The sequence below is a fragment of the Nostoc sp. XA010 genome (assembly GCF_020829625.1).
Taxonomy (GTDB): Bacteria; Cyanobacteriota; Cyanobacteriia; order Cyanobacteriales; family Nostocaceae; genus Nostoc.
On the sequence record NZ_JAIVFX010000013.1, the window covers coordinates 1 to 115,343 of the forward strand.

General features: G+C 41.5%; 101 protein-coding genes and 3 pseudogenes (1 of these 104 running past the window's edge). 54 read left to right on the forward strand and 50 right to left on the reverse strand.

Annotated features, from left to right (window positions below):
* The 6 genes and pseudogenes from LC608_RS19390 to mobV all read right to left on the reverse strand — a co-directional run.
* Positions 1-331: pseudogene (locus LC608_RS19390) on the reverse strand (hypothetical protein); the annotation flags it as partial.
* Between the two features lie 264 nt (positions 332-595).
* A complete protein-coding gene (locus tag LC608_RS19395) occupies positions 596-874 on the reverse strand; it encodes a hypothetical protein (protein ID WP_229555206.1) in 279 nt (92 codons plus the stop codon).
* A 151-nt stretch (positions 875-1,025) separates the two neighbouring features.
* The gene (locus tag LC608_RS19400) at positions 1,026-1,640 is read right to left on the reverse strand and encodes a hypothetical protein (RefSeq protein WP_229555076.1); all 615 of its coding nucleotides are present in this window, start codon (positions 1,638-1,640) and stop codon (positions 1,026-1,028) included.
* Positions 1,641-1,943: 303 nt separating this feature from the next.
* Positions 1,944-2,459, reverse strand: coding sequence for a DUF192 domain-containing protein (locus LC608_RS19405; protein ID WP_229555077.1), 516 nt, complete (start codon positions 2,457-2,459; stop codon positions 1,944-1,946).
* 4 nt (positions 2,460-2,463) lie between these two features.
* Positions 2,464-4,086, reverse strand: a complete 1,623-nt coding sequence (locus LC608_RS19410) for an ATP-binding protein (RefSeq protein WP_229555078.1) — start codon at positions 4,084-4,086, stop codon at positions 2,464-2,466.
* Positions 4,087-4,211: 125 nt separating this feature from the next.
* A complete protein-coding gene (gene mobV, locus LC608_RS19415; RefSeq protein WP_229555079.1) occupies positions 4,212-5,930 on the reverse strand; it encodes a MobV family relaxase in 1,719 nt (572 codons plus the stop codon).
* Between the two features lie 903 nt (positions 5,931-6,833).
* Between mobV and LC608_RS19420 the strand changes: the two genes are divergently transcribed.
* Positions 6,834-7,376 (forward strand): hypothetical protein, encoded by a 543-nt coding sequence (locus tag LC608_RS19420; protein ID WP_190963999.1) that lies wholly within the window; start codon positions 6,834-6,836, stop codon positions 7,374-7,376.
* A gap of 266 nt (positions 7,377-7,642) precedes the next feature.
* Complete coding sequence (locus LC608_RS19425; RefSeq protein ID WP_190963998.1) at positions 7,643-8,890, forward strand: ParM/StbA family protein; 1,248 nt, start codon at positions 7,643-7,645, stop codon at positions 8,888-8,890.
* Between the two features lie 260 nt (positions 8,891-9,150).
* On the opposite strand, the gene LC608_RS19430 is transcribed toward LC608_RS19425, so the two are convergent.
* Positions 9,151-9,957 carry a P63C domain-containing protein gene (locus LC608_RS19430; RefSeq protein ID WP_229555080.1) on the reverse strand — a complete coding sequence of 269 codons (807 nt, stop codon included), beginning with the start codon at positions 9,955-9,957 and terminating at the stop codon, positions 9,151-9,153.
* Between the two features lie 267 nt (positions 9,958-10,224).
* On the opposite strand from LC608_RS19430, the gene LC608_RS19435 reads away from it, so the two are divergent.
* Both LC608_RS19435 and LC608_RS19440 read left to right on the forward strand, forming a co-directional pair.
* The gene (locus LC608_RS19435) at positions 10,225-10,638 is read left to right on the forward strand and encodes a hypothetical protein (protein WP_229555081.1); all 414 of its coding nucleotides are present in this window, start codon (positions 10,225-10,227) and stop codon (positions 10,636-10,638) included.
* A 239-nt stretch (positions 10,639-10,877) separates the two neighbouring features.
* On the forward strand, positions 10,878-11,237 hold the full coding sequence (locus LC608_RS19440) for a hypothetical protein (protein ID WP_190963996.1): 360 nt from the start codon (positions 10,878-10,880) through the stop codon (positions 11,235-11,237).
* A gap of 80 nt (positions 11,238-11,317) precedes the next feature.
* Here the strand turns inward: LC608_RS19440 and LC608_RS19445 are convergent, their stop codons facing one another.
* Entirely contained in the window at positions 11,318-11,848 is a 531-nt protein-coding gene (locus LC608_RS19445) for a hypothetical protein (protein ID WP_229555082.1), read from the reverse strand.
* 37 nt (positions 11,849-11,885) lie between these two features.
* On the opposite strand from LC608_RS19445, the gene LC608_RS19450 reads away from it, so the two are divergent.
* The 4 genes from LC608_RS19450 (at position 11,886) to LC608_RS19465 (ending at position 18,669) form a co-directional block, all read left to right on the forward strand.
* On the forward strand, positions 11,886-16,691 hold the full coding sequence (locus LC608_RS19450) for a hypothetical protein (RefSeq protein WP_229555083.1): 4,806 nt from the start codon (positions 11,886-11,888) through the stop codon (positions 16,689-16,691).
* Positions 16,692-16,772: 81 nt separating this feature from the next.
* Entirely contained in the window at positions 16,773-17,213 is a 441-nt protein-coding gene (locus LC608_RS19455) for a tetratricopeptide repeat protein (protein ID WP_229555084.1), read from the forward strand.
* A gap of 104 nt (positions 17,214-17,317) precedes the next feature.
* Positions 17,318-17,731, forward strand: a complete 414-nt coding sequence (locus LC608_RS19460) for a tetratricopeptide repeat protein (RefSeq protein ID WP_229555085.1) — start codon at positions 17,318-17,320, stop codon at positions 17,729-17,731.
* Between the two features lie 161 nt (positions 17,732-17,892).
* The gene (locus tag LC608_RS19465; RefSeq protein ID WP_229555086.1) at positions 17,893-18,669 is read left to right on the forward strand and encodes a DUF4670 domain-containing protein; all 777 of its coding nucleotides are present in this window, start codon (positions 17,893-17,895) and stop codon (positions 18,667-18,669) included.
* Between the two features lie 359 nt (positions 18,670-19,028).
* Here LC608_RS19465 and LC608_RS19470 read toward each other — a convergent pair whose 3' ends face one another.
* The gene (locus tag LC608_RS19470) at positions 19,029-19,709 is read right to left on the reverse strand and encodes a hypothetical protein (RefSeq protein WP_229555087.1); all 681 of its coding nucleotides are present in this window, start codon (positions 19,707-19,709) and stop codon (positions 19,029-19,031) included.
* Positions 19,710-19,868: 159 nt separating this feature from the next.
* On the opposite strand from LC608_RS19470, the gene LC608_RS19475 reads away from it, so the two are divergent.
* Together LC608_RS19475 and LC608_RS19480 are read left to right on the forward strand one after the other, a co-directional pair.
* Positions 19,869-20,663 carry a ParA family protein gene (locus tag LC608_RS19475; protein WP_229555207.1) on the forward strand — a complete coding sequence of 265 codons (795 nt, stop codon included), beginning with the start codon at positions 19,869-19,871 and terminating at the stop codon, positions 20,661-20,663.
* Positions 20,663-21,805, forward strand: coding sequence for a ParB/RepB/Spo0J family partition protein (locus LC608_RS19480; RefSeq protein ID WP_229555088.1), 1,143 nt, complete (start codon positions 20,663-20,665; stop codon positions 21,803-21,805). Before LC608_RS19475 ends, LC608_RS19480 begins: the two co-directional genes overlap by 1 nt.
* 756 nt (positions 21,806-22,561) lie before the next feature.
* Here the strand turns inward: LC608_RS19480 and LC608_RS19485 are convergent.
* Together LC608_RS19485 and LC608_RS19490 are read right to left on the reverse strand one after the other, a co-directional pair.
* Positions 22,562-26,848, reverse strand: a complete 4,287-nt coding sequence (locus LC608_RS19485; RefSeq protein ID WP_229555089.1) for a strawberry notch family protein — start codon at positions 26,846-26,848, stop codon at positions 22,562-22,564.
* A gap of 56 nt (positions 26,849-26,904) precedes the next feature.
* Positions 26,905-27,336 (reverse strand): hypothetical protein, encoded by a 432-nt coding sequence (locus tag LC608_RS19490; RefSeq protein ID WP_229555090.1) that lies wholly within the window; start codon positions 27,334-27,336, stop codon positions 26,905-26,907.
* A gap of 263 nt (positions 27,337-27,599) precedes the next feature.
* Between LC608_RS19490 and LC608_RS19495 the strand changes: the two genes are divergently transcribed.
* Both LC608_RS19495 and LC608_RS19500 read left to right on the forward strand, forming a co-directional pair.
* On the forward strand, positions 27,600-27,878 hold the full coding sequence (locus tag LC608_RS19495; protein WP_229555091.1) for a DNA-binding transcriptional regulator: 279 nt from the start codon (positions 27,600-27,602) through the stop codon (positions 27,876-27,878).
* Positions 27,879-27,890: 12 nt separating this feature from the next.
* Positions 27,891-31,262 carry a PAS domain S-box protein gene (locus tag LC608_RS19500; RefSeq protein ID WP_229555092.1) on the forward strand — a complete coding sequence of 1,124 codons (3,372 nt, stop codon included), beginning with the start codon at positions 27,891-27,893 and terminating at the stop codon, positions 31,260-31,262.
* Between the two features lie 269 nt (positions 31,263-31,531).
* On the opposite strand, the gene LC608_RS19505 is transcribed toward LC608_RS19500, so the two are convergent.
* The 3 genes from LC608_RS19505 to LC608_RS19515 all read right to left on the reverse strand — a co-directional run bounded on the left by LC608_RS19505 (position 31,532) and on the right by LC608_RS19515 (position 34,742).
* Positions 31,532-32,395 (reverse strand): sensor histidine kinase KdpD, encoded by an 864-nt coding sequence (locus LC608_RS19505; RefSeq protein WP_229555093.1) that lies wholly within the window; start codon positions 32,393-32,395, stop codon positions 31,532-31,534.
* 286 nt (positions 32,396-32,681) lie between these two features.
* Complete coding sequence (locus LC608_RS19510; RefSeq protein WP_229555094.1) at positions 32,682-34,169, reverse strand: IS1380 family transposase; 1,488 nt, start codon at positions 34,167-34,169, stop codon at positions 32,682-32,684.
* Positions 34,170-34,187: 18 nt separating this feature from the next.
* The gene (locus tag LC608_RS19515; RefSeq protein ID WP_229555095.1) at positions 34,188-34,742 is read right to left on the reverse strand and encodes a hypothetical protein; all 555 of its coding nucleotides are present in this window, start codon (positions 34,740-34,742) and stop codon (positions 34,188-34,190) included.
* A 486-nt stretch (positions 34,743-35,228) separates the two neighbouring features.
* Here LC608_RS19515 and LC608_RS19520 point away from each other — a divergent pair, with 486 nt between their 5' ends.
* The 8 genes from LC608_RS19520 (at position 35,229) to LC608_RS19555 (ending at position 44,803) form a co-directional block, all read left to right on the forward strand.
* The gene (locus tag LC608_RS19520) at positions 35,229-35,978 is read left to right on the forward strand and encodes an isopentenyl transferase family protein (RefSeq protein ID WP_229555096.1); all 750 of its coding nucleotides are present in this window, start codon (positions 35,229-35,231) and stop codon (positions 35,976-35,978) included.
* A gap of 876 nt (positions 35,979-36,854) precedes the next feature.
* Positions 36,855-38,654, forward strand: coding sequence for a bifunctional diguanylate cyclase/phosphodiesterase (locus LC608_RS19525; RefSeq protein WP_229555097.1), 1,800 nt, complete (start codon positions 36,855-36,857; stop codon positions 38,652-38,654).
* Between the two features lie 609 nt (positions 38,655-39,263).
* Positions 39,264-40,304 (forward strand): PleD family two-component system response regulator, encoded by a 1,041-nt coding sequence (locus LC608_RS19530; RefSeq protein WP_229555098.1) that lies wholly within the window; start codon positions 39,264-39,266, stop codon positions 40,302-40,304.
* A gap of 4 nt (positions 40,305-40,308) precedes the next feature.
* On the forward strand, positions 40,309-40,563 hold the full coding sequence (locus LC608_RS19535) for a hypothetical protein (protein WP_229555099.1): 255 nt from the start codon (positions 40,309-40,311) through the stop codon (positions 40,561-40,563).
* Positions 40,564-40,889: 326 nt separating this feature from the next.
* Positions 40,890-41,156 carry a prevent-host-death family protein gene (locus LC608_RS19540; protein WP_229555100.1) on the forward strand — a complete coding sequence of 89 codons (267 nt, stop codon included), beginning with the start codon at positions 40,890-40,892 and terminating at the stop codon, positions 41,154-41,156.
* Positions 41,153-41,470, forward strand: coding sequence for a type II toxin-antitoxin system RelE/ParE family toxin (locus tag LC608_RS19545; RefSeq protein WP_179069429.1), 318 nt, complete (start codon positions 41,153-41,155; stop codon positions 41,468-41,470). Before LC608_RS19540 ends, LC608_RS19545 begins: the two co-directional genes overlap by 4 nt.
* A 132-nt stretch (positions 41,471-41,602) precedes the next feature.
* Entirely contained in the window at positions 41,603-42,856 is a 1,254-nt protein-coding gene (locus LC608_RS19550; RefSeq protein ID WP_229555101.1) for an AIPR family protein, read from the forward strand.
* A gap of 720 nt (positions 42,857-43,576) precedes the next feature.
* Positions 43,577-44,803: a nucleoside hydrolase gene (locus LC608_RS19555; protein WP_229555102.1), complete on the forward strand. Its 1,227-nt coding sequence runs from the start codon at positions 43,577-43,579 to the stop codon at positions 44,801-44,803.
* Positions 44,804-45,099: 296 nt separating this feature from the next.
* Here the strand turns inward: LC608_RS19555 and LC608_RS19560 are convergent, their stop codons facing one another.
* The 7 genes from LC608_RS19560 to LC608_RS19590 all read right to left on the reverse strand — a co-directional run bounded on the left by LC608_RS19560 (position 45,100) and on the right by LC608_RS19590 (position 50,512).
* Positions 45,100-45,753, reverse strand: coding sequence for a hypothetical protein (locus tag LC608_RS19560; protein ID WP_229555103.1), 654 nt, complete (start codon positions 45,751-45,753; stop codon positions 45,100-45,102).
* Between the two features lie 17 nt (positions 45,754-45,770).
* On the reverse strand, positions 45,771-47,594 hold the full coding sequence (locus tag LC608_RS19565) for a hypothetical protein (protein ID WP_229555104.1): 1,824 nt from the start codon (positions 47,592-47,594) through the stop codon (positions 45,771-45,773).
* A gap of 11 nt (positions 47,595-47,605) precedes the next feature.
* Positions 47,606-48,322, reverse strand: coding sequence for a hypothetical protein (locus LC608_RS19570; RefSeq protein WP_229555105.1), 717 nt, complete (start codon positions 48,320-48,322; stop codon positions 47,606-47,608).
* Between the two features lie 3 nt (positions 48,323-48,325).
* Positions 48,326-48,736, reverse strand: coding sequence for a hypothetical protein (locus LC608_RS19575; protein ID WP_229555106.1), 411 nt, complete (start codon positions 48,734-48,736; stop codon positions 48,326-48,328).
* Positions 48,737-48,899: 163 nt separating this feature from the next.
* The gene (locus tag LC608_RS19580) at positions 48,900-49,610 is read right to left on the reverse strand and encodes a hypothetical protein (RefSeq protein WP_229555107.1); all 711 of its coding nucleotides are present in this window, start codon (positions 49,608-49,610) and stop codon (positions 48,900-48,902) included.
* On the reverse strand, positions 49,600-50,019 hold the full coding sequence (locus LC608_RS19585) for a hypothetical protein (RefSeq protein WP_229555108.1): 420 nt from the start codon (positions 50,017-50,019) through the stop codon (positions 49,600-49,602). Before LC608_RS19585 ends, LC608_RS19580 begins: the two co-directional genes overlap by 11 nt.
* A 247-nt stretch (positions 50,020-50,266) precedes the next feature.
* A complete protein-coding gene (locus LC608_RS19590) occupies positions 50,267-50,512 on the reverse strand; it encodes a hypothetical protein (RefSeq protein ID WP_190937375.1) in 246 nt (81 codons plus the stop codon).
* Here LC608_RS19590 and LC608_RS19595 point away from each other — a divergent pair.
* A complete protein-coding gene (locus tag LC608_RS19595; RefSeq protein ID WP_229555109.1) occupies positions 50,501-50,662 on the forward strand; it encodes a hypothetical protein in 162 nt (53 codons plus the stop codon). The two genes, LC608_RS19590 and LC608_RS19595, sit on opposite strands and share 12 nt — an antisense overlap.
* Here LC608_RS19595 and LC608_RS19600 read toward each other — a convergent pair.
* The 18 genes from LC608_RS19600 to LC608_RS19685 all read right to left on the reverse strand — a co-directional run bounded on the left by LC608_RS19600 (position 50,647) and on the right by LC608_RS19685 (position 59,854).
* Complete coding sequence (locus tag LC608_RS19600; protein WP_190937374.1) at positions 50,647-50,925, reverse strand: hypothetical protein; 279 nt, start codon at positions 50,923-50,925, stop codon at positions 50,647-50,649. The two genes, LC608_RS19595 and LC608_RS19600, sit on opposite strands and share 16 nt — an antisense overlap.
* Positions 50,922-51,284 carry a hypothetical protein gene (locus LC608_RS19605; RefSeq protein ID WP_094346693.1) on the reverse strand — a complete coding sequence of 121 codons (363 nt, stop codon included), beginning with the start codon at positions 51,282-51,284 and terminating at the stop codon, positions 50,922-50,924. The genes LC608_RS19600 and LC608_RS19605 overlap by 4 nt, the downstream gene beginning before the upstream one ends.
* 2 nt (positions 51,285-51,286) lie before the next feature.
* Complete coding sequence (locus tag LC608_RS19610) at positions 51,287-51,448, reverse strand: hypothetical protein (protein WP_189525277.1); 162 nt, start codon at positions 51,446-51,448, stop codon at positions 51,287-51,289.
* Entirely contained in the window at positions 51,432-51,578 is a 147-nt protein-coding gene (locus LC608_RS19615; protein WP_229555110.1) for a hypothetical protein, read from the reverse strand. The genes LC608_RS19610 and LC608_RS19615 overlap by 17 nt, the downstream gene beginning before the upstream one ends.
* A 207-nt stretch (positions 51,579-51,785) precedes the next feature.
* Positions 51,786-51,998 carry a hypothetical protein gene (locus LC608_RS19620; RefSeq protein WP_190937370.1) on the reverse strand — a complete coding sequence of 71 codons (213 nt, stop codon included), beginning with the start codon at positions 51,996-51,998 and terminating at the stop codon, positions 51,786-51,788.
* Positions 51,999-52,013: 15 nt separating this feature from the next.
* The gene (locus LC608_RS19625; protein ID WP_190937369.1) at positions 52,014-52,355 is read right to left on the reverse strand and encodes a hypothetical protein; all 342 of its coding nucleotides are present in this window, start codon (positions 52,353-52,355) and stop codon (positions 52,014-52,016) included.
* Positions 52,352-52,552: a hypothetical protein gene (locus LC608_RS19630; protein ID WP_229555111.1), complete on the reverse strand. Its 201-nt coding sequence runs from the start codon at positions 52,550-52,552 to the stop codon at positions 52,352-52,354. The genes LC608_RS19625 and LC608_RS19630 overlap by 4 nt, the downstream gene beginning before the upstream one ends.
* An 87-nt stretch (positions 52,553-52,639) precedes the next feature.
* Complete coding sequence (locus LC608_RS19635) at positions 52,640-53,200, reverse strand: WGR domain-containing protein (RefSeq protein WP_229555112.1); 561 nt, start codon at positions 53,198-53,200, stop codon at positions 52,640-52,642.
* Between the two features lie 13 nt (positions 53,201-53,213).
* Entirely contained in the window at positions 53,214-53,561 is a 348-nt protein-coding gene (locus LC608_RS19640; RefSeq protein ID WP_229555113.1) for a hypothetical protein, read from the reverse strand.
* A 95-nt stretch (positions 53,562-53,656) separates the two neighbouring features.
* On the reverse strand, positions 53,657-55,279 hold the full coding sequence (locus LC608_RS19645) for an AAA family ATPase (RefSeq protein ID WP_229555114.1): 1,623 nt from the start codon (positions 55,277-55,279) through the stop codon (positions 53,657-53,659).
* A complete protein-coding gene (locus LC608_RS19650; RefSeq protein ID WP_229555115.1) occupies positions 55,276-55,530 on the reverse strand; it encodes a hypothetical protein in 255 nt (84 codons plus the stop codon). The genes LC608_RS19645 and LC608_RS19650 overlap by 4 nt, the downstream gene beginning before the upstream one ends.
* Before the next feature lie 46 nt (positions 55,531-55,576).
* On the reverse strand, positions 55,577-55,789 hold the full coding sequence (locus LC608_RS19655; protein ID WP_229555116.1) for a DUF2997 domain-containing protein: 213 nt from the start codon (positions 55,787-55,789) through the stop codon (positions 55,577-55,579).
* A gap of 2 nt (positions 55,790-55,791) precedes the next feature.
* A complete protein-coding gene (locus LC608_RS19660) occupies positions 55,792-56,265 on the reverse strand; it encodes a DUF1257 domain-containing protein (RefSeq protein WP_229555117.1) in 474 nt (157 codons plus the stop codon).
* 108 nt (positions 56,266-56,373) lie between these two features.
* Positions 56,374-57,447, reverse strand: coding sequence for a hypothetical protein (locus LC608_RS19665; RefSeq protein ID WP_229555118.1), 1,074 nt, complete (start codon positions 57,445-57,447; stop codon positions 56,374-56,376).
* 168 nt (positions 57,448-57,615) lie between these two features.
* A complete protein-coding gene (locus tag LC608_RS19670) occupies positions 57,616-57,885 on the reverse strand; it encodes a hypothetical protein (protein ID WP_229555119.1) in 270 nt (89 codons plus the stop codon).
* Positions 57,886-58,029: 144 nt separating this feature from the next.
* On the reverse strand, positions 58,030-58,302 hold the full coding sequence (locus LC608_RS19675; protein WP_179070123.1) for a hypothetical protein: 273 nt from the start codon (positions 58,300-58,302) through the stop codon (positions 58,030-58,032).
* A 97-nt stretch (positions 58,303-58,399) separates the two neighbouring features.
* A complete protein-coding gene (locus LC608_RS19680) occupies positions 58,400-58,954 on the reverse strand; it encodes a hypothetical protein (protein ID WP_229555120.1) in 555 nt (184 codons plus the stop codon).
* A gap of 102 nt (positions 58,955-59,056) precedes the next feature.
* Positions 59,057-59,854 (reverse strand): hypothetical protein, encoded by a 798-nt coding sequence (locus LC608_RS19685; protein WP_229555121.1) that lies wholly within the window; start codon positions 59,852-59,854, stop codon positions 59,057-59,059.
* Between the two features lie 610 nt (positions 59,855-60,464).
* On the opposite strand from LC608_RS19685, the gene LC608_RS19690 reads away from it, so the two are divergent.
* The 12 genes from LC608_RS19690 (at position 60,465) to LC608_RS19745 (ending at position 87,544) form a co-directional block, all read left to right on the forward strand.
* Positions 60,465-60,710, forward strand: a complete 246-nt coding sequence (locus LC608_RS19690; protein ID WP_190938479.1) for a helix-turn-helix transcriptional regulator — start codon at positions 60,465-60,467, stop codon at positions 60,708-60,710.
* Positions 60,711-61,030: 320 nt separating this feature from the next.
* Positions 61,031-61,222: a hypothetical protein gene (locus tag LC608_RS19695; protein ID WP_229555122.1), complete on the forward strand. Its 192-nt coding sequence runs from the start codon at positions 61,031-61,033 to the stop codon at positions 61,220-61,222.
* Positions 61,223-61,294: 72 nt separating this feature from the next.
* On the forward strand, positions 61,295-62,005 hold the full coding sequence (locus tag LC608_RS19700) for a hypothetical protein (protein WP_229555123.1): 711 nt from the start codon (positions 61,295-61,297) through the stop codon (positions 62,003-62,005).
* Positions 62,006-62,039: 34 nt separating this feature from the next.
* Positions 62,040-63,134: an effector-associated domain EAD1-containing protein gene (locus LC608_RS19705; protein WP_229555124.1), complete on the forward strand. Its 1,095-nt coding sequence runs from the start codon at positions 62,040-62,042 to the stop codon at positions 63,132-63,134.
* 46 nt (positions 63,135-63,180) lie between these two features.
* On the forward strand, positions 63,181-64,659 hold the full coding sequence (locus LC608_RS19710; protein ID WP_229555125.1) for an effector-associated domain EAD1-containing protein: 1,479 nt from the start codon (positions 63,181-63,183) through the stop codon (positions 64,657-64,659).
* A gap of 18 nt (positions 64,660-64,677) precedes the next feature.
* Entirely contained in the window at positions 64,678-65,769 is a 1,092-nt protein-coding gene (locus tag LC608_RS19715; RefSeq protein ID WP_229555208.1) for a MoxR family ATPase, read from the forward strand.
* Positions 65,766-69,584 carry an SAV_2336 N-terminal domain-related protein gene (locus LC608_RS19720; protein WP_229555126.1) on the forward strand — a complete coding sequence of 1,273 codons (3,819 nt, stop codon included), beginning with the start codon at positions 65,766-65,768 and terminating at the stop codon, positions 69,582-69,584. The genes LC608_RS19715 and LC608_RS19720 overlap by 4 nt, the downstream gene beginning before the upstream one ends.
* Positions 69,585-69,891: 307 nt before the next feature.
* Positions 69,892-72,759, forward strand: a complete 2,868-nt coding sequence (locus tag LC608_RS19725; RefSeq protein WP_229555127.1) for a DEAD/DEAH box helicase — start codon at positions 69,892-69,894, stop codon at positions 72,757-72,759.
* The gene (locus LC608_RS19730) at positions 72,756-77,627 is read left to right on the forward strand and encodes an Eco57I restriction-modification methylase domain-containing protein (protein WP_229555128.1); all 4,872 of its coding nucleotides are present in this window, start codon (positions 72,756-72,758) and stop codon (positions 77,625-77,627) included. Before LC608_RS19725 ends, LC608_RS19730 begins: the two co-directional genes overlap by 4 nt.
* Positions 77,624-83,950, forward strand: a complete 6,327-nt coding sequence (locus LC608_RS19735; RefSeq protein WP_229555129.1) for a DEAD/DEAH box helicase — start codon at positions 77,624-77,626, stop codon at positions 83,948-83,950. Before LC608_RS19730 ends, LC608_RS19735 begins: the two co-directional genes overlap by 4 nt.
* 38 nt (positions 83,951-83,988) lie before the next feature.
* A complete protein-coding gene (locus LC608_RS19740) occupies positions 83,989-86,139 on the forward strand; it encodes a UvrD-helicase domain-containing protein (RefSeq protein WP_229555130.1) in 2,151 nt (716 codons plus the stop codon).
* A 154-nt stretch (positions 86,140-86,293) separates the two neighbouring features.
* Positions 86,294-87,544, forward strand: a complete 1,251-nt coding sequence (locus LC608_RS19745; RefSeq protein WP_229555131.1) for a PD-(D/E)XK nuclease family protein — start codon at positions 86,294-86,296, stop codon at positions 87,542-87,544.
* Positions 87,545-88,012: 468 nt separating this feature from the next.
* Here the strand turns inward: LC608_RS19745 and LC608_RS19750 are convergent, their stop codons facing one another.
* The 3 genes from LC608_RS19750 to LC608_RS19760 form a co-directional block, all read right to left on the reverse strand.
* Entirely contained in the window at positions 88,013-88,963 is a 951-nt protein-coding gene (locus tag LC608_RS19750) for a hypothetical protein (protein ID WP_229555132.1), read from the reverse strand.
* 146 nt (positions 88,964-89,109) lie between these two features.
* On the reverse strand, positions 89,110-89,367 hold the full coding sequence (locus LC608_RS19755) for a helix-turn-helix transcriptional regulator (RefSeq protein ID WP_229555133.1): 258 nt from the start codon (positions 89,365-89,367) through the stop codon (positions 89,110-89,112).
* 128 nt (positions 89,368-89,495) lie between these two features.
* Positions 89,496-89,708 carry a helix-turn-helix transcriptional regulator gene (locus LC608_RS19760; RefSeq protein ID WP_190734108.1) on the reverse strand — a complete coding sequence of 71 codons (213 nt, stop codon included), beginning with the start codon at positions 89,706-89,708 and terminating at the stop codon, positions 89,496-89,498.
* A 204-nt stretch (positions 89,709-89,912) separates the two neighbouring features.
* Between LC608_RS19760 and LC608_RS19765 the strand changes: the two genes are divergently transcribed.
* From LC608_RS19765 to LC608_RS19830, 14 genes are all read left to right on the forward strand, one after another.
* Entirely contained in the window at positions 89,913-90,803 is an 891-nt protein-coding gene (locus tag LC608_RS19765; protein ID WP_229555134.1) for a hypothetical protein, read from the forward strand.
* 97 nt (positions 90,804-90,900) lie between these two features.
* The gene (locus LC608_RS19770) at positions 90,901-91,299 is read left to right on the forward strand and encodes a hypothetical protein (protein ID WP_229555135.1); all 399 of its coding nucleotides are present in this window, start codon (positions 90,901-90,903) and stop codon (positions 91,297-91,299) included.
* On the forward strand, positions 91,296-91,754 hold the full coding sequence (locus LC608_RS19775) for a DUF1392 domain-containing protein (protein ID WP_229555136.1): 459 nt from the start codon (positions 91,296-91,298) through the stop codon (positions 91,752-91,754). The genes LC608_RS19770 and LC608_RS19775 overlap by 4 nt, the downstream gene beginning before the upstream one ends.
* Before the next feature lie 43 nt (positions 91,755-91,797).
* Positions 91,798-92,691: a hypothetical protein gene (locus LC608_RS19780; RefSeq protein WP_229555137.1), complete on the forward strand. Its 894-nt coding sequence runs from the start codon at positions 91,798-91,800 to the stop codon at positions 92,689-92,691.
* Positions 92,692-92,836: 145 nt separating this feature from the next.
* Positions 92,837-93,499: a hypothetical protein gene (locus LC608_RS19785; RefSeq protein WP_229555138.1), complete on the forward strand. Its 663-nt coding sequence runs from the start codon at positions 92,837-92,839 to the stop codon at positions 93,497-93,499.
* Between the two features lie 67 nt (positions 93,500-93,566).
* On the forward strand, positions 93,567-93,770 hold the full coding sequence (locus LC608_RS19790; protein WP_229555139.1) for a hypothetical protein: 204 nt from the start codon (positions 93,567-93,569) through the stop codon (positions 93,768-93,770).
* On the forward strand, positions 93,767-94,459 hold the full coding sequence (locus LC608_RS19795) for a hypothetical protein (RefSeq protein ID WP_229555140.1): 693 nt from the start codon (positions 93,767-93,769) through the stop codon (positions 94,457-94,459). Before LC608_RS19790 ends, LC608_RS19795 begins: the two co-directional genes overlap by 4 nt.
* Positions 94,456-95,055 (forward strand): alpha-ketoglutarate-dependent dioxygenase AlkB, encoded by a 600-nt coding sequence (locus tag LC608_RS19800; RefSeq protein WP_229555141.1) that lies wholly within the window; start codon positions 94,456-94,458, stop codon positions 95,053-95,055. The genes LC608_RS19795 and LC608_RS19800 overlap by 4 nt, the downstream gene beginning before the upstream one ends.
* Positions 95,056-95,164: 109 nt before the next feature.
* On the forward strand, positions 95,165-96,526 hold the full coding sequence (locus LC608_RS19805) for a hypothetical protein (RefSeq protein ID WP_229555142.1): 1,362 nt from the start codon (positions 95,165-95,167) through the stop codon (positions 96,524-96,526).
* Between the two features lie 11 nt (positions 96,527-96,537).
* Complete coding sequence (locus LC608_RS19810; RefSeq protein WP_229555143.1) at positions 96,538-97,929, forward strand: replicative DNA helicase; 1,392 nt, start codon at positions 96,538-96,540, stop codon at positions 97,927-97,929.
* A gap of 223 nt (positions 97,930-98,152) precedes the next feature.
* Entirely contained in the window at positions 98,153-98,980 is an 828-nt protein-coding gene (locus LC608_RS19815) for an Rpn family recombination-promoting nuclease/putative transposase (RefSeq protein WP_229555144.1), read from the forward strand.
* 479 nt (positions 98,981-99,459) lie between these two features.
* The gene (locus LC608_RS19820) at positions 99,460-99,816 is read left to right on the forward strand and encodes an ASCH domain-containing protein (protein WP_229555145.1); all 357 of its coding nucleotides are present in this window, start codon (positions 99,460-99,462) and stop codon (positions 99,814-99,816) included.
* A gap of 33 nt (positions 99,817-99,849) precedes the next feature.
* Positions 99,850-101,436, forward strand: coding sequence for a DNA cytosine methyltransferase (locus LC608_RS19825; protein ID WP_229555146.1), 1,587 nt, complete (start codon positions 99,850-99,852; stop codon positions 101,434-101,436).
* Positions 101,433-101,561: a DUF1392 family protein gene (locus LC608_RS19830; RefSeq protein WP_229555147.1), complete on the forward strand. Its 129-nt coding sequence runs from the start codon at positions 101,433-101,435 to the stop codon at positions 101,559-101,561. Before LC608_RS19825 ends, LC608_RS19830 begins: the two co-directional genes overlap by 4 nt.
* A gap of 89 nt (positions 101,562-101,650) precedes the next feature.
* On the opposite strand, the gene LC608_RS19835 is transcribed toward LC608_RS19830, so the two are convergent.
* Positions 101,651-102,817: a hypothetical protein gene (locus LC608_RS19835; RefSeq protein ID WP_229555148.1), complete on the reverse strand. Its 1,167-nt coding sequence runs from the start codon at positions 102,815-102,817 to the stop codon at positions 101,651-101,653.
* A gap of 849 nt (positions 102,818-103,666) precedes the next feature.
* On the opposite strand from LC608_RS19835, the gene LC608_RS19840 reads away from it, so the two are divergent.
* Positions 103,667-105,229: an FAD/NAD(P)-binding protein gene (locus LC608_RS19840; protein WP_229555149.1), complete on the forward strand. Its 1,563-nt coding sequence runs from the start codon at positions 103,667-103,669 to the stop codon at positions 105,227-105,229.
* Between the two features lie 84 nt (positions 105,230-105,313).
* On the opposite strand, the pseudogene LC608_RS19845 reads toward LC608_RS19840, so the two are convergent.
* Positions 105,314-105,409 (reverse strand): annotated as a pseudogene (locus tag LC608_RS19845) (IS5/IS1182 family transposase); the annotation flags it as partial.
* Positions 105,410-105,813: 404 nt separating this feature from the next.
* Here LC608_RS19845 and LC608_RS19850 point away from each other — a divergent pair.
* From LC608_RS19850 to LC608_RS19865, 4 genes are all read left to right on the forward strand, one after another.
* The gene (locus LC608_RS19850; protein WP_229555150.1) at positions 105,814-106,281 is read left to right on the forward strand and encodes a hypothetical protein; all 468 of its coding nucleotides are present in this window, start codon (positions 105,814-105,816) and stop codon (positions 106,279-106,281) included.
* Between the two features lie 370 nt (positions 106,282-106,651).
* Positions 106,652-107,140 (forward strand): molybdopterin-dependent oxidoreductase, encoded by a 489-nt coding sequence (locus tag LC608_RS19855; RefSeq protein WP_229555151.1) that lies wholly within the window; start codon positions 106,652-106,654, stop codon positions 107,138-107,140.
* A gap of 158 nt (positions 107,141-107,298) precedes the next feature.
* A complete protein-coding gene (locus tag LC608_RS19860; RefSeq protein ID WP_229555152.1) occupies positions 107,299-108,639 on the forward strand; it encodes a transposase in 1,341 nt (446 codons plus the stop codon).
* 1 nt (position 108,640) lies between these two features.
* Positions 108,641-109,453, forward strand: coding sequence for a molybdopterin-dependent oxidoreductase (locus LC608_RS19865; RefSeq protein ID WP_229555153.1), 813 nt, complete (start codon positions 108,641-108,643; stop codon positions 109,451-109,453).
* A 308-nt stretch (positions 109,454-109,761) separates the two neighbouring features.
* Here the strand turns inward: LC608_RS19865 and LC608_RS19870 are convergent, their stop codons facing one another.
* The 5 genes and pseudogenes from LC608_RS19870 to LC608_RS19890 all read right to left on the reverse strand — a co-directional run.
* Positions 109,762-110,427: a hypothetical protein gene (locus tag LC608_RS19870; RefSeq protein WP_229555154.1), complete on the reverse strand. Its 666-nt coding sequence runs from the start codon at positions 110,425-110,427 to the stop codon at positions 109,762-109,764.
* A 100-nt stretch (positions 110,428-110,527) separates the two neighbouring features.
* Positions 110,528-111,178 (reverse strand): nicotinamide riboside transporter PnuC, encoded by a 651-nt coding sequence (gene pnuC / locus LC608_RS19875; protein ID WP_229555155.1) that lies wholly within the window; start codon positions 111,176-111,178, stop codon positions 110,528-110,530.
* 13 nt (positions 111,179-111,191) lie between these two features.
* Positions 111,192-112,205, reverse strand: a complete 1,014-nt coding sequence (locus tag LC608_RS19880; RefSeq protein WP_229555156.1) for an AAA family ATPase — start codon at positions 112,203-112,205, stop codon at positions 111,192-111,194.
* Between the two features lie 52 nt (positions 112,206-112,257).
* On the reverse strand, positions 112,258-112,731 hold the full coding sequence (locus LC608_RS19885; protein WP_229555157.1) for a hypothetical protein: 474 nt from the start codon (positions 112,729-112,731) through the stop codon (positions 112,258-112,260).
* A gap of 32 nt (positions 112,732-112,763) precedes the next feature.
* Positions 112,764-113,307, reverse strand: a pseudogene (locus tag LC608_RS19890) (IS4 family transposase); the annotation flags it as partial.
* Positions 113,308-113,436: 129 nt separating this feature from the next.
* Between LC608_RS19890 and LC608_RS37590 the strand changes: the two are divergent.
* Positions 113,437-113,613 (forward strand): transposase DNA-binding-containing protein, encoded by a 177-nt coding sequence (locus LC608_RS37590; RefSeq protein ID WP_374108414.1) that lies wholly within the window; start codon positions 113,437-113,439, stop codon positions 113,611-113,613.
* A gap of 144 nt (positions 113,614-113,757) precedes the next feature.
* Here LC608_RS37590 and LC608_RS19895 read toward each other — a convergent pair whose 3' ends face one another.
* The gene (locus LC608_RS19895) at positions 113,758-114,897 is read right to left on the reverse strand and encodes an IS4 family transposase (protein ID WP_229555209.1); all 1,140 of its coding nucleotides are present in this window, start codon (positions 114,895-114,897) and stop codon (positions 113,758-113,760) included.
* 153 nt (positions 114,898-115,050) lie between these two features.
* Between LC608_RS19895 and LC608_RS19900 the strand changes: the two genes are divergently transcribed.
* Positions 115,051-115,343 carry the 5' portion of an IS4 family transposase gene (locus LC608_RS19900; protein ID WP_308189899.1) on the forward strand. The gene runs 733 nt beyond the window's last position, so 293 of the gene's 1,026 nt are visible here — the first part of the coding sequence; the start codon lies at positions 115,051-115,053; its stop codon lies beyond the right edge, outside the window.

Consider the following 115,343-nt stretch of genomic DNA (forward strand, 5'->3'; position numbering starts at 1 on the left):
AATAATCGTCTGTAAAGGAACCTAAATGTATGGTTAATGACTCTCCTGATGGGATCTCTTTTAAACCTGCCTCTATACTCTCAAAGATTGGAAGAATTTGCTCAGAGGCTAAGTTAGAATGAATTCCTACACAATCAAAACAGAATTTGATTTGAATCGATTCCCCATTTTTGAGAATTAATGCTCCTATCCCTTTTCTCCCTCCCAAAGCAACATCACAAACCCCAGCTAAATGGATAATGTCTTCAAAGGGGGTAAGAGTTTTTACTACATTAACTTGCTCGGTTTCTAACCTTTGTTTCTTAACCTTATCTGTCTGCTTTGTTGCCATAACCTTAATAATTCGTAATTCGTAATTCGTAATTTGCAAGATTCGCCTCTGGCGAGAAGTAAGCATTGATAATTCGTAATCCGTAATGGACTACGCCCTGCTACACTAATGTAATTCATAATTAATGCTGCACATTTTCACGTTCACATTGAGGAAGAAAAATGATCTGTCTCTCTTTAATGACGAATTATCAATTATTCTTTATTCCTCTTTAATTACGTTAGCGTAGCGGGGCGCAGCCCATTACGAATTACGAATTACGAATTACGAATTATTCCTCTTATATCCTCTGCTAATTCGAGGCACTGCCACAAACTTGCCAAAAAATTCTTGATTTGATGAAAGTAACCACCATGTAGCCCATCCCCAAGCAATACTTAATCCTGTACCTAACCAACTTGTTTTCAACATATAGTTGAAAATGAATACATTTAATATTGCTATAACTGACCAAGGGAAAATCTGATCGGCGGGAAATGGGCCTAATCGGGGTCTATCTCCCAAGATTCTATTTACACTTCTAAATTTATTTTCATCTCTCATTTTCTTTAATTGGTTGTTAATATGAAGCATTTCTTGAATCAGGGCACTTTTTCTCATTCAAGAAATGCTGCGACTAAAGTGGTGTTATTTTTAACAGTTATCAGTTATCAATCTCTCACTGATAACTGATAACTGTTCACTGTTCACTGAACTATGCTCCAGTAATTAAACCAGTAACTAAGTCTCCAACAAAGACTGAAAGTACTATAATTAATGGAGTCCTGGCTAATGTCTGCCAATCTTCATCATTTCGGGCTGCTTGAACAATTCTTACTAAACTAATACCTACATAAAGTAGGAATAAACCTCTCAATACGTTGAAGAACAACTCTATAACTGCTTGTGTTTGCCCGTTACCAGCATTGCCAAAAGCACCAGTCATCCAGGTTTGAGCATTGTTAAAAAACTGTGCTTCGGCTGGGGAAGAGGCAAAATCCAAGAGAAATATTACCGACAGGAATGCAAACAATATTGCATATAAATTCACCCCCCATTTCCGTTGTAGCTTTTCAAAATTTGTTAATAATGCCTGTGTTTGTTTTGGAATTGCAACTGCTATTGCTCCTGCAATCATCAATCCTCCAAGCATTATGTTGTGGACTGACATCTCCAGAATCATTAATGCTCCCGTTACTCCCATCAGCCCAATTGTGCTACCTTCAATAACTTTCTTTTTTCTTGATGGTAAGGCTGCTGTTGGTCTTGCCTCAAAGCTAGTTGTATTGGAATTCTCGTAGTCTGATATTTGCATAATTTGTGAACGCATGAAATCTTATCAAAACAGAATTCAGGAGTCAGGAGTCAAGAGTCAGAAAGGAGGTATGAATTCTGTACGAGTGGCGGATAGCGCAGTGTAAAGCCTACGGCATAGCAATGCTATAAGCAAGTCTGCGTACCCCTACTTTTAAGCAAGTTATGCGCTAGCGTCTCGTAGAGAGCTTCAAGATTGCTGAATTCTGACTTCTGACTTCTGAATTCTTCTTCAAATACATTATTCACAACTCATTTTTAAAATCCTACAGACTCTAGTACAAAAAAAACTAGTTCTTTTGGCTACAGAGAATATTTGTTACAGCTTTTTAGGTATAGGCTCTATTGTTAATTTCTGCCCAAGTTGAATATTACTAGCACCCGCTTTAAGTTCTAAAACCTGTGTAGCAGTGACACCGTAATAGATTGGGCAAGGATTCCTCATGCATGGTGGTGCATTGTGAATTATGGTTGTCACCACATTATTTTTAAGGTATATAATGTCTAACGGCACTTTTACTTGGTACATCCAAAACGGTACATGATTATACTCTCGACCCAAGTTAAACAACATTCCGTGATCTGTGTTTAAATGATTTCTCCATTTGAGTCCTTTCTCTAGTTCTTGTGTTTTATTTGCCGCTTCTAAATAAAAGGTCTGGTTATTGTGAATAAGCTTATACTGAATCGGCAATTTTTGAGGACGAGTTTCGATATAAGAAACTACTGCTGTGAAGAAGATTACTGACACCCCAGCAATTGGCCCAGCGATGTTTAGCAGCTTCAAGCCAGCAGCATACCAATCGATTTTTGACTGAGATTTCAGTATTTGCATAAAATTAACTACCAAAAATATCGATATCGCCCAGACTATATATTGATGAATCCACCGGACTAGATGGTAGTCCTTGCAAATCTGCCTTGTTACGCATACTTTCTATTCGGTCAGCTTCACGTATTGCCAGAGGATTTACGCTTTTTCTTGATTCTAATAGTGCAGTGAGGGTAATTTGTAATGGCGGCAAATCCTCTAGTGCTGGAGTTTCTTCATCAAAGGATTGACAAAATATTGAGAATGCTGCCCTTTCGACAATTGCCTGAATTTCTGCACCGACACAGCGATGTGTTATCTTCAATAATCTTTGCCATTCTTCTGGGGTAAAGGCATCTCCATCATCAGCAAAGCGCTTGTCAAATCTTGCTAGGTGAATCTTAAATATAGAATGTCTTTCGCCGTTGTTTGGTAAGTCGATTTTGAATATCTGATCAAACCGTCCACTTCTGGTTAACTCTGGTGGTAGCCATTGGATATTATTGGCAGAAGCAATTATTAATACATCACTTGTTCTTTCCTGCATCCAAGTGAGTAACATCCCTCCTAATCTCCGTGATAAATCATCATCTCCGGCAAATCCCTTGTCAAAGTCATCGAGGTAAAAAATTATACGGTTAATTCGGTCTACCAGTGCCAATAACTTTTTGAGTTTATATTCCGCCATATTTCCATAACTGCGGAAATGGCCCCACTCCACGATTACTAAGGGTAATTCTAGTATTTGAGAACAAGCCTTAGCGGAGTGAGATTTACCTGTTCCGGGTGGGCCAATCAATAAAACACCTTTTGGTAGGCGCAAGTTGTAAGACTTCGCTAACGGTGTCAGGAGTCGCCTGTATCCCTTAAATGCTGACTGCATTAACTCCAGTCCCCCGACAGGAATTGTCATTGGTTGCAGAAATTCCACATTGTAAACTCGTTTGAGCAACTCAATTTTATAAGCAGAAACTTTTTTGATTAATTCACTGTTGTCAATTGCTAGGGCAGTTTTTACCCCTGTTTCAATATCTGCCAAATACATCCCTACACAAGTATTCGCTATTTCATTGATTTGGGCTAGTGTAATTGAGTCGGGTAATATTTGTGGCAGATAATCGCTAATTTCCTCAACTGTGGGTAACTCTTGGGTAATTATCGGTATTAGACCAGCTATATCTGACTTGAGGCTTGCGTTTGACCCCAGCAACAAAGCTGTTTTACAGGAGTTATGGTTGTAAAGCTTAATGTTAATCAGTGCTGACTTAATCCATTCTGCTGTCAGGAAGGAATCTGCATCCGTCGCTCCTTGTCCAAGCCACGGGTATATCCCTTCCAGGATCAAAATCCCTTGTAACTGGGTTGTCTTCCAAAACCGCAAAATCTCAAAGGAATCTTCGCGTACAACTTTAAAAGCGATTCTGTTATATTCTTTAATTTCTGAGAATGCCAATCCCCAATCACTTATTGTTAACTGGTACAATTTGTCATCCTCTAACATCCAGATATAACAATTAATACCAAGATTAATACATTCTTTAGTTAGGTTTTCAAGTAAGCTTATCCTCTCCTGCAATGGAGATTCCACTGCTATTAAGGGATTGTTCTGTTCGCGTAAAGAAAATATTCTTTTGATCAGTTCTGAACTCATAGGTAAATTATTGAGCATCAAACTGATAATAAAGGCTGACTCACTTTCTACTCACAGTCTGAAGTACCCAATTTTCTCGTACTTCTGGCCATTGTTTTTTATTTGCACTCAAGCAGCGTGAGCCGTTAAAGACTTAAATCTACCTCTGACTTACGTTGCTGTTGTTGTTGCTGTAGGGACTTTTCAAGTAACAGATCCTGGTTCCAAGAGAGTGCTTTGGGTCTTGAGCGTCTAGCATGGGGCAGTAATTTCTTAACAGCCAGTGCCGTGGCTTCCCCGAATTCATCAGAGTTGAACGCCGTTTTAATTTGAGAAATATCCTCTAATCGCTCCACAGGTGTACTTTTGGGGTCAGCAAGTGCCATGTACAGTGTTCGCTGTTTTGGTATTGACCCAGTTTTGGAATATTCCAACATTGCGTATGAGAAAGCATCAATCGTTGAGGAACAAAGTACTACTTTTTCTACTTTGCTCGTTCCTCGCTCACCTAACTGGAAATGAAACCAACTCTTTGTGCGATCGCTTCCAATGGCCAAACCCTTAAATTCACTCCCTTCAAGGTAAGCCCCTTTAACTTGATGGTTTAAATCTCGCATTACAAACACTGCATTTTGCTCCTTGTCAGCGTAAATCAACCCCGATTGGTGAAATCCGTGTACAAAGTTTGATGGCAATCCCCAGAAGTGAGTCAAGTAATCATGTACTGCAAGCCAGTTGCTTTTATCCTCAACTGGTGGCACAAACTTGGGGGCTGGCTCGGTTTCAAGAATATCTGCTGTTTGTTTTTTGATTGCGGCGATCGCTGCTCGTTCTGCCCCCTGAAGTCCAAATCTGTCATTGAGCCACACCAAAGCCTGTCGCAGATTGCAATTGTTCACCTGAATTACTAAGTCAATTGCCCCCCCTTTTTCTACTGCTGGAGAGGCGGACTGAAATTTATCCCCATTTATATCAATGATGTGGCCGTGACCCACCCAAGAGTTAGATTGACTGGGTTCAAAGTCTAAACCTAACTCCCAAGCCACATCTTCCAAGGCTAATTCACGCAATTGTTGAGTCTGTTTAGATAATTCCTTTTTCTCTTTCTCTAATTGAGCAATGCGTTGTTGAAGCAGTTCATTAGCTTGAGCCAATTCCCTAGCTGTTGCTTCCATCTGTTGAAATTGGCGGGCTGCTCTATCTCGATCTGCGGCTTTGGCTTTGATTTGCTCCAGATTCAACTCTGATACTTCCAGATTCTGCCCTGTTTCAACTATTCGGTAAAAGTCTTTTATATCCTCGTGCTTGGCTTGAGATCCCTTCAACCCCCTCTCCAAGCCAATCAGCCGCATTGTTTGATAGTACGAGTCTTGAAATGCCTGGATTTTCTGCCGACCGCCAAAGAAGTGCTTGCATCGTAGTTGCCCATCATCATCCACTGGTACGAAATAAGCGTGAACGTGCGGCGTGACTTCATCTAAGTGTAATTCTGCCCTGACTATCCGTGAACCATATTCCTCAGACAACCATTGGTGCGTCGCCTCTAGCCAAACATCTAACTTATTCTGCTCATAATACCCAGCTAACGTTGGGCATGAAGCACGAAAGTAGCTTGGTGATGCACTCAGCAACATCTCCACGCAATAAACCCCATCAGTCCTTATCTTCCTGTGTTGCGAAACCTCATTTATCTTCGCCATCACCAAATCTTCTAACCTTGATTCGGGATCGTTGCTGCCTATAAACCTAATATTCTCTACCGACAAGTCAGCATTTGGTGTCTCCCTCTCACGAGACGTGTGAGATGCGCTCCCCGCTAAGTTACCAAATTTTAATTTTTTCAAACGAGCGATCGCATACGCCATTCCCGCCCACCTTTTTTTCTCCCGTCAACAATATTTCACCTGATAACTAAAATTATTTTTTCGGCTCACTGAGTATTTTTACTCAGGCTTAAAATGGCTTTTTTCCCAAATCAAGAATAGCCTAAATAAGGCTAGTAAGTACACCTATTTTCGGGCGGCTGATTCTCTAATTTTTGGTAATTTTATCGCTCCTAGCTAGCTACCTTGAGGGCTACCACATAGCTACCTGTCGGGAAAATCAAAAATCACAAAAAACCACTACTTTTTTGCTCCACAGGTAGCTAGGTGTCACCTGTGTGGTAGCCCGATAACTACCTGTGGGGAATTGTATCATACAATACAGTTTAGCGATGAATCTACTTTAGTTTTGTGTAGATTGCCAGACTTTTAAAAGATAGCGTGAGTGAAGTTTGAAAAATTAATTAGAGTGCTAATCTATTATTTAGGCTAGTAGACTTGTTCGATTGTCTTTGCATGAGTCTTCGTTTGTTTTAATGCAATAAATTTAAATTTGGAGTCAGGTACAAAAGTTGACCACTAAATCTATAATTTAGTGAGGGTGTTAAGCCTACTTATTCAGAGTCAGTCATGTAGAGTTCAAACTGAATTCTTATTTGATAACTCTCAAGCAAAGAAGCTCTTGAGCATGGAGCAGGAAAGCTTTCTAACAAAAGAACATGGGAATAGGCGAGTGAGGGAGCAGTGAGCAGAGGATAAAGATTTTAGATTCCCTTCTACTCAAAGGCTTCAGAGCAATTAAATTGATTTACGCTCAAAATGCACAAAAAATAATACGTCCTGAATTAGACCCCTAAATTTATTTATGGGGCTTCCCATCTGCGCCTCGGACTCTTCGCTGAGTCATTGGAAATATTTGGATTACTGTTTTCGGAAAATTTCTGAATGAATAATATGAATGAGGTAAAGCAAGAGATAATCTCAATTAAGCGTTCTCTTGAGAGTTTGGATGGCAAAATAATTACCTACCTCAAGTCGAACCCTTTGAAACTAGATTTAGATTTTTCTGAGGTTGTTGTAAATGCGCTCAAAGCCTACTGGCTACCTTTTGTAATGCATTCTATAGGAGTGCGTGACGAGGAATTAAGACGCATAGCGATTTGGTCAATCAAACAATTAGAAGGTCAGGCATCTCTTATCCGCGAGGTTTTCGGGATTTCACCCCAAATGAGTACTGTTGTTCAACTGATGAATACCACTGCTGACTATCCAGGTGCTATCCCTAGCAACGACATATCACCGGACAAGACAGAGCTTGTCAATTCTCAAGGGTCTGACTCAGCGACTGCACTATCTATATCTAATGATGTTGAAGTTAGAGAAGAAATTTTGCTTCCAGATGAAGAAGATTATGACTACGAGAAGGATTTGATACCTGTAGAGATAACAGAGGAAATGAGAAGGACTAGTAAATTATTTGGGATTTAGTCGTGAAATAGTACGTTTAATTTCGGCAAGTTTATAAGGATGAGAGGGTGCAGGGAGCAGGGTGCAGGGGAAGTGTGGGGAGCGTGGGAGGTGTAGGAGGTATAGGAGGTTAAGGATTTTGTTGAGTAATCATTTTGATTAACCTTGTTTTGTCAAATACCGATGCGCTTCTTACACTCCCTACCCGGACACACTTCCCCCACTTTTCAGAACTCCCACGCTTGCCACCATGCAACCGCTACACATTCAATCTTTTGAGGTAATTCATGAATAAACTGAATCCAAATCCTGAACCTACTGTTAATACTCCTAAAATCGTTATCTCTGCTGACATTGGTGGCAGTGAGACAAAAGCGATCGCTCAAATTTATCCTTCAGGTGTGCCAATAGTATTAGCCATGCCACCAGAAATCGCTGATGTCTCTAAAACTTCTGTGGGGCGTTTCGTCCCAAACTCATATAACACCAGTGTTTGGGTCGGAATGGGCGATGAGTATTATGTTTTGGGTGCATTGGCAAAAAGTGTTTTTGCTGGGACTTCTGCACTGCGAGATTTAAAATCTCATTATGCTTTACCAAAACTGGCTGCTTTGTTGTGGTTAGCTTGCCGTCAGTTTCAGTTCGATACCAATAATATTGATGCCTTTGTCCAAGTATTGATGCCACCAGGAGAAATTAGTAATGCTCATAATCTTGGTAAAAAGTTAGGGCAATCACTCAACCGGGGAATTGTTACTCCCACCAACAAATTAAAAGGTAAGCTGCGTAATTTTCATGTTGCCCCGGAAGGCAGTGGGATTATGATATACCGCAGTCGCACTCTGGCTGGATCATATACGCAAAAGAATATTGGTTTGCTAATGCTTGGCTACCGGAACGCGAGTTTCGTTCTCAGCCAAAAAGGTAATCCGGCTTTGGCTGAAACTACTGATTTAGGTATGAATTGGTTAGTACAGCAGTTTGTCCAACGCACTGCTGTTGGCTTGTCCAAAGAAGATGAACATTTAGTGACTGCAATCATTGCTGCTGGTAAGGGCAACTTTGCTCCTTTGCGTTCTTTGTCCCGTCAAGCCACACCCGAAGGTGTAGCTGCTGACTTAAAGTTATTTCAAAACATTCTCCCTGAAGTTCGCTCTGATTACTGTCGCGCTCTTGTACGCTCTCTACGAAACATCCCTTCACTTGATGAAATTCTCATTTGTGGTGGCACTGCTGATTTTGTCAAGAAGGAGTTAACTGACCACTTTCAAAATGAAGGTATACCCATTGTTTGGAATGGCGGCGTACAATTCCCTGCTCCTCTTAATACTTTAGGTCTTGGTGAGCGCGTCGCTGATGTCTGGACGGCGCACATTACTTATATATTGATGTTAGACAAGAACTTTGCTTACGACCGCAAACAAGATTTAGTCCCTGACCCCAATAAACCACGACCCTCTACCCCTACTTCTGGCCTTGCCCAATTGCGTGAATACGCTAAAAAACGTGAGGCTGAACAACCTTTGAACAGTTGAAAAATTATGAAGTGCGATCGCACCGATGAGAGTTGGCTTTCTCTCTGAGCGGAATGGCACGCTTGTAAAGGGAAAATCATTGAGGCAGCTCTTGTGCAGAGGAGCAGAGGAGCAGGGGAGAAAGAAGAAGTTTAAGGTATATGAACGGATATTTAAAAATTCCCCTCTGCACCCCTGCACCTCTGCAATCCTTACGCTGCCAACCCTTCAGCTTAACAAGCGTGCCATTCCTCTCTGAGCGATCGCATGATTCAAACTAACTATTTAACATCCCAGCCATCAAACAGATTCGGTTGATCTACCCCATACTGTCGTTGCACCAGTCGGCGCAGTTCTGCTACCGAATTGGCTGACTTCATTAAAATCAGCACTGATGTGACGTGTGGGGATAATCTCTGTTTTGTTTCATAGGAAAGCATTTGATGAATTTTGTACTTCCTTCGCCCATTTTCAAGAACAGGATTAACAATGTCGAGCTTGGCTTTTTCTTCTGCTGTCATCCAGCTATAAATAAACTCCCAGTAGTACAAGCCATTCTTGATGTGCTTTTTATGCAGCTTACTAATCCGAGCCAAATTCTCCTCAAACTCAGTTTCAAACAGTTTAGTCCACGGGCAAGGTGTAGACAGAATACGACAATCATCTATCCGGCGTTGCTCGACTGTGCGTTGCTCACCCCAGACTTGATTAAACCTGCTGATTAGAGAATCTTCAGCAAGTGCATCAACCAGTATTGCTGCTTGATGATTTCCTTGTTTATCAAAGTAACGCCAGATGATCCGAACATCTTTCAATGACCACGTTACAGCACGCGTCACTGTATTTTTAACTGTATATTCCGCATGGACTGTAACGTGATTTAAACCTTGCTCCATAAGGGTTTTGTTCACACGAGGCAAGCTAAACTGTAACCTGCTCAACCAGTTCTTATTTATACCGATTGTTTCGAGGATATGATTTTGAGACATCCGGTATTCTTCAGTTTCAACAATTCTAATCGCGTCAAACCGATAGTTGCCGATGTACAACTCAACTGCTTGGGCTGCGGCAAAATTTTTCTTAGCCATGATAGCTGTGCGAGATTTTCATTAATTCTTCGCGCAGCGCTGAATTCAACTATTAAAGAAGAATTCAGAAGTCAGAATTCAGGAGTCAGAATTAATGAGTGGGGGATTCAGACCCACCACTTGATTATTGCACCACTAAATCGAAGATTTAGTGGGGGACTTAAACCCGTTTATTCATCCGCCACTTGCACAGAATTCAATTCTGAATTCTGGCTCCTGACTCCTGAATTCTGTTCGTTAAATTGCTCCATCACGACTCATAAATATATGAATAACGACCAAGAACTTTATACCCAACAGCTAGCCCAATTTGCTGCGTCTCAAAGTTTTGATGAACGTTCAGTGGAATTTTTTGATGACGTTTGGCAAGAAGCCGGAGTTAAAGACATCGCTAAAATGACTACTGCTGATGCTAAGTCTGTATTGCAAGTCTTGGGCGAGAGTGAAGCATCACCAGAATTTACTAAAGCTTTACTAGCCCAAGCCATAACAGCAGGAATGCCTAAACACGTTGTGGGATATATCTTGGAGAGCGATACTGACGGGGACGGTCGCACACTTGCACAAGAAATCTTCAATGACGGCACAAGTCCCTTCCAACCAAATCAACCATCAGTGCTTGCCTCGAAACAAAACCAGTTTCAATCCTCTAGTGAAGAAGACATGGAAATCCAAATTTAGCCAAAAGTACGATTTTTTTGTAGACTCCTGGTTATTGATTTTTTGGGAATAGAAGACCTAAACTTTGGCTTATTAGTTAGCGTTTTCACATGCTCTAGAGGTGTAGTTCTTATAAAAAAGAATCAGGGGAAAGGATAAGGGGGAAAGGGATAGAATTTTCCCCTGACCTAGTACCCTTTAACATTTTCTCTGATTCCAAATATTTGTTCTACACCTTTTTCCCACTTTGAACTAAAGCTATGACACTACAATTACCAACCCACAACGGTACACACCCTCAAAAGTCAACAGACTCATTCACTATCCCTCAACAGAAAGAGCGACTAGAAAATCTGTTGTATCAGAAGGTTCAACAAGGGGAAGACATATCCCCTTGTATTGAAGCTCTCTATTATTTAGCTTCAAAGCAAACAACACAAGACCAACTGCAAGTAATGTGGGCTGAAGTAATCAAAGAACGCTCGGCATTCAATTCACTGCAAAGAGTAATCATTACAGCCTTCGCCATCTTAGGAATGATTGCCTTTCTCAATGGGGCATTTCGCTCTGTTAAACCATCTGCGGCTGTTGTCAACCCACCTGCTGTTCAACCTCATTAAAAGGATTTTACCAAAAAGCTGAGAGCTTTGTTTGATAATGCTTTCAGCTTATATTATCACTCACTCTGCATCGCTCCCGCCTAATATGCTGTGTCCTTGTCGAAAGGCAAACTGTCTTCCGGCTCAAAGTTACGCAGGTCTTGCTCCATCTGCTGCCGACGTTGGACGTATGTTCTGCTGTCTTCAATCCTCCCTCTCATCTGCCATGCGCCGAAGTTGATTCCCTGTTCTGCATGTTTAGCAGAAACTCTATTGTAGTTATCGACTTCAAATTTTTTGCGTTGCTCCATCTCTTCAAGCCAGCCCTCGCTGATGCCCTTGTCTAGAGCTTCTTGAACGTACTTAGGGTTAAGAGAACCGTCTGGGTTAAACTGCCGCTTTTCTTCTGCTGTAAAGAAATCGTAGGCAGTGTAAACAGGCCACGGCTCTGGGTCGGTTTCATCTAAATGCTTCCACTCATCATATTTGATTTTTAACCTACGGGCATAGTCATCAATGGCTTCTGGAATCATTCCACTAGACAACATTTCAATTCTTGCCTCATTTTTTAAAGTCCCATCTGCGTTGAACTCCTTCTTATGCATATTTATCCAACGTTTAATTCTCGACATATACAACCTCCTAAAAATTACAAATTATTAAAAATTTATGACAGTAGAATTCAAACACTTCGATACGAGACTAAATCAGTGGATTTATCCAGATACCAATAATAAAAATCCTGAATCAATTTTAGCTGAGAAGTTAGACAATACACTACTTGAATCTTACTTCCCTGAAAAAAAATTCTCATTTGGACATATTGATGAGTACAGTAAATCAGAGGATTTAAAAAATCATCCAGATGGTCATGTTCTTCTGTTATCTTCAAAGACACGTTTATTATATGGCCCACCAGAATGTTTAGAAGTAATTGAAAAACTTTGTCCAGACCGTAAAGACCGTGGTGCTTATGGCTCTATTTTTCTAGGTTCGTGTAGGGATGCCATTAGTGAGAAATTAAATATTCTAGTAGTAGATGATTCGAGCGATGCAAAGGGAAAAAATGGAGGAATCCTTGAGAATGAGGTTGCTTGGAAACTTGTAGGAGATTGTTATGGGCAAATTTCAACTGAAATATATGATAAGTTAACCAAAAGAGAAGAACAATCAGACAAAAGTTATCGCGTAATTCAGCATCGCTTCGGTTGGAAAGAAGGGGATGGAGAAGATACTGAATATCGTTTTGGCAAGGGAACATTAAGACCATACGACTTAAAAGAAATAAAGTATGCTAACCCCAACAACACGCCTAAAATAGACCTGATTATCCCCATTAGTAGCTTTAAGGGTACAGACAAGGATAAGCCCGGAGGCCCATCTAAAGCTCAAATTGAGCCAGGATTATATCAGCAAACTATTTGGTTGGGTGAAAAGGCACAATCTCAAAAAGGTAAAACTGCCATATCTCAATTATTAGCATCATTCCCTCAAGGTATTAAAGATTTTGCAGAAGAACTAGAAGCACAAGCCCAAAAGCTAGCAGAAGCTCAAGATGATCCTAGAATTGTTGCACAACTGTACTGTGAAAACTACGAAAAGCGAAAAGAGTTTTCAGAACAGCAAAAAAAATCTTTAGAACAAGAAATTATTGAATCAGTTAAAACTGATACTTTAAGTAAACAAGTAGAGAATAATTCTGATGAAGACTTAGAGCTAAACGATGAATCAGATGAATCTCAGAAAGATGATATGTTCATGTACAAACTCATCAAAGCTGATTTACTTGGTCATCAACAACTACTAGAAACGGAAAAGGTAAAACAAGAGTTGAGTCGGTTTGTACAAAGTCAGTGGCGTGATATTGCGGTTGGCAAGACACTAACTTTTGACCGAGGAATGATTATCCCTTCCAAAGAACTCAAGAATGGCGAAATTTGTGTGACTTGGATGGATGAAAATGAAAAAGTATTAAATTTTCGTTCTCCCTTTCTCAATTCTAACGGTCTGTGTGTTTCTAACAACAAGCTTATTGAAGACCGATTAGGGCCAGATGGTGAACCATTAGAAGGAATAATTGTAGTCAATGATGAAGATCACAAACGCATACTTGCTCGGATTGAAGCGCTAGAAGCCCAAGGTATTCAACACAACGAAGTTAATCCCCTCGAAACCGAATCACAACGTCAAGCGCGTGATTTCGACGGTGACTGTATTGGCGTAGCACTTGCATTTCAATATCCAAACTTCACAGCCGAAGCCGAGTACAGAAACCAGCCTGAAAATGCTTATCGGCCTACTGTTAAAGAAAAGAAACAATCATTTTATTTGGAAAATGGAACCCAGCCGCCATTTGAAGAAATAGCTATCCACATGAGCGATAGCATCAGCGTGGGCATAATCAACAATCAAGTGACAGCACTGGAGGCATTAGAATCAGAAATTGAGGTACTAAAGACTTATGGTACTTTTGAGCAGAAATCAAATTATCTAGACCAAGTTTCTAACCATTACGAAACCCTGTTTGAGCAAGAACGCCAGAAAGATCCAAAGTTAATTCGAGAAGAATACAAGCCTTATATGCAAGGGGTTGTTGAAATTGCTCATTCTCAAAGAACTCCCGAAATTATCCAGCAAGCAATGGACATTAACCGTCAAATGTACCGGAGCATGATTGAAGAAGGATGTTATCAAAACCAAATAGCGGTTGATTTATTCAAAAGTGCTAAAAAACCTGAGATGAATAAAATCCGGGAGAACAGCCGCTATTTGTATCGTGATGTTAATTATATTAAAGATAAGAAATCTGCGTCAGCTTATTTAAGGAGGGGGATAACACCAAAGGGCTACTCACCAGTAGAATTATTGATTAGCCAAACCAATAAATATTTCCAAGAATCACAGTTAGAATCGCGCCCCATCGTTCAGTTTAAAGACTTGTTCAAAGGGGTAGAATTTACACCACAGCAAAAATTTGCAGCGATCGCCGCCAAGTACGAGTTTGATCAGAAATTCAACGCTGCGGTACGTATGGAGCGACGGCGGGAAACCGAGAAAGGGCCATCAGCAATCATCCAAACTCCACAGTCTTGCCAACTCGAAATTACCAATCTCACCCATTACGAACATCCTCTGATTTGGAAAGTCCAAACGTTGAACATTCGCCTAGACGAAATACCAGAGAAATGGCGAACTAAAGAACGCCCCCATAAATTATTAGCAGTTGCACAAATCAATGGCGAGGTTGGGTCAGATGGAAAACCCGCTTACCGCAACCTGGGGACAGTTAGCCAACAATCTGTGACTGACCAAAACCTCAAGGCGGGGATGGCCACGCAGGGGGCTAAACTCCTAGAACTAAAACCAGAACTTACTAGAAGCCAAACTAAACTACTCTTTGCCTTGGCAAATGATGCGGCAGAAGCATTTTACGCCTCGATCCCAGAGTCAGAAAAACTTGCATCTGCCGCCGCCGCTTGGAACATCTGTGCATCCCGCCAAGATGAACTTGAAGTTGCAAGAAAAGAAAACGCAAACCCCCAGGCGATCGCTAAAAAAGTTTCCAATTTCGCCTTCGCTGCTTTCCCCAATGAGATTATTTCTCGCTTAGATAAATTGCAATTTACTGAACCGAAGTTAGTCACACTGAATAATGAAGCGAATCAATTTTTGGGTCGAGATTGGAATCCCACCGAAAAACACGCGATAGAAATTAGGGCTAGCCACCACCCACCGGGGCATGAACGCCACGTTTCCAGACTAATGTTTGTCCAGGATAGTGACGGCGAATATAAGGAATTCGCCATGCTTGAAACCAGAACTGCACAGCTTCCCATTGGAACGAAAGCGCTCTCTCGTATGGTTGGCGTAGAACCTGCCACTGCCAAAGCAACTATTGGACTGCCAGGAAACGAGCCGGTTGAAATTACCATCCGTGAACTCAAGAACTTCTCTTATGCAGGACTTGTTTTTAACGCCGAACCTGTAAATTTAGAATTTGGCACTGTACCGATTCCTGATAAAACAGTAAAAATCAAAATTGATGCTTTGACTCTGGGTGAGTTAGACAGTGATTCTGTCCAACAGTTAAAAGAAATTAACTATCTCAAAAATGGTAATCTTCTAAAGTTAAAACTTACTTCTATCTCTGAAACTGGAGATCAAGCTTTTGTCCTGGGTGAATCTCCCAATAAAAATCTCCTCAAAATTAATAAAATTAACTTTTATGATTTTTCTGGTCAGACATTCAATGATCAAGATTACCGAAAACTGACTATCGAAACCTCAGCTTCTAAAACTAGAGATGCTGTATTTTTGAATGGTGAACCCTTGGGGGTATTACATTTCAAGAAAGACAAAGATGCGCTCAGACAACTTGGGCTACTCAAAACCGGACAACTTACACTTGCGCCTGCAATCATTGAAAGTAATTTCTCTGTTATTTGCGCTCAAATAGACCCTAATACCGTTGAATATCCCCAGAAATGGACGAAGGAATTTCAGGCTTTTGGGACTCAATCGGTTAACCCTCTACAACAGGAAATGATTGAGAGTAGTGCGAAAATTCTCCATCATATTAAAGAGCGCCCTACTTTCTTATTTTCGACAGAATCAAACAAAAAACTTGGAGTCATGGGCTTGGCTGTTGACAACCAGAAAGCTGAGACTGTGACACAATGGTTAACTGCTCAAAATGTTAAATTCTCGCTTGCCCCAACAGAAGATGTTATCAGGGAAACTAAAAAAGGTCTAGCTGTATTTAACTTGGTTGATAGCTCCATCCCTGCCAAAACTTTAGAGAGCATGGCCAAGAAATTTGGGGCTGTGATTGAAACGGATAGTGAGTATCAACAAAGGGTTAATTCCCTCGCCACACGACCGCAGTTTTTGAAACCACCAGAACAAACAGCACAATCCCCACCTAACCAATCAACTCTATTACTCTCCACTACTCCTTTTACACCAGACATTAGTAATGGTGCGAAAACCGAACCTCTAAGTGTAGAGAAGCTCCCGACAGTCACTATTGATGACTTGAGAAATTGGTACAATGCCGCAGATAAGTTAGGGAAGCCGGAGAATTACAAAAAACGCATTGTAGAAGTGGCCAATCAGTTTAAAGCTGGTGAGCAATTGTCAGCTGAAGCGTTGACAGTAATGAATAAAGATAAATTTGAACTTGAAGCCATCAGTCGGCTGACTCAAATTGCTCAAAGGATTGGCATGGCCTGGGGTAAATCTGATGAAAATGGTACTCAAGTTGAAGGAAAGATTTATGACTTGGCTTTCAATACCCAGCAGAGGGATTTAATTATTTCGCAGAAAGATGGAGAGGTAATTTTAAACTTACAATCTGGCAAGGTGCAGACTAATAAAGTAACTCCACAGATATTGCAAACTTTTGAGGATGCGAATAGTCAGATAGATAAAATTTTAGAGAAAAATAAAAGTAAAGAATTAGAAATACATGGATAAATTAACTGACTCAGCTAAATATCCGAGGTGATAAATATTTAAGGACTTTTAAATTACAAGAGGTAAGATTTGGTGGAATTAATGGAAGAAATTGATATAGAACAAGGGCAACTGTGGTATGAAAAAGGAATGGAGCATCTCAAATCAGGAAACTTATCTGGAGTGATGGAGTGCTTTAGAAATGCACTTTATTTCTATCCTAATTTTGCCGAAGTTCACAATGCTATAGGACTAATTCAGTTTCAAATCGAAAAATATGAAAATGCAATTCAGCTTTTTGATAATGCATTATCAATGAATCCAAGTTTTGCTGAAGCTTATAATAATCGAGGATTAGCTCGATCAAAAATCTGTCATAAGTCAGAATTTGCCAAGGTGATTGAAGATTATACTAAAGCCATTGCTCTGAATCCAAAATTAGTCCAGGCTTATCTAAATCGGGCTGATACGTATAAAAATTTAACTGGTGACGGAACAATTCGCAATTCGCAGTTCGCAATTCGCAATTGTGGACGTGATTGATAATTGATTCATTTAGGGTACAGAACAACTAATTTAAATTATGAGAAAAAGCAAAACACGTAGTATCAATATTCAAGCCCCTAACTTTAGTTATGGGGTAATAATTGCGAATTGCGAATTGCGAATTGCGAATTGGAAATGACAACCCAGCAGCTATCTTAGATTACAATCAAGTAATTTTACTTGACCCAAACTGTTTATCAGCTTATATAAATAGGGCGAATATTTGTTTTTTATCTGGGGAAGTAGAAAAATCACTCTTTGATTTAGAAAAAGCATTATCTCTAGATGCTAATTGTGCAGAAGCATACTGTGGACGAGGGACAGTCAGATTCCATCTGGGCAATATTGAGGGCGCTAAAAAAGATTTATTTAAAGCTTTTGGTTTGTATGAGGCGCGAGGGAATATGATTTACTGTGCTTTTACTCGAAGTTTGATTATGGAGCTTTTTCGAGATCATGAAGTTTACAAAGATTTGTTTGGGGTTGAAAGTAGGATAGTCAAATCGAAAAAGTAGCCACTTTTGTCGAGTGGCTACAAATTAAATTCTTTCTTCATTTCTGTCTGCGATGGCGTAACCGCCCACCGTAGGTGATCGCATGTACTGAGAAACCTTTGAGTAACAATCGCTTCAATTGGTTTTAGGTTAGTATCTTTCTTGTCGGTTTTGGCACGGTTATGCCAAATACGCTAAATATAAAGGTAAAACAACTGCCAATGCTCGATTACGTTAGTGCAGGAATCGCGTTTTACATTACAATGCTTCCCGTACAAGAGTGGATATTGGAATTCCGCCTCGGTTATCTCGGTCGCTACTGGAGCCTGATAAGTGTTGCTGGTTTATTCATTGGCTTTTTGCTCTGTGTGCTGATATTTGTGCCATTGATCATTAATATGACATTAGATCCGTTCAGATATCCAAATAATGCTGTCATGAGCGGAATTGCTGCGGTGATTTTTGGTGCAATCCTCTGGCTGGGACAGTGGCTAATTCTCCGCCAGACTGAGATGACACCAAGAGTTTTTGCTCTGCTCAATACAGTAGTTGGAATTTCTGTCTTCTCTGTGCTGGTGTGGTTCAACCAAAAAAGTTTGCAGTGGAGCAGTGGCCCGATTGAAGGCTGGAGAACCGGACTCATATTTCTAGTGGGTGGAACAATTACCGGAGCGGCGACGGGTAAGGCATTAGATTTTTACTGTGGACGAGTTGAGCAGCGATTAATCAAACTTGAGAGGGAGAGGGTAGAGCAAGAAACCCAAGAACGAGAAAGGCTCTTAAGAGAAAGGTTTGAAAAGGAAAGATTAGAGCAAGAACTCCTAGAAGCAGAGATTGCAGAACGGAAAAGGATACAGCGAGAGGCGGCTCAAGAAGAAGAACGTTTGTGGTACGAAAAACACGGGAAAGACTATGCAGATTATGAATACGATGAGGAAGAAGACGAGGATGAGGAATAAACCAGAATGCAGAATTGGTGAATCCAGAATTGGTGAATTTTCGCACTGAGAGTTTAAGATCCCTTGTTTGCTTTGTTAGCTACTTAGCATAAAGGCTTTATTCTAACTCTTGACTCCTGACTCCTGAATTCTATAACTAAGAAATTCCTTAACCTAACTGTGTTGGGGGCCAAGTGGGGTACAAAAACTAAATGGCTTAAATGTACCCTAAGTAGCCCCTCTGTGTACCCCATACAGGGGCTATTCGGCATAAAATTTCTAAATCATAATTGGGGTACATATAGCCCCCATATATACCCCATGAGCAATTTTTAAAATCTTCCCATATAACGAATTAAAAAGAGCAGTCGATGCATATTTTACTTTTCTGCCCAAGGTGAAGGTATCGCCGTAGTCGAAAGCACTTCCTTTGCTTGCAGCCTAATCGCTGTTTGCTCACAGTTAGGGCATTTTACCTTTATGAAAATCACTGAAGGTCGTCCTTTGTACTCGCCCATCACGGGATCTCCGGTGTACTCGCTGATTATCCCCTGCAAGCAGTGGTAGCACTCGAATATCACACGCCCTACTTCCGAGTTGCAATCCAGGAATTGCATGTGCTGACAGGGTTCTGGCGGTAATTCTGGTTCATCGGAGCGGTCTTGGAAGGGTATATGAGGTTTGGCTGCTGGTGGTAAATCTATTTTTTTCTTGTTGCGCTTGCCAGTCACCTGCGGCTTAACTTTTGGCGGCTTCATGGGTTTTTCCTCGACAGGGGGATGGTCAGGCTGTTGGTCAGTTGTGAGTTCTTCTGGCAACCTGTCATCAGCCGGGGTAGGGCTAAATAGCTCTTGTTTCTCTGTTGGTTTAGATGCACTCTCGGTTAACGGAGCTACTGTTTTTGGGGCTGCATAAATAGCAGGCGTTTCCGCAACATCTTGGTATGTTTCTACTTGAGCATCAATGTTGGTCGATTCCTGCACCTCTGGTTGTTTAGCCGCAGGGATGTGCTTAATCAGTTTTGGTTGTTGTGGCTTGGGTGGCCGCTTAGTAGATTCCATAAAAAGCATTAGTCGGTAAAAATCTTATATTACCAAGACTTCAAGAAAAGCACTGTCAACTATTGCCAAATGACAGTTGCAGTTCCTAAAACTAGTTTGATGTGGTATAACATTATTCCACATGCTAAACTCACCATTATCATTTTTTGTATAAAGCCCATGCAAGTTCGATTAGCACTGCTCTCGAACGCAGGTGGCAGCGGCAAAACAACTCTCGCAGTTCACCTTGCCTATCTCTTAGCAAATGAGGGATTCCGTGTTGCCTTAATTGATTTAGATCCTCAAGGTTCTGTTAGTTTATTTTGCGGATTGCCACGTCCTAAAGGTAGCCAAACAATTGCAGCAGTACTTCAGGAAGGTTTCCAAGGAAATTGGCCTCTAATTCCACTGTGGCAAGAGCATTTACAAAATGTAGAAGCGTGTCAGGGAGAAATGGGGCTAGTTAAAACGATTAACGAATTAGTCCTACACGAGCGAGGAGCCTACCTTTTAGGAGATCGCCTAGCTGATTACCCTTTACCTCATGATTTGGTAATTTTTGATTGTCCTGCTACTTTAGGCCCATTACCTTTAATCGCTCTTTCGGCTTGTACACATTTACTCATTCCAGTCCAGGTAGAGCCGAAATCTGCGGATGGCTCTAGCAAGTTGTTGGAATGGTTATATCACACAAACCATCGTCTTCGGCTCAAGCCAGAACCCCAAATTATAGGCTTTGTTCCTAACCAGTATGATCAGCGTCTTGCTATCCATCGCAATATTCTAGCCCAATTACTTCCACAGCTAGAAAAGTTGAAAATTCATGGTTTTGCTCCTATTCGTTTTTCATCAGAGTTCAAGAATGCAAGTGGTCTTGGAGTCCCGTTACATCTATATCGTCCAAATCATCCAGCCTGTGCTGATTTCTCTCTTATTGTAAGTAAATTAGTTGAGTTACTCAAAAAGAAGGATTAATGGTTAAGAAAGTTGGAGTTGATTTATCTAATCTGTTTTCTGGTGCTGAATATTCTCAAGAAGTTCATGAACTAAAAGAAACCATTGACAAATTAAAGTTAGAAATTATTCAACTACGGTCAACAGATAACCAAGAACTAGAGACAAAGATTCACGAATTACGTGAACACTTAGTGCCATCCGGGGTTCTAACGGTAGCGATAGAACAAATTGATCGTAATCCAGAACAACCCCGACGAACCTTTACTCAAGAGAGTATTACTGCGATTGCTCTGTCTTTGGAATCAAATGGACAGCAAGAACCTATTATTCTTATTGCCCAGCAAGATGGACGCTACCTACTATTTGATGGAGAGCGTCGTTGGCGTGGTGCTAAACAATTAAATTGGGCCACCTTAGAAGCTGTAATTATTCCTCAGCCAGAAGCTCTACATCGACGTGTATTATTGGCAAGTTTACATCGAGAAAATCTAAATCCTTTAGACACAGCAGAAGCATTAGTTAAGGAAATTGCTGTTCAAACTGATCTTAAAATCGAAGACATTCCTCGTATATTAAGGGCTGGAGTGCGCCGACTAGAGCGACAAGGGACTCTGGTTAAAATAAGTGAGCTTGTTCTAGCAAGCCCAGAACAGCAACAGCAGCAAATATTGTTACTAGGACTGGGAGAAGCAGAACAAATAGTTTTTTGTATTTTACTGTCTCTGCTATTGAATCCAGCTTCTGTTAATACTAATATTTTTCCGATGTTAGCATTGCCAGATGATTTGAAGCAGGCTATCCGAGAACAGGGGCTAGGTGGGATACACGCTTTGTCTTTGGCGCGATTATCTGCAAAAACTTTGGGTGTATCAGAAGCGGTAGCGCGAAAGCTGCGAACTCGAATATTAAAGCAGATTCTACAAGAAAAGTTATCAGTTGCTCAATCGCGTCAAATTGTATCAGCCGAGATTACCCACCATACCCAACAATTTGACTCTAGTTCTAAAAGGAAGCAAGTAGATACAATTATCCGTCAAGTACAGGAAATTCCCTTGGTTCATATAAAACGTTCACAATTAGTACAAATGCGCGAAGCGTTACAAAAGAAGCTAACAGAAATTGAGTCAGCTTTAAAACAAGAAGATAGTACTGAAAGCTAAGTTTTTAATAGGACTCCCTGATTATGTAAAGAATATTGTTTGTGTTTTGATTTACCAGTTCCACGCACGGCAGCAGTATTTTTCAATGCGTCAGAGGTTCCCGAAGAATTTGATTTGTAATCAGGGTGGAGTTATAAGGCATCTATTTCCTTTTGTGTCGAAATAGCGCCAGATTATTCTGGTATCCTTTACTGATATAGTTTCAGCACGGATTCCCACGCCATTGACAGTATATTCCGCAAAAAGGGTAACATGATTTAGTCCTTGTTATACAAGGTTTTGATAGACTTTGGGTGCTTTAAAAGGTAACGTGATTAGTCAGTTACAATTGATACCAATTGTTGAAAGGATTTAATTTTGAGACATCCGGTACTCTTTCGTCTGCTCTATTCTGATAGCATCAAACCGATAGTTGCCGATGTACAACTCAACGGCTTGGGCGGGTGTGAAGTCTTTCTTAGCCATGATTGCTTTCTCCACAAAAATTTCATCAATTTCTCGCGGAGCGTTTGCATGGTAGATTGCACTTCCCTTGGTGTTATCATCGCTGCCCAGTTTTTGAGAGTAAAAAAGACCCAGACATTTAATCTAGTAGTCTGCCAACCCAAAAATGCGCTTGTAAGGACTGGGGAAAGGGGAAAGGGAAAAGGGTAAGGGATTTAAACCCTTTACCCCTTCCCCCTGCCCCTTATCCCCACTTCCCCTTTACCCTGCTTTCGTCACGAAAGCGAACTACTAGGTCTTTGAGGTTGGAAATTATCCCAAGATTTCAATTACAGCCGCTAGAATAGCTGGTGCTTTGTCTGAAACCGGAATGAATACGCGCTTTTGCCAGTTAATAATCTCGGTGAAACATCCAACAGCTAAGAGTCGCTCTGCCAGTGAGATAGCATTAACCAGTTCTATGCGAGGTTCACCAGCAATCAAAGAACGTCGCAAGGTTACACCACCCGGCAACTGCTGTGTATATCTCTCGTTCAGTACCAGCTTCACAAGTTCTTCTGGAGAAAGCAGCTGGTTCCTTAGTCCGAGTTGTTCGCGCACGGTTTGAATGTCATGAGCATTTACCACCCGACCGAGAATTTTCTGCCCATCGCTGGTTTGTAGTCGGAATACTCGACTATTCTGCTGTGGTAGGATTTTCCAGATGGGTAGGAGAATACCAGTTACCAAATGCAGGTAATCGGTTGTGAACTTGGGTAATTCGTTTACTTCAGTAGACCAAGCAGCAGTAAACGCATCAATAGAAACTTGCCCCCATGTGGAAGAATTCAGTTGTTCCACTATGACACGAGTTTCTTTTTGTGGACGGACGAGCAAAACCCTTGGGACAACACCACCTTCGGCATCGAATATACTATGCGTTGGAATTGTTATCGCCGCACGACCTTTCTCATTCACCATGAATTGTCCTTGGTACTTGGCAGCAAACTCAACCATCTCTTGAGCCGTTCTGATGTTGTTCTTCTGAACTCGCTCAATTTTGAGATAGTTCGTTACGCTACCTGTGGCAGGGTGGGTGTACACAGCTTCCTGGCTCTCAACAGTAAACCGTTCAGCCCGTAAAGTCTCCACACCCATCTCATATACACCAGCCGCGATCGCTGCTTCAATCTGTTGACTTAGCAACAACTCAAAACGCTCGAAAATGATGTTTTGCATATCGATGCGTAAAGCCAGCAGCCGATTAAGGAATTGCCGTAGTGGTGGGAGATCGATTTTCATCCCGCCTTCGTGGGAAGTCAGCGATAAACCTGTCATTTGCTCGAAAGTGCCGAGTGACACTTCATAAAATCGACCTTGGAAGATTTGCTTAAATAACTCATACAAAGCGTGTTCTGCATAGTTCGATTCCAGATTATCTTTAGCCTCAAATATCCCATTGCCACCCGTCTGCCGTTGACCACGAGTAAGAGCGCCCAAGCTATCCAGCCTTCGAGCGATGGTTGAGATAAAGCGGCGTTCACCTATGACGTTAGTGGTAACAGGTCTGAACACGGGTGCTGATGCTTGGTTGGTTCTGTGCGATCGCCCTAAACCTTGAATTGCATTGTCTGCCCTCCAGCCGGCTTCAAGCAGATAGTGCGATCGCCGTTTACGATTCGCAGCATTTAGATCAGCATGATAACTCCTGCCTGTGCCGCCGGCATCACTGAAAATGAGGATTTGCTTGTCTCCCTGCATAAACGCAGCAGTTTCAGCAATATTCGCGCCACCACCGCGTGAATCCACAAACAAACGTCCAGATTCATCTTTCAGAACTCGCTTGCTGCGACCAGTTACTTCGGCAATTTGCTTGTGACCAAAATGCCACAGCAATTGTTCTAATGCGCCAGGGATTGGGTCAAGGCTTGCCAGTCGATCAACTAGAGTATCTCTCAAGGCTACAGCTTCTTGGGAAATAACCGGAGAGCCATCAGCGTCAAAGACTGGCTCGGATTTTTCTTCTCCATCAACACCTGAATGAATGGAATGAAGATGAACAGGGAAAGCACTCATCAGGTAATCCATGAGGTATTCCCGTGGGGTCAAGTCAAGATTGAGATCCTTCCATTCCGAAGCCGGAACTTCATCAAGTCGTCGTTTCAAAAGTTCTTCATTAGTCGAAACTATTTGAATGACAACAGCAAGACCTTGGACTAAATCCTGCTCAATCGCTTTGATCAGGGTAGGGCATTTCATTCCTGTGAGAAGATGGTTAAAGAACCTTTGTTTGTGGCTCTCGAACTGAGACATGGCGGACATCTTTGCAGCACGGTTATATGTTTTCGCGCCAGTAATGTTACACGCTTCTAATGCTTTATAAAGGTTATTGTGGATAATTTGAAAAGCGTCGGCGTAGCTGTTGTAAATCCTTTCTTGAGTTTTAGTTAACTCGATTTCAAGAGTATTGTATTCAACACCATCAAAAGAGAGCGATCGCGCCAAATACAAACCGAGTGCCTTCAAATCCCTAGCCACCACCTCCATCGCCGCAATGCCACCAACAGAGATAGACTCCACAAAATCCTCACGGTTTGTGAATGGGAAGTCGCCAGTCTGCCACAATCCTAACCTGTTCGCGTAGGAAAGATTAGAAACCTTTGTCGCGCCAGTTGCGGACACGTATATAACCCTGGCTTTGGCAAGTGCATTTTGCAGTCGAAGCCCAACAATACCCTGCTGAGAAGCTGCAACCATACCCAGCGTTCCCTCTTGCGCCATAGCATTTCCCATACTGTGGCATTCGTCAAATGAAATGACACCCTCAAAGTCGTTACCTGCCCATTCAACGATTTGCTTAAGCCGACTTTTGCCATTCTTTTGAGAACGTAGAGTTGAGTAGGTGCAGAACAGAATACCTTGGGTGAAAGGAATCGGGTCGCCAAGTTTGATATTTGAGAGGTCGATAATGTCTTTTTCACTACCTCCGAGCGCACACCAGTCTCTACGAGCATCCTCAATTAGGGCAGAACTCTTTGATACCCAGATAGCTTTTCTTCGTTCTTGACACCAGTTGTCGAGGATGATTCCTGCACATTGTCTTCCTTTCCCCGCACCCGTCCCATCGCCAAGAAACCAGCCACGCCGAAATTTTACGGCATTTTCTTCGCCTTGAGCCGCTACAGTCACATTATCCCACGAATCATCGACAATATAAGACCCAGACAGAAATTCACAGTGCGCCTGACCTGCATAGATGACGCTTTCAAGTTGTGCCTCTGACAACAAGCCTTGTGTGAGAATGTTGCTAGGAAGATGCGGTTTATAAGTTGGTGCTGGCGGTGACACAAGTGCTAGGGCTGCACTTTCGCACAGTAGGGACGGATGAGGTAAAGCGTCCTTAATTCTGATTCGTTGTGGGCGATAGGTTTCATATAAAGTATCTTTGAGTCCTTCTGTAGCAGACCATTCGACGACTTCGTATTCCAGAATAACCACATCTGGAATTGAAGAAAGTGTTTCTGCTTGAGCTACCACAGAGCGTTTTGGCAATTGAACAACTTTTGCGATGCCTACGGCGGGCGGGTACGCCATCGCAGCAGCTTTGATATCTGAGCGTTCCCACGAAGATCGCTGTGGCAACTGCTCAATTAATGCCAGTATTTCAGGCAGATTTAAAGTTTCAGTAATGCAAGGGATTTCGCTGGAGTCAGCCGGAACTTTGTCGATCACTGTAATCCGAGTGTCGATAGTTGTCCCATGTTTTGAGTAAACCTTGCCGTTAACCCCGACTGACATTAAAACTCGTGCTTCCGAGTGCCACCTAATGAAAGTCTCGCGCCAAGTGGGATTATTGGGAGAAAACCAGTTAGCAGTAATTGTTACCAGCCGTCCACCGTCAGCCAGTCTTTGCAATGCCGAGTTGATGTGGCTCTTAGTTGCGTCGGGGTTGCGACTGTTGATTTTGGGAGATGCAGAGAAAGGTGGATTCATCAGCACAACTGAGGGCTGAGTCTTGCCAACTAGATAGTCGTTAATGTGTTCCGCGTTTACTGAGAATAATGGTGTGCCAGGGAATAACCGTCGCAGAATCTTACTTCTATCGGGTGCAAGCTCGTTGAGCATCAGACTTGCACTGTGCAGTTTAGCCATTTGTGCCAATAGACCAGTTCCGGCACTTGGCTCCAGCACCAAATCAGTAGCTTGTATAAATCCTGCTTTGGCTACCAGATAAGCAAGCGGCAGAGGGGTGGAGAATTGCTGAAGTTGTACTGACTCTTCACTGCGCCGTGTTTGGGTTGGGCAGAGGGCTACTAACTTCTCCAATTCTAATAATACTGTTAGCGGCGACTCTAATAAAAGCTTGTAACCTTTTTGACGCAGATATAAGATTTGCGCTACTTCCACTGCTTCGTAAGCGTCTTTCCACTGCCATGCGCCCTCTGCTGCCGTGCCTAGAAAGTAGCGATTCATCTGGGCTTGGATTGTCCTGGTGGAGATAGTCCGTTGCTCAATCAGTAATTTGGTGAGTTCTTGAGCAACGTTGAGGATTGATTGCCCATAATCCAAAACTGTTTCTAGGTCAAACAGAGTTCCTTGCGTGGCTATAAGGCTGACCATATCTATTATATGAATACATCACTTTCGCTTTGGCGTAGCCGTTTGACCCGGATTTCTCACGCCTTGCTCAAAGCCTGTGCAAGTGCCGGTTCGCGCTTTGGGAGCAGAGGAGAGTTCAATGTGCCAAGTTCTTTCCCCTCCGCCCCTCTGCATTTGAAACTTGTGAGGAATGCGGGGGAAATCTTCTCAAATGCGATCGCCCTTGGAGTGGCTTGTTGGATTTCCTGTTGTGGAATAGGTTGTGGGGAAGTTGCAGAAACTGTGGGCTGTTCAATAACTGGTGGTTGCCATCCTATAAGCGGTAAGGGTACAACCCACAAACCATCTATGAAATCGAAAACCATTAGCGCAACAAAGCTTATAACGACTGCTTGGATCGTGAGGGTAAGAATAGCTTGGATATCCATGATTAATTCCAAAGGTTTGTGATTTTTCAATGTGGTGAGGCGTTGCAGTTGGGAAAGAAAGCGTGTGTTTGGTCGTTGCAACTCTCACTTTTGTCTTGGCGTAGCCATGAAAATTCCCATTCAGAAAACGGGTGATTATGTTTACCCAGAGCATTGAAATCTTCTTAGCAAAGGCTAAGATCCAAAAAGTCACTAATTGCAATAGGCAATGGTTTGCAAAGAAATCCAAGTCCGAGAGTACACTGTCAGAGCGCATAAGCGGGAAATTAACAGACGCATCTTTAAATTTGTATGTAAGCAGTGGTCATGTGACTTATGATTCTTTAAATGGAAAAGGATTGATTATGGTAGATACATCAAAGTTATATAGCAGCCGTCAGGTTGACGCACCAGTGCTGATGCATCAACTGAGGCAATTGTTAGGACTCACACAGGAGCAGTTTTCGGCTGAGGTGGGGGTGGCGCTGGTGAGGATCAATCGTTGGGGAAATAATCGAGCCAAGCCACTACCTTTAGCACTCAAGCAGATTAAAGCCAAGCTCAATCAATTGAGAAATTCACTTATTGAAACATATCGAACAGGTGCCCAATCCCAACTGCTCGATTACTTTGGCAAAGCGTGATCGGGGGAAGGGATGCTGAATTTTCAAACTTTATTTGAATCAATACCGGGATTGTATATCGTCTACTCACTCGACTTTGTAATTGTCGGGGGAAGTGATGCTTACTTTCGGGCAACGATGACTAAACGAGAAGAGGTCGTTGGTCAGTATTTGTTCGAGGTTTTTCCAGACAATCCTGACGATCCAAATGCGAATGGAGTTCGGAATTTGCGTGCCTCGCTAGAAAGCGTACTCAAGCATCGCCAACCTCACACAATGGCAGTGCAAAAGTATGACATTCGCCGCCCCTCTTCAGAAGGCGGTGGTTTTGAGGAGCGGTATTGGACACCAACCAACTCGCCAGTTTTTGATGAAAACGGTGAGATGACACACATTATTCACCGAGCCGAAGATGTCACCGAGTTTGTGCGGATGCAGCAGCAGCGAAATGAACAGCGTCAGTTAAATCAATCACTCCAGACTCGCACTGAGCAGATGGAGATGGAAATTTATGGCAGAGCGCAGGAGTTAAAACAGGTCAACGAACAACTGCAAGCCAGCCAACAGCAGCTTAAGCTTGCCCTTGAGACAAGTAAACTCGGCTCTTGGCAACTTGATATTAAGACAAATGTTCTGTCTACTTCTGACCAGTGCAAAGTGAACTATGGTCTGCCAATTAATGCTGATTTCTCGCACCAAGTTATAATAGAGCGGATTCATCCAGAGGATCGGACTTGGGTGCAGGCGGCAATTCAAGACTCGATTACCAACCGCAGCGCTTATGAGGTGGAGTATCGCACCGTTTGGGATGATGGCAGCACGCACTGGGTGCTTGTTCGGGGTCATGTGATTGACGACGAGGCGGGAAATCCTGAGCGCATGGTCGGGATTTCAATTGATATTACTAATCGCAAACAAACCGAAGCTGACCTCCGGGAAGCCCATGTGCAATGGGAAGCTGCTTTAGCAGCAGGAGCTATTTACACATGGCGGTGGAAGATTCCTGAGAATTTGGTGAGTGTGAATGCAGCCTTTGCTCACTTGTTTGACGTTGACCCTGTGGAGGCGGCGAGCGGTTTACCGATTGAACTGTTTATACAGGCGATACACTCTGAAGACCGCCCACAAGTAGCCGCTGCGATTAACCAGGCGATTGAAACTGGCGAAGAATTTATCAGTGAATACCGTGTTTGTACGGCGACAGGCGAGGAGCGATGGCTTGCCGCACGCGGTCGAGTTGAATATGCTGCTGATGGCAGACCGCTTGCTTTTCCTGGGGCATTGGCAGATATCACTGAACGCAAAATTGCCGAAGCAGCTTGGCGACATATTTCTGCCGAACTCGAGCGACAACTACGAAAATTTGACGCGATCGCCTCTTCGGTAACGGATTTTATTTACACCTTCGATCTGTCTGGACGGTTCACTTATATCAATCAGCCATTGCTCGACCTCTTGCAAAAAACTTCGGACCAAGCCCTTGGCAAAAACTTTTTTGACCTGGAGTATCCAACAGATTTAGCAGCTAGACTCCAAAGACAGATTCAGCAAGTCATCGAAACGCGCCAACCACTCAAAGATGAAACGCCGTACACAAGTGCATTTGGTACGCGTGCCTATGAATACATTTTCGTGCCGCTAGAAAGCGTAGATGGCATGATAGAAGCGGTAGCAGGTGTGACGCGAGATATTACCGAGCGCAAGCAAATCGAAGCGACTGTCAAAGCAAGCAACGAACGTCTGAAGCTGCTTTCAGAGGTTGCCAACGATCTGTTGCTCGATGAAGATCCTAAGGTGTTTTTAGCGAGTGTGTTTGAAAAGGTTTCGACTCATTTGGGACTCGAAGTTTACTTTAATTACTTGTTTCAAGAAGATGAGCAACGACTCTGGCTACATACTCATGGGGGCATAACAGAAGACATTGCTTTATCCGCTAAATTTTTGGAGTTAGGTTCGGGGGTGTGTGGTTATGCGGTGCAACATCGCCAGCCAGCTATCGTTGAAAATGCGCTCTCAACGACCGATCCACTCGCCCTTGCAGTTCAATCAATCGGTATCAGAGCTTATGCTAGCCATCCGTTAATCGTGGGCAATCACGTTTTGGGGACGCTGGGACTGGGAACTCGTCAACGCGATCGCTTTAAGCCCGACGAACTCGACCTCATGCAAACGATTGCCAATCAAGTAGCTGCTGCCTTAGAGCGATCATACCTAATTGCAAAGCTACAAGCACGAGCTGAAGCGTTAGATCGAAGTAATCGCATTAAAGATGAGTTCTTGGCAGTTCTTTCCCATGAACTGAGAACGCCCATGAATCCAATTTTGGGATGGTCAAAACTGTTGCAGCAAGGAAAGCTGGATGCACAAAAAACGAGTACTGCGCTCGCCACGATTGAACGCAACGCCAAGCTTCAGGTGCAACTCATTGATGACTTGCTGGACATTTCTCGGATTCTGAGCGGCAAAATGAGCTTATCAACCTCACCCATTGACCTGAATGCGGTGATTTCAGCCGCGCTGTCAACAGTTCAGCTAGCCGCAGAAGCCAAATCAATCCAAATTCAGACAATCGTCTCGCCCATTCTAGGCGTGGTGGTTGGGGATGCAGGGCGATTGCAGCAAGTCGTGTGGAATCTGCTGTCGAATGCCGTTAAGTTTACACAGAATGGGGGGCAAGTCACGATCACATTATCTCAAGTTGAAAATCACGCCCAAATTCAAATCACCGACACTGGAAAAGGAATTCATTCCGACTTTCTGCCTTACGTGTTTGAGCATTTCCAACAAGAAGATAGCGCAACCACCCGTAAATTTGGCGGACTAGGTTTGGGATTAGCGATCGTGCGCCAAATTGTGGAAATGCACGGCGGAACAGTCACAGTAGACAGTCCTGGTGTTGGGCTAGGAGCGACATTTACGGTTAAAATTCCGCTTGCGCCTCAGGTAACTGAAGCACGAACCTTAAATCAATCCCCCGTAAACGAGAGTGATTTGAGCGGCATTCACATTTTAGTTGTCGATGATGAAACAGACTCGCGCGAGTTCATTGCTTTTGTTTTAGAGCAAGATGGTGCAATTGTTAGGGCTGTAGCATCTGGGACTGAGGCGCTGCAAGCGTTCGCTCAATCTATTCCCAACATCATCATCAGTGACATTGGGATGCCACAGATGGATGGCTATATGCTGATGCGACAAATTCGTACCCTTGGGCAAGAGCTAGGGGCACAAATTCCCGCTATTGCTTTAACAGCTTATGCTGGAGAACTCGATCAAAAGCTGGCCATCGCCGCCGGATTTCAACGTCACCTCGCCAAACCCATCGATCCAGAAGTTTTGGTGGCAATCGTCCTTGAATTAACCAGAAAACTTGTTCATAGCACTTCAACTCACGCTGCTGAATATTGACTTGTAAGTGGCTTGCTTACCGCCTTCCTCACACTACAGGACTTCATGTCCCAACCATCAAACTTTCTTCGGCTGATCTATTCCGTACTGCCTCTGCACCAGCCGCCTCATACCAATTGTTTTGGTCATCCAGTTGTAGACAAACTCCCAGTAGTACAAACCATTTTGTATGTGCTTTTTATGGAGTTTACTGATTCGAGCCAGATTTTCCTCAAACTCAGTCTCGAAAAGCCTTGTCCTTGGGCGGGGCATATCTAAAATGCGATCGTCTATGCGCCGTTGTTCAACTGTCCGCGAGGCTCCCCAGACTTGCTCGAATCTGCTAGTGGGTGATCCTGCTCTATGCTCCAAGGAATTTGCAATGTAAAGGTGATCCACTTCTGCTCACTAGACACAATAATGGTGCTTTGGAGTTGTTCGACTCGCTTATGAAGCAATGCCAGCCCCAATCCTGTTCCTTTATGGTTCCAAGGGTTATGACTGGGAATGCGGTAGAATTTATCGAAGATATGAGCAAGTTCATCTTTAGAAATTTCTACACCAGAATTGCTCACGCTTAATCGCAAAGCTGACGGTGTGGCACGTAGCAATACTGCAATAGTTTCGTTGGCAGGAGTATATTTGTAGGCATTGTTGAGTAGCTCCACTAGAATACCCTCTAGTTGGAAGAAATCAGTAGTTAAGACAGGTATTTCAGTTGGAATATCTATGTGCAGTTGTTGCTGCTGAGTACGAAATCGTTCTGAAAAAGGTTCAAGAATCTGAAGAATCCATGCACTAAGATTGTTGGTAGTCAGCACTAATGGTTCGGTGTTGATATCAAGACGAGTTAAATCCAGCAGGTTATTAATCAGACTCATTTCTCGCTGGCACTCATCTCGTAAAATTCGCAGATAACGAGTGGCACTACTGTGTTTAGCTTCAAGTGTCTGTGATTGTTTCAAAACAGCTTCTAACATCTCAACTGCCATTCTGATGTTAGTCATGGGTGCGCGTAACTCATGTGAAACTGTACTTACGAAATCATCTTTAAGATGATTCAATCGTTCAAGTTCCTCAATTCGCTGTTGAGATGCCTGATAAAAACGGGCTTGACGAATAGCAAAAGCACATTCATTTGCAACCTGTTGCACCAGCCCGATTTCTAGCTCATTAACCCGGATTTCTCACAAGTGATAAAAAATTATGGGCGTGAACAAAATTTAGGGTAATTAATTTGATACATCATCAAATTAGACTTAAGAATAGGATGTATTACGTATAAACCGAAAGCTTAAAGATAAATCAAAGACAAGAATAATAATATATACTGTGGCGAAAATGCTTGAGAAAGAAAAATAGACATACCAAAATTAGGGTTGAATCAAGCAAACTCACCCAGATTGCAAGCTAATAGTTATAATTCCAATTAGGTTAAAATCAACCAGGACATTTTAGCCGAGATAAATAATTATAAGCTGTTGCAAAAATATCTTTGTAGGGGCAAGCATTACTAATTGCAATTAAAACTCGTCTACGACTAACAGTAATAATTGCTCCTAGCTTCAATAACTTTGTCCGAATAGTTCCCACAGTAGCGTTTTTTAATTTGGTTTTTGCCAAACATTTATCTCGAAGGGCATTCATCAAAACATAAGTTATGGAAGTAAACCACAGACGTAATTGATTACCAGCAAATGTATGAGTACTAGTTTTGTCACTTTTTAATTCTAATTTTTGTTCCTTGAAACAATTCTCCACATTCCCTCGTGGACAATATTTTTGGGTATAAAGTCGCCCTGGTGGGACTTTTTTAGTAGAGAGTGAAGTCACGACAAAGCGAGTATTTACTCCTTCGTTACTGTACTCAACTTTTGACACAACACGACGATTACGGCTCCATGATTCTAAGGTTTTGTAGTCAAGCGAACAATACCAAACCGAGTTATCAACCAATGTCGCTACTTGTTTTGTTAATTCGGATGACGGAGTAAATAAAGTTTCAAAAAACTCTACTATGGTTTGTAGTTTTTGTGAGTATTCCTCAGATGCACGGTATTGGGATGATTGGGACAGTTGGAGTAGCCGACTGTTTTGTGCCAATCCAAATACGTAATCGACTTCTACTTGAGATTCACACCATGCCATAATATCTTCTCGTGAATAGGCACTGTCTCCACGCACAAGAATTTTCACATTACTCCAGCACTCACGTATTAGTTTAACTACTCTTTGTAATTCTGGTAATGCACCTTCTGCCGGGTCTACATTAGAAGCTCGTAATTTTGATACTAATAAATGTTTCCCACAGAAAATATAGAGCGGAGCATAGCAATATCCTTTATAGTAAGGGTTAAAAAAACTATCTTCTTGATGACCATGTACTAAATTATCAGTAACATCCAAGTCCAAAATTATCTGCCGTGGCGGTTTTGTATAGGATTCTAAAAATATATCAACCAGCAGTTTCTCTATTGCTTCCCCATCATGTTCAATCCGATGATATCGGCTATCGGCTTTTGAAGAGACATTTTCTGGGCAATGTTCAAGACGATTTAATGTACTTTTTCCTGCCAAACTAACTGGTTGTTGTCCCGAAGTAATAGATTTTCCGACTGCAAGGGCAAACATTACATCGTGACGTAACGTTTCGTGGTCATTTATGTCTTCATAACCCATTATTAATCCGTACACTCTTTGTGCAATTAAACTACTGACCGAATGTTCAATTCGATTTTGTTCTCGGTAATCTTTAAAACATGCTGCTAGCCGTGATGTTATCTCCCTTTTTCTGTCTAGCTCCGCAATTAAAGTTAGTCCTGCATCTGATGTTACAGTCTCACCATTGAAATTAACTACGACTGGACGTAACTTTACTTGTTCAAATTTGAACTGTTCTGGTATACAATCTGTTTTCTGAGGGGTCATGCTTAAAACTGCTGGAATTCATGTGCAATAGACATTTTGGCAGTTTTTGACTCCTTTTTTCTCCGGCTTTGTGAGAAATCCGGGATTAAAGGCATCCGTTTTCTGTTTGAATAGCCAAAGGTCTCCTAAAATGGCTTGATTATCAATAATGGGGCAAGCCAAAATTGCCAACGGCTTGCGAACCGTGCTGACATCTATTTCACAGAATTGGAAATGCTCACCTTGCAGAAGCTGACGGTACACTTCAGGGAAAGCGTTCATGAAAACTACCTGACCAACAGATAAAAGTGACGAGGCAATAGTTTCATATTCAGAGGTTGTGTACTGATAACGGACAGTGGAAGTGGCAGATTCAAGGTTATAGGAAGCTGTATGGCAGCAGATTGCGCCTAGCACCAAGGTTAATTCCTGCACAACCACTTGCAATATCTGACTTTCGTCCAGACTGTTGCGAATTTGCTCAGTGATCCCTTTGAGCCTTACTTCAAAGTCCAGTGCTTGCTGCAACTGAGCGATTCGCTCTTGTACCTGGCGTTCAAGCTCCATATTGAGACGTTCTAAAGGTAGTTGCACCTGCTTGCGCTTGGTGATGTCATGTAATTTTATTTAGATATGAGGCGACCGATGAGTGCATAATCACGCCATCAGGTAAGCGACTAGACTTGCTATTTTAAAAAATACTGTTGATATGGTGTTGATATACTGTTGACGATAATACCATTATGTCTACTAACTTATTTATCTATCTCAGGGAGTAATTGAAGTCGGCAGAAGGAAACTGCCCTCTGCCTCCTACCTTCTGCATTTTTTCGCGTGGGACATTAAACCAATCATCATTGGTTTACAAGTTGTGCTTGCACGACCTAACAAGAAAGTTAAAGCCGAACGCTGCGAGACATTGACGTTCAAATAGTTAAGACTTGTAATATTTAGTTTCAGCATTAACGCTGAGGCTTGCCATCGCTAAAGCAAAATTCCCGTAAATACCTCATGTTTGACCCGGAATGTCTTGGTTTAAGCTCATGACATAAAAATTCTTCCCAATTAAGTGTTTTCCTCATGCAACTGCATATAATCCTTGGCTCAACCAGTGTGGGCAAAACTGCACGTTCAATTATGTTAGCCAAACAAACTAAAGCTCCGGTTATTGTGCTAGATCGCATACAAATTTATCAGGAACTTGCTACAGGTAGTGGGAGACCATTGATTGATGAGCTTGAGGGAACTACCCGTACATACCTTGAGGAGCGTCAGGTGGTAGACGGAGAGCTTACTACAGTTGAGTCTTTATCACTAACGTTGCAGATTATCAACAAACTCTCACTTCGGCATAATTTGCTGCTCCTTGAGGGGGGATCAATTTCGCTTTGCACTGCTCTGTTTAAGAGCGGCATTTTGGACAACTACCAAACCACAATTGAGTACTTGACGATCCAGAACGAAGCGGCTTACTGCAATCGCCTGTGGAGTCGTATGCAGGATGCATTGATATCTCGCCCTGGACAGCCATCACTTTTGGAGGAGCTGGACAGAGTATGGCTAGACCCGCGCAAATTAGCGTTTGTGCGAACTGTCCTTGGTTTTGACATACTTGTAGACTGGTGCCAGAGGTTTGGGCTGTCACCGTATGAGATGTGGAATACTGTTCAAGAAGATTCCCTCAAGGTTGAGCTGATTGGCCAGATGTTTTCGGCTTACCTACAGTACTCGCGCGACCAGCGTCGAGCTTTTGATAGGCTTGTGGTCGAGTATGAGCAACGACGAGCGTTCCCAAGAACTAAGGTTGGGGCGAACGAGCGAAGTGTCTAGCCCGCATTTCTCACAAGCTTGAGGGAAGGGGCAGAGGGGCAGAGGGGCAGAGGGGAAAGAACTTGTACAATAACTCTCCTCTGCTCCCCTGCTCCCCTGCTCCCCTGCACAAGCACAGGCTTTGAGCATCCGTGAGAAATCCGGGTCTAGTTATGGCGATGTTAACCGGGGTGGAGCTTTCCTTGCTCGTTAGATTCAGCTTTTGAATGATTTTGCCCATTGTAAAACGATTTATTTTTAAGAAAGTATGCAGTTCTAATCGCTTGCACAATTCCACCAATGTAGCGTCATTATCTGATTCTACTAATAACCCTACTAATGCCAGTTGCTTATTATTGAGCTTCAGTTTTTAACCTCCACCGTGGGGCTTTGGCTCAACTGTGCCACCGCTACGATATCGTCTCAGTAAACTTTGAACAAAACTCAAACTGACACGCTCATCAACTTGCCAGTTGTCGAAAATAGCCTTCTTTATTTTTATGTGTATTGATCTACTATAAGAGTGCAGATTACAAGACTAAAATTTCATTCCCCCAGGTACGAATGGCACTAAGAAAAGGGAAAATCGTTGAGGCAGCTCTTGTGCAGAGGAGCGGAGGTGCAGGGGAGAAAGAAGAAGTTTTAAGCATACGAACGGATATTTAGAAATTCCCCTCTGCGCCCCTGCGCCCCTGCCCCCCTGCTCCTCTGCAATCCTTACACTGCATACCTGCATACCCTTCAGCTTAACTTAGTGCCATTCCCCCCAGGTACTTAGAGATTAACATACCTCTATTGTCCATCCTGTACTGTATTACACTCAAGCAGAAACTAAACCGCTATAATACATAAAAATAATACAGACAAGTAGTCGTAAGCGTCTCTATACGGCAGGTTATGAAGTCCGCCGTAAAAGATAAAGCATGGAGCATCATTTGCATGGCAGGCTTCGGTGGAGACATTACTGAGCGGCAAAAGGCTGAAGTAGCACTACGCGAAAGCGAAGCTAAATTCCGTTCGCTGATTCAAAATAGCTCTGACATCATTGGTATTTTTGAACCAGACGGCACTATTCGGTACGAAAGTCCATCTATTGAGAGGATTTTAGGATATAAGCCAGAGGAACTGATCGGCAAAAATGCTTTTGAGTTTATTCATCCAGATGATATTTTAAGGACTTCTAGCAGCTTCAACTACCTAATTCAAAATTTCGGTGCCACTGTACGAGTAGAGTCTCGTTTTCGGCACAAAGATGGTTCCTGGCGCTTTCTTGAATCAACTGGTACCAATCTTATTGCCGAACCATTGGTGAAAGGCATAGTTATTAACTCTCGTGATATCACCGAGCGCAAGATTGCCGAAGACCAATTAGTTTATGATGCCTTTCACGATGCATTAACAGGGCTTCCAAACAGAGCTTTGTTCATGAACCGCCTAAGACATGTGGTCGAGTATTCAAAACGGCATTTGGATCATCTGTTTGCTGTCCTTTTTCTAGATCTGGATCGCTTCAAGTTGATCAACGACAGCCTTGGACATACATCTGGCGACCAATTACTGCTTGTTATTGCTCAAAGGCTCACGGAATGCTTGCGCCCTACAGATATAGCTGCACGGTTTGGAGGAGACGAGTTTATAATCCTGCTTGAAGGTATTCAGGATATCAGCGACACGGTACGTGTTGTTGAACGGATACAAGAGAAATTAGCACTTCCTATAGCTTTAAGTGGACAAGAAATCTTTACCACAGTGAGTATTGGCATTACTTTGAGCGCAACAGATTATGAGCAACCAGAAGACCTCTTACGTAATGCCGACATTGCTATGTACCGAGCTAAGGTGCGCGGCAAGGCACGCTACGAGATATTTGATACCGAGATGCATACCCAGATAGTGGAACGCTTGCAGCTAGAAAACGACCTGCGCCGAGCAATTGAACATCATGAGTTTCACGTTTACTACCAGCCTATTATCTCACTCCAGACCGGGAGGATAACTGGTTTTGAAGCGCTGGTGCGCTGGCAACATCCACAACAGGGTATTCTTTTGCCAGAGGAATTCATGCCAGCCGCGCAAGAAAGCGGACTGATCATCCCGATTGACGAGTGGGTGCTGCATAAGGCATGTGGTCAGACGCAGCAGTGGCAAGAGCGATTTTCCCCCGGCTCAGATCATCTGGGTGAGCAACCTTTGACCATCAACGTCAATATTTGTAGCTCTCGATTCAGTCAACAAAAGCTGCTGGGGCATATCAATCAAGTACTACACTCAACTGGCTTAGATGCACAGAGTTTGAAGCTGGAGATTACAGAAGGCGCAATTATGGAAAACGGCGATAATGCCACTGTCATGCTCAAGCAACTGAGAAATTTAGGAATTAAGTTAGTAATTGATGACTTCGGTACAGGGTATTCCTCATTAGGTCGTCTCCATCACTTTCCGATTAATGGGTTGAAGATTGACCAGTCCTTCATTAGTGGTCGTGGCGTTGCATCAGGAAATGTAGATATTGTTGAGACAATTGTGACCTTAGGCAAGAAACTAGGTGTAGATGTGACCGCCGAGGGGGTGGAAACAAAGCAGCAGCTTCAAAAGCTCAGAGAGTTGAAATGTGAATATGCTCAGGGATACTTTTTCTCGAAGCCATTAGAGAGCAAGGCAGCAGAAGCGTTAATTATGGCGAATCCGCAGTGGTAAGCGTTCTTTGATCTGTTAAACGTTCACCTTCATGGCAACGATTGGGCAGCCCTTGTTAAAAGTTTTGTACTAAGGAGCCAAATGTCTGAAACCGTACAGACGCTTAAGTTTGAGTGTGTAATATTCAGTGAGCTAGATATTAAGCTGTCGGTTAGAGAATTTTTCTCTTTTGACAGCTTTGCTTTTAGAACTGAAGGCTATAAAAGTTGCAACTTGTAGGCGCAACATTTTAGAACTAGTGTCGGATAACAATTTATTTGTCGTGTTATCAAATTAATGTCGTTAAACTTTTAAATTGATGAAATTCCCATCCCAGCTATGTTTTAGCACTTTCGATTCCTTGGAATAACAGCAGACAAAAAAGACTGATACTGTGTGCATATAATGGGCTAATCCTTGATATAGCCTAAGTTAGCAGGGTGCATCATAGAGCGACAGTAATGTGTTACCGGCGACAAATAATTTGTTATTCGACGTCAGACTCGTTTGTATATTCAGATACTAAAAAAATTTATTTAAATTCAATCTCCAGGTAATTACGTATTTTTAGCTACAACAGTAACTTAAGGTCTACCACTGTAATCAAGCAAGGAACCGTGCAATACCATCATGGGAGAAAATTTTTCGGCTGCACATTCTGAAAACAATAGAACAGACCAATCTTTAGTTCTCATTGTTGACGATGAAGCATTTAACCGTCAACAACTGCGACTTTTGCTAGAGCAATCAGGGTATCGAGTAGCCCAAGCAAAAGATGGCACGGAAGCAATAAATGTTTTTCAACAATTGCGCCCGGAACTAGTACTGCTTAACGCCATCTTGCCAGATATGGAAGGGTTTGAGTGTTGTGCCAAATTGCTGAGTATTGACTCAACTAAGTACACCTCAGTTTTAATGATTACAGAACTTGAGGATACTGAGTTAATTGAGCGAGTATTTCTTGTAGGCGCAATGGACTATGTTACCAAACCGATTAACTGGCAAGTTTTGCGTCAACGGGTAAGACGCTTGATTGAGCAATCGCAGCTACATCAAAAACTCCTTGCCGCTAACGAAAAATTGCAGCGATTAGCTACGTTAGTTACTATCGATTTTTTAACTCAAGTAGCTAACCGCCGACGGTTTGAAGAGTATATAGACCAGGAGTGGCGGCGCATGGCACGCGAACAACAGCCTCTGTCCCTCATCCTCTTTGATGTTGATTTCTTCAAATCCTACAACGATACTTATGGTCATCAGGCAGGCGATCGCGCTCTTAGGGAAATTGCTAAAGCCATCAAAGATGTTGTTCAACGTCCAGCTGATTTAGTTGCACGGTATGGTGGGGAAGAATTTGCTGTGGTTTTACCTAATACAGACGCAGTTGGGGCTATGGGGCTTGCACAGAGAATCTGCTTTGCTATCCAGAGATTGGCAATTCCACATATAAATTCACAAGTTAGTTCTCATGTAACCTTGAGTGCTGGGTTAGCCACAGTAATTCCTAAGTCTGGTTCTAACTTTGAAGAAATAATTACCGCAGCCGATAAAGGACTATATCAGGCAAAAGCAGCAGGACGCAATTGCTTCAAGCACAATAGCCAACTATTGAATATGCATTTTCAGTGCAATATGCGAGTTTTGGTTAACCAAATATTAATGCCAGGGTGAACTGATGACACAGCAAAATCAATCAGACAAAAACAAATTTCTTTACCCTCGCAGTCGGTACTACGGTCAAGTTAAGCCGGAGAACTTAGTATTTAATGCCAATTTGCAAGAATTTGCTCAAAAAGTTGGCTACATCACCAATCTAGAAACCAATGGCAAGCTTGACCCAGAAGATGCTTACGGTCAGATTAAAGCACTTTGGAAACAGTTGAAGCGCAGTAAAGAAGAATTAGGAATTGCTCAGGAGCCTCCCGCATAACCCGCTCAATTACTCTAATTCTGGGCTGGCTGTTGTATTGGCAGTAATGAGGCAATCGAAACTACTGGCGGCTGTTGAGAGAGAGTACAACCTTGTATGGAGACAGCAAAAGTGAACTTGATTGTTAATGCAACAAATACACAATGCAACAGTACAATAAATAACTCGTTTTTCACTTAGCTTGCGACAAGGTATGCCAGAACCCTTATTATTTCGTTGAGATTTTTTCAATTAGTCTGCGAACCGACACGTTTAAAGTGCTATGGTCTGCACTTCTAGCTATAATTAGCCATACTAGAAACAGAAATCTCATCTATATAACTGTAATGACGATCAAAGAATTGCTATTACAAGAAATTGACAACACTCCAAACGAACTACTAGAGGATCTACTTGGGTTTTTGAAATCACTCAAAACATCTCCAAAACATCCACTAGCCACATATAGAGAACTCTTAGAACGCATTGATTACCTAGAAGCAATAGTAGGTATTCGTAAAGGACTAGATGAGTTTGAGCAGGGTGAAGGAATTCCGTCCGACCAAGCCTTGGCAGCCCTAGAACAAAAACAAGGCATTCCGCCTCGCCCATGAGTTACCAGGTTCTCATTCAACCCACTGCCTTTCAAGAAATCGAAACATCCTATCGTTGGATGTGCGACAATCTGAGTGCTGAAGTAGCCAATAGCTGGTATTATGAGCTTCTTGACGCTATCGCTTCACTGAAAGAATTTCCTAATCGCTGTAGCATAGCACCAGAAGCACCAGTGATTGGTCGTGAAATTCGGCAACTTTGGGTTGGAAAACGAAGAAAATATCGAGTTTTATTTGTCGTGTCAGAAAATACTGTAGCAATTCTTCATGTTCGCAACAGTCGGCAATCTGATCTAGGTGAAGAATCCGAGTGAACTACTCAGACTTGCCTCCGGCTGAAATCTGAGCTTCTGTAATCACGGGGGAGTGCCTTGAAGATGAGGACTTGGGCGACATGTTAAGGGTTTTGGTTAACATAGAAATTCCCCTGACATTGCACATATTGTATGCCCAAGACTTGGAACATTAAGATAGATAACTATTTTCAAGCCAATCCTAGTTGCATTATCGCCACAGCCCATGTAGACAGCTTCCCAACAGACCTGCCCCTAGAACCGAATATTCGGGAAGCAAACCGCAAAAGTGCAACCTACAGACAAATCTTCGACTCGCTGACGACCGAACCTGCAAAATTCTTCTCTCGCCACAGTGGAATCGTTCTGTCAGCCAATAAAGTTAAGCCCAACAGAAACAAAACCGAGCTAGAACTAGAGATATTAGAAGCTAACGAGGGCGGTAGCGATGGGATTATCAACGGCGGGCATACAGTTTTAGCATTTGAGCAAGCGAAAAATTACAAATATGACCTAACCGAAGCCAGAGTAAAAATTACGATTCACATTGGACTGACTGAAGAATCAGCCAAAGACATAGCCCTAGCTTCAAATACCACAACGCCAGTAGATTCTCGCTCCAAAGTCAATGCCAGAGGTGACTACAAATTCATCAAGCAGTACTTAGCCCAGTTAGAACAGAAGGAAAATAGAAAATTCCGCATCGCTTATTATCAAAACCAAAGCGGCGCTCCCAGAAATGCCCAGTGCAATGTCACCCATTTGCTCAAGCTCCTTTACTGCCTCGACAGAAATAAATACAATCCCGACGGCAATAAACGAACCAAACATCCAGCAGGGATGAGTCTTCCAAGTAACATTACAGATGCAGAAAGGGAAAGATTAACCACTTTACTGCCTCTCTTGACTCATGCTTTGTGGATAGAGCAAAGACTGTACGAAATCATTCAAGACCATATCAGCAGCCCCAGAAGAAAGGGTAGCAACGATTTAGCATCAATTGATATACGTAAAACTACATTGTTGCCGGACAGTAAGTACTCTTTTGGGTTTGGTGCGCCAACCGACTTGGCACTACCGATAATTGCGTCCTATCGGGTATTTTTAGACAAAGACTATAAATGGATTCTGCCGTTTAACGAATTCGCTGAAGATTTCCTCCAACACCTGTGGACGAACTATTTCCGCAAATATTTGGTGTCGGAGAAAACAGCAGGAAATACAGTAGGCACAAAAATCAGCCGTAATCAAGAGATTTGGGAAAGTTTGTATATTTCTGCACAAAGTTATCTAAATCAGCACTTGGTGAAAATGGTCAACTCCAGTAAGTCAGAAGAACCGAAAGTTACAGAAGGTACAAACAAGAGGGCAAAAAGGAAAAGCAATGCGACTACTGTGCCTAAATAAATAGCTTTTTACTGTTTGTTCATTAAGGTTAAACGTTGTAGGGGCTTAATTGCCAGCCTGTAGCTCAAGTAATACTGCAATGATCTCCGTCGGCTCTACACGCTTTGTAAAGTCTGGCTCAACAAAGGCATAAGCAACTGTACCATCTGGAGCAATTACGTTTTGTGTAAACGTTGCATTAGCCTACGCCTACTCAAAAGCAAGCTACGCATAGCCTCTCTTAGAGAGGAACGAACGTCTGGGGATTTAGACCCCAAGACTCTCACAAGCTTATGTCTTGGGGATGGGGCGTTAAACCCTTTAATTTACAATAACCTTTTTTAAATTTATTAAGAGAATAATAAAATTTGCAGTTGTAAATTAAAGCGGTTTTAGTGTTGAACAATTACAGCTTGATTTTAATTTCTGAATATGTTTTAATTTTAGCAAAGCTTCATCTAAAATTATTTAAAATTTTGAAATTAAGGAACAATTAGGTGTAAGTTCTCCAAAACTGCCAGTAACGAAATAAAAGTCAGCTTTTAATTTTATTGCGAGCGGTAAAGATAGTTAAGTAATAAAACTTTCCTAAATTTGATGTAGCGATCGCTCTACTACAATCTTTTTTTTATTAATGATAAGTTGTTTAACAAATTAATAACATGAGAACACTATTGAAAGAGCAATTTTTTTAGATTAATTCTCAAACTCAAGTTTAAATCAAACTAGAACTAAAGTTTCATGAAAAAAAAGTATTTTTCCCAAACCCATCTTTGTTATTCACTTCTCTCTTCTCTACCACTATTATTAGCATTGCAAATTGTTTTTGGTAGTCAACCTGCTTTTGGTAGTACATTGAATCGTACACCGATAATTTTGGATGATGATGGTAGTCAGGATGGCATGAATGCTTGGGCGTACATATTGCAAAATCCCAAGTTCGAGGTCAAAGCTATGACCATAAGTCAGGGATTAGCCCGCCCTCAAATATTTGGCAATAATGTCATGCGGATGCTGGCAGGACTGGGAATAACTGGGATACCTGTTGCTGTTGGTAGGGAAACACCCTTATCAGGGAATAATACTTTCCCGGATGCATTTCGAGCAGATACAGATATATTTTGGGCTCCTTTTACCAACCTGCCAGATCAAACCCTTGAAACTGTTGATCAAAGAAGTGCTGCTCAACTGCTTGTAGACACAATAAATCAGTCGCCAGAACCAGTTGAGATTTTAATGACTGGTTCTGCGACAAACATAGCAGATGCACTGACGATCGACCCAAGTATAGCTAAAAAGATTTCGCGTCTGGAAATTATGGGCGGTGCAGTCTTTGTTCCAGGAAATCTCAGGGAACATCTTGACCCGATATTGAAACAAAACCTAGTTTCTGAGTTTAATATTTGGATTGATCCGGTAGCAGCACAAAAGGTCTTTTCCGCAGGATTGCCAATATCTCTAACTCCATTGGATGCAACTAACCAAATTGGTTTTACTCGAGCAGACCAAGCAGCATGGAAAGCAACTGGTACTCCTGAGAGCATTCTGGCATCACAATTATTGGACTACGCTCTGACAAATATTTCTGGAAATGACCCGTTGATTCCTAACCCAGCTTGGGATTTAGTTGCAGCTATTAACCTCAGCGAACCATCATTTTGTCAACCTACACCGCTACACATAGAGGTGAATACGGATGGAAAGCCAGAGGTCAACCAGGGTCAAACTCTTGCTATTCCCAATCAACCACCGAATACTAATGTTTGCTTAAATCCTAGTTTGGCTAACTTGCCATTTAGCAGCCAAGAGTTATTCTCAAATAAGGCTAAACCGCACTCTGTACCAGAAGCTAATTCCGGGCTAGGGTTGTTGGCTGCTGCGGCAAGTGCTGTTTTGTTGCGAAAGCGTTCAAATAGGCAAACTGCCAAGAAACTTCGCAAGGGTTTTCATTTGGGAATTATTTCTTAAAGCTTAAATATTCATCTCTTCGTCACGCTTACTTACAATTGTCTTGCTAATCATCTTGACAAATCCTGTTTGAAATGGAGTGAATCAGAGACGCACTAGTAGTCTGTCAATTTAAAATTGATGGATACGCAGACAGTGTAATCTGTAGAGACTCAAAGCACTGCTCTGGCTTACGTCTAGGGCAGTTTTGTATTGTACGGTAGGTGTAGCGAACTGCAAACATAGCTGCTAAACAAGCTGGATAACCCCAATACCATTCCAGTTCTGTCCGGCGATTGTTGCCAGAGATAGAAGATTCATTTCAGCTTCTGATAGTCTTGAAAAAAGCGATTCAAATCACCTAAAAGTTGACAATACAAACTTTTGTTTTCATAAGTGCCAGTAGCATTCTCCCAAGAATCGCAAATTCTTGGGCTAGTAATCGGCAAAATCAAAACAAATAGAGGCACAATTAAGATAAGGTTTCGGGCATCAGTGATTAAACCACCAACTTCGCTCAGAATAGGTAACTCGTATTGGTGACGATGTGTAATTAGTGTATCCTTGCTTTTCTGTGGTTGAGTTTTTTGCTCCTTTTCTAAATTGAGATTGGGCTGGATATCTATCTCAAGAACGTTCTTCCTGACTACTTCAATTGCCGCCACTAAATCATCTATAGGTTGTCCATTTCTAGCACGAGTGACAAGTATTGCTTCCAGAATTATTAATCTTGACTTGGAAGTTAATAGTATAGGCATCTGTTGATTAGCTTCATTGATGAAATCCTGTTGTTCTTTGAGAAGCTTACTCGTCTGCATATTATGTAGCCACTGTTTTTTAACTAGTAGTTCGCGTTCTGAAAGTTTAAAGCTTTGAGAGAGACTGTTAATAAAATTAACAGCACTCGTTGTTAACTTTTTTAAAGGGCTTGAGGCTACTGAGGGGGAGGTGTTTTGATTATTGTCTTGCATAGGTTATTCAACAAATTTTAATTTTGATTACTATTGCAGCCGTCGAATTTGTACTTAAGATGTGAATTCTGAAGCAATCTTTCGATTCCTTTTCGGATCAGCTCTGGTGGAATCCCGTCTAATTTCAACTCGGTTTGGATAAACTCATCAATTGAATTGGCTTTCGTCTTCTCCAAAAGTGCCAACATTTGTTGAGCTTGGGTTGTTGGTGTGGTTGACTCCTTAGTTTCAGCTTGAGAGGTTTGCTTATTACTTGGTGCAGAGTCAATAAAGTTTTTGGTATCCCGGTTATAACCAGAAAAATTCTTTAACAGAGGCATTGGTATCCATTCATTGATGCCGCCGTAATAAACTGCTCGACCGACTGGTGATTGTGCGGCAATCTCCATGACTTGGGTTGAGGTAATCTTGCGATCGCTGGGGATGAGTTGAGTGGCAATCATGGCATTGTAAGCCGGGACGTTATCAGGATGAACCAACGCCACAGAGGTTAACTGGGATCGCAGTCCGCCAGAAATGCCCAAGTCATCAGTGTGAGGATTTTGCACGACAATCCAGAAATGCCAACCGGAACTATCGCCGCAAGAACAGTAAGAGATGATTTTATCTTTGAGCCAGCCGATTTCACCCTTGGTATTTTTAAATTTGGAACAGACAGCCGTTCCTTCATCTAAAATAATCAGCTTGGAGCCAGAGATATTTTGAAATTCGGTAAAGCATTCTTTGACCCATAAGACTGCTTCGACCGGGGACATTTCTAGGATTTTAGCCCGTTTAAAAGTATCAACACGACCTTTGAAATAACCGGTTTCTTTTTCGTCACCTTTGGGGTCAATATAAAAGATGTGTATGCCAGAATGCAGTTGCTTAATAGCATCGATTGCATTGCTAATGGTGATACCCTTGCCAGAACCAGGGACACCAACCCACAGCATATTGGTAACTTTTTTAGCAATGTGAGCGATTAAGTCATACTGCCCTTGGGGTTTAGTGGTGTAGGTGGAGATTTCGGTATTGACTGGAGGGGAAAAAGCAGGAGGCATGGGAGCAGGGGGCATGGGAGAAATTTCTCCTTCGCTGCCAGCGAAGTGCCCCGTTTCCTCTTCAAACCTTGTTCCCACAGCATGATTTGGTAATTGAGCAAATCGAGCTTGTGGGATACCAAGATTTTGTGGTTGTATCGCCTCTTGAATAACTGTTACTTGTTGGTAGTTAACTCGCGGGTCAATTGTCACTTGCGCTAAATGCCCAGACAATTGCTCACGGGTGGGAAACTGCCCACGTAGCTGAATAAACCAATCAAGTAACCAACGGTAAGCGTAAAATCTTTTTCCTGGCTCAACGGCGCTCAAGTATTCACATACCACATGAGATGATTGCTTGAGCATGGCAAACTCATACTTAGACATTGGCTCCAGATGCAGCATCAAGTCAGCCAGTTCGTTTTTGTTAGCAAAGTATTCGTCTCTGGCAACACTATCACCCATTGCCGAAAGGAAACTGAAGAAGTCGCCACGGATAAAGGGAATCGGTGCAAATTGATGAGTATCGTTTAAATCCTGAACAATTGACCATAGATAACCAACACCAGCTACGACTGCACCGATGGGAGCAAGAGGAGAGGTAGCATAACAAACTGCGCCAGTAAGACCGGTGGCTAGTGTGATGAACTTCGCCAGATTCATGCCATTACGCTCATCTTTGGCGCGGACTAATAACTGATCTTGACGCTCTTGTAACCAAGAGGCGGTATTCCCAGCTTCCAAATACTCAATGCTGGGGTAATCGTCACGTAAAAGTGCCGTTTCTTTGGTTCCTAGCATTGGTATTTGTTGCTGCATGTTAATTCCTCTTACTTAGTTAATTTCCAAATGTTGTAACCAATCTCGCCTGCCATCATTGAGGCACAGTTATAAGCAAAACAAGCCAAAATTGCGGCTGGGTTAGTGTAACGGAAAGGATTACGACCAACAAATGTGGTGGTGATGTCTAGTACCCAGAAAAATAGTGCGATCGCTCCCCCTGTATGACGTTCTTTCATGCCGGCAGCTTTATAATCACCCCATAAAGCCACTGTCAGGTCGATATTCCCATTTGGTTTACTGCCGAGTGTGTATTGTTTCGATTCCTCAAACTCGCTCTTGGCCTGTTGTGGGTCTTTGCCACGCAAGGTTCGAGCTTCCATCACTTGCACTAGTGCAGAGATACCGAAGCTAATCCAAAATAAGGGATTCAATAGGAGTTGTAACCAACCAATCCAACCAATCCATTCAGTTTCAAACCAGGGAAAAATCGGTTTTCCCTGAAATAAAACCTGCCAAATGCTATCAGTAGAAAGGAGTGTACCAATCCAGAAACCAATTGCACCAACAAGCTTGTATCCGGGTGTGCCTGGGGTAACGAATTGGGCAATGATATGTGAAATAAAGATGACTGGCAGTGAGATTAATGCCACAATCCACCGAGCTAATAATTCTAGGTAGTCACTCCCTCCTTTTTTTGGCTCTTTTTGTGGTGATGATTCTGGTTTCGGTTGTGAATTAGATTTGTTTGGAGTGAGATATTTCATAAATCAATTGGGTGAATCTTTAAGTAGTGGCGAATTCTTACAAGCATTTTTGAATCGATATTTCCATTTCCATTGCCTCTGTTCAATTCGCCCAATACATAAACCAGTTGAGTCATACACAAAAACTGTTTCATCTTCTAAATAACCTGTAGTCTCAGGTCTAGGGTTACGTTTTTTCGAGTCTAAATAGTTCCTAATTCGTAACTTACTGAATGAGGGTGTAACTCCAAGAGAGTTAATTTTGTCGGCGGTTTCTGCCCTTTGCTCGGCTTTAATGCGTTCAAGTTCTTCTGACTCTCGAATCGTGATGCCACTGTTGTAAGTTTTAAATTGGGCTGGCAGTTGCGATAACCAAGGACTTGCGATTAACCCCATGCCCAATAATCCCAACATCGCTTGCTTCTGGTATTTCATAACCACTCAGCCAAAATATTTTACGGTTGTTGCCCGTCGATAGTTTGTGTTGTCTGGGGTGGCGGTGCATTAATAACGCGAACATAAACAGACAGCCCAATGCAAACTAGAAAAAAAATGACTGAGAATCCGAAAAGATTCTCCTTGAAGAACTTGCGCCATTTTAAGCTGGAGATTGGAATTTCTCGCTCAACAAAGAGCGTGTCAAATTTTTCAGATCCTGAATTGTCGCAGGTCGTTTCGACTTTTTTTCTGATGTCGGCACTCCTAATTCGTCTAAAAATGCTTTCGGGTCAAAACCAACAGTTGCAGCAGTAGTGAGGGTTTGAACTTGTTGCTTAATTTCATCCCCAGTCTTTAACCCGTACTCTTGGGTAATTTGTTGCCTGATTTCGGGATTCTTGGCCAACTGATAAATAAACGCTATTTCATCAAAACCTTGCTCTGTGCGTCGCTGTAATGAACGAGCATCAAGTTCACTCGTGATTTCATCGAACAATTCTTGCTCAAACTCATGAACTGCCAGCGCTTGAGCAACAGTCTTGCCTGCCACAATGTCCAAGAACGCTTTAAACGTTTCCCGGCTGACTCCAGCAAGATGTAATTGTTCAGTGGCCATATCTATTGCATGAGTCTGTATATTTGCCAAATTGCCACTACCTCCTAACAGCTTCGATTTGTTGAGGGTTGCTTGCGCTAGATTGAACAACCTTTCTAAGCGATCGCTGATTTCTACAGGAAATTCTTCTGCATTTGGATCAACTGTTGGATCTGACTGAGCCAGTTGTTCTAACCCAGCAATGATTTGCTCTGGCTTGTAGTTAGCACTCAATAATTCAAATAATTCTGCACGGGTGAATTTGCTATCCGACATAATGTGTTTCTCCTAAACTGTGTGATGTAAATCCCAGTTGCTCTTGTTCAAACTGGGCGCGGGTGTACTCGACTTTATTTGCTTCAACAATTGCTTCGACGAGAGCTTTTTTGTCAATCCCTTGAGTGATATCTCCAAACAATTCACCAATCTTTCCTACCACCCACACTTGATAAGATGTGATCGGTGCAGCACGAAGATTTTTCTCTTGGGCTAATGCCTGCATCCTTAAAAGTATTAATCTATACTCTGGAATCAAAGAAGCGACTTTTGCCCATCGTTCCAATGTCCGGGGACAAATACCTAAAATTTTTACCGCTTTCGCTTTTGACATTGGTAAAACTAAGGGATTTACCCCTGATTGGCTTTGTTTTTGATTAAAAAGTTGTTTTCTCCATCCTGATTCCATGAACTTAGTCAAATCCGTATCAATAGCCTTAAAAAGATAGTCAATATCCGTAGCATCTAAGTGTCAATATGGATATCAATATGGATGTCCATATTGATATCAATGATCAGCGTCTATTGACTGTCTATTGACCTTGCTCTTTTATAATAAAAAACCGCGCCAAGCGGTTCAAGCTACTAAGTTGACAACTTTGTTGACAACTTTGTTGACAACTTTGTTGATAACTTAGAAATTTTCAGTGCAATATTTACCAAGCTCCTTCGGAGCGAAAACTCTTACCTTCTTTCAACCATTTATTATGATGTATTGCGGCTAAAGCTTTTACTCTCGAAGATGGTTGACGATGAGTTCTAGATGATTTTTTGCAGGCATAAGCTGTCATTGTTCTGGCTCTAACATTTAAATATTCTGATGCCTGTTCATAACTCAATCCCCAAATTTCACAAAAAACTAATGGGTCAAGTTCTTTGATTTCTTCAGTTTGTGCGCTCATACTTTAGCTCAAAAGTTAAGTTTTGGGGTAATTGCCATTTCTGGCAGAAGCGATCGCCTTCTTTGTCCGGTGGCGATCGCTTTAATTTATGCTTGGCTCTTTTATATCAACTGGGCAAATAATTTCCCGTATGGTCATTTTGAAGCCTGACTTTGTTTAACCAACACCGAACGCAAGTACCGCCGACACTCCCACTCTCCCCTATAAATCAGAATTCGCAGCGCCTGTATTTCCTGGATTGGAGAAACACAGATTTCAGCAATTGCAGCAATCAAATTCTGTTGCTGATGCACGTAATCTTGATGCTGCTGCTCTAGCACAGCAATCTTGGAGTTTAGTTGTTGTATCTGCCGTAACGCTTGCGTCAGGGACGATTCTTTGTTTCGAGAGCGATTATTTAGGGTTAATGTCATTTTCTTGCTCCTTCTTTAGATAGTTGAAAGCCTTGCCAATCGGGGCATTCCGCGCTCTCAATGCCTTCGGGATGAACAGAACAAATTAAAGGGGAGCCGTTGTAAGAGATCCCGTGATAGTATTTGCAACCTATACAACTGGTGGGTCTATTTAAAGGTCGAGGTCGGCGCAACATAACTTGGTCAATTTCATTTTGACCAGTAATTCGGTCAACCATGAATGCTGTGATCCCAGTCCCGGCTATTGCTCCACTAATGACGTACATGATATTTCTGCCGAGATATTGAGTGCCGAAATATCCACAAATAATTGTTGCTGCTGCTGCACTAATACAAGAGAGAAAAACTGGTCGTTTCATATTTATTGCTGTTTTTTGGGTGGTTCGTGCTTAGATAACAGAGCGGCAAAATCATAAATCGTTACTGTTGGTTTTGGTTCCGGCTCCGGCTCCGGCTCCGATTTTGACTCTATTACCAGTTCTGGGCTACCCAAACCGACTGCATTTTTAATTTCCTGCTCCATATTTAGGTTCTCCTTGTTGATTAATTTGCTCCACCTGATCAATTGCATCCACTATTTCTCCTAAAATATTGAACGCATCATTTAGCACCACATCGTTTCCAATTCGCAATTCGCAATTCGCAATTCGCAATTAGTACCCTAAGCATGAATATGCTTGCTCTAAATATTGATACTAATTGCTTTTTATAATTGAAATTAGTTGCTCTATACCCTAAACAAATCAATTATTAATTACTTCCGTAATTGCGAATTGCGAATTGGAAATTGCGAATTGTTTTGGCAGCCTTGTAAGATAGTCCGAATCTCTGATGTAGTTAACTTGATTTCTATTAGTGTTTTAACCTTGAAAAACTGAATCGATTTCGCCGTTATCAATAGCATTTTTGGCGTGACGAACAGCCTGGGTATGATTATCAAATGTTTGAGTCGTAGGAGTAGCCCAAGTTGTTTTTAGCAGTTCTGTTTTTCCCACATGAACATCTACAGCACCATGTGATAATTCCGTAGTCTCGATTTTGTAGCCGCCATGTTTAGTTTTGTACTCTTTCATTGCCCGTTTCTTTCCCTAAAATTTGTCCCGTTGAATACTGAGGCTTGCTCCGACCAAAGAACTGCCTAAGAAGGCGGAAAAACAGACCAACATAGCCCCAAGACTTCTGTTTTTCTGGTACTCCCAACCAGAGATGATTATGTTAGGGTTATTAGTCTCGATAATCTCCAGCCCCCAACACCCTATTGCCCCTACTCCTGAAAACCCAGTCAAGAGCAGAGAGACAATTGCAGTTGTTTCTATCGTGCGATCAATGAATACTTTGGGGTTAAATCTTTTTCGAGTCCGGCGTAGAACTAATTTATTACGGGTGTTTGAAGGCAGAGATGATTGATGAGTTACTTTATGGGTTTTCATTTCGCTTCGTCTAACTCCACAAAAAAACCTGCACCTGTATTCGTAATCTTTACTCTTCTTTGATTGACCAATGTTTGAATCACTCCCAAGCTAAAATTGATACTGCATAACCGAGCGCTGCCACCGCAACGACTTAGGTACTGTAGGCACAAGGAGGAATGGTCAGCAGGGGCGGGATGAGTGGATTTTTTCGGCATAATGTTTCCTCTTTGATAATGCGAGTAAGTGTTTAGGCAGAAAAATTAAGAGCATGGCTAGCTTTTTGCCAGTCACACTCTTGAACCTTACAAATGTCGCCAGAAGTTCTTACTGATAGTCTTGAGACTGATTACCTTGGGTTCTGCTGCTGCTTCCGGGGCATGACGAACAGCCACCGCAGCAACTTGTGGTGCAGGTGTCGTTAACAAAGAATTGAGTAATTCCATTTGATAATCGACATCTGCAACAGTACGGTAAATTCCGTGATAATCTATCTGCATCCCCAAAGGCGTAGGGACAATTTTCAGATATTCATTAAGAGCAGATATGTAGGTATTACCAAAATTCTGGAGAGCAACAGCCGGACGGATAATATTCAACAATTGAATAGCTCGTCTAATGTCTACAACACTGCGGCTAGTATCAATCTCTGGCTGACTTTCGCCGTAGCCTTTCATCTTCTTCTCGGCTACCAGATTATGAAATTTAGCAACGGCTCTTTGATGATTGCCTAATGTGTGGACTTTAGTTTGCGCTTGATAACCGACTCTGCCCCACTGCACTGTTAAATTACCATCTTCAACAATGGCAGCCCAGAATTTATTGCTGTTCTGGATAGCATCAACAAAAACTAAATAGATTTCCATGTTTCTTACCCTGTCAATTCACGGCTTGACGGGCATTGCCCCATCTAATTTGATGTTGTAGAGCTTCAAGTATTGTTTCCGCTTCGTGTGTTGTTAGCCCATTTAATTGTGAGCAAATATCTACCAAAAGTTGTGGCATATCCATACCAAGAAATGTGACAAAAAGTGCATCTCTAGAAGCTTCTATTAGTGTGTAACTACTCGGCTCATGCCTTTCTCGCATAAATACATAATTTGTTAACACCGTCCGAAGCAACAATTTTGTTTCTCTGTCTAATTTCTCCAAATATGCGCCATAATTCTCAACCAGTTGGTCAATGGTTGGAGTCTGCCCGTAATAAGTAACTAAGTCTGTTGTCATGTTTCTTCGCCTTATTAACTATGTTAATTAGCTGCTGTTAATTACTAAAGAAAAGAGCGATCGCCCCATAGAATCAGGAGACAATCGCTTTCTCATCAGTTCAGGTTTCTGTATTTGGCAGTCCTGAGAGACTGAGTTTTCGCTGCAACCACAGGACTACTAGCCCGTCGTGCGGTTGATGCCCAGGACTGCATTCGCTCCACTGCCGCCGCATCCTGGATTGCAAGCGGGGTAATCGTTTGACGGCAGGTTTCAAGGTCAGCAAGTGTTACCTGCTGCGGTCTATCCTCATCGAATGCCAGCAGAGCAGCTTCCGAAGCAAGGGTTTCCAGTTCGGCTCCTGAAAACTTCGCGGTGTTTGCAGCGATCGCTTCGAGATACTCCGATTCCAGGTGAATGCCAAAGCGTTGCAGATGAATCGCCAGAATCTGTACACGCTCTGGTTCAGTGGGAAGATCAACAAAGAAATTTTCATCGAAGCGGCCTTTCCGTTTTAGTTCACTTGGTAACGCAGATGGGTCATTGCAAGTTGCCACGACAAACACGCCACTGGTTGATTCCGACATAAACGTGAGAATATTGCCCAGAATCCTCTGTGAGACTCCAGAGGTGTCACCAGTACCCGAAAGCGCTTTTTCTATTTCGTCCACCCATAAAACGCAGGGTGCGATCGCCTCGGCAGTTTTCAAAGCACGTCTGACATTCCCTTCAGACTCACCGACCAGACTGCCCAAGAGGGACGCAATGTCTAGTTGGAGTAGTGGTAAATTGAGAATGTTAGCAATATTCTTGGCTAATAAAGTTTTCCCAGTACCGGGAGGCCCCGCAAGCAACACACCTTTTGGTTGAGGTAGGTGTAGCTCACGCGCTTCTTGTGTGAACAGCCGCCGCCGTCGATTGAGCCACTCACGTAGCAAATCCAATCCTCCAAAGGAGATGCTAGCAGGCTTGCCCAATTCAATACCCATTTGAGACAACAGCCGAGTTTTATACTCGACTGCTTGGGGTATGAAATTACTATCAATTAAAATCCCATCTGATGTTAGGTTATGTTTGACAGTTAACCGCAGGAAGTCGCTAATCTCCTCCAGGGTTAATCCCAGAGCAGCACGAGAAAGAGATTCAATTTCACTTTTATTAAGGGAAATAGTGAAAATCAATTCCTGTTCAATAGCTGACTGTTGTAGGTCATGCAAATAAGAGTTGAGATGTTCAAGTATTTGCTCAACTCCTGGTAGAGGAATTTCACAATAAGGGATTAAGCGTACAAGTGACTCATGTAATTGAATGTTTTGACCCAGCAGCACAATGCGTTTATCAGTCGGTTTGAGACGATGGTAGAGATTTTTTACCTTGCTAACCACCTCCCAAGATAACGAAGGCGAATTCTTACCAATAAACGAGTGAATGTCACCTAAGATAAAGATTCCATCAGCACTAAAATTCGCAATGTAATCAAACACATATAACAATGGGTCAGCGTGTTGTGGTTTCTTATACTCTGCAACTGGTTTAAACACTAATCCCCCATCTGCTGCGATTAAACACTGCTCCAAGGTTAATACTCCCAAATTCCAGAAGAACACGGGACATGAGAGCTTATTGTTAGCTTCAGTAGTCAGCCACTGAATAATCGTCGCTTCATCAGGAGATAAGACATCAACCGCAGCGATAGGGATTTGTGAATCTAATGTGGAGAGAAGATTTGAGAGGTTCATTGTTTTTCAATTTGATAAGGTAATGGCGCTAGTTCATCGTGAGTATTAACAAGTCTCACGACTACCTCATAAACTTCGGCATCGCCGTCAAAAACTTCCGATGTACCGTTGTTCTCTTGGTAGGCAATTGCGGTAACTATGGCATTCAACAGCACACATAGCCCTTCAGTATCCCCTTTGATGATCACGGGGTGGCGTGATTTTTGCTGGGCGTAAATGTGGATGAAAGGATACTCTTTAGGTAGGTACATAAATTTTTTGGGGGAACCCAATCGTTGCGGTTCCCCTTTTCCTGATTTACTGCCGTAAGCGAGTAGAGTGAGTTGAAGTTGTCCGAAGTTGTTGGGTTTGAGCTTCATCTTTAAACGTGCGATCGTTCTCGCCCACAACTCCAAGTGCTTCTTCAAATGGTTGCGTAGCCGATAAACAACTCAAACCCTCGAAGCCCTCAGCCTCTACCCGAACTTCACCTGTAGCGCTGTCGAAATGAATCAAAACTGAACGTTCCATAATTATCTCCGTACAAATTGTTTAACTTCTTGGTGTCCAGCAAAAGTCAGCCGTAAAGTTTGCACACTTCCGTGGGTTTCTTCAGCGATGGCGTACCGCCCACCGGAGGTGATCGCGCATTCTCCAAATTGCTCTTGTAACTCGGCAGCTTTAGCTCTCACCATTCTTTGCCCGTAAGCCAGCATCAACTTGTTACTAAAGAAGTCTTGTCCTAACTTCGGAACTGTTTCATAACTGTCGTGTATTACCTGGTACACACCACTTGACTGATTCCACTTGAATCCGATGTCTGCACGGGCTTTTATAGTGCGACCAGATACGATAATTTCAGCGCTTTGTCCTTGAGAGCCACCGTAGTATCCTTTTAGTGGCTGCGCTTCTTCATGAATTTGTGGATTCAGCTTCAAATCTTGCAAAGCTTGTACCAGGCATTCACGGTTAGCAAGCTTGGTTTTAACTGTTGAGAAATGTGACATGAAAATCTTGTTCCTATAGTAGAAGTGCGGTATTCTTTTGAGGTGTATATGCATTTTTCGTTTAAGGTGCTAGTCTTGGGCGAGGGCAAATTCGCCCAAGGCTGCTTTTTACCTAAACTTAAACGACATCACAGTAGCTTTCGATAAGCCCACGTCGTCAGTCGCAAGTGATTGTAGATTACGTTGTTCATCTAACAACTTGGTGCGAATCTCTTGTATCTTTTGCTGCAATTGACTGCGCGTATCTGAACCAAGATTCTTAGACTCAATCGCTGGATCGTTAACAATAGAATCTAAGTGCGTCATCATCGCCTCCAAGCTACTGCCTGCCTCCGGTGAAGCGTTTGCCAGTAGCACTTGAACCTTCATCAGATGACGCTCCATTTTCCTTTTAAACTGTATGGGTTTCCTCCCTGGTTCCCAATCAGCCAACTCTTCAAGCAACTGCGCGGCGAGTTGTTCACCACCTGCCAGGGCTGATTCCCGTAGCCTTTGCTCCAGATTCTGGTCATACTGTTGAATGAACTTGGTAATCTGGTCTAGACATTCGGCTTGCTGCTGATTGAGTTGCTCAGAGAGGGCAGGGATGATCACCGGACGACCAATCACGACTTGCAAATAGTCTTCGAGATCGGTCAGAGTCGGAAATGCTCTTAGCAAGTTTGCTTTGACTGACTCTTGCTTATCCTGTGCTAATTCCCAAGTATTAAGTGAGAGGAACTGATCAATCCGCTCTTGATAATCAAGAAGTCCTGCTTCGTAATCAACTTTTAGCTGATTACGTAAACCAGGGGCGATATTATCTCTGATATTGATTAACTGATTCCAAACGAGTGGAGCTAAGTCAATCGGACAAATCCAATCACCAGTATCAGCAGACATCCATTCTTGAACCGAAGCAATCTCTTGCCTCAATTGTGCAGCAGCTTCATCCAGCTTCTTGAATACCTTAATACCTCGCAAACCGACTTCGGAATTTGTAACTTTAACGAGGTCTGATTCAATTTCAGAAACTTCAGCTTTTAAGACATCTGCCCACTTAGGAGCAGCAGACTTTGTACTTTTCTTCAACTGGATACGAAAGCGAATGCGAGTTTTATTTAACTGCGAGAAATTGTGGCGCTCGACTACTGCATCAGTTAGGAAATTTGTAGCGATAGTGTTGTCGACTACTTGTACCATTATTATTGACCTCAATCATTATTTTTCACTTTCGATTAAGCGAAGCTTTCTTTGTGGTGATTTCTCAAGAGAGCGAATGTCTGTAGTAGCTCTATAGATTACTTTTGTAGAGCTTTTTTGCAGGCGAATATGTCTTTTAATGACTGGTGGTTTATGTATGGACATGGCTCAAAATAGCTGAAGTTGCTGCGAATTATCCTGTACCACAGGCTTGTTATAAGTCATGCCTTCGACTTCATAACAGCGAGTCATAAGTTTGTTTCGGTTTAGTCGGAAGCTGGCTTTTTTTCTTTGATTTGGCAGAGGTAAAAATACATACTGTGGATGTTGTATAGTACCCTCATCACCCAAGTATCGTGAAAGCGTACCGTCGATTTGGTAAACTTTTGAAGAGCTTAAAAGCGTTGAGTCATAGACTTTAATCAAATTTAATTCCATCTGATTACTATTGAAGTAGAGTGTGTGATAATCTTTTGTGGAATCGATTTTTCTCTCCAGTCAGACTGATTAAATCTAACTGGAGAGTTTTTCACGCATAATTCGTTACCTTTGCGTTAATTATTGATTGAGAGTGACAGAAGATTAGAGATAGAAATGCTCAAAAATCTGGTGAAGTTTTTCCTGATCTTCATCAGGCAGAGCCTTAAAATCAAATTCGTCTGATTCCCAAACTTGATCCAGGCTTGTAGACTCATCAACAATATTTGCAATCAAACAAGATTGATCGTCGTAGTTCCAGCCATTTGCTAAAAGCCACGGTAGAACCCCGTCAGATTGCAAAAGTTTTTCCAGGTCAAACAAGTCAGAAAATGATTGCAGATTTTCGACGTTGGGGTGAACAATTGTAATACTCATCTGTGATTAGTTTTGAATAGTTGAACAGCACGTATTAGCTGTAGACAAAGCTTGAGTCACTTATAACTACAGTCTCTCAAGCCCTGTTTACAACAAGTTAAAGCACCATTTCATTCGCAGCTTTTGTTACAGCTAAAGCCTGTTTACTGACCTCGCGCCAGTCCGTTTCTTCACCATAAGATGCTTTGATTAATTCCGACTTTACCCATACCCGACAGAACAACACATTTTCATCTGTCGTTCCCGGAGTAGGCTGTAGTGTGATGGGAGAATACAATTGTTCTGGAGTAAGAGTTGCGATCGCCGCAAGTATGCACTTTGAAAAATGCGTATCGTAGCCTGATTCTAAGATATATGTCCGGTCTGCTTGTATAGTTATTAGCAACTTGCAGGTTTCTTTTTTGCGGCGTTCTGTATTCTCAAACCGCAGTTCTTTAAGATATCCAGTTAAGGCAGTTTGAGGGACATCACTCGGTTCACCATTTAGTGTGTACCACAATCCTCCGTGCTGACGATTGCAGTAGATTTTGCAATTGCCAGCATCAGAATGCAACCCCAGTTTCGGTTTATTGATTGCTGCAACTAACTGCTTGAGTAGTTCCTCTTGACGCATTAAAGCAGCAAGTAAATCTGATGTTTCTTGAGGGTTCATTGTTCAATACCAATACATCTCACTTTCGCATTGGCGAAGCCGTTGACTTCTCAAATCAGCAGGCGCGACCGATGTAGATTTCGGTCACGCCTACTATTTCACTTACGCCGCTACCAACTCCCTACGAACTTGCGGCAGTTCAATCGGAGTCGTCACTCTACGCAGTGCTTCTACAGCCTCTTTCACACTCCAATGCTGCACTCCATCACCACAGCGCCAATAGTAAGTCTTGGGGTCGTTTTCCCATAACTCATCAGCATTTCTGACCTTGAAGACAATTCCCAAGAACTTACCATCTAGATATACGTTGTGAGCCGTCTGAAGATCAGTGCGTCCTACATAAGTCAGTCGGTAGCCGTCCACTGGTTCGCACAAGTCTTCTGCACGAGTCCCGCGATACCCACAGTTACCGCACCCATGTCCTTCGCAGTCTGGACAGATGGCAGCAGGCATATTCCACTTCGGTATGGTGAAGTCCCATTCCGCAAGTGGGGTTAATAGTTGAGGCTTCTGCGAAGTGTAGCAGCCAGCACGACCGATTACCTTATCAGGATAGTATTGGACGCTCAACGATAACCAATCACAATCACCTAACAAGCCAATTTTCTCAGCAGCTTGTTTCAATTCCCTTTCTTCTTTGTGATTGCGCTCTACTGGAGCAGAAAGACTCGCTTTAACCTCTGCAACAGCACGTTGGAAACATTGTTTGTGGTATCGAGCATAGCCGTGGGTCATTTTCACCCACACAATATCATCACTGTTGATCCAGATAGTCACTACATCTTCAGGCTTGCAGTTCTTGGAGTAATCCGACTGATTGACGATGGTTGCAATGATTTCGCGATCCTGTGTGGTTAGTGGATCTTTTGTTGGCGCAGGGGCTAAACTTTGTGTCATCATTAGAAATTGCCTCTTATTTAATAAGTGAAGGGCATAGGGGCGATCGCACAGTTTTCCCGACGGAGCGATCGTCCTATTTTTATTGGTAAGTTTGTTGTGCTTTCAGCACAACACTCTCAATTTAGAATTGGCGAAGCCTCATTTTTCTTGCTCCTAACCAGTAGTTAGAGCTACTAAGCAAAAGACATAGTGCGTCACGCGACCGACGGCTTCAATAGTATTATTGGCCAGCCACTGCACTAAGGCGATTGCTTCTGCTTTGAATAAAAGGCTTGCTCAAAATGGCTGTGTGTCCGTTGATTGCTTCTCCAGGCTTCTTTACCTACTCAATAGAGCTTGTGCTATACCCCGGTGATCATGTCTCTAGACTATGTTTCGAGTTGGAATGTTGGCTTGACTTGGTTTGTAATGGTTGACTTGCGAACTCTTTCGCGTCCTGGGTGCAGGCAGTTCACTTTCCTTACCCTTATGCTTATCAATATAAAAGCGATACTGTGTTTTGTCAATACTTAACTTTGATTTATCACTATGATGTTGTTTTAAATCAATGCGTGACTTTGATAAGTATGTGATATGCTGGCGGAAGAAGTAAAGTTAAGGTGTTGTTTTTATGAATCAAGCTTTGATCATTTGGAAGTTACGAGAAGTTATGGCTAGGTACAAAATAAAATCAAAAGAGCTAGCGGCTGAATTGGGTGTACATCCCAACTCAGTGACAAATCTAAGAAAAGCAGAAACTATGCCACGCCTAGATGGTGAAGCACTGGACAATCTCTGTAATGCTCTTAATAAATTGGCAGACAAAGAAATTAGCTTAATGGAGTTAGTAACTCACGTACCCAATTCCCGTAATTAAAAGCGATCGCTCCCCGCCAAGAGCGCGATCGCCTGAGCTAGCCCCTTCGCAAAGGAATAGCCACGTCTAACGTAGAGAATTTTCAAAAGTCAGGCAAGAGTAGCTTTTCAGTGCTAAAGGTAATATTTATGACTAATGTAAAGAGAATTGCTGTTTGGTAATCATAAAGCGAGTATTTGGTTAAAAAGCTTAAATTTGCTTAAGCGAACTACTACCGGAAATCTACCGAAGTTGCTAATATCAATAGTTGCTAATATCAATCTGGAATCCCATTCTGTACATTTGTAGCAATGTAATAGACACTAATTAGGCTAGCCATCATGCACATTAGTATTACAGATGACCTAAAGAAACGCTTTCATAAGGCTTATGCTTTGCGATGGCTGAAGATAAGTCATGTTGTAGTGGGAATGATTGAGCAGTGGTTAGCTAATAAAGCCCACTCGGTTAATGAGTTAGAAGGGCAAGAAACTGTTGTGAATTTAAGCTTGCTAGCAGTACAACTGATGTGAGAGTAGTTGCGGTAAGTTCATGGCGGAATCTTCTTTGCTTAGTACTAATAATTTTTATCCCAGGAGCTATAGATGACTCAACAGCAATGGTTAATTGATGAGGCTGTCCCACCTGATACTGTAGCTATTGAGCAGATAGAACGTGAACTCAACTCTAATCAACGAGGTGGTCGGGAGTCATTTATTCAACCACAAGCAATTACTTTAGCTGTACGCTTGCAAGACATAATGATTTGGGACACAAAGAAATGGTTTGGGGATGCAGATATCCGATTAGACGCTTTAGTGGTTCACGGCAATGCTAGACAAGGCGACTTGACAAGTGCTTATGTACCTAAAACATTTCACTTTCCTGGTATTCAAGACCAAGATCGTCTTCCTACGGGTGAGAATGGGCTACTGATATTTTATGGCAATGCTCTACACTTTTTAGACATCTTCATCACAGTATCCCGTGATCGCAAAGACACAGACGATTTAGCTACGTTATTATCCCAGCAATTGCAATCAACAGAGTTACAAGGAGCAGTAGGTACATTAGTTGGACTTGCTGTGGCTTCGCCGCAGGTCAGCACTATTACTACTGCTATCGGAGGAGCATCGATTCTGGGTAATGTTGCCTATCAAGTTCTGAGTAAAGTAACTGGCAATACTATAGGACTATACCGTACATCATGGTTACAGTATAAAGATGGGTTTGGTATTGGGCGACATCCTCAAGTGGGTTCTCACAAAGTAAGGGATTTATCTTTTTGGTACGAAATAATTAGAGAAGAAATTTAAAATATATTTTTTATTAGGCTGTATAATAAAATACATGAGACTAGCTGGACAACAATATAAACAACTAACAGATGCTTTAATTGAGGCATTTCCTGAGCAAATAAGACTTGCTGAGGTAATCAGGTTTAGATTCAACAAAAATTTGAATGCCTATGCAATGGGTAATGATTTAAAAGCAATTGTCTTTAGATTAATCCAATCAGCAGAAGCAGAGGGCTGGGTTGACGAGCTAATTGCAGGTGCGCGTGAGGCAAATCCTGGAAATCCAAAATTATTTGTTTTGGCACAGGAGCTAAATCTTGCTACTCCCATGCCATCGGAATTAAACGCAAGAGGTTCTCTAGAAAGAATCATTAAAAAAACAAATAGTTTTCTGAATGTGAATACTTGGCGAGAAACTTTAGGTAAACTTGAGCCACAAGTGTGTCGCATTGAAATTACTAAGAAAAATAATTATCGTTCCTTTGGTACAGGTTTTCTAATTGCACCCAACGTGGTTATCACCAATTACCACGTTATAGAACCCGTATTGTTACAGGAAGCTACTCCTAACAACATCATTTTGCGTTTTGACTATAAACAAGTGGAAGGTAAAATTATTAACCAAGGTACAGAATACCGCTTGGTGACAGACGAATGGTTAATTGATCAAAGCCCTTACCTCTCAGATAAAGAAAATCGGTTGCCTACGCCTGATGAATTAGACTATGCCTTACTTCGATTAGATGGAGTTCCTGGGAAGGAAGCTATAGGAACCAAAGCAGATCCGAGTTCGCCAGATAGAGGATGGATTAAGTTAAAGCCTGAAATATATGAATTTGTACCTGATACTCCATTGTTTATACTGCAACATCCACAAGGTGAACCATTAAAGCTGGGATTTGATACAGAATCTATTATTGGTATTAATGAAAATGGCACAGCTGTTAAATATAAAACTAATACTGAGCATGGTTCCTCTGGTTCTCCTTGTTTTGATATTAACTGGAAATTAGTGGCCTTGCATCATAGTGGTGATCCAGCATACGAAGGTGCAAAATATAATGCTGGAACACCTATCAGTGCTATTTGTTCACGTTTAGAAACAGGTTTATTGCAGAAGTTACTAAGTGGTGAGGAAATCTGGTGAAATTTACAGAAACATCTATTTTTTGGTAATTGTGGAGTAGTTATTAATGAATTTACCTGGTCCACTTCTAAAGGAAATAGAAGAAGCATTACAAGCTGCTTTTCCTAGCAAAGAAGAGTTGGAGAGAATGTTACGTTATGAATGCGATATTCATCTGGATGCTGAAAGTAACAGATATACTCTTATTCTTTTTAAAGTAATACAAGATTTTGAGAGGCTAAATAAATTAACAGAATTAATACGTGGCGCACTTAAAGCAAATCCTAATAATATTAAACTGAATGAGGTTAACAAAAAAATTAAAGCAATTTATCCCATTAATGATAATTTTATTTTAAATTCCTTTAATGAAGAATTAACACCAATTTTAGAAAAGATTAATTTTGGCAAAATTAAAGTTATTTGCTATAAAGTTATTCCTGAGTTAAGTATAAATTTACCAGATTTTGAAATTAATGATATAAATAGTTTAAAAGACTTATTTTATAAATATTCAGATTTACTAAGCGATGGGACACTGCCAATTTTAAAATTTGTTCATTTTTTAGCTTGTGACAAAACACTAGAACAATCCACTCGCCAAAAGTTGCAAAATTGGGTTGGTAATACAGTAAATGAATATAAATTAAAAATTCCTACCTTTTTTGAGAGTGAACTACCTCAAGTACTTCAAGCATATCTACTTATTATAGTGAAGCCAGAAGAAAATAATAATTATCGCCTTAATGCATATTTAATTCCTAATGAAGAAGATAAAGATAATATTGAGCCTCTCGATATAGAATTAGCGAAAAAAGGTATTCTATGTACCTTTGATAAAATTCAAGAAAAGGTACCTGAATTTATTAAAAAATCTGAAAAACACATTATTAATAATACAACTAGACCTTGGGAGTTAACAATTGAGTTTTTTCTACCAATTGCTCACCTAAATGAAAAAGTAGAACAGTGGCAATATTCCTATGATGATGATTTGGATGATAGTTTGCTCGGAGAAAAATGTAGAGTTGTAGTGCGTTCTTCTGATCGGCTGCAACGTGGTGACTGGATTAGAGCATTACGTTTTGGTATAGATAGACTGAAAAATGTACGAGCTGAATTAAATGACCAAATTATTCAAGATAAATTTGTACATTTGACAGAATTAAATAGTTTTAATTGGAAAAGTTTAAAAAATACTTTAGAAAAAGACAAAATAGGATTAAAGTTCTCCTGTCCACTACCAGTATCAGATGAAAAGTATAAAGAACTGTTTAAAGCTATTCTCATTTCAGGGATTCCGATTGCTGTCTGGAAAAGAAGTAGTATTTCTAACATGAATCCAATAGATGAGTTTAATAAGTTTTTGAACGTTAACTCTCTAAGTGACTGTAGTAAGTTATTTAATCTTTTACTAGAAGAGCGAAAATTAGCTTATCAGGAAGCTCAATGTGAAAATTATCTGGGATACCATTTAGGTGTTTTATGTGAAGAGCCGAATTTAGAAGAATTTCCAGACTTAAAAGCAGCTATAGCAAATTTGTAGGAGTGAATAATGGATAAGTTGACAGACTGGAAAATTTTTCAAGGCAAAAGGGAACCACACGATGCAATTAAGTATCTCTCCCCTCCACCTAAATGGCGCAGGTTTAATAATCAAGATGAATCTACTATCAATAAAATAGAAATTGCACAACGTTGGCAGAAGCTTCAAGATTTAGCTAATGAAAATAACAGAGACAAGGAACGAGGCAAGAATTTTCGTATCCAAACTGACCAGCATCAAGATGATAATGGTAGATATCATAACGTTGTAGATGCCGTTAATGCTGCTTTTTATCTACGCCGTCCCTTACTAGTAACTGGTTTACCAGGTAGCGGTAAAACTTCTCTAGCTTATGCTGTTGCTTATGAACTCCAGCTTGGGCCAGTGCTACTTTGGCCTATTACTACACGCTCAACTCTGCAAGAAGGACTTTACCGCTATGATGCGATCGCTCGCCTACAAGATGTACAATTAGCAGATAAAAACAAAGATACACAGCCAGCTAACAATAATCTAAATATAGGTGAATATATTCAGCTTGGCCCTGTTGGGACAGCATTCTTACCCTCTCTTTACCCACGAGTTTTGCTCATTGACGAGATCGATAAAAGTGATATTAATTTACCCAACGATTTGCTAAATCTATTTGAAGAGGGAGAATTTGAAATCCCAGAAGTAGCTCGTTTATCTAAGCATATTGGTGAACAGTCGGTTACAGTTTGCACCAAAGATGATAACATTGATGCGCCGATTAAAGCTGGGCGTGTACGCTGTTCTACTTTTCCTTTAATAATTATGACCAGCAATGGTGAGCGAGACTTTCCTCCCGCCTTTCTGAGGCGATGTTTGCGGGTAAATATGCCACAGCCTGAAGAAGAAGCCCTCAAAGCAATTATTAAGGCACAGTTGGATATAGATATTTCAGAACAAAGCCAAGATTTAATCAACTCTTTTTTGACATCGCTAGCTAACGGAGATAATCTAGCAATTGATCAACTTTTAAACATTGTTTACTTGGTAACTAATGATAAGGTTAGCCGTAGCGAAATTAATCTGCACAACATGCAAAGCCTGCTATTGAAAAGTCTAAGCAACACGCAAGATAAATGATAGAGGAACTGATTGCGATTTTGCGCTCAAGTGAGAAGTTAAGTGAATTGACAGCAGAACAGTTCACAGATATATTCTGGCTGGCAATACAGCAGTCTCGCTTCTCTGGACTAAATAACCAAGAAGTTGCCAGAAATCCTTCACAAAATTTCACACTCCCTGTTGTAGAAGATAAACCTGAGATAGCAGATGTTCAGCCACCAACTCAGCCATCTTTTAACTCTCAAGAATTATCAACGCCTTCAAAAGATTTACAGCCAAAAGCAGATATTTACGCCCAGACAGCATCGACGATCAATAATCAAGAATCAAATGAAGTAGGAAAACTTCCAATTAGAGTACCAGATGCAGCTGCCCTGCCAAAAAAACTTGAACTAGCGCGATCACTAAAACCTTTAATGCGCCGCGTCCCCGATCTTTATGACACTGTTTTAGATGAAGTTGCAACTACAGAACGAGTTGCTACTGAGCAACTCTGGATACCAGTACTTAAGCCTGCTCAAGAACTCTGGTTAGAACTAGATTTAGTAGTCGATGAGGGAGCATCGATGCTCATCTGGAAAAATACCATCAAAGAACTGCGACAACTATTAGAAACCCTTGGTGCTTTTCGCAATGTCCGCACATGGAGTCTACTTAGCAACAATGAAACAGAAGTGCAAATTCGTCCGGGGATTGGTTCAGCAGCTCGTCAGCAATATGCTCGTAGTCCCAGAGAATTAGTAGACCCCAATGGTCGACGGCTAATTTTGATATTGAGCGATTGTGTGTCACCTCTCTGGCGAAATGGGGTGCAAAACGGAGTCAAAAACGAGAATATGATCTTTGCACTAAATACTTGGGCAAACAGCAGCCCTGTAGCGATCGTGCAGATGTTACCAAAATGGCTGTGGGCTAGAACCGCGCTTGGTTTAGCTTCCGCAGTGCAGTTATCTGGACAGGCTCCAGGAGTTACCAATCAACAATTGCAAGTCAGACAACTTTCTCTTTGGGATGAAATTGACCAAAGTCAGAATATTAAAGTACCTGTTTTGACATTAGAGCCAGAAATGGTTGCTACCTGGAGCCAAATGCTTGCAGGTATGGGTACAGTTTGGACTTCTGGCGTTGTGTTTCAATCGCAGGTGAAAAATCTAAATAACGCAGACGAATTGGATGAAAGCACTACTGAGTTAACACCAAAACAGCGTTACCAGCGTTTTCGGCTGACGGCTTCACCGATGGCGCGGAGATTAGCGGGTTTAATAGCAGTAGCCCCAGTTGTCACCTTACCAGTCATCCGTTTAATTCAACAGACGATGCTCTCCCAGCCCAGTCAAGTTCATGTGGCGGAGGTATTGTTAGGTGGATTGGTGAAGTTGAAACCAGAGACAAAAATGGCTCCTGATACCAATCCCAATGAAGTTGAGTTTCAATTCATACATGGAGTAGACGAGATACTTCTTGACTCACTTCCAGTCACTGATAAAGTGATTGTAAAATACAACTTATTAGAACAACTCACACAGCATATAGCAGATAGGATTGGGCTATCAACTGATACATTTGCTGGTTTTCTGCAAGATCCGAGACAGATTAGTTCTATTACTCAGCAACTTAACCCCATTGCTAGGTTGGCTATTCAAAAACTGAGAAATCTTGGTGGAAGATATACTGATTTTGCTGAACAACTAGAAATAGCAAATCAAAAAACCGAGCTACTCGAATGCCTTAAACATGAAAATTTAGATGTAGCTAGCGTCCTACAACAAATAAAAGCCAACTTCCCTCAAATCACAACTTCAGAATCAGAGAAAATACTCAAAGATTTATTGATTACCCAGAAAATTAATAACCCATTTGTAGAAAAATTTGGTGCAGGTCAAGGCAATAGATTTTTGACCAAAAACTTAGTACTAAATGATGAAAGCAATCAAATCTTTTTAAATCAAGGAGGGCAAATAAATGCTACAATGGAAATTAACCATGATTGCCCTGAATGTGGTACATCTATTAACCAGATTATTGTTGGCATAGCAGGAGAAGATGAAGCTCAAGCTTGTGTTTGGATTGGCGGAAGTACAAGCAATAGCTGGCAGCCTGTCTCATTTTCTTTAAATATCCCCTATACTCCTGGTGTTTATTACATTCGTACTCGCTATGCCCAGGCATATAATAGCGAAGATGCTTTAGGTTGGTGGAAAGTAGACCGTCCTGATGGCCCAACAGAAGAAGCCAATATTGGAGCTATTGTCGTAGGCGTAAATCATATTTTTGAGTATGCCGGAGAATACACTTGTGCAGTCAAATGGGGCGGAGAAAGTGGTACTTGGCATGAAGATACAGAACAATTATTTATTTCTCCACAAGGTAAAGTACAGTTTCGTTCTCGGTTTGCTCTGTCAGTAATTCAAAATTTCAAAGTTGAAGGACTAACACTGTCTTGGAGTTTTGATGAGAATCAAACTGCTGCTAGTATCACTTTTAAAGAAAATAGTGAAAATAGTTATTTCTGGGAAAGCAAGCAGACAGGTAAGTTATTTGAGGGATGGTTAAATTATCCCAATGAAGGTAGAATAGATTTTCGAGGTAAATTCATAACTAATCAAGAAACAATCTCTTCATCGCCAATGTTGCAATCTGAGTTGCAACATACCACTATTGAGTCTGACACTGCAACACCTACAGGTTTAGCTCTGCAATCTTTTGAATTTGAAGTTGCAACTATTATAGAAATTAACGAATCTAAAATATTAAGTGCAACTAATCCTATAGAGATAGCTGATAGTATAGTATTTTCTAAAACTGAAAAACATCTAAGCGAACCTGAGAAATTAGTAATACAGGGAGCGATATCAAATCAAACTTATGAACAGATTGCAGCATCAACAAAGTACTCTAAACTTTATTTAAAGAATATCGCCAATAAATTATGGGGATTTTTATCAGAAGTAATAGGTGAAAAAGTTAGCAAAACAAATCTGAAAAATGTTATTCAACAGCAGAAAAATTATTCTCAAATAAATATTCATCGTAGTCTTCGACAAGCTCAGTGCTTTATCGAAGACTTGGAAAACGGAATTCAACTAGAAATGGTAGCCATCCCTGAAGGCAGTTTTATAATGGGGTCGCCGACAGATGAACTTGAGCGGAATGAAGATGAGAATCCTCAACACACAGTAACGATTAAACCTTTCTTTTTTGGGAAGTATCAAGTAACACAGGCACAGTGGCAAGCAGTAGCATCTCTGCCGCAACTCAAACGAAAACTTAACCCTGATCCTTCTAGATTTAAAAGTATGAATCGACCAGTTGAACAAGTTTCCTGGTACGATGCAGTTGAGTTTTGCGATCGCCTTTCCAAATATACAGGAAAGCCTTACCACCTACCCAGTGAAGCAGAATGGGAATATGCGTGTAGATCTGGAACTACGACTCCATTCCACTTTGGCGAGACAATTACATCTAAACTAGCTAACTATAATGCTAACTTTACTTACGGTACAGGTGTGAAAGGAACATATCGAAAGGAAACAACAGAAGTAGGTAGTTTTGGCGTAGCAAACGCTTTTGGGCTATATGATATGCACGGGAACGTATGGGAATGGTGTCAAGATGATTGGCATGATGACTATGAAGGCGCACCAACAGATGGTAGTGCTTGGTTTGATGATAAAAATAATTTTTCTCAGGAGGAAGAAAAAGCAGTACTGAGGGGCGGCTCTTGGAGCATCCTTCCTAGAAGCTGCCGTTCTGCATCCCGTATCAATATTCCTAAGAATCAGACCAAGTACCTCAACTACTTTTTCAGTTTTCGTGTTAGCTGCTCTATTTGAAGGATTCCTAATTAGCCATTGATACTCTAGCTCTTTTGTACTTTACATTTTTTCTGTTTTTCTTTTATTTGTAGTTCTGTTAATCTTATGGTAAAAAAATTACAGAGCTTTGTAGCAAAAAAACTTTGGATAAAATTATATATTTTTAACAAGTAAAGTCCATAATATTAGGCAGTCAAAACTGTCTTTAATTTCATGCACCAAAATAATTTTTGGAAAAGTAAATTTTCTGCTCAGGATAGCAAGCAGAACAAGAAGCATTTGACTATAGTGTACACAGTTCCACGTTTAAATTTAAAAGGCTGATATGGAAACGCTTGCCCCTGGTGCGCGGATTGTTGCTAGAGATGCAGAGTGGCTTGTAAAATCCACTTCAAGAACACCTAATGGTTCTGTGGTAATCGAAGTTGTAGGTGTAAGTGATTTTATTAAAGGTCGCACTGCACGGTTTGTCAAAGAATTAGAACAAGACCTAGAGGTTTTAGACCCGGAAAACACTAATTTAGTACCAGATAATACTTCTGGCTATAGGAATTCGCTACTTTTTCTCGAAGCTCATCTCCGGCAAACTGCCCCCACTGATACTAATCTTTACATTGGTCATGAAGCAGCAATGGATGTGCTGCCTTACCAATTAGACCCAACGCTCAAAGCCCTTTCGATGCCGCGACAACGTTTGTTAATTGCAGATGCTGTTGGCTTAGGGAAAACTTTGGAAGCAGGAATTTTGGTTGCCGAGTTGATGCGTCGGGGACGAGCAAAACGCATTTTGGTTGTAACAACCAAAAGTATGCTGACTCAGTTCCAGAAAGAATTTTGGGTACGTTTTACTATACCTTTGGTACGCCTTGATTCTGTCGGTATCCAACGCATTCGCTCTCGTATCCCCACAAACCATAATCCTTTCCACTATTACGATAAAGCCATTGTCTCTGTTGATACCCTCAAACAAGACCGGGAGTATCGTACTTACATCGAGCAAGCTGAATGGGATGTAATAGTCATTGATGAGGCACACAACGTTGCTCGTCGGGGACGTGGTAGCAGTGCTTCATTGCGTTCTAAGTTGGCTGACCGATTAGCAAGCCGTTCCGATAGTTTAATTATGCTATCAGCCACACCCCATGATGGGCGCGCGGAAAGCTTTGCTAGCTTGATGAATATGCTCGACCCAACAGCGATCGCTAACGAGTCGAACTACACTAAGGAAGATATTCGAGATTTGTACGTCCGGCGGTTTAAGAAAGATGTTATTGGGCAACTTCTCAAAAAATTCCCTGAACGTCAGGTTTTAGCACTCGAAACTAATGCTTCTGTAGAAGAAGAGGAAGCATTTGAAATTCTTAATAACTTAAAGCTGGCTGGGATTGACGCGAAAGCTTCCACAGGTAAGTTGTTTAAAACTACTTTGTTAAAAGCGATGCTGTCCAGCCCGATGGCTTGTTTGGAGACAGTACGTAATCGCATCAAGCGAGTAAAAAATACTGATGATCAGCATTTAAATACTGATGTTGCCGAGTTAAAGGCTTTAGAATCAGCTTTGGAACCTATTAATGATAGAACTTTTTCAAAGTATCAAAAATTATTACAACTAATCAGTACAACCGAAGCTGGGGGGTTTGCTTGGAAGGGTACAGACCCAAAAGACCGAATTGTAATCTTTACCGAGCGTTTAGAGACGATGCGGTTTCTTAGGGAGAGTTTAAAGCGCGACTTAAAGCTGAAAGAAGAAGCGATTGCTACCCTTGATGGTGGAATGCCAGATGTTGAGTTGATGGATGTTATCGAAGAATTTGGTAATGAAAAATCTTCGCTGCGGTTGGTGGTTGCTACGGATGTGGCATCGGAAGGGATTAATTTACATTATTTTTCGCACCGTCTCATACATTTTGATATTCCTTGGTCTTTAATGGCTTTGCAGCAGCGTAATGGACGGGTTGACCGTTACGGACAAGAGCAACAACCGCAAATTCGTTATCTTTTGACTCGCTCGAATAACAAAAAAGTTGATGAAGCAGAGCGCATTGTTAGCGTTTTAGTTAGGAAAGACGAGCAAGCAATTAAAAATATTGGCGACCCTTCTGTTTTTATGGGGGTGTTTGATGTCGATAAAGAGGTGGAAGTGACATCAGCCGCCATAGAAGCAATTGAGCAGGGGGAAACAGCAGAAAGCTTTGATGCACGGCTACAACCGGATGAGAAGAGCGAGGATGAGGATAACTGGTTTGCCAATGTGTTTGGGGATGAGCCAGAAGTGAGTGAAGAACCCCAAGCACAAGCCGCTATGCAGAAAATGCCAAGTTTATTTCCCGATGACTATCATTACACGTTAGAGGCATTGAAGGCAGTTAATGAGGAAAATCCTTTGCAGTTGCGTAGTTTTGAGGAAGAGTTGTTAATCGAGTTAACAATGCCTAACGAGCTGCGATCGCGTTTTGAGCGTTTACCAAGAGAAATTCAACCTGCATCGAATCAGGCATTGCGTTTGTCTGGCGATCGCAACAAAGTGATGCACGAATTAGAGGAATCACGAAAATCTGAGGAACGCTGGCCCTCTATTCAGTATCTTTGGGAACTGCATCCTATAGTTGATTGGTTAAACGACCGTGGTATAACGCTTTTCGGCAGGCATCAAGCCCCCGTTATTGTTTTACCCCAACTACTGGCAAATGAGGTTGTATTTGTTATGTTAGGTATAATTCCTAACCGTCGTGGGCAACCTCTAGTCAACAAGTGGGTAAGTGTAGTGTTTCAAAATCAAAAAGTTAAGCATATAGAAGACTTTGAGGAAACGCTGCGCCGTACCGAATTTGATCGGGAGTCAATTCCCAATCAAATGTTGCCTGTAGATGAAAAACTTTTGAATTTGCGCGGGTTGGCAGTTACCGAAGCAAAAAAGAAAATGCTGGAGGAACTGAAGAAATTTGAGCATGAAATTGACATCCAATTACAGGAACAATTAAATCGTTTAAATAAGCTCAAAGGTCAACATTATCAACAATTAACAGTGCGCTTTGCAGATGGTACTCCTTTAGTTGAACAGAAAAAATCAAAAGAAGAACGCAGGATTGAGCAAATTTTTAATGAATATTGGCATTGGGTGGAGGATAGCATGACTACCGAACCTGCTCCATATATCAAAATTATTGCTGTGTTGCAGGGGGGTACTGTATGAGCCAATTAATAGGAATTACTAACGAAAATGAGTTTTATTCCAATCACTATATTGATGCTATTCTCAAAGATGATATTAAAGGAATTGCTCAACGCTGGCGAGAAGCTGCGGCTGAAAATGAAACAAAATCTCCCCCCGAATTATTGGGAAGTTTAGCTGCATCTTATTTTAGATCTATAAATAATTTTAGCAAAGAAAAGGAGATTGCGGAACGTCTAACTTTTCAACAGCAATGGTTTTCTGAAATTTTTGGTGTTTTAGGTTATCAGATTGAACCTACTCGGCGCATTCTTGATGAAGGGCAATTACTCCCGATACTGTGTGAAGTCAAAAAAAGTAATGGAGTGCCGTTACTTTGGATTATAGAAGCTTTACCAGAAGGCAATGAAGTCATTGATATTTTAGATTTAAATTTAAATCAAGCACAAATTACTGAAAAACAAAATAATCAAAATAATATAAGTGCGGAATTAGTTTCGTCTGACTTTACTATAGAAGATATTGTTTCTGATTATATTTTCGCTCAAGATGAGCCACCCCGGTGGTTATTACTTGCTAGTATTCATCAAATTATTCTCATTGACCGTTTTAAGTGGAATGCATCACGGTTATTGCGGTTTGATTTATCAGAAATTTTATCACGCAAGGAATCGGATACAATACTTGCAACGGCGACATTACTGCATAAAGAACATACCTGTCCTAGCGAGGGTACAGCCTTACTTGATGAATTAGATGAAAATTCTCACCGTCATGCTTTTTCTGTTTCCGATGATTTGAAATATGCCCTCAGAAAGTCAATTGAAATTTTGGGTAACGAAGCAGTTTGGTATGTACGAAATAAGCTGAGAACCGGGGTATTTTCTGGGCAATTAGATGCAGGACAATTATCAATTGAATGTCTGCGTTATATGTACCGTTTGCTGTTTCTTTTTTACATCGAAGCACGACGGGATTTGGGTTATGCGCCGATGAATGCTGAGATTTATCGGGAAGGTTATAGTTTAGAATCCCTGCGGGAATTAGAGCAAGTAGAATTGCGGACAGAAGAAGATAAAAACGGTTATTTTATTAATGCTTCACTTACCAAACTATTTGAAATAATTTGGCAAGGGTATGTACCAAGTAATGTGGGAACTCTGTATTTACCTGAAGAGAAAATTTATGATAATACTTTTGAACTTGCACCACTAAAAAGTCATTTATTTGACCCAGAACGCACTAAGCTACTGAATCGTGTCAAGTTCCGCAATAGTGTACTGCGAGATGTAATTGAATTAATGTCCCTCTCGCGGGAGGGTAAAGGTAAGCGACGGGGACGTATTTCTTATGCACAATTGGGAATTATCCAGTTGGGTGCTGTGTATGAATCTTTACTGTGCTTCCAGGGCTTTTTTGCTGAGACTGATTTGTACGAGGTGCAGCGTGCAGCGAAAAATAGTAAAGGAGCAACTGGGGAAGATGACGAGGAGGAAGTAGAAGAGGAAACCCCCAAACTTGGAAAAAATAACTATGACGAATTGGATGTTGCTTACTTCGTCAAGTTGGAAGATTTAGAAAATTATACGACGGCGGAGCGGGTATTTAATGATGACGGTACGGCGAAAATGTGCCGCAAGGGTGACTTTATCTATCGGTTAGCAGGAAGAGATCGCCAAAATTCTGCTTCTTATTATACCCCGGAATCCTTAACGCGCTGTTTGGTTAAGTATGCGTTGAAGGAATTGCTCAAAGATAAAACAGCTGATGATATTCTCAAGCTGAAGATTTGCGAACCGGCAATGGGTAGTGCAGCATTTTTGAACGAAGCTGTTAATCAATTAGCAGAAAAATACTTGGAGTTAAAGCAGAACGAGTTAGAAAAACGCATTCCCCATGACGAGTATTTGCAGGAAAAGCAGAAAGTCAAAATGTTTTTGGCTGACCGTAACGTGTTTGGAATTGACTTAAACCCGGTTGCTGTGGAGTTAGCTGAGGTGTCCTTGTGGTTGAATTGTATTTACAAACCGGAAAATAGAAAAGCTTTTGTACCTTGGTTTGGAATGCAACTGCACTGCGGTAATTCGCTTATTGGTGCGCGTCGTCAGGTGTACAGTACTACGTTAATTCCGCGTGATAAGAAACAACCATATTGGTTTGACCACGAACCCCAACGGGTTATGGTAGGGGAAAAGTTACCTGATGGGGTGGTGTTTCACTTTTTGTTGCCTGACCCAGGAATGGCGAATTATACGGATAAAGTTATCAAGTCTCTGGCAGCAAAGGAAATTGAAACTATAAATAACTGGCGTAAGGAATTTTGTAAAGCGCCCTACGACGATTTTGATGTTGACCGTTTAGTGGCATTATCTCAACGCATAGATGAACTTTGGCAACATCACACTGATGAACTGCGAGTAATACGACAACGCACTACTGACCCTTTGAGTATTTTTGATTATGAGGAGGTTACGCATCAGAGCAGCACTTTGGAAATCAAAGATAAGATTTTAGCACAAGAGAAATTATCCGAAGGTGTGGGTAATTCTAGCTCTTATCGACGGTTGAAATTTGTCATGGACTATTGGTGTGCTTTGTGGTTTTGGCAAATCGAAAAAGCTGATTTATTGCCGTCAAGGTATGAGTATTTTATGGAATTAGCGGTCATTTTAGGTGAGACTGAAATGACGTTTGAATCTGAACCAGAGTTACCGTTATTTCCTGATACAGCACAAAAGAATGAGGTGCAGGAGTTTGTTGATAATTATGGGCTGGTAAATGTTGAAAAGTTAGCAGAGCGTTTTCCGAGGTTGGGGATAGTTGCGAAGATTGCGAAAGAGAAGAGATTTTTTCATTGGGAATTGGAGTTTGCGGATGTTTTTGCAGATAATGGTGGATTTGATTTTATTTTAGGGAATCCACCTTGGATTAAGGTAGAGTGGGATCAAGGTAGGGTAATGGGTGATGCTGAACCTTTGTATGATTTGCGTGGTTTTTCTTCAAGTGAACTAGAAAAAATAGCAAAAGCAGGGGATATATTTGTTAAATACCCAAATTTACTTCCTATTTATTTTTCAGAGTATGAAACATCAACTGCGATTCAAGATTTTCTTAATGCAAAACAAAATTATGCTTTATTAGCTGGACAGAAAGCAAATTTATATAAATGTTTTATTCCTCAAAGCTGGCTATTTTCTAATCAAAAAGGTATACAAGGTTTTATACATCCAGAAGGCGTTTATGATGACCCAAATGGAGGCATTTTTAGGGAAAAGTTATATAAATACTTAGAAGCTCATTTCCAATTTGATGAAATTAGAAGATTATTTAGTGGAACCGAAAATAGAAAACCATTTAGTATAAATATATATAAGCAAAAATGTGATGATATAAATTCTCAGTATCAATTCATTACTATTGCAAATCTTTTTTCTACTAAAACAATATATGATTGCTTTGACTCTTCTATAAATACTGCTATTCCTGGTATTAAGAATGACCAAGGTCAATGGGAGATAAAAGGGCATCCTCTAAGGATTATTCATGTTAATAATAATACTTTAATACTTTTTTCGCAATTATATGAGACAGAAGGTCATTCTGAACTACAAGCAAAACTACCAGCGATCCATTCTCAACAACTTTTAAGTGTATTAGAAAAGTTCGCGTCACAATCCATGCGTTTAAACAATTTTTCTGGAGCCTATTTTACAACACCTTCAACGTGTTGGAATGAAGTAAATGCTCAGAAAGAGGAAATAATTAAGCGTAATACTATTTTTCCTGAAGTAGAAGAACAATGGATATTGTCAGGACCACACTTTAATGTGGCTAATCCTATTAGTAAAACCCCTCGAACCATTTGTACTTCTAATGGATACTATGATGTTGTAGATTTAGTAAATATTTATGATAACTATTTACCGCGTACAAATTATGTTCCAACATCGGATATTGTAGAGTATCGAAGACGTATTCCTATAGTTAATTGGGTTCAAAATGGGGTAGATGAGCCTAAAAGGGTTACAGAATATTATCGTTTAGTGTTTAGAGGAATGTTATCTCAATCAGGAGAAAGAACTTTAATTGGTGCTATTATGCCACCATCATCAACACATACTAATGCAATCAAAAGCTATGCATTTTCTGAAAATTTAAAATTACATTTTTTATTATTTAGTTCTTTAACATTTTCATTACCTTATGATTTTTTTGTAAAAATTACAGGTAGATCAAATTTACATCAAACTTTGGATGATTTTCCAATTATTTACAAGACCCCATATGATAATTTATTAATACTCCGTGTTTTAACCCTTACTTGTATAACAACTTATTACTCTCTTTTATGGGAAGACTACTACACAATTAAGTTCAAACAAGACACTTGGGGAAAAAACGATCCTCGGCTTAAAAATAACTTTTTTTCAAATCTCACCCCTGACTGGCAACGAAACGTCGCCCTTCGCACCGACTACGAACGCCGCCAAGCCCTAGTCGAAATCGACATACTTGCAGCAATGGCACTTGGACTTACCCTCGACGAACTTATAACAATTTACCGCGTCCAATTCCCCGTCATGCGCCAATACGAAAAAGATACTTGGTACGACCAAAACGGACGCATTGTATTTACCATCAGCAAAGGACTTGTAGGTGTTGGCTTCCCTCGCAAAGGTAAAAAAGGCGAACAGGGATGGGAAGACATCAAAGACATGAAAACAGGTACAGTCGAACGCACAATCATCGACGACACCATGCCAGGTGGCCCCATCGAACGCACCATCATCTACCAAGCCCCCTTCGACCGTTGCGATAGAGAAGAAGACTACCACACCGCCTGGGAAGCCTTTGAAATACGCTCTGCCGAACAGGAGCTTAAATCATGATACCGTCAGTAGTCGCCTCAGAAGTTCGCGCCAGTATTGAAGATTTCCTCAAAACCGAATTTCGCCCTGCCTCCCCAGGGTTTGAAGGGCTAATGCAACGCTTCTTAGCAACACCGGAAGCTGTATTTAAAGGCCCTTACCTCTCTGTTGGTTTACCATTTCGCCCCGGTTCTACAGGTGCAGACTATTTCCCCGATGTGCCAATGGCATTTCCCCCACACCGCCATCAGGAACAAGCCTTCGCCCGATTAAAATCACCTTACTACCAATCAACCCTCGTCGCTACGGGAACCGGTTCGGGTAAAACAGAGTGTTTTATGTTACCCATTCTCAACCACTGCTACCAGCATGAAAGCGAACCGGGTATTAAAGCACTGCTAATTTACCCCATGAACGCCCTCGCAACCGACCAAGCAAAGCGGTTAGCAAGTCTCATTTGGCACAACCCAAAATTAAAAGGTAAGGTAACTGCTGGGTTATTTGTGGGCGAGTCGGAACGAGATCCAAAGGCGATGATGGGTGAAGACCATATCATCACCGACAAAAATATCCTGCGCCAATGTCCCTCCGACATCTTGCTAACTAACTATAAAATGCTGGACTATCTGCTGATTCGTCCTGGCGACCAACCATTATGGGTAGGAAATGCACCAGAAACCCTACGTTATTTAATAGTTGACGAAATTCACACCTTTGATGGCGCACAGGGAACCGATTTAGCTTGTTTAATCCGCCGCCTCAAAGCTAGGTTGCAAACTCCCAAACGTCATTTAGCCTGTGTTGGTACTTCTGCAACCTTGGGTGGTAGCGGTAACAAAGGGGATATGTTGAATTATGCAACTACGGTTTTTGACGAACCCTTTGACGAAAATGCCCTAGTTGAAGAAGATAGACTTGCTTGCGGGGAATTTCTCTTTGATGCTTACATCAACCCCCTCCCCATTCCCGAACCCGATAAATTAGAAATTCTTAAAGCTGCTAACTACCAAACTATTGAGGAATATATTCGCGCCCAATATCAGTTATGGTTTGAGGAAGCAATTAGCGAACCATTTAATAATAACGAATGGCGGGTTGAACTTGGCGATCGCTTAAAATCTCTACCTATTGTCCACAATCTACTCAAAGTTTTAGACCAAGGAGCAATTTCCCTAACCGAACTCTGGCAGAAACTTAGCCGGAAAATGCGCTTGCCAGATAGCGATGACCCAATTTATCAAGCGTCCTTATTTGATAGTTTAATCGCTTTGTGCGCCACTGCCCGCCGTCAATTGCACACTGCCCTTGCCCCTTGGGTTAATATTCGTTTGCAATTTTGGTTGCGAGAACTGCGCCGCATGGTGGGGACTGTAGAGCAAGAACCCCAATTAGTATTTGCTGACGACCAAGCATCAGAAGAAAAAGGGCGTGTCCTGCCAGTGATACACTGTCGGGACTGTGGTAGTACAGGATGGGGAGGATTAAGGCAGCAAGCAACGAACCATAAAATAGCTTGTGACCTGCGGGACTTTTATAAAGCTTACTTCTCAAACGACCCATTAATTACCTATGTTTTTCCCAACCAAGATAAAAATAACGATAGAGGTTGGTTATCTTGGCAACTTTGTACCGAATGTCTAACCCTTAACCGCACAGATGCCCATAGTTGTTATAGGTGCGCTAGCCAGGAATTTATTCCAGTTATCGAACCAGACCAAGATACGATTGTTCGCACGATAAAAACCAAAAACGGCAATTCCCGGCGCATTTCTAACCATGATTGCCCCTTCTGTGGTAGTAAAAATGGTTTAGCAATTCTTGGTTCTCGTGCTGCAAGTTTAGCTAGTGCCGCAATTGGTACTTTGTTTTCATCAGCTTACAACGACGATCGCAAACTAATTACTTTTTCCGACTCTGTACAAGACGCAGCACACCGTGCAGGCTTTTTTGAAACTCGCACCTTCCGCACTACCTTGAGAACCGCCCTACGCCAGCACCTTGATAATAAAGCAACAGCATGGAATTTAGCGGATATTCGGGCTGACTTTTATCAATATTGGCGGAATCAAATTGGTAACGATGGTGATTATATTGCCACCTTTATGCCCTCAGATTTGCAATGGCTACGGGAATGGGAAGAATTACAACAAGCAGGAATAGCAAAACCCAGCCTTGTTGACCTAATTAATAAACGACTGGATTGGGAAGTAGTTGCAGAAATTGGTTTGCGGACAAATTTGGGAGCTTCGCTAGAACGCACAGATACTTGTGCAGTTTTTCTCAATAGTAATTTGCTTAACCCTGCCTGCTTAAACCTACTCGAACAACTTCGCAACGAAATCGGCGGGCTGGAAAACCTTGACCAAGACACCCTACACCGTTTTCTTTTGGGCTTAATTTCCCATCTACGGCTACAAGGCGGTATTTTGCATTCGATGGCAGAAAACTATATTGAAAGTGGCGGTCAAACCTTCCGATTGCAGCAACCATTATTTATGCCTGGTTTTGGCCCTTCCTCCCTTGCACCCGTTTATTTTGTCCAAAATGGTAGTGTTCCCCGCTTTGAAACCTTAGTCCGACCATCAGGAAAAGTAACTTGGTGTGAAAATTGGGCTTTTAAGCTATTTTCTAGCTACACGCCATTGATTGTGGCCCAAGTAGAAAATCTCTACAACCTAGTTTTAAATCAACTGGTGGCTCATCAGATTTTTGGAGTGAGGGAAACACGTAACAATGCCAAAGTCTGGGGTATTGAACAAACAGCATTATACTTAGATACTACAGCCCATCACCTCGAATGTGACAAATGCGGTCACAGTATTACCGCTTCCCCTGAAGAATTAAGGCTATGGACGGATACACCATGTATGCGTCCCAAGTGTACCGGTAAATATCAACCATCTGAACGAAAAACCCGCGATTTTTACCGCAATTTATATTCTAAAGGTCGAGTGTGGCGCATTTTTGCTAGAGAACACACCGGGCTATTAGAAAGAGATGTCCGCGAAGAATTAGAGAATCGCTTTATCACAGGTCGCCACCGCTACGACCCAAATCTTCTTTCTGCTACTTCAACGCTGGAAATGGGGATTGATATTGGTACGCTTTCCTCTGTTTTATTATGTTCTGTTCCTCCGGCCCAAGCGAACTACCAGCAGCGTATTGGTCGTGCAGGTCGTCGAGATGGGAATGCTTTTATCGCCGCGATCGCCAACGGTACTCCCCATGACTTGTATTTTTGGGCTGATCCAATGTTAATGATTGCAGGTGGGGTGGATACTCCCGGTTCTTACCTCGATGCTTCAGCAATTTTACAACGCCAACTCACTGCTTACTGTCTCGACCGTTGGGTGTCCCAAGGTGTTACTCCAGAGCAACTCCCCGAACGATTTGGGACTGTTTTAGATAGCGTCCAGCAACGTGATTTAACTCGCTTTCCTTATACATGGCTGAGTTTTATTGAAAACCAACAGTTAGAACTGCTGCAAGATTTTCTCGACCTCTTCCAAAATCAAATATCCACCCGCAGCGCCGAACAGTTAAAAATATTTATTGAGAAAGGCGAGAACGATGAAGGGGGACTGCGTTGGCACATTGTCAACCGCTTGCAGGAAGTAGTAGAAGAACGCCGTCGCTTGAAAAACCAGAGTGATACTTTACGGCGACGGATCAAAGATAAAGAAAAAGCTGCCAAGAGTCAAAATCATGAAGAAGAACTAGCCGAACTCCACCGCGAACGAGGGGGGTTGATGGAGTTAGCCAAAAATATCAGCGATAAAAACACCTTCAACTTTTTTACCGATGAAGGGTTGCTACCCAATTATGCCTTCCCCGAACCCGGCGTAATCCTGAAGTCAATTATTTGGCGACAAAAAAATATTAAAGGGGATGGTGCATCTGGGAAGTACGAAACCTTTACCTTTGAGTACGAACGTCCTAGTGCGATCGCGTTGCGAGAACTTGCTCCTTCTGGTGTATTTTACGCTGAGGGGAACCGCGTCAAAATTGACCAAATCGACTTAAACATTTCCAAAATTGAAGAGTGGCGGTTGTGTAGAAACTGTTCTTACGCTGCTGCCACTATTTTAGATGCAGCCAAAGAACCCGCTTGTCCGCGCTGTGGGGACAGAATGTGGTTGGATGCAGGACGCAAGCGCAAAATGATTCGTCTGCGCCAAGTTATAGCGACCACTCACGCTAGAGAAAGCCGTATTGGTGATGATAAAGATGAGCGCCAACCAGCATTTTTCACTCAACAAATGCTGGTAGATTTTGAACCAGAAGCACGGGAAAAAACCTTTGTAATTAAAAATGATGAATTTCCCTTTGGTTTTGAATTTATTTCACGAGTCACTTTCCGAGAAATAAATTTTGGGGAGGGTAATTCCCAATCTGAAAACTTTGAAGTCGCTGGTGTTAACCGTCCCCGTCCTGGTTTTCGGATTTGTCGCCATTGTGGTAAAGTTCAAACTGACCTGGAAAAACCAGAACACGCCTTGACTTGTTCCCGCCGTGAAAGTAGCAATGAAAACGATTTTACCGATATTTTATACTTGTTTAGACAATTTGAATCAGAAGCAATCAGGATATTGCTACCTGTAGATACTTTAACTTCTGATAAAAAATTACATTCATTTATTGCAGCCCTGCAACTAGGGTTAAAACAATACTTTAAGGGGAAAGTAGACCACCTCAGAACCCTTATTAGTCACGAACCGCAAGAAAATACACCTAGCTTGTTACGCAAACCCTTTCTATTTTTATATGACACCATTCCTGGTGGTACCGGATATCTACGCGAATTACTACGAGATCCAAATAACTTTTTCTCTGTGTTTGAAAAAGCACTAACTATTTTACGTGCTTGCGATTGCAATGATGGCTGTTATAACTGCTTATACGGCTATCGTAATAGTTTTGACCAAGACCAAACCAGCCGCAGGACAGCAATTGATTTACTTAATACTATTGTTAGCCATCGTCATCAATTAACTGAAACTCAAGGAGCGCTTTCTCAAGTTAAGCTTAATGCCTTATTTGACAGCATCCTTGAGCTACGTTTGATTGAAGCATTACGACGCTACCGCCATAATAACGAACCGACCATTGTTCGCAAAGAAATAGTTAACGGAAAAGCTGGTTATTTTATTAGAATTGGCAATCAAGATTGGAATGTTGAACCACAGGTAGAACTTGGCAGAAATGAAGGGGTTGAAGTTCGTAGTCTAGCCGATTTTGTCTTTTATCCTGCTAAAAATACAACAGCAATTAAACCAATAGTGGTTTTTACCGATGGCTGGCAATACCATGCACACCGCATTGCTGAAGATTTCCTCCAACGTATGGCAATTGCCAAAAGTAATAAATATCACGTTTGGTCTTTAACTTGGGGAGATGTAGAATCGCAGTTTTCTAATAAACAAACTGATTTTTATATTGACCTTTTAGAAGTCGGTGTTAGTCAGCATTTTAAGGCTAAAGAAAGCACGCTATATGAAAAATATCGATGCAGTGAATTACGGCTTGTTGCTCAGAAAAATAGTTTTTTTTGGTTAACCAATTTTCTAGTTAACCCAAATAGAGATTTATGGAAAAACTTTGCTTTGATGAGAACATCGGCTCAGTTTGATAATGTTCGTTTCAGCCAGCAAGATGCTCGTCAATCTTGGGCAGAAGCAGTATTAAGTAAAAGTAACGTCTCAGTTATAGATGCATTTAAACCAATAGAAAATGGCAAAATGTTAGGTTTAGTTGATCTGATTATAAATAGCGACAAGATTTGGGCAAGTATTTACCTTTCTGTAGATGGTAAACGTCATTCATCTTTCGATAGTGCTGGTTCATTTGTCGTTATTTATTTAGATGATAAAACAACAGAAGCTGAAAAAGAATTACAAAAAACTTGGGGAGGAGTTTTACGGTATTTCAATATTTTACAATTTCTTGGCCACAGTTACGTTGTGACTGCTCTAGGTAATGACAATGGTTTAAATTCTGCATTAGTACCTCCCAAAGGAAACCAGAATCAATCTCAAGCAACAGTTCAATATAATGTAGCAGCTTGGCAAAAGCTAGAGGAACTAGTTTTTGATGAGACAACATTAGAATTGTTGCGCTATATGCAAGAGCATAACTGGGATTTACCAGAGGTCGGTTATGAGTTAATGGATAGTAATGAAGTTATTATTGCTGAAGCTGAATTAGCTTGGTCGAGTTATAAATGTGCTGTTTCAATTGAAGGAGATAATAGTTTAAAGCTATTTAAATCAGCCGGATGGCAGGTAGCTACTATTGCCGAAGTTATGGCAAATCCAGAAACATTTCGCAGTCAATATATCAATTAATGATTAACTAAATATAAAAGTATAAAGGAAGTAATTATATGTTAAATCATCAACCAAAACTAGCAATATCCGCAGATTTCCTTGACGCTTTTAGTAGGCTACCCCGACAAATTCAGGGTAAAACAAATGTATTTTTGGAGAAGTTCAAGAAAGACCCAACTAGTTCTAGTATTAATTATGAGTCAATTAGCGGCAGAGATTCTCGATTAAAATCTGTTCGCATTGACTTGTCGTATAGAGCTATTGTTTTCAAACCTGATAAAGGCAATACCTATATTCTTCTGTGGGTTGATAGCCATGATGATGCTTATAATTGGGCGCAACGCCGAGTGTGTAAAATCAACCCAGAATCCGGTGCATTGCAGATTATAGACATTGAAGAAGCAAGCGCAATTGAAGCAGAAATTTCGAGTCGTAAAGTACCAGAAATCCCCGGTCGATTTGATAACATATCAGACAAATATTTACTACGGCTTGGCGTTCCCAATGAATTATTGGGTGCAATTCGCGCAGTTGTAACCGACGAAGATATCGATCAATTAGTCTCTAAGCTACCCGAAGAAGCTGCTGATGCTGTACTGATGTTAGGCGCTGGGTACTCCATCGAAGAAATCCTCGCAGCACCAGATAAAAACCGCGAACAGACTATCGACACAGATAACATTGATGCAGCTCTAGAAAAAGACGATAGCAAACGCCGCTTCCGAGTTGTTGAAAACGAAGCAGAACTATTAGAAATTCTGGCTGCACCCTTAGAAAAATGGCGCGTATTTCTCCACCCCAGCCAAAGACGTTTGGTTGAACGCGACTGGAAAGGGCCAGTACGAGTATTAGGTGGTGCAGGAACTGGAAAGACAGTTGTAGCCATGCATCGTGCTAAATGGCTGGCAGAAAATCGGTTTACAAATTCAGGTGATCGCATTTTATTTACGACCTTTACCCGCAACCTTGCAGTCGATATTGAGGCTAACTTACGTAAAATCTGCTCTCCTGAAACCATGCGCCGCATACGAGTTGAAAATATTGACGCTTGGGTAACATCATTTCTAAAAAGTGAAGGAGTCAGCGCTAAAATTGTTTACGATGACCAAGTGGCAGAACTTTGGGACAAAGCTTACGAATGTAAACCTGAATCTCCACCGCTAACCCTTGCTTTTTATAAAGACGAATGGCGTGAGGTAATTCAAGCTAATAAAATTACAAACTTCAAGCAATACCTAACAGCTACCCGAACTGGACGCGGTACAAGACTTAACCGAGCCGAACGAGCCGCTATTTGGGTTGTTTTTGAAGAATATCGCTCTTTACTTCAGCAAAAAGGATGGAAAGAAAGCGAAGATGCAATGCGTGATGTTTGTAGTTTACTACAAAATAAACCAGGGGAAACCTTACCTTTCAAAGCTGTAATCGTGGATGAAGCTCAAGATATGAGCGATGCAGTTTTCTCACTAATTAGGGCAATAGTTCCACCTAAAGATAAAGATGATGGCAATGATATTTTTCTAGTTGGCGACCCTCACCAACGCATTTACGGTCGTAAAGTTGTTCTTAGTCGCTGCGGTATTGATATTCGTGGTCGCTCCCATAAATTGAGAATTAATTACCGTACAACAGACGAAACTAGGAAGTGGGCAACAAAGGTACTAGATGGAGTTACTGTTGATGACCTAGACGGTGATAAAGATGACCTTAAAGGTTATCGCTCCTTGCTTCATGGAGATAAACCTATAGTCAAGGGATTTTCTAGTTTTGACGATGAAATAAACTTCATTAGTAACCACCTTCAGCAACTAGAAAGTAATGGTACTGCTTTATGCAATGTTTGTATTGTAGTACGTACTAATCCTCTAGTTAAACAGTATGTTTCTGCGCTTGAAAAATTTGGTATAAAAGCACGAGAAATCAAACGGACTCAACCTGATAATTTATCCGAGCGAGGTGTTCGTATCGCAACAATGCACAGAGTTAAAGGTCTGCAATTTGACTATATGCTTTTAGCGGGTATCAATGATGGAATTTTGCCGTTAAAGTCTGCATTATCTAATGCTTCTGACAAAGCAGCATATAATTCACTAATTAATTCAGAGCGTTCTTTGATCCACGTCGCTGCTACCCGCGCTAAATGTTGCGTTACGGTTAGTTATTATGGGCAACCAAGTTCTTTGCTTCCAGCAACAAATGAGGAATAAAGAGACAGTCCTCCAATGAATCGGAATACATTCGAGTGATGCGATCACTTACGGTGGGAGAAACAGACTATCGCTCAAGGACTGTATCTATTCACATTTGGCAGGTAAATAATCGTAAGACTTCAGGTAAGGACATTGCCTGAGCCTATGTGTTATGCTAAACCCTTTTGAAGCAATGGAGGATTTTGACTTGTCAGATAGCTTGTTTAGGGCATTACGTAAATATCCCAAAAGCCAAGAACTTGACCCGATTGAAAATTTCATTACTGAAGGGTTCGCTTGGTTATTAAGAAATAAAGCAGGGGTTTCTCATAATTTTTTAAATTATCTAGCTACTAGACTACCAGAGTCTCTTACTTTAACCCATGATTTATTACCGGAATGGAAAACACAACATACTTTTCCCGGTGGACAAATAGATATGTTAGCAGATTTTGGACAATTTGCTTTCATATTTGAACATAAGATATGGTCAAGTTTGAGTCCAGGGCAACTAGATAAATATCGTGAATATGCCTCATCAAACTCAAAGTGGTCACAAGGATTTTCGTTAGTTTTGATAACTGGATTAACTCGTCAGCATGAACAAAATCCAGATTTAGCTCTCACTTGGAGCGATATTTATAATTTTTTAAAATATTGGTTAGAAAAACAATCAGATGATCATCTGGTTCGTGACTTCATGTATATGCTTTCTGAAGAAAATCTCGGGCCAGCAGCACCAGTTTCTTATGAAAGTATAGTCTCTTTTTTACCTGCTCAATCACTGCTACCTAACCTAAAAAGAGTAACATTAGTTGCTGCTGAAGCAAAAAACTGGATTTGGGTATCAAAAAGAATTGGATTCAATCAAGAAGCGTCCATCCCGTGTGTACCAGTAAAATACCAGTGGGGGCGATTGGGAATAGATATTTTAGATAGTTGGTTTCCAGGCATATTCATTGGTACTCTTTTAGATGGTTCGGATCATCGTGTACAACTTTTAAATTCCCATTTAGGTCCAAATTTTTGTTTAATTTTATCTTTCCATATAGATATGTGGAAGCACTTTGAAGGAGATTTTTTTAATTCTATTGAATACACTGAACTCCGGTCACGATTAAAAAACAATTCTGGTAAATGGGATTTTTGTGATCACCGCTTTGAAGCAATTAAAGCAAATCCTTGGCATCATCTTCATTTAAGGCAATCTTTAACTGAAGTATTGCGAGGTAGCATGACATTTGAAGAGCAAGTTGAAAGATTCATTTTACAGGGTCGTGAAGTAATTGAATTATTGCTTGCTGGTGGTGAACTAGAAGCTTTAACACAGCGACTGCATCCTATTGCTAGAAATAGTCATTTACCTTCTATCTCTTTATCTTCCTTGACCTCAAGCACTAATATAGTGGATCAACATTTTTAGCCACTAAGACTGCCAGCAGCATTATCAATCCCATATTCTCGCTCAATCACACCCAACAGCTTCTCCTCTACCTCCGTCAAATACGGTTGCTTCAGTTCCCCCAGATGCTTCAGTACAGCACGGGCTGCTTCTTCTAAATTCTCATTTTCCCGTAACCTAATGATGCGTAAGCGTAGCCCGCCGCAGGCATCGCTCTTAGAGAAATGCCAGTTATCTACATCTTCTGAAATTCTATTGAGTTTTGTTAATTTCTAGCCAGTTGTAGAGTGGGAACTGAACTCTGTTGAGCGCTATATAAATCATGTAGAGGGGTTCTACAGCACTCAACTAAACAACTGGCATAGCTGGATGTCAAGAAGCGGGAAGTTTTATCTTTTCCCTCGTACAACTTCTTCACTGTCCCGTTGTGTTGCTAACTCTATTGAAACTGCAACCCAAAGCCATTGGATGCCAAATTGCCAAAATTGTTTAGGGTATCCTCCCATACTCCAACTCCAGAAGCTTCAACAGCTTTTCTTCCACAGCAGTAAGATAAGGTCGATTTACCTTCCCCAATAACTGCAACAGACTTTTGACTGTCTCCTCAAGTGAATCGGAATACACTCGACTGATGCGATCGCAAATCACCTGCATCTGCTGACACTCCGCAGGCAAGTAATCGTAAGACTTCAGGTGCTGCAAACCAACAGTGTACTCCCCATTCCAGGTTTTGACAGTGCAGCTGAATTCACCTACATGGTTGACTATTCCCCAACATCCACCTTTGCCCCTAAGTTCCGGGTTGTCCTTGGCTAAAATTTGGCACACCTCCCCGATTTGGTAGGTATTGGGTACTTTGGTGCGTTCCATTATCTGCTGCACCACATCCTTCACGATTCTACCACTTGGGACTTTACCCTCTGCTTTTTCTACCGCCTGCTGCCATGCTCCTGGCTGTTGTTGAGGTTCTAGCTTTGCCAGAGGGCGAACTTGTACTTCTGATGTGGGCAAAATTTGGGAACTATTAGTTCCCATTTCATCCTGGCTTTCATTTTGGGAACTATTAGTTCCCATTTTTATATTGTCAACTATCAAACAACCAGCTATTAGATAATTTACATGGCGGTAAGTATAACTAAACCTGTCTCTGCAATATTCCTCAAAGGTTTTATGAGTAGAGCGATACAGTCGGCGTTCGCGTAACTCCATTAAAGCCTTTCCCGCCTCAAAAAATGCCCTCTCTACTTTTCTCTCCAGGTGCAAGCGATCGCTAATTTCCTGCTCGGTTAGTTCTGGAACTTCAACAGCAGTAACGTTAATTGTTGCTAAGGCTGGGTTTTCCTGAAGAGAGATATGCTCAAGGTCTTGGTCATCTGGTAATGTGCTGTCACTGGATGCAGCAGAGGTGGCTTTGTTGCGCTTACGGGGTGGTTTAGTCATTTTTCCACCTCTTTCGGTTCAGTGGCATTGCTTAAAGTCGATTGCAAATCAATTTTAAAAATAGAGTTTTCATAAAATGGTTCAGACTTTAGAGGAAAAAATACTTTCGACTTATTAGTTAGTAAATGCCTGTCAAAAGCAATACGTTACGATGTTTGGTCTTTTGATTTGTCTGACACATAAGCCAACAAATCACCGGGCTGGCAATTAAGAGCTTTGCAGTATTTTTCTAGCGTGTCTCTGTCTAGTCTCTCTGGCATCACCCGAATATTTTTGTGCTTGCTGACGGTTACAGGATGCAACCCTGTCATCTGGGCAAGCTTTTTATAGTCGATTTCTCTATCAGCCATTAATACAGCCAAGCGCCACTTGATCGGCATTGATTCTTCTATTGGTATCACCATATCTAACTTACATCTCCTTGTGTTTGCCCCAATGCTTACTGTGACAGTGGCACAAATCTAGTCAGCTTTCAAATGTGGTTATCTGGTGTTTGCCTAGTCTAAGTAGGTATTGCTAGGCTTTGCATATTTTAATCTGGCTCGAACTTCAATAAATCGCCTGGATTACAGTTGAGTGCTTTACAAAGTTGATTAAGTGTTTCCCTATCCAGTCTCTTGGGCATATCACGGTATGCCTTTAGCTTTGAAATTGTGTTTGGATGAAGTCCTGTAATTTCTGCCAGTTCTCCAGTTTTAATATCACGTTCAAGCATGAGATAGGCCAAGTTCCACTTAATCGTCATTGGGAATAATGCGCTGCACTGCATCTTTAAAATTACCCTTTAACGGATGGAATCTAAACCTAGATTAGCTCTTGCTAACCGATATGTCAATATTCTAACCGAAATGATTGACAACTAATCGAAACGGTTAGATAATAAAAATAGAGAAAGCGCCCGACTACCAATCTGAAGCGCTTCTCTATGTCCATTAAGACTTTATCAATTATGACTCACGTTATTTACACAGCACAACAGCTGCAACTGAAATCTATTGCCCGACTCAAGCAAATCTACAGCGAAATCGCCTGCACAGCCGAAGTAAGCGACAAACGCTGTAAGGATGCCTGGATTACTGCGATCGCTGAATATCAGGCAAGCAAGATTCAGAAACTCGCCCCTGCTGCCCCCGACAACCAAGCCGCAGCTCAAACCGAACTCGACCACTTCATCGCTGACCAAGCCCAAGCCGTAGCTCCTGAACCCCTCAGAATAGTCGAAATCTCTTTTGACCATCACGAATATTACGCTAATGACAAACTGGTAGCCAGCATCAGCCATGACGATAACCACCTAACCCAACGCTGGGTAGTCATGGTCAACGAGAAAGAAGTATTTCGTGCCAACACTCTAATGCGTTGCGATCGCTTCATCTGCACTCACTATAAAGATGGCTCATTACCTGTGCAGGAAGAAGCAGAGGTGCAGGGGAGCAGGGGTGCAGAGGGGAAAAACCTACAACAACTTTCTCCTCTGCCCCTCTGCGCCTCTGCCCCGCAAGTTTCCTCTTCGACCGAAAACCAAATCATGGCGCATATCTTCAACGAGTGCCAGAATTATGGGTTTGAAATTCTCGATGATGGCATTTACAACGACAACGGCGTGAAACTGGGGCAAGTCGGATGCACTGATGGTAACTGGTGGGTGATTCAGGGTTATTCAGGACAGCAGCAGTATTCTAACTCGGTATATGATGCAGTGCGATCGCTATCGATGGTGGATGTGTCTACTGATAGTAAATCCATTTTTGATGAATATTTTTTAGAGCAACCGTTAGAGCAGCTAACTGGCGATAGATTGCAACGACTGCTGGAGAGAACGGAGTTAGTAACAGCGTAAGTCTTGGGCTTCGCCTGGGAAAAGGTTAAAGGGAAATTTCTTCATTCCTTTCCCCTTTTCCCTAAAACACATTCCCTTCATTGAAGGAGGTAATCAAATGTATACAAAATGGACTGATGAAGAACTCGCAATTATTGAGGCGAAAGCTGAAGTCTATACAATCAAACAAATAGCTTCAATCCTAAAAAGGCAAGGATATCAACGCACACCAATTGCAATTTATCTGAAGTTAAATAGCTTAGGTTATTCAGCCCGTCCCACTCTTGATAACTATTCTTGTAAAGAGATTGCTCAATTTCTTCAGTTAAACTTCTCAACTGTTACAAGATGGGTAAAAAGAGGATGGCTCAAAGCTACAAGACGCTCTGCCAGACATTATCAAATTCGGAAATGCCATCTTAAGCAGTTTTTTGACAACCCACCACAATCAATTAAAAAACGCATTGCCGCTCTTGATGTTGAAGCGATTAATTACCTATTAGGGAGACGAGCATGATTGACCACATTAACGCACTTCAAACAAGCTGGTATCTCTCTCCACCTTGGCGTGGAACAATTCCACCTGTTGAGGTGAATTTACTGGAGAGAGTTTACCTAAGAACTACCAGAACATTCGGCTACTGTTGCGGTATGCAATGGAAGCATGAGTGCTGGATTTATTCAATTGATTGCCGTAATGAAATACTTCACGCCACACAAAACCAAATCATCGGTATTGGAGAATTAGAAGCTATCAAAGTGCAAAAACCTGCCTTTGTTCTGGGCGAAAGAGTGATGCTCTGTTCTCACGATAAGGGAACAAAACAACGGCTGATTCTAGGGATTGGGCTTGTGAATAACTCTTGGTTTTACCTTGTTGAATTGGTGTCGCCAACCTTAACTCAATCACGGGCTATATCGAATCGTTTCTCACTCGTTGGTGAAAAAAGTTTGGTGCGCGTGAATGTCTAATTCTCTCTAATCAACAACGGAAAATTATCACCCAACTAAAGTTATGTCACAAATCGAAATCGCTCAAATTATCGAACAGATAAAACAAGAGATTCAAATCGACGCTAATGGTCAGGGCAAGGCCAGTGTTCGGGCAGCAGCCAGATTAGCAAATGTTAATGATGCTGGATTGCTCAGAAGCCTCAAAACTGCTGCTGATATTTCTCGCTCTAAACTGGCTGAAAGGCTTATCTACAAGGGTTTTGAAGGTGCTGAGATTTTATTGTGGTCTGAGTCCGGTATTCCCGATGTTGCTGTAGCAACCATACTTCACTATTACGGTTATGAAGCTGGCAAGAGATGTACCGCACAAGCAAAATTAGCCTGTGAAGCTTTTGAAAGCATTGGTGTTCGTGCCTGGATTCAAGATTTATTGGGGTGGACAAAACCCGCCACTCAACCACCAGTCCAGCCCCCTGCACCAGCCCTCCCCCCAGTTGAACAGCGATTGCATACTCTTGTCCTGGCTATGAAGACCTTAGCTGAGTTAACTGGTGGCAGACTCAACCCATACATGGAACAGAATTGCAAAGACTTCGCCGCCAATCTAATAGCTGACTACAACAGACAGACACTAACCGGCACAAAAGAAAAATGGATGGGCGTGGTGAACTTTGCAGAGAGCGAACTTGGAAAAAAAGTCCCTATCAGTGGCGCTCACTACCGAGGACATCTTGGGACATGGGTGAGAACATTCTACCCAAACTTGGGCGATCGCCAAGAAACGCGATTGGTTAACGGTGTGCAGCAGCCCATTTATGTCTACGCTTGTCATGATCCAGTTGTAGCTGCCGGATTGACTAAAGCTGTAGAAGAATTTTTCGCTCACCCAAGCCCTGGTGCAGCGCTAAGGCAGGCAGGTGCTTTCGCTAGCAAGAAAGAAAAGGTATCAGTTTAATAGCCATCAGTCTTCAGTGATCAGTTCCCTGAATCTTTTTTACTACTGGCTACGCAACCATTACCTGTAGGAATTTTTGGATTACACGAAGAGTTTTAAAGCTTATTGGTTAAGCAAAGAACAAGTAATAGATAAGAATAGGTTAATGACACGATTTCATGATCCAAGAGCAGCAGCACTCGCACAACAGATCGACCAAACCAATGCAATCGGCTGGGAAGGAGCTTGTGACATGGCACTACAACAACACCTAGCGAAAGCGGAATTATCCCCAGTAGAAGCAGTATTGCGTTTCGATATGTTCCGAAAAAGAGCGCAAGATACAGCTGATAAACGACAAGTAATTTGGGCAGAACAAGTAAGCCAAGGCATTAGCGGAATCGAGTGGTACACCGTTGAGTACGGCGGCATGGCGTTAGTTCTTCCCCGGCTGTGTGAGGAGTTAACACTCGTTCCTGGGGATAAGGAAATTTTGATGAATTCCAAGTCGGTGGCCCTCGACTTCCTTGCACATTGGAACACGGTGTTTAAACTATGGCGTTACAACCGCGAAACTGATGAGCGCTGGCTAGAATCTCGCTGGAGTCAGTTTTACACCGAATACATGAGCCGGGAATGGGTGGAAGTTTGGGCTGAGGATGAGGTTTACCAAATTCTTCTAAGAGATGGAACGTTTCAAGATAAGCCCACGTTCGCTATCAATGCTTGCTGTTGCTGGGGTAATCCACAAGCAATCCACCGCACCACTGCATACTCTAATTCTGGCTCAAGCTGGTTTCAATGGAATAATTTTACGCCTTGGAGATAAAAGCGATCGCTATTAAAGAAGTAGCAATCGCCACGTTGAACACTTTTTTATATTTGGCATAACCAACATGAGAGTCATTGTTAGAGTCACCGAAAAAATTATTAGTGAAGCTCACATCCATATCCCCGATGGGCTTTCAGAATCAGGTATTAGGCAGCATATTGTAGACCGCTATAACAGTGGCGAGATGCTGACTGATATGAACATTTTTCAAGTGGATTTTGAATCAATCAGCGCTCTTGTTGTCAAACAAACGGGAGAGAGCTTATGACTGTTGCACAACTGCTGACACCACAACCGTACTTTCCTAAATCTACAGGAGAAATTGTTGGTAGACATCCATTAAACTTTTACGAGTCTCCTTCATGGTTCACAACTGAACTACTGCGCCATGTTCCGTTATCTGGTGTCATTGGTGAGCCTTGCGTAGGAATGGGGGCGATCGCATCATTACTTCAGGCGTGGCCACACACCAAGCAGATGTGGACGAACGATATTGATCCACATAAATCGACTGCTTACCATCTGGATGCAACACTATCCGAGTCATGGGCTAAGTTTCCCGATTCTGACTGGATCTGCACCAATCCGCCATATTCGGAGTTCGCATCCCCAATTATTAAGAATGCCTACCGTAAAGCCCGTGTGGGTGTCGCCGCATTCCTTTTGACCAGCTTTCTCGAACCCTGTGATGATCGGGCAGATTTCTTACAGCAGCACCCGCCGTCGCTTGTACTGATTCTGCCGCGCTTCTGTTTTCGCAAGGATAAGAGGGGTACTCGTTGGGCTACCGATAACGTTACCATCTCGTGCTTTGTGTGGGACAAGCGCGCAACTACACAGCAAATTATTATTCGTCCCAAATCAGAAATTATTGGGTTTTACAAAAATCCAGAACAGGCTATTTCACAAGAACGGGCTATTGAAATCGTTCGAGCAATCGCCAAAGGAGAATTATGAAACAGATGTCGCTTTTTGATGAACCTACCATAGTTTTACCAGTCAACTATTATCCAGAGTTTCTCACTCTTACTGAAGCTGACGCACTCTACCAACATTGTCAACAACTGCAATGGCAACAGAATCAAATACGTATGCTGGGTAAAACAATGCCTGTGCCTCGCCTAGAGTGCATTTATGGCGATGAAGGCTGTGATTACCTCTACTCTAAAAGCGTACTACTCAAACCACTACCTTGGACAGACGCTCTGGCTAAGTTACGCAACAGAATCACCGCAACTGCTGGTTATAACTTCCGCATCGTCATCGGCAATCAGTACAGGAGCGGACAAGATTCGATAGGGTGGCACAACGACAGTGAAGCTTCGATGGGATTTAACCCAGCGATCGCCTCTGTCAGTCTGGGTTCAGTAAGGAAATTCCAAATCAAGCCCATCGGGGGTAAACCGACTGACTTTTGGCTGGAGCATGGGAGTCTGCTGGTGATGCTTCCAGGCTGTCAGAGTACTCATCTGCATCAAGTTCCGAAGACCAATAAGGTGGTTAGCACACGGATTAATCTAACTTTTCGACCGCACGTTGGGGGTAAAAGGTAATTCGTTCTGTCTGTAAAACATTATTGTATCTTCCAAATATCGAATTCTATTAGTCAGATTGAAAAATTTTTGAATGTATTACATCCCAAAACATCAGTAGGGGGTTCTTATGAAGTTAACCGATTATTTAATAGACCTTGGTAATTCTGTTGCTTATTATCCAAAGCTAGCTGAAGTCACTGGTGGCGTTTTACCAAATTTGTTTTTATGCCAAATGTATTACTGGCTGGGTAAACAAAAAAATCCTGAAGGTTGGATTTATAAAACTCAAGCCGAGATTGAGAAAGAAACTGGACTGACTCGGAAACAACAAGAAACAGCCCGAAAATTTCTTAAAGCCAGAGGATTACTCCAAGAAAAATATACTGGATGTCCCAGACGCTTAGAGTTTTGGTTGGATAAAGATGCTTTAAATCAACGTTGGTCAGCTTTTATGAGCAATCTTGAGCTACCAATTGCGAAAATTACTTCATCTTGGACTCGCAGAGCAAAAAAATCTCAGGATGACGCTAATCAAAAACCCAGCATAATGCCCAATTCGGACAATATAGACAGCACCAATAGTGCAATATGTAATGACCAAATAGAGCAATATATATTGCCCCAATCATCCAGTACAGAATGCCCCGATAGTACAGGCTATAATGCCTTTCTTGGACATACTGTAATGCCTCTTTCGGACAATCTATCTATATATACAAAGAATACTTCAAAGATTACTTCAGAGATTACACACAATGCGCCCCTGGCTTCGCCACCCGCGCCCCCCACCCATGAAAGTGTGTGTGAAAAAGAAGAACTTGATTTAACAACGGAAGAAATTGAAATTGAAGAACCAATTCCAGAAAAACCAAGCTTAGAAGAATCAACCCCAGAAGAATCAACCCCACAACAACCCACTTCGTTGTCAAAAAATTCCGAGTCTTCGCAACAAAGCGATAATCCCTCAAGAGGATCAACTATTGCGGGCGGGTGGTTCGAGAAATCCGAACAATCGAATAAGCCGCAAATAACCTGTCCCTACAAGACAGCCCGGAACGTGAAAGAACTGATTGATGCTTGGTTAACAGACCCGACTGCTATGAGTGATGATTGTGTGCCCCTGCTTGTTAGAGACTCAATCAAGTGGAATCGCTGGGTTTTACCTTGGCGCAATGGAGAGCGAAAACTAAATAACTTGTACCAGAACTTCAACCCGGTAGTCGTGGATTTCCTAGCACAAGAATTAGCCACTAAATCGAAACGCTCCGCACGACAGGAAATAGATCATGCGATCGCAGTCATGAACACCTGGGAAAAAACCAAAGGTGGGTGGACGAATTTGAATCAGCGTTACCAGCAAGCTCAGAGTGCCGAAACTCAACGCCTTGCCCAACAGAAAGCTATACAAACGGCTCACACTGCCCCTAATGAGTTGAGGGCAGTACTCCCAGAAATCAGACAAGCGCGGAGATTTACGAAAATAGCATAGGAGAAAAAGCGATGTTTTCACCAGATTTTGCCTCAGATAACGTAATTTCAATGCCTAACCACTTACCACCCCAGGCGATAGAAGCTGAAGAAGTAGTACTCGGTGGCATTTTGTTTGACCCCGAAGCGATCGCTCGTGTAATTAAGATTTTGCAACCAGAGGATTTTTACGTTGGTTCGCACAAGAACATTTACCAAGCCGCAGTGCGATTGCACCAGTCTCAGCAACCAACGGATTTATTGTTTGTTACCAGTTGGCTTGAATCTCATGGACTGTTGCATAATGTTGGCGGGAGAAATAAACTTGCGTCTTTGCTTAACTCTTGCGTGTCAGCAGTTAACATCGATGCCTTAGCAGAGTTAATTCGAGAAAAAGCGCAATTGAGAGCGGTGATCCAAACAGCTTTACAAATGGCACGGGAAGCGATGGATGCCCCCTTAACTGAAACTACTGCCACTTCAGTCATCGAAATGGGACAACAAAAGCTTTTAGAGTTGCGCCAATTAACTATGCCTTGTCAGATGAAATTAATGGCTGACATCATCCCCGATGTTTATGCCGAGATTGAATTGGCCAATAACGGTGAAGATGCGATTGAGGTGAATGTCCCCACCGGATTCTACGATTTGGATTCGGTAATTGGCGGGATGCCCTTCGGTGCTTTGACCGTTGTTGGAGGTCGCGGCGGAATCGGCAAGTCCACCTGGGCATTAGATATTGGCATTCGGGCTGCTGCTAGCGGCTTAACAACTGCTTATTTCGCTTTAGAGATGTCTGCCTCACAAATGGTCAAAAAGACTCTCTCAAGGCTGGCAGCGCCTCATGTTCCTGCTGACCTACTTTTTAAACGCAATGCACTTCGGGAATCTCACTGGAATCCTTTAGCTCAAGCCTGTGCTGAGGGGATGGCGCTACCATTTTGGTTGAATGACAACCCTGTAATCACCACCTCACAAATCAAGGGTGATTTACAAGATATACAAGCTCGTTGTGGGTCAGTCAGTTTGGTAATTGTGGACTATGTGCAGTTGATTGAACCAATGCGCCGGGAGCGTGGCGAAAATCGTGTACAAGAAATAGACTCAATTTTAAAGCAATTAAGGGCGATCGCTAAACAATTCAATTGCGCTGTCTTGGGTTTAGCACAGTTAAAAAGAGAAGTTGATTCACGTTCCGAAAAGCGTCCAACTAAAGCAGATTTTCGGGAATCGGGAGGATTTGAACAGGAAGCTGCTGTTATGTTGGGTTTGTATCGGGAAGATTACTACGACAAACAGACCACCCAAAAAGGCATTTTTGAAGTTTCAGTTTTGAAAAGTCGATTTAGTAGTGAGACGACTGTTAATCTCTTATTTGATGAACGATTTGGACAGTTTAAGAATTTAGCTAAATCCAATTATTAAATACAACAGGAGGGAGCCTGTACATTGTAAGTATTTATGCAATTATCACTCCAGCGATGGAATCGGTCAAAAGATATAACACTTAAAAAAGTACTGTTGCTTTAGTGTAAATCCAAAAGGAGGAGAAGATTATGATGAAAATGAATTTTCTGACCATTGACAAAGTAAAAAAATCATTGAGCTTGCTAAGAACCAAATCTTCATTGAAATAAGGATAAAAAAATTGAGTTACGATAATACTGCCAAGTACTTAGCTGAATTGTATCCAGCCGAGTTTGCCAAGTGGTTGCTACCAGATAAAAATACAGAAGTTACAGTACTTAAAACTGAACTTTCAATAGAGCCAATCCGCGCAGATTATGTCACATTTTTGCAAACAAGTAGTCGGATTTTGCATATTGAGTTTCAGACTCTCCCCAAATCTAATCCGCCAATTCCTTTGCGGGTATTAGACTATTACGTGAGGTTGAAACGGCAATATAACACACCAGTAACCCAAGTCGTGATCTTCTTGCAACAAAGTAGTGACCCTATTGCATTTACTGAAGAATACACGGATGAGTTCACAAGTCACCGTTATCAAGTTATACGGTTATGGGAACAAGATTCAGCTTTTTTTCTGAATAATCCAGCGCTATTGCCTCTTGCCCCTCTAACTCGAACTGATTCACCTGCCGCTTTATTATCCCAAGTAGCTCAAAATATCGCTAAAATTCCAGATAGGGATGAAAGGCAGAACATTGCTGGATGTACAGAGATATTTGCAGGTTTAAGGTTTGAAAAAGATTTAATTCGTCAATTTTTACGGGAGGATATTATGCAGGAATCCGTTATCTATCAGGATATTTTACAGAAAGGTAATAAACAAGGTGAAGAACGTTTGATTCTTCGCCAATTAAATAGACGTTTTGGTGAGATTGATTCATCAAATATTGAAAGAGTTAGAGTCTTGTCTGTTGAACAATTGGAAACTCTAGGAGAAGCATTATTAGATTTTTCCTCAGTTGACGATTTAAGAGTTTGGTTAGACCAACAACCAAATAATTACTAATACTTCGGCTACGCTCAGTACAAGTTTATAGTTCGTAATTCTTAACTATGAATTACGAACTACGAATTATGAATTACGAATTAGATTTATAGTCTCTGCTCTACACCAACATTAACTAACTCTAATCTGCTCACACTTCATTAATGATTAGTTGATAAATACAAAAAAGCCGGAGGGGTATGGACGCAATCCTCGGCTTTCATGAATCAAAGAACATACGACTATGATTGTGTATTACATTCAATGTTTCCTGACTATTAGGGATAGGTCTTACTCTCCCAAAAGGAGAAGTTTTATTTTATCAAAAGATAGAACTGAATTTTGATAGTAGAAATCGTGAATAAAATACAGAGTTTTTTAAAAAGTAATAAAAGGGATTACCGCCACAAGAAAGCAACGGAGTCCAATCAAAGCCACATCCACATCCGGCAATTGCGGCATTAGACGCATACATTCAATTACTGGAGTTTTAAAACACCATGAAAGCGTTATCCGTTCGTCAGCCTTGGGCATGGGCAATAATTTATGCTCTTAAAGACATAGAAAACCGTGGCTGGCCCATTCATTATCGCGGCGACATTCTGATTCACGCTGCAAAAACCTGTACTAAAAAAGAGTACCAGCTAGCGAAAGAATTTGGCCATTGCATGGGGGTAGTAATCTCAGAACTAATCTCTCTACGTCGCGGTCAAGTTATTGGCATTGTCACAATAGTTGACTGCCAATTTTCACAAGTTGCGTCTGGCTGGGGAATGGCTGGGCAATACCACTGGAAGCTGGAGAATCACGCGAGAGATTACATCGATTCCTTACATTGGACAACTGGGAATTTTTGAAGTGCCTGATGATTTGGTCATGGAGGTGGCTGCATGACTAAAACAGTAATAGCTAAGTTATCTGCAATACCCGAAAAATTCTTAGAGGATGACCTTGAAGCCGCACAAATTCATAGTCAAGAATACCTCTATCCGCACATTAAAAAGAAAAAATTACTTCACGAAACTGAAGTACATCAAACACCTTCTGGTTCTACTGCACCAGCGAACGTTACGTTATCTGCGACACCCGAAAAATTTTTAGAGGACGACCTTAAAAGCATACAACTTCATAGCCAAGGATGCCTATATCCGTACCTCGAAAAGAAAAAGCTACTTGATGACTCAATAGTTTTTTACCCACGAGTTATAGGCCAACGTGACCCAGACAACCCGATTCAGTGGCGATGGGGATATAACTGGGAAGAACGAGTTGATGAAGTTTGGAAAGGACGAAGTATCGGCTCAATTCCCCCTGGCGCTGTCCCAATGATTCGTCTAATGCAACAGCAGGGGGCAATTAGGGAAGATATTATCGCTTTTATCAAAAAAGCGAAAACCAAAAAGCCATCACCGAAATTAGATGTCTGCAAAAATTTTGATAACACAAAATTAAAACCAGTTCTGCCAGATGATGCGCCAATTTCTGTAGTACTATTCGCTGGTGGCGGCGGGATTGAAGCTGGGATGCTACAGGCTGGTATTCGCCCAGTTATTGCAGTGGAGTTTGACCCAAGTAAACCAGAACTAAGTCGGGCGATCGCCAAAACTCATCACCACAACTTCAGCGAGTATGGCTGTAGAATAATCCAGCTAACAGTGCAAGAAGTAGCGCAGTCAGGATTTCTAGGTTTTCCCCGCCGCCCCGATTACCTCCATGCCTCCCCAGTATGCGCCAACTTCAGCCAAGCCCACACAGCTAAAGCGGGTAAGGGTATTGAAACGGCTGATGATCTGACGGCTGCATTGGCTGTGGCAGAAGCCATTCGACAGTTGCAGCCACGGGTGTTTACGCTAGAGAATGTGCCGCGCTATCAGAACAGTCAGAGTTTTATCATCATCCTAGATGCTTTGGAGCAAGAGGGGTACTCGGTCAACTACAGCGTGGTCAACATGGCTGATTTTGGACTGCCCCAGGCGCGGCGGCGGTTAGTCCTGATTGCAAGTAGAGGTTTTGGCGTTGCTTTACCCGCTTACAGAAAACCAATAGGTTGGTACGATGCTATTGCCCATCTCATTCCTATGATGACCTATTCTCAACTACTCCCCAAACAACAGCAAGCGGTAGAACAATTTCTGACGGCTAACGAACCAACGCCATTGCTATTAGAGAGAGTTGGGGGGCGCAACGGAATGAAGTACAAGCCTGGGCATCTACCCTGTAATACCATATTGCGATCACATTTCACAGATCACAAAGGTTGCAACCGAAGCAAATTCGCTGATATCTGGTTGCCGGATGGTACGGTCAAATCTCTGTCTATTGAAGGGGCTGCAATCTTGCAAGGGTTTCCCAGTTGGTACGAGTTTCCCAATGAGACTGCTACGGCTGGGTCAATCATCGGCTACTCTGTACCACCCAGTTTCGCAACAAAACTATTTATATCTGCACAGAGCAAATTATTAGGAGCGACTGTATGACTAACCTTGTCCAAAACCTAGAACAGTGCTGGTACACTTCCCCGTCTTGGGGTCAACAAATCCCGCCCGTGCTAGTCAGTCTGTTAGAAGGAGTGTACGTGGAGTCTGCCAAAGCTACAGTCTGAAAAGTGGTCGCATGAGGCGATTGTAGGTAGGGTGTTGACTTTGTGGGAAATTAAGCCAAAATTTTTCATGCAATTTCCGTGTCGTTATTTTAGGCAGAAAACACGGTTCTTCTCTTTGAAAGCATAGATTGACCGAAAACTTGATCGGACCAAGCTTCAAGATCAACATACCGAACTGTTTCTAAGGCAAGTTTTACAACAGATCCTGTCAACTTCATAGTAGATAAAGAAATGCTCAAAATCATCTGACCTATCTGTTTAAAAGGACATCGAGAAGAAAACTGTTTATATTTGCCAAAAAGCGATTCAATCACATCAGAAGTCGCAAGAATTGTCTGTTCTGAATGAATTTTAGAACTTTCAATTTTCAAATAATCTATAATTTTTAGTTGAAAATTAACTAGACAATTGGCTCCCATTGTTAATTGCTGTAACTTCAAGACGCTGCTTAATTTTTGATTAAGCCCACAAGTTTTAAGGTGAGTCTCTACAGTTCGAGTCATTTGAACCATTTGGCTCCAAATACTAAGCGGCTCTTGATAATTGATTAACCATCCTAATTTGGATTTTAATTTTTGTCTCAAAATGGCAGGTTCAATATTTGGTAACAGTTCTACTATTATGTCTATTGGAGAATCTAAAAGTTTAATAGCCCAATTAATCAGCCTTTCGATATTGAAATAACGACATTGAGAACGTTGAGATGGTGGAGATAAAAATGATAGCTCTGTTTGTTGTAGTTGTTGTCGGCATCGTGTACATTGCTCGATGAAAGACTGATATTTTTCATCGGCTACTAGCTCATGCTTGAGCAATAAAGCCATTGCATGAGTCACATCATACGTATAAATCACTTCTGGGTAATTCTCTTGGTACAGCTTGATACCTTTTTGGATATCACTGCCGTGATCAGCTATTATTTGTAATGGACGACCAACTTTTGAAGTTAGCTCAGAGAGCTTCTGCGATATGTATTCTCCCTTAGTGGAGTACATAATTTCCAATGCAAGAAGTTCTATATCTTGATGTCCTAATCCTCGTTTTAAAGGAAAAATTTCTGATTCAAGTAGTTGTTGTGGAACCCCCAAAATTACCAGAGCTTTTTCTGCCCCTAGTTCTACAGTCAAATCTACAATAAAGATCCAATCACTTCGATATTCTTTTTCTCTATTGAGTTCGTACAGACCAATTCGCCCTAACCATTTTCTAATACTACTAAAGCTTGGAGTACCCTGGTTACAAAAATCAGCGTACAATTCAAAAGTCTTTTCGACTCCTCGCAAACTACTGCCGCACTTGATAACTTGTTCTAATGATATTTGAATTGTTTCGACTGAATAATGATGTCCCTTCGCTACCTTGTCAAGAGCCTGTCCACTTGTTTGCAACTTAGTTAGAGTGTTTGTAATTAACTCTTTTTTTTTCCCTCGCTCGTCTCAATGTTCTGTTTGAGTAGCTTTGATTCAGCAATTTTTGCTCTGCTTTTCCAATAGTCTCGTGAGGTTGATAGATCTCTGACTTTTATTTCTAATGCTCTGAGTTTTTTCTGTTTTTCCAAAGCTCTCTCTTTCCAATTGTCTCGACCATTGCGAAACAATCTTGCTAATCGGCTGGTTGGGCTTTTAAACTCTTGCATTAACTTCTATGCAGCTACGTACTTCTTGCATGAAAATTTACCACTTTAAAACCCTCAGAGTCAACACCCTAGATTGTAGGGCGGTCAAATCTGCGACCGGGGCGTACGCATAAACTCACGCGTTGTACCGAATTCGGGGCAGAATCCGGGCTTTGACTTCTTGCTTTCATGCTGAAGTGATGATCCAGCGAAAGCAGATCGTGATTAGAAAGCTACTGGCTAAGTTTCCACAGTGGGAGACTGCGATTGTGGATGGGGTGTTGGTTGATTGGGAAAGATAAAAATAATAGTGTGCAGCTAAATGACTTTACCCTTAGATTCAACAAGTCGTTACAGCATTTTATATTCCCTATCTCCCCGAAAAAAACTGCTCTTTTATTGTTAGCTCGCTTGTATTGTTTGATTTGATAATGTTAAGATTCAAACCAAGTTTTGAATTGTATAGCAAATAAAAAGCATTTAAATAGCAATGAAGCAGCAAATAAAGAGCAAGAAGGTAGCGCCTTCTTCGTCCTCACATTCTAAGCCAGTTTTACTTGAATACACAATTAACGGTAATATTCAACCCATTAAAAAAGAATATGAATTACTTGTCATAGCTTGTGACCCCAGGAATTTGTATAACATTTGTGATTACACTGCTGAAGAACGCGCTATATTTGACAAGTTAAAAAACTTTACATTTCATACCTCACTACTTAAAGTCCAAATCAATAATCCAACTACCCAGCAAATAACATATCCTGGCATCTTTGCTCCGAAAGTATTGGGGCAAATGGATGGAAGTATTTATGCATATCGTAATGAATCCGCCAAGCAATTTGGATCTAAGGTTGCGAATGAGATGGCGTATAACTTGGTAACTGTCTACCAATTGCAAGGCGAAGCAAACCCACCATTGTCCTCCAATGAGTTTGAAAAAATACTTAACCAGCAATTGACAAACAGCGACTGGTGGCCATTCTCTACCGAATACGAGGTACTGAAAACCTTTACTACGCCTTACTTTGATCACTTTTCTAATGAGGACTTGTTCGAGGAAAAGTTACCTTGGAAGATTCTGAATTTGCAAGGTAAAAATAAGACTTTGTATGTGCATGGATTCACTTGTTTTGAATCGGTCTTGCATTGCTGGGATTACGCCGAATTAGTACTGAATTTTGTCGGCAGTGCAGAAAAACCTTTACTAACTGAGTTTGACGCGCCTATTGTAATCCTGGGTGCTGGTGTTAGCGGTCTCTTGTTTGCCACTAGGCTAAAGAGGTTGGGATACACGAATATAGAAATTCTGGAATCAACCGACCGATACTGTGGAAAAACCTATACCATTACTGAAGAGGAACCTTATCCAGGCGGATCACCAGAGAATACGGTCTGTGAGTTAGGCACATGTTATTTATCGCCAGCCTACGATCACCTGGTTGAGGATCTGAAGGAATTTTTTGTGGACAACGCTCAAATTAATTTCGCTAAAGGTGAACCGAATTTTAGAGGGATTGTCATCGAAGGGGAATTTGAACCGCCTTATGTTCCTAATGAGGCGATTCTTTCACAACAAGGCTATATCCTTTTGAAGGCTAAAGCTTTACTAAATCTCGATCCAAATGAACCGCCAAAGGTTGTAATGTCTTATATTGCTTTGGCACTCGCCAAGTACAGCGTCCTTCATTGGAAAATCATGGGTTCACAAACGCCAATGCCACTGCACCCACCAGAGGAACTGCGGGATAAAACGTTTTATGAGTTCTTGGATGAAAACGGATTACTTTCCCTTGTAGGCATGATCCAGTATATGTATTCTGTGCAGGGGTATGGTGTAATCACAAATATCCCCGCTTATTATGGCTTAACCTGGATCACACCTATCGTTATCCAAACGATTCTGCTCGATAATTTCGATCCAGAAGAAATACCCGTTGTAACTGGATTGGAAAAGGGTTGGGGCGCTCTTTGGGAGCAAATAGTAGAACAAGGAAAACTTAATATTACCTATTTGGCGAAGACTACATCCATTAAACGTCTGAACCCATAAGTACAACTAATCAACGGCGCTTGCTTCTACAACATTGAATGGCACTCTCCGGCTTCAACACTAGGGCGTGTTTTAAAACTAAAACTATAGCCAAAGAATGATAGAAGCGAGCGTCAACATTGCAAGATAGTTATCAGCTTTCTTTTCATAGCGTGTAGCAATCCGACGAAATTGCTTTAAACATTGGTGCGATCGTATTGGGGGATAGAGCATTTTGCGCTTATGCTGATTTGATTTCTATTAAAAATAGAAATTGTGATGCAGTTTTTCGGAAACATCAAGCCCGAAAAACCACGATGCGAAAAGGTAAAATAATTGGGTCAAGTGATAAGTTAGTAACTTGGTATAAGCCTAAGAAATGCCCACAGGGATTGAGTAAACATGAATTTGATGCTCTACCTTTAACCATAACTGTACGAGAGATTTATTATTACTCCCGAACGCCCCGCAAGAAGTGAGGCACGAGTCCGTAAACGCCGCCCAAAAGCTTACCCCTTAATGACCAAACCCCGGCACGAATTACGAAAGCAGTTGCAAACTGCTTAACCCACAAGCATTTCGGCTTTTCTTAGTGCCATTCGACCATGAGTGTATCTTCTTTAGATGAATCAAAAATTAATGATTTAAAAGCCTTGAGAGCAGCAGTACAAAATATGCGTTCAGATTGGGCATCGTTTCAAGGTTTTATGGCAGAAGGACTATTAGGACGCAAGTTAATTTCCCAAAAAGTCTATACTGCTGGTTCGTTCATGTTACAACGATTTATTACTGACCTCAACCCAAAGGAAGAAAATCATATTGGGGAAGCGATTATTCGAGAGAATGGTGAATTGGAGTATTTGAAAACTTATCGCTTATCAGGAATGCAGACTCGCCGAGTTTATTTGCTGAGTCAGTTAGCGAACCATAATTGGAATTTGGATGCTACAGCTAGTAAATTGGGCAATACACGAGAGGAATTTGTGCTGCGTTTAGAGAAGGTGGGTTTTGGTTATTTGCTTAATGCAGAAGTACGACTTGCAGCACTGAAAAAAATCAAGGGAAAAAGGTGATGAATGGTATATTATCCTGATTAATTTGAATAAACTATATACCATTCATCACTCCAATAGCCGACATCAGCAAGACTTTCGGCAACAAGAGAGAGAATCGATTGGGGAGACGATGGAAGTCGGGGATCTATTTCCATCTATTACCCAAAATGGAATAATTTTTTATAAGACTTTGTATATTTGCTTTTTTCGAGTAAATATACGTGTAAAGTTTGTATGGTACTTAGATTATGGATGTTATCAAAGAAAATTATTTATGAAAAGCATTGAAGTAGACCTCAAAGTAGGTCAACGAGATAATTAGTTTTTAAATCTTAATAATTCCCTATAGTTCTAAATTGTAATAACTTTAATAACAGAGGTATTAAGTATGGCTAAAAAAGAGCTAATCAACGAAAAGCTTTACGATCTGGCAAGAGCTGATGAATTTGTTGGGCAACGAGCAAAATTGCTTGGAATTTCCCGCCGCCGTCTAGTGCAATTATTAGCGGCTGGCGCTAGTGCAGCGACTGTCGGGCTTTTACCTTCACTTGGTAAGACCAACAAAGTTCAGGCACAGACAGCTAAACCCTCACCTATTATCAAGCCAACCCCACCAGAGTTTTTCGTTCAAAATGGCAGTAATTTGGAAATGCGGTGGGAAGCCTTATACGGACGAGGATATCTCATACCAACTGCCATGTTTTTTGTCCGCAATAACAATCCGACCCCTAATATCGATCTAGCAACCTGGCAGTTAAGGATTGAAGGCTCCGGCGTTGAACGTCCGCGTACATTTACTTACGATGAAATTCTCTCTATGCCTTCAGTTTCGGTGATCCGTGCCATTGAATGCGCTGGTAATGGCACAATACCTTAGCCAAAATAAGAGGATGAAGAGAGAGGGCTGATGTGGTAGAGTTATTGTCTTTGTATAAATTTCCAAGCTTGGGTGCGATGGCAAACTTTGAAGAGATAGGGCTGCCGTAGTAGAGTTATTGTCTCTCACAACGACAACTCAAACACTACAAGCAGCCCATGCCCGATATCTTATCACTGTTACAATGCCTGCTACCGCAGATCAACGCGACAACCATGCGACAATTTAACCAAATAATCCTGGCTATGTTAGCGATGAGCGGACGAGTCACAATGTTGGGGATCTCTCGTTGGGCAGGCGCTGGTGGTAGTTATCGGACGATGTTGAGATTTTTTCATACAGTAATGCCTTGGGCGACGTTGTTTTGGCTATTTTTCCGCAAGCATTTATTCCGTGCGAATGAGGTATATTTGCTTGCAGGAGATGAAGTTGTAATAAGTAAATCAGGGAAACAAACTTATGGGCTGGATAGATTTTTTTCTAGCCTGGTTAGTAAACCCATATCAGGGCTATCTTTTTTTACATTATCATTAGTCAGTGTTGAGCAAAGGCGCTCGTTTCCAATTCAGATAGAACAGGTGATAAAGAGCGATATAGAAAAAAGTAGCCCGTCACCAACCAAAGAAATAAAATCGCAAGAGAAACGTGGGCGTGGGCGACCAAAGGGGAGTAAAAGCAAGAATAAAACCCAAGTAATTCTCACATCAGAATTACTCCGAATTCAGAAAATGATTAAGTCGCTATTTAAGTTATTAGCTAATTTTATTCCCCTTAGTTACTTAGTGTTAGATGGACACTTCGGGAACAATAATGCCTTGCAGATGGCTCGTCAAGTTAACTTGCATATAATTTCTAAGCTTCGCTATGATTCGGCATTATATATACCTTATCAACACCCTGACCCCAATAGTTCCTCTCGTCGTAAATACGGAGATAAAATTGATTACACTAACATACCTGACAAGTATTTATGTAAAAGCAGCATAGAGGATAAAATCCAAACTAATGTTTATCAATGCACTCTCCTTCACAAGGAATTTGCCCAAGCATTGAATATAGTTATTTTGGTCAAAATCAATCTTAATACTAATGCTCGTAGTCATGTGATTCTATTTTCTAGTGATCTAAAATTGTCATCTGAGAAAATAATTGACTACTACAAGTTGCGCTTTCAGATCGAATTCAATTTTCGAGATGCCAAGCAATTTTGGGGATTGGAAGATTTTATGAACTTAAGTCAAATTGCTGTAACTAATGCTGTTAATCTAGCATTCTTTATGGTCAACTTATCCCATCATCTTCTCGCGGATTTTCGTCTCCTTAATCCCGACTCCGGCATTCTTGACCTTAAGGCTCACTATCGTGGTTTTCGATATGTCCATGAAATTTTAAAAATGCTTCCCGAAATGCCTAAGCCTATTTTATTAACCCAGATTTTTGCCAAGCTTACTTCTTTAGGACGTATTCATCCCGTTTCTACAGGCATTGAACCCTCGTAAATTGGCTAAGGTATTGAATGGCAGAAACTTCTTTCAAAAGTCTCACAGTAAAAAGATAGAAGGTACTCCTTGGAATCTAGGAGGTATAGGGGTGGCTGAGTGGACTGGCGTTTTGTTGAGCGATGTGTTGAAACGAGCAGGACTCAAGCCTACAGCCCGTGATGTTATGCCTGTTAGCCTAGATGAAAAGAAAATCCAACGTCCTTTCTCCATTGAAAAGGCATTAGAAGAAGATACCCTGTTAGTCTACGCAATGAACGGAGATATTCTTCCTATTGATCACGGATTTCCGATTCGGGTCTTAGTTGCGGGCTGGGTGGGGATTGCTCACACCAAATGGGTTGGTAGCATTCGGGTTTCAGAGACACCCCTATTTTCTGAATACAACACAAAGAAGTATGTCTTAATTGGGGAAGACTATCCTGTTTCAGAGGACTTGAAAGCCAAAGGAGTCATGGGACAAATCTTGAGGGAGCAGAAAGTTAAAAGTGCCTTTGAATTACCTTGGGATGGTGAAATAGCAACTGGAAAACGTCTTGTTCGCGGACGTTCCTGGTCAGGTGAAGGGAAAATTACTTTTGTTGAAGTCAGTTTAGATGATGGTAAAACCTGGAGCAAAGTCAGTCTACGAGAACCCAATATTACCAAAGCATGGGTGCGATGGGATTTAGAATGGGATGCACGTCCAGGTCGCTATGGTTTACGTGCTCGCGCCACCGACGATCAAGGCAATACTCAACCTGACAAGATTCCTTTTAATAAAGAAGGTTATAGCCATTGGGCTGTCGTCACCCATCCAATCAAAGTTGTCTAAAAGGCAATAGATTAAAACAGAGCTTCAGACCAAACAATGACAAATCAAGGGTTTTGAGAATTTCTTATCCCGAACTCAGGTTAATTATTTACGCCGACCTACTTACTTCTGATTTTGTCTTTTTGGCAGAGCGATCGCTTAGAGCCTGTCAAGAAACAACTTTTACAATTTGCCACCTAAAAAGCTTAATGTGTTATTAGTCCCTAGTAGTTCACAATGCAAATATTGACAGGCATAGATTGGGAAAGGGATAGGTTTAAAACCTTTACCCTTTTCCCCTCTGTCAACAAGACTTTGGCGGACTACTATTAACCATTAGTCGTCTGCCTAGTTTGAGATTGCAATAAAGCACTATTTAAGGTAAAAATCAAACTGATTGTTGCGATCGCACCTATGCCAAACAGAGGAGATGGTTCGGGAATCGGTTTGGCAATAGTATAACAATTTGCGGGCAAGGAACCCCCATCAGGTACGTTGCCATCAAAAACAAATGAGACACCTGGAGTTCTTGTATTTTCTATAAAAACTTGCGTAGCGCCACCAGGGTAGCAGGTACTAGGAGATTGAGGCCCAGCAATACCAACATAGACATCCAATCCTGCTGGCAAGCTTACTCTTTCTCTCAATTGCGCTAAATTTGGAGGAGGACCAAAATATTGAGCTAGAGCTAGTTCTTGAATTGCATCTAATGTAGTTTTAGCATTACTACTGTCATAAAAATTAGCTGTTAAATATCTGCCAAAACGATAAGTATTATCATTATTGTAATAGCGATAATAAGTCGTTTCTTGCGTTAGGGTTTGTTTTGTGCATTCCGAGTCAAGAAAAGACGTAATAACGGTAGCTTGATCCTCAACGGAGTCGGGCATGGGACAAGCCGCAGATGCAGGAGTTTGCCCAGCCAAAATTATGAATGGAGAAAGGCCGACAAGCGTCACTCCACCTACCCAAACACGACAATATTGCTTGTTCATTAAGAGAATTTTTTGTTGAAATTCTCGAAGATTTTATCAACTTCGTTTTTTTGTGTCAATTAAAACGTCATCAGGTATTGTCAGCACACACTTAATTAATTTAACTATGGCGCACCTTAACTGCTTTGAGCCAAGATATTAAGCCGTTAATTGCCATCAACAACAAAATTACATAAAGTAAAGCAATAAATTTTACTTTTTTAATGTCATATAACCAGATGCCAAGAATATCAACTACAATCCAGTAATACCAACTTTCAATTCGCTTATGCGTCATTAGCCACATAGCTGTAAAACTCATAACTGTTGTGAGTGCATCCAAGTAAGGAAAAGAAGCTTGCTCTGGAAATATTGCTGGCAGTATTATATGAATCTGACTCATCAATGCTCCCATGACAAAAGTTAGGGCTATTGTGACTGAAGCTGCCAAAATAATTTCGCGTCTTGGGCTATATCGAAGATTTAAAACTTCTCCACTATCTAGCTTGGATGTACTCCATCGCCACCAGCCATAAACACTTATACCCAAGTAATAAACTTGCTCTACCATGTCGGAATACAAGCGAATCTGGTAGAAAAGCACCATGTACAGTAAGACACTAACTATTCCTACAGCCCAAGTTAATATATTTCTTTGAGAAATTAGCCATACTGACCATAAATAAAAAATCGTTCCGAGAAACTCGATATAACTTATGGGATAACCCAGAATATTGAAGGCAATATTATTAACACTCCAAAACTCAAGCATATTATGTTAGTTTTTAATAAAATAAATCTAATAGGTTATGATACTTTTGGTATCGATTCAATATCTTGCTAACAAAATCAATGCGTGTATTTAAATCCCCACTCAGAATAAAAAAGGGAGTTTTTCTAAGAATTAGATCGTTTTTAATTTGTTTTTGAAATATGCTACGATTTATCTCTCCAGACCGATCCCATGTATCATCATAAGGTATATCTGCATCGCAAAGAAAAACTAAATCATAGCGAGATACAGCCTGATGTGCTAGTTCCACTAAATCTGGAGCAACAGTTTTATGATAGTACAAAGAAAATTGATAAGTTGTTAATGCATTTGTATCTGTAAATAAATATTGGTTCGCTTGTAACAACAAGTTTTCTTCACGTTCTAAATGTCCTTGTGCAATTTCTACAAGTTGAGACAGCGACAGCCTTCTATTTATTTGATGTTTTTCCCAATATTCCCGCCCATATTCTGGCATCCATACGGTTTTATACTCTTTTGCTAATCGGGATGCAATAGTCGTTTTTCCAGTTGAGGGCGCACCCAGAAACACTATATTAGTAATTAAATCGCGGTAAACATCAGGATGTAAATAATCTCTAAAAGCATAAGGTTCTTTTCTGACTTTTGTTCCAGAAATAGGGAAAGTTTGGCGATCTCCGTCTACTAATCGATTAACGGCTCCTAATGCAAGGCTTACGTGTTCGCCATAGAATTCACTACAGTAAAAGTGCGTAACCTTTTTTGATTCTAATTTTTTCCGTATATATTCTTCGTGCTTTTTCTTAATTTCAAAGCTATCACCAACTTCTGTTGGCCCATCCCATGCTTCAATCACCTCAATTTGAGGATACAGTGTTCGTAACCATCTAGCCCGAACTGTTAAGGGAATTGCTGTTACCTCTGGGCAATCATAAATCATCACTAGCACTTCATTCATTTCTGCTAAAGCCGTCTCAATCACAAATTGATGTCCTTTGTGAAGCGGTGCAAACTTACCTAGCGTGAGTCCACATTTTCTGCCCATAGCTTCCTATTATCTTGGCTAATGCAAACTATGAAAAACAAAAGACCATTCGCTATATTTGTCCTTGAATAGTTTTTCTCAATTCAGTACGGCTGCGATTCGCTTTAAACCAAAAAGCCACACAAAAGATAACTAGCATCAATATAGGCATCCCTACAAATAATGCAGCCATGTGATTAGGCATAGCACCTGCCAATGTTATGGGAATAATTGCACTATACCAGCAGAAAAACCAGAATCCTAAAAACGCCATCACAAAAGGAGGTAGGCTCATTTGTATATGAATCAAGGTTTGATGAGATTGTACTTCAAAGCGCCCTCGAATTACTGGTAAAAACGAGTTCCGATAGTGAATTATGCGGCTGATTTGAAAGCCTGACTCAGAAATACTTCCTTGATAGGGGGCATGTTTTGCATAAAATCTGAATGTTTTCGTAGGTTCAACTAAAGCATTCAGCCTTTGCAGAACTATAGGCAATGGATCAGTTGTCAAAATTGTAAAGCTATCATAAGGTAATACTTTCATGTTGATTGAGGCTTGCGGGGCTACAAAAAGGGCTAGGATGCAGATAGAATAAGCCTCATAGCCCTCTCTCCTTGCTGGTAGTACTTACGCTTATTAGGATTTAATGTCAATAATTCAGCGACTAATTCATAAGAATTTTCCATAAAATTGACCCAGTTAGCTCCATATAATCCAATATAAAAACTACTATGACGGCGAACTGTCCGCCCCAATTCTTTAATTCGTCCAACATATTTTTGAACACCCATGCGTTTAATTTTTTGACCAGATATAGTTGCAGCCGTATAGGCAAGTGAGATTAGTAATATTAGAGAAATTAGCCGTTTTCCTGATGCATTAGTATCTTCATGCGTTATAACCACCGCTTTTAAAATCCCTAAACATCTCCTCAATATCAAACCGTTGTTTATAAGCTTTAATAGTAGACTCTAAAGTATCAAAATTAGTGAGAATAAACCAGCCCTCCTCTGGCGCAACTCCAAAGCGTTTTCGCTTCCATTTACCCGCAAGATTAAAAGTAATAAACCCTGTAGCTTTTGTATATTTAATGCCTTTATAAAAGAACGAGACTCCAGGTCTGACTTTTCACGGGATGTGGAAAAGGGGATTGGTTCGCGATGGCTTATCGCGAACCAATCCTTTGAACTTAAGATGATTTGCGTCCTCTAATATAAGGTGCTTGTAGTGTCGTATTTTGGGGTGCAAATGAAACTATTAGAAGCGAATCCGTACCATAATTGTGATTTTGGTGACAAACGTCTGACCAACAGAGCAGTTTTAATTGCGGAGGCTTTAAAAGTAAAATATGGTCATCCTTTATCAGAAATATTTCAAAGCGCTAGTGACCTCAATACGGTTCGGTTAAGCTCTAAGCGGTATTGAGAATAGAAAAAGTGAGTGTTCCTAATTTAGCTCCTTGCCCTCTATGTATCGGTTTCTTGGAAGGAAATTTGGCTCTAGTTTTTTTGACTACGCGAGGATTGCTTCGACCTTCAGGTTCTGGTATCTGCTCATCCAGAATTTCTCTTACAAGCCAGGTGAAAAAAAAGGAAATTCTTCGGTTTGAAGTCGCTGAAATTTAGGAACAGCACGACGGACAATGTTCAGTGTGCCAGTAAAACTTAATCTTAAGGGGGAAATATGAGTGGTTTGGGCAACCTGACACATAAGTGAACGCACAGCCCAATGTCCAAGCAGCCAGCCATAAACTTCCTGAACAACTTCACGAGGATTGAGAGAACGAATTAGAGTTTTGCGCCCTAAAAGATGGACTTTGAGTTCATCAATGGTACTTTCCACTTCCCAACGTTGGTGATATTCAGTTGCCAACAATAAAGCGGGAAACAAGGAAATATCCGTCAAGCTGGTAATTAGACGGTAAATTTGCGGTTGGTCATCAGTATCAATGGTGTACTCAATAACTCGCACCATGATTTTTGTACAGCCTTTTTTCTTCGATTTACCATCAGGAGCAATCCAAGACAGATAAGAACCATCTTCCAGGACTTTCTCGACTGGGAATTTTACATTTTTAGGTACTCGTCCCAAATAATTACATTTTTGTCTAAGAGTTGCTTGTACCATTGTGTAGGAATGTAAGCCTCTATCCCACATCAACAACATTCCTTCTGTCACAGACCGCAGTAACTTTTTAACTCTCACTCGCTCACCTATCCGGTACGGACACATTAAAGCATCAACAATTAAATGTGTTCCAGTTTCAATTAATAGTACTAGGCGTACTTTGGGGAAAGCCGCTCGCGTTCCTGGTCGTGTTCCTGGATATCCAAAAACTCTGGCATTCGATTGCGTATCCGGGACATCGAAAACTGTTCCATCTACTGCCATCACTCGCAATCCCTCTAAAAAAGCACCAGGGGTCTCAATTGTTGCTAGCGGTTTCACAATTAGATGAAATAGACGGCTCATCACCCCTGCTCCGACTCGCTGTCGTGCTTCTGTTATTGATGATTTACAGGGTATTCGCCAATATTTCCCCATTCTCACCCACGCTTCACTTAAGCCATCCACAAGATTTTTCAGAACCGTCCTCATTGATGCTTTTGACCACAAGCTCATCGCAATCACCAGACAGATCACCAGATGCGACGGTAAAGCCCGCCTCCGTTCTTCATTACTCTGTGTCTGTGCGATCGCACTCGAGATTGCCTCTGCTGGAATAGCTGTTTCTAACGCTTTGAGTACCGTACCTGATTCCACTACAGGCGAGATCAGTGAAAATTCTTTAAGTTGCATTCAATCTCAGTACACTTGGGTGATAACCCTCAGTTTATCTGGTTTTTAGCTTAACCGAACCGTATTGCTAGTGACCTCAAACGCGGTTACGAATTTTTTTCTAACCCTAAAACTACTTTTAACAAGTTGACTCAACCATCTTTTAAACAAACGGCACAAGAGATTTATGGCATACCAATAGTATTAGCGGTAGGAGATACTACTTATCTGGATTATAAAAAAATCTTAGAAAAAAGAGATGATTATGGGCCTACAGGTAATGGTGGAAATGGACTAATTTTACATAGTTCTTTAGCACTAGACCCAGACTTTGGTCAGCCACTAGGACTATTATGGGAAAAATTGTGGCATCGACA

What these genes read in the sequence shown, in the direction of transcription:
- LC608_RS19395 (WP_229555206.1), bottom strand. Translation starts at nt 874, where the DNA reads ATGAGAGATGAAAATAAATTTAGAAGTGTAAATAGAATCTTGGGAGAT.
- LC608_RS19400 (WP_229555076.1), bottom strand. Translation starts at nt 1,640, where the DNA reads ATGCGTTCACAAATTATGCAAATATCAGACTACGAGAATTCCAATACA.
- LC608_RS19405 (WP_229555077.1), bottom strand. Translation starts at nt 2,459, where the DNA reads ATGCAAATACTGAAATCTCAGTCAAAAATCGATTGGTATGCTGCTGGC.
- LC608_RS19410 (WP_229555078.1), bottom strand. Translation starts at nt 4,086, where the DNA reads ATGAGTTCAGAACTGATCAAAAGAATATTTTCTTTACGCGAACAGAAC.
- mobV (WP_229555079.1), bottom strand. Translation starts at nt 5,930, where the DNA reads ATGGCGTATGCGATCGCTCGTTTGAAAAAATTAAAATTTGGTAACTTA.
- LC608_RS19420 (WP_190963999.1), top strand. Translation starts at nt 6,834, where the DNA reads ATGAATAATATGAATGAGGTAAAGCAAGAGATAATCTCAATTAAGCGT.
- LC608_RS19425 (WP_190963998.1), top strand. Translation starts at nt 7,643, where the DNA reads ATGAATAAACTGAATCCAAATCCTGAACCTACTGTTAATACTCCTAAA.
- LC608_RS19430 (WP_229555080.1), bottom strand. Translation starts at nt 9,957, where the DNA reads ATGGCTAAGAAAAATTTTGCCGCAGCCCAAGCAGTTGAGTTGTACATC.
- LC608_RS19435 (WP_229555081.1), top strand. Translation starts at nt 10,225, where the DNA reads ATGAATAACGACCAAGAACTTTATACCCAACAGCTAGCCCAATTTGCT.
- LC608_RS19440 (WP_190963996.1), top strand. Translation starts at nt 10,878, where the DNA reads ATGACACTACAATTACCAACCCACAACGGTACACACCCTCAAAAGTCA.
- LC608_RS19445 (WP_229555082.1), bottom strand. Translation starts at nt 11,848, where the DNA reads ATGTCGAGAATTAAACGTTGGATAAATATGCATAAGAAGGAGTTCAAC.
- LC608_RS19450 (WP_229555083.1), top strand. Translation starts at nt 11,886, where the DNA reads ATGACAGTAGAATTCAAACACTTCGATACGAGACTAAATCAGTGGATT.
- LC608_RS19455 (WP_229555084.1), top strand. Translation starts at nt 16,773, where the DNA reads ATGGAAGAAATTGATATAGAACAAGGGCAACTGTGGTATGAAAAAGGA.
- LC608_RS19465 (WP_229555086.1), top strand. Translation starts at nt 17,893, where the DNA reads ATGCCAAATACGCTAAATATAAAGGTAAAACAACTGCCAATGCTCGAT.
- LC608_RS19470 (WP_229555087.1), bottom strand. Translation starts at nt 19,709, where the DNA reads ATGGAATCTACTAAGCGGCCACCCAAGCCACAACAACCAAAACTGATT.
- LC608_RS19475 (WP_229555207.1), top strand. Translation starts at nt 19,869, where the DNA reads ATGCAAGTTCGATTAGCACTGCTCTCGAACGCAGGTGGCAGCGGCAAA.
- LC608_RS19480 (WP_229555088.1), top strand. Translation starts at nt 20,663, where the DNA reads ATGGTTAAGAAAGTTGGAGTTGATTTATCTAATCTGTTTTCTGGTGCT.
- LC608_RS19485 (WP_229555089.1), bottom strand. Translation starts at nt 26,848, where the DNA reads ATGGTCAGCCTTATAGCCACGCAAGGAACTCTGTTTGACCTAGAAACA.
- LC608_RS19495 (WP_229555091.1), top strand. Translation starts at nt 27,600, where the DNA reads ATGGTAGATACATCAAAGTTATATAGCAGCCGTCAGGTTGACGCACCA.
- LC608_RS19500 (WP_229555092.1), top strand. Translation starts at nt 27,891, where the DNA reads ATGCTGAATTTTCAAACTTTATTTGAATCAATACCGGGATTGTATATC.
- LC608_RS19510 (WP_229555094.1), bottom strand. Translation starts at nt 34,169, where the DNA reads ATGACCCCTCAGAAAACAGATTGTATACCAGAACAGTTCAAATTTGAA.
- LC608_RS19520 (WP_229555096.1), top strand. Translation starts at nt 35,229, where the DNA reads ATGCAACTGCATATAATCCTTGGCTCAACCAGTGTGGGCAAAACTGCA.
- LC608_RS19525 (WP_229555097.1), top strand. Translation starts at nt 36,855, where the DNA reads ATGAAGTCCGCCGTAAAAGATAAAGCATGGAGCATCATTTGCATGGCA.
- LC608_RS19530 (WP_229555098.1), top strand. Translation starts at nt 39,264, where the DNA reads ATGGGAGAAAATTTTTCGGCTGCACATTCTGAAAACAATAGAACAGAC.
- LC608_RS19535 (WP_229555099.1), top strand. Translation starts at nt 40,309, where the DNA reads ATGACACAGCAAAATCAATCAGACAAAAACAAATTTCTTTACCCTCGC.
- LC608_RS19540 (WP_229555100.1), top strand. Translation starts at nt 40,890, where the DNA reads ATGACGATCAAAGAATTGCTATTACAAGAAATTGACAACACTCCAAAC.
- LC608_RS19545 (WP_179069429.1), top strand. Translation starts at nt 41,153, where the DNA reads ATGAGTTACCAGGTTCTCATTCAACCCACTGCCTTTCAAGAAATCGAA.
- LC608_RS19550 (WP_229555101.1), top strand. Translation starts at nt 41,603, where the DNA reads ATGCCCAAGACTTGGAACATTAAGATAGATAACTATTTTCAAGCCAAT.
- LC608_RS19555 (WP_229555102.1), top strand. Translation starts at nt 43,577, where the DNA reads ATGAAAAAAAAGTATTTTTCCCAAACCCATCTTTGTTATTCACTTCTC.
- LC608_RS19560 (WP_229555103.1), bottom strand. Translation starts at nt 45,753, where the DNA reads ATGCAAGACAATAATCAAAACACCTCCCCCTCAGTAGCCTCAAGCCCT.
- LC608_RS19565 (WP_229555104.1), bottom strand. Translation starts at nt 47,594, where the DNA reads ATGCAGCAACAAATACCAATGCTAGGAACCAAAGAAACGGCACTTTTA.
- LC608_RS19570 (WP_229555105.1), bottom strand. Translation starts at nt 48,322, where the DNA reads ATGAAATATCTCACTCCAAACAAATCTAATTCACAACCGAAACCAGAA.
- LC608_RS19575 (WP_229555106.1), bottom strand. Translation starts at nt 48,736, where the DNA reads ATGAAATACCAGAAGCAAGCGATGTTGGGATTATTGGGCATGGGGTTA.
- LC608_RS19580 (WP_229555107.1), bottom strand. Translation starts at nt 49,610, where the DNA reads ATGTCGGATAGCAAATTCACCCGTGCAGAATTATTTGAATTATTGAGT.
- LC608_RS19585 (WP_229555108.1), bottom strand. Translation starts at nt 50,019, where the DNA reads ATGGAATCAGGATGGAGAAAACAACTTTTTAATCAAAAACAAAGCCAA.
- LC608_RS19590 (WP_190937375.1), bottom strand. Translation starts at nt 50,512, where the DNA reads ATGAGCGCACAAACTGAAGAAATCAAAGAACTTGACCCATTAGTTTTT.
- LC608_RS19600 (WP_190937374.1), bottom strand. Translation starts at nt 50,925, where the DNA reads ATGACATTAACCCTAAATAATCGCTCTCGAAACAAAGAATCGTCCCTG.
- LC608_RS19605 (WP_094346693.1), bottom strand. Translation starts at nt 51,284, where the DNA reads ATGAAACGACCAGTTTTTCTCTCTTGTATTAGTGCAGCAGCAGCAACA.
- LC608_RS19610 (WP_189525277.1), bottom strand. Translation starts at nt 51,448, where the DNA reads ATGGAGCAGGAAATTAAAAATGCAGTCGGTTTGGGTAGCCCAGAACTG.
- LC608_RS19620 (WP_190937370.1), bottom strand. Translation starts at nt 51,998, where the DNA reads ATGAAAGAGTACAAAACTAAACATGGCGGCTACAAAATCGAGACTACG.
- LC608_RS19625 (WP_190937369.1), bottom strand. Translation starts at nt 52,355, where the DNA reads ATGAAAACCCATAAAGTAACTCATCAATCATCTCTGCCTTCAAACACC.
- LC608_RS19630 (WP_229555111.1), bottom strand. Translation starts at nt 52,552, where the DNA reads ATGCCGAAAAAATCCACTCATCCCGCCCCTGCTGACCATTCCTCCTTG.
- LC608_RS19635 (WP_229555112.1), bottom strand. Translation starts at nt 53,200, where the DNA reads ATGGAAATCTATTTAGTTTTTGTTGATGCTATCCAGAACAGCAATAAA.
- LC608_RS19640 (WP_229555113.1), bottom strand. Translation starts at nt 53,561, where the DNA reads ATGACAACAGACTTAGTTACTTATTACGGGCAGACTCCAACCATTGAC.
- LC608_RS19645 (WP_229555114.1), bottom strand. Translation starts at nt 55,279, where the DNA reads ATGAACCTCTCAAATCTTCTCTCCACATTAGATTCACAAATCCCTATC.
- LC608_RS19650 (WP_229555115.1), bottom strand. Translation starts at nt 55,530, where the DNA reads ATGTACCTACCTAAAGAGTATCCTTTCATCCACATTTACGCCCAGCAA.
- LC608_RS19655 (WP_229555116.1), bottom strand. Translation starts at nt 55,789, where the DNA reads ATGGAACGTTCAGTTTTGATTCATTTCGACAGCGCTACAGGTGAAGTT.
- LC608_RS19660 (WP_229555117.1), bottom strand. Translation starts at nt 56,265, where the DNA reads ATGTCACATTTCTCAACAGTTAAAACCAAGCTTGCTAACCGTGAATGC.
- LC608_RS19665 (WP_229555118.1), bottom strand. Translation starts at nt 57,447, where the DNA reads ATGGTACAAGTAGTCGACAACACTATCGCTACAAATTTCCTAACTGAT.
- LC608_RS19670 (WP_229555119.1), bottom strand. Translation starts at nt 57,885, where the DNA reads ATGGAATTAAATTTGATTAAAGTCTATGACTCAACGCTTTTAAGCTCT.
- LC608_RS19675 (WP_179070123.1), bottom strand. Translation starts at nt 58,302, where the DNA reads ATGAGTATTACAATTGTTCACCCCAACGTCGAAAATCTGCAATCATTT.
- LC608_RS19680 (WP_229555120.1), bottom strand. Translation starts at nt 58,954, where the DNA reads ATGAACCCTCAAGAAACATCAGATTTACTTGCTGCTTTAATGCGTCAA.
- LC608_RS19685 (WP_229555121.1), bottom strand. Translation starts at nt 59,854, where the DNA reads ATGATGACACAAAGTTTAGCCCCTGCGCCAACAAAAGATCCACTAACC.
- LC608_RS19690 (WP_190938479.1), top strand. Translation starts at nt 60,465, where the DNA reads ATGAATCAAGCTTTGATCATTTGGAAGTTACGAGAAGTTATGGCTAGG.
- LC608_RS19695 (WP_229555122.1), top strand. Translation starts at nt 61,031, where the DNA reads ATGCACATTAGTATTACAGATGACCTAAAGAAACGCTTTCATAAGGCT.
- LC608_RS19700 (WP_229555123.1), top strand. Translation starts at nt 61,295, where the DNA reads ATGACTCAACAGCAATGGTTAATTGATGAGGCTGTCCCACCTGATACT.
- LC608_RS19705 (WP_229555124.1), top strand. Translation starts at nt 62,040, where the DNA reads ATGAGACTAGCTGGACAACAATATAAACAACTAACAGATGCTTTAATT.
- LC608_RS19710 (WP_229555125.1), top strand. Translation starts at nt 63,181, where the DNA reads ATGAATTTACCTGGTCCACTTCTAAAGGAAATAGAAGAAGCATTACAA.
- LC608_RS19720 (WP_229555126.1), top strand. Translation starts at nt 65,766, where the DNA reads ATGATAGAGGAACTGATTGCGATTTTGCGCTCAAGTGAGAAGTTAAGT.
- LC608_RS19725 (WP_229555127.1), top strand. Translation starts at nt 69,892, where the DNA reads ATGGAAACGCTTGCCCCTGGTGCGCGGATTGTTGCTAGAGATGCAGAG.
- LC608_RS19730 (WP_229555128.1), top strand. Translation starts at nt 72,756, where the DNA reads ATGAGCCAATTAATAGGAATTACTAACGAAAATGAGTTTTATTCCAAT.
- LC608_RS19735 (WP_229555129.1), top strand. Translation starts at nt 77,624, where the DNA reads ATGATACCGTCAGTAGTCGCCTCAGAAGTTCGCGCCAGTATTGAAGAT.
- LC608_RS19740 (WP_229555130.1), top strand. Translation starts at nt 83,989, where the DNA reads ATGTTAAATCATCAACCAAAACTAGCAATATCCGCAGATTTCCTTGAC.
- LC608_RS19745 (WP_229555131.1), top strand. Translation starts at nt 86,294, where the DNA reads ATGCTAAACCCTTTTGAAGCAATGGAGGATTTTGACTTGTCAGATAGC.
- LC608_RS19750 (WP_229555132.1), bottom strand. Translation starts at nt 88,963, where the DNA reads ATGACTAAACCACCCCGTAAGCGCAACAAAGCCACCTCTGCTGCATCC.
- LC608_RS19755 (WP_229555133.1), bottom strand. Translation starts at nt 89,367, where the DNA reads ATGGTGATACCAATAGAAGAATCAATGCCGATCAAGTGGCGCTTGGCT.
- LC608_RS19760 (WP_190734108.1), bottom strand. Translation starts at nt 89,708, where the DNA reads ATGACGATTAAGTGGAACTTGGCCTATCTCATGCTTGAACGTGATATT.
- LC608_RS19765 (WP_229555134.1), top strand. Translation starts at nt 89,913, where the DNA reads ATGACTCACGTTATTTACACAGCACAACAGCTGCAACTGAAATCTATT.
- LC608_RS19770 (WP_229555135.1), top strand. Translation starts at nt 90,901, where the DNA reads ATGTATACAAAATGGACTGATGAAGAACTCGCAATTATTGAGGCGAAA.
- LC608_RS19775 (WP_229555136.1), top strand. Translation starts at nt 91,296, where the DNA reads ATGATTGACCACATTAACGCACTTCAAACAAGCTGGTATCTCTCTCCA.
- LC608_RS19780 (WP_229555137.1), top strand. Translation starts at nt 91,798, where the DNA reads ATGTCACAAATCGAAATCGCTCAAATTATCGAACAGATAAAACAAGAG.
- LC608_RS19785 (WP_229555138.1), top strand. Translation starts at nt 92,837, where the DNA reads ATGACACGATTTCATGATCCAAGAGCAGCAGCACTCGCACAACAGATC.
- LC608_RS19790 (WP_229555139.1), top strand. Translation starts at nt 93,567, where the DNA reads ATGAGAGTCATTGTTAGAGTCACCGAAAAAATTATTAGTGAAGCTCAC.
- LC608_RS19795 (WP_229555140.1), top strand. Translation starts at nt 93,767, where the DNA reads ATGACTGTTGCACAACTGCTGACACCACAACCGTACTTTCCTAAATCT.
- LC608_RS19800 (WP_229555141.1), top strand. Translation starts at nt 94,456, where the DNA reads ATGAAACAGATGTCGCTTTTTGATGAACCTACCATAGTTTTACCAGTC.
- LC608_RS19805 (WP_229555142.1), top strand. Translation starts at nt 95,165, where the DNA reads ATGAAGTTAACCGATTATTTAATAGACCTTGGTAATTCTGTTGCTTAT.
- LC608_RS19810 (WP_229555143.1), top strand. Translation starts at nt 96,538, where the DNA reads ATGTTTTCACCAGATTTTGCCTCAGATAACGTAATTTCAATGCCTAAC.
- LC608_RS19820 (WP_229555145.1), top strand. Translation starts at nt 99,460, where the DNA reads ATGAAAGCGTTATCCGTTCGTCAGCCTTGGGCATGGGCAATAATTTAT.
- LC608_RS19825 (WP_229555146.1), top strand. Translation starts at nt 99,850, where the DNA reads ATGACTAAAACAGTAATAGCTAAGTTATCTGCAATACCCGAAAAATTC.
- LC608_RS19830 (WP_229555147.1), top strand. Translation starts at nt 101,433, where the DNA reads ATGACTAACCTTGTCCAAAACCTAGAACAGTGCTGGTACACTTCCCCG.
- LC608_RS19840 (WP_229555149.1), top strand. Translation starts at nt 103,667, where the DNA reads ATGAAGCAGCAAATAAAGAGCAAGAAGGTAGCGCCTTCTTCGTCCTCA.
- LC608_RS19850 (WP_229555150.1), top strand. Translation starts at nt 105,814, where the DNA reads ATGAGTGTATCTTCTTTAGATGAATCAAAAATTAATGATTTAAAAGCC.
- LC608_RS19855 (WP_229555151.1), top strand. Translation starts at nt 106,652, where the DNA reads ATGGCTAAAAAAGAGCTAATCAACGAAAAGCTTTACGATCTGGCAAGA.
- LC608_RS19860 (WP_229555152.1), top strand. Translation starts at nt 107,299, where the DNA reads ATGCCCGATATCTTATCACTGTTACAATGCCTGCTACCGCAGATCAAC.
- LC608_RS19870 (WP_229555154.1), bottom strand. Translation starts at nt 110,427, where the DNA reads ATGAACAAGCAATATTGTCGTGTTTGGGTAGGTGGAGTGACGCTTGTC.
- pnuC (WP_229555155.1), bottom strand. Translation starts at nt 111,178, where the DNA reads ATGCTTGAGTTTTGGAGTGTTAATAATATTGCCTTCAATATTCTGGGT.
- LC608_RS19880 (WP_229555156.1), bottom strand. Translation starts at nt 112,205, where the DNA reads ATGGGCAGAAAATGTGGACTCACGCTAGGTAAGTTTGCACCGCTTCAC.
- LC608_RS19885 (WP_229555157.1), bottom strand. Translation starts at nt 112,731, where the DNA reads ATGAAAGTATTACCTTATGATAGCTTTACAATTTTGACAACTGATCCA.
- LC608_RS37590 (WP_374108414.1), top strand. Translation starts at nt 113,437, where the DNA reads ATGAAACTATTAGAAGCGAATCCGTACCATAATTGTGATTTTGGTGAC.